The organism is Amycolatopsis keratiniphila (genome assembly GCF_000400635.2).
Lineage (GTDB): Bacteria > Actinomycetota > Actinomycetes > Mycobacteriales > Pseudonocardiaceae > Amycolatopsis > Amycolatopsis keratiniphila.
The window spans coordinates 8,548,979-8,660,702 of record NC_021252.1 but is presented as its reverse complement, the minus strand read 5'-3'; the positions used below and the strand labels follow the sequence as shown (position 1 = coordinate 8,660,702).

The window sequence follows — 111,724 nt, the reverse complement described above, 5'->3', positions numbered from 1 at the left end:
CGTAGTGCCCGTCGATGTTCTTGCCGACTTCGGCCAGGTCGGCCGGGACGGCGCCCGCGTACGAGCCCTTCAGCTTGAGCTCGGGCGCGTAGGACGGCTGGAGTTCGGCGGCCGACGCCGACGCCCCGCCGCCCTGTGAGTAGCCCGCGGTCGCGACCGGGCCGTTGTCCGGCAGGTTCGCTTCGGGCAGGCGCTGCGCCGCGCGGATCGAGTCGAGGACGGCGTTGCCCTCGGCGACGCGGTTGACGTACGTGTGGACGCCGGGAGTGCCGAGGCCTTCATAGTCGGTGACGACGACGCCGTAGCCGCGAAGCAGCAGCCCGGCGATGAAGGGCCCTTCGTACTCCATGCCCGCCGCGAGCGCTTTCGACGGCGCGCACTGGTCGCCGACGCCCTGCGTCCCGGCCGCGTAGCCGATGACCGGCCGCTCGCCCGCGCCGGTCCACGCCTTCTTCGGGGTGAGGACGGTGCCGGTCACGGCGTTGGCCCGGCCGTGGGTGTCGGTGCTGCGATACATGATCCGCTGGACGTCCGCGTCGGCCTTGATGAGTTTGACGGGATCGACGTAGAAGGTGGACGGCTCGTGCCGGATGATGTCGCCGGGAGCACCCGCGGGCAGTGGCGACGGGGGATCGTAGAAGGACGGGGCGGCTCCGGCCTGCGGTGCCCCGAAGGTCAGCAGGGCCGCGATGGTGGCCGCTGAGACGGCGGCGGACACACCGCGCCGGGATCCTGGACGCATGCTTGCTCCTCGTTGAGCACAAACATTTTCGACAGACGTGTCGAAAAAGAGAGTCAGTGAGGTGGCGCACAATGTCAAGTCCGGCGCCGCGAGGGAGACCCCGCAAACTCCCGATCGGCGAGCAACGGGCGCGGGTGCTGGGTTCGGCGGCAGGCGTCTTCGCGGTGCACGGCGCGCAGGCCGCGACGATCGAGCAGATCGCCCGGCGCGCGGGGGTGTCCCGCCAGGCCGTCTACGAGCAGTTCGGCGATCGCACGACGTTGTTCGCCCAGGTCGTCGCGGACATCGAGGAACGCGCCTTCGAGGCGATCGGCGCGCCCGCCCTCGACCTCTCGCAGCCCGAGCTCCGGTCCTGGGCCCGCGCCAACTACGCCAACATGTTCGCCTTCGTCGCGGCGAATCCCGACGCGTTCCCCGTGTTGCGCGAAGCGGAGCGCATGGGCGACCCGGCCCTCACCCGGCTTCGGGAACGGCTGGCGGCCGTCTACACAGAGGCGAGCCGGCAGCGCTGGGCACGCCACGGCGTCGACTCCGGCCGCGCGGACAAGGCGCTGGTCACGCTGTTCTTCGCGATGACCGAGGCGCTCGTCCAGGCGAGCTGGGACGGTGAGCCGCCCGACGCGGACGCGCTCATCGACCTGCTCACCGAATTCACCGTCGGCGGCGTCGTCCGCCTCCGGACCGCGGCCGCCGACGTGATGGAAAGACTGCGTTAGGCCGCGACGGCCTCCAGGGTTACTTCGGCGACCGAAGCGAGATCCGGTGACGAGACGACGCGGTTGCGGCCGTTGCGTTTCGCCGCGTAGACCGACGCGTCCGCCGAGGCCATGACCTCGTCGATCGTGCGGCCGTCGAGCGGGTACGTCGCGACGCCGACCGACGCCGTCCGCTGCTCGATGACCACGGCGTTGCCCTCGTTGTCCTGGGTCTTGATGACCATTTCGCTGATCCGCTGCCGGATCCGCTCGGCGACCGCGACGGACTCCTGCTTCGAAGACGAGGTCAGGAGCACGACGAACTCCTCACCGCCGAAGCGGCCGGCGAGGTCCTGCGTCCGGGTTTCGGCCTTGACCAGCGCCGCGACGCCCTTGAGCACGTCGTCGCCCGCCAGGTGGCCGTACGTGTCGTTGATGCTCTTGAAGTGGTCGAGGTCGATCATCAGCGCGCCGAACTGGCCGTTCTCGCGCTCGGCGCGGGAGACCTCGCGGACGGCGCCCTGCTGCCAGGTGGTGGCGTTGAGGAGCTGGGTCTTCTGGTCGGTGGTGGCGAGTTCTTCCAGCTGCTTGATCAGCACCGAACGCTGCAGCAGGTACAGCGGCAGGAAGACGAGCAGCACCAGCACCGGCTGATGCGGCAGGACGGCGAGCACGAGCGCGCCGATGCAGACCGTGGAGGCTTCGAGGATGTTGTCGTCCCAAGAGCCGAGGAGCGTCTGGACGGTCGCCTTCTTGGGCGCCGCGAAGTACAGGCCGGTGCCGGTGAAGACGGCGTTCGTCAGGAAGAAGGCGATGCTCGCGGCGCAGATCGAGGTCACCGACGCCATGTCGGCGCCGACGATCTGCACGGTCGCCCAGGCGGCGAACGCGGTCAGCGTCATCGATGTGGCGTTCGCCACAGTCCGGTGGGGGTTGACCGTGCGAAGGCCCGCCCAGCTGCGGTATCCGAGGTGAAGATAGATCACGGTTACGAGAAGCGCGGTCAACTGCGGCGGAAGCAGGATCGCGCCCGGCAGCACCCAGACCGAGGTCATGTTGATATGCGGGGTGACGCTCATGCTGCGCCGCTGGCGCTCGATCCGGCGGGTCGCCTCGGTGTGCGCGATGGCGAGCCCGGCGAGTAGGAAACACAGCAGGACCTGCGAAGACGTGATGGCGATGGATGTGGCGAAGACCCCCGTCAGTGCCAGCATCGTCGCGACGGACAGCCCGGTGTAGGCGATCCAGTGTTTAGGCCTCTTCCACAGCTCCCACGTCGCTACCGTGAGAGCCGAACGATGTCCAGCGCGTTCCTCCGATGTGATCATCTTTCCCCCTGACTCTTGCGTCATTCTCCGAAACCCCCTACTTACGGACAGCTTCTACCGACTTGCGGGCTGTCGACAAGCTCCCTAGGTGTGTACTTTTCTCTGAGAGGTCGAGGGAAAGGTGCCAGCGATGGCCGGTAGGGATCAGTGAACTGGGGCGCGCGCCAGACGTCCGCGCGATCGGGCCGGCGCGTGGAACACCTCAATGTTCTGCGCGTGCGGCGTCTTTTTCCTGCCACCGATCCGGGTCACGGCTGAGGTTCCGGAACCAGCTCAGCGCGAGCGGGACGGTCAGCACCAATCCCGCAAGCCCGAAGACGCCCACGGTCGACTGAGGTCCCACCTGGTCCGCCAGGATGCCGCCGATCAGCGGACTCACGCCCATCGTCGTGGTCAACCCGGTGTTCGACAGTCCCATGACCTGTGCCCGGCTCTCGTCCGGCACGGCCAGCGTCAGCGACGCGGTCGCCTGCATCAGCGCCACCGTGCCGAAGCCGCCGCAGAACACGAACAACACGATCGACGACAGCGGTCCCGGCTGCAGGAAGCACAGCAGCAGCGGGAGCGCGGTCAGCGCCGAAAGCGGCCCGATCAGTTTCGGTCTGACGTGCGCCGGCACCCAGCGTGAATAGATGAACGCCCCGATCACGCTGCCGATCGGATCGGCGGCCAGCAGCAGGCCGATGATCTCGGGGCCACCGCCCGACGAGGCGACGTAGGGCGCCGCGATGCCCTCGTACACCGGCAGCAGGCCCATCAGCCAGGTGAACAGCAGCAACGCGCGCAGCCCGGAGCTGGCGAAGACGATCTTGCCGCCCGAGCCGATCGACGCGAAGAACGACTTGCGCTTCTCTCCGGACGCCGCGGCGGGACGCGACTTCAGCCCGAACCGGACGAACAGCGCCGAGATCACGAAGGTGACCGCGTCCAGCGCGAGGGCGAGATGGGGTTCGAGCGCGGTCAGCAGGAGACCGCCGCCGGCGAATCCCGCCAGCTGTGCCGATTGGACGGTCATGCTGCGGATCGCCATGCCGACGACGAACCGGTCGCCTTCGAGGATCTGTGGCAGCAGGGCCAGCTGGGCCGCCTTGAACGGCGGGTTCAGCAGCGAGACGCCGCCGACGAGCACGCACAGGACCCAGAACGGCAGAACCGGCACCGCGACCAGCGCGATCAGCAAGGCCCGAAGCAGGTCGACGACCACCATCACGGTCCGCCGGGGGAACCGGTCCGCGAAGCCGGTGAGGAAGATGCCGCCGAGCAGCGACGGGGCGTAGGTCAGCGCGTAGGTGAGGCCGGTCAGGGTCGCGGAGCGGGTTTCGGTGAAGACGAGGACGGAGAGGGCGACCCTGGCGAGTTGATCACCGAAGATCGAAAACAGCTCGGCGAACCAGAGCGAACGGAACTCGGCTACACCGAACACCTCTCGGTAAGTGACCCGTCCGGCCGAAGCCATGTTGCCCCCAATAGGGTCCTTATTACGCGAGAAACTCGTGACCGAGAGTAACGCGGTCACGAGCTAGTCACGAAGCGTCATTCGTTCACGTAAGTGTCTCCTGACTGTTGGTGATTGGCTAGGTTCTTTCGCCGGGTTTCTGGAGTTGGAGATCTTTTTCGTGGATGACCGGCCGCCCGAGAAGATGTCCCGGTGACCGGCAAGGCGGTTCAGACCAGCACTTTTGGGTCGTTCCGGGCTTTTCGCCGGGAAAAGGCGGCCAGAACGGCGTCACCCGGGGCGGGGATGCCGCATCGCGACGGCGGTCCGCGCGCGGCCCCGCGCCGCCTGGGGCCGAACGGGTTTCGACTCCGCTCCGCGACGGCCGAAGCGATTTGGGGCGGCCGCCGTAGTGCGCCGAATGGATGACCGGACCGCCATCCGGTGGAGTGAACGGCTCAGCCGTCGACGGCGAGCACCTCGCGCGCCGAAGCCGCGTCGCGTTTGGCGACCTCTTCGCGCACGATCGGGATGACGTGACGGCCGAAGTCGATCGTGTCGCCGAGCATGTCGTAGCCGCGGGCGGAAAGGATGTCGACGCCGAGGTCGTAGTAGTCGAGCAGGGCCTGCGCGACGGTTTCGGGCGTGCCGACCAGGGCGTTGGAGTTGCCCGCGCCGCCGGTCGCGGCCGCCGTCGGGGTCCACAGCGCCCGGTCGAACCGTTCGCCCTCGGCGGCGACCGCGAGGAGCCGCTGCGAGCCGGTGTTCTCCGGATTCGTGAGCGAATGCCGCCGGGTCAGCTGCTTGCCTCCGCTCGTCCGGGACTTGATCGCGTCGACCGTGCGATGAGCCTTCTCCCAGGCGAGTTCCTCGGTCGGCGCGATGATCGGGCGGAACGCGACCTGGATGCGCGGGACGTCGGACCGCCCAGCGGCCTTCGCGGCGGCCTTGACGGACTCGATCTGCTCGGCCGTTTGCGCGAGGGGCTCGCCCCAGAGGCAGAAGATGTCCGCTTCGGCCCCGCCCGCCGCGTACGCCGCCGGAGACGAGCCACCGAACGAGACGCCAGGCCGTGGCTGCTGGACAGGCCGGACGTCGAGGACGAAGTCGGCGAAGCGGTAGTGCTCGCCTTCGTGGTCGAAGGGCTCTTCGGACGTCCAAGCCCGCTTCACGATCTGGATGTACTCGCGCGTGCGTGAGTAGCGCTCGTCCTTCGTGAGGTAGTCGCCTTCGCGCTGCTGCTCGTGATCGCTGCCGCCGGTGATGAAGTGGACCGTGAGCCTCCCGTCCGAGAGCTGGTCCAGCGTGGCGAACGTCTTCGCCGCGAAGGTCGGGTACGACACGTTCGGCCGGTGCGCCAGCAGGATCTGGAGCTTGTCGAGCTTCGACGCGACGTATGCCGCCGCCTGCGCCGGGTCCGGACCGCTGGAGCCGTACGCGAACAGCACCCGGTCCCAGCCGAATTCCTCGTGTGCCCGCGCGAGGCGCAGTGTGTAGTCCTTGTCGAAGACGCCGCCCGACCGCGGATGTGTCTCCGAACCGTCGTTGGTGCCTCCGATACCCAGGAATTCGACCGGCATCGTCCGTCCCTCTCGTCCGTGTCCCCCTGTTTCGACGAGTACGCGCCGGTTCCTCGCCGTGGCAACGGGTTCCGCTCCTTGAGAACCCGCACACGGCCAGGAATCCCGGCGTAGCTTCGGCTTCGTGAGTACCGCAGACCTTCCCTACGTGCTCGCGGTGGTCGGCGCCGGTCCACGTGGGGTGGGCGTGCTCGAACGGCTCGGCGCCAACGCCGCCGAGCTCCTCGGCGGGCGGCGGCTGGTGGTGCATCTCGTCGATCCCTTTCCCGCCGGGGCGGGCCGGGTCTGGCGTTATGAACAGTCACCGTTGCTGCGGATGAACTCCATGCCCGAAGACGTCACCGTGTTCACCGACGACACCGTCGAGATCGACGGGCCGATTCGCCCCGGGCCTTCGCTCATCGAGTGGGCGCGGCTGGTTCGCGAGGGCGCGCTCGACGCGGAAGTCGACGAAAGCCTGCGTGCCGAACTCGAGGCGCTGCAAAGCGATCACTTCCCGACGCGACGGTTGCAGAGCGCGTATCTCGCCTGGTTCCACCGCGAGGTACGCGCCGGGCTCCCGGCCGGGATCGAGGTCGTCGAGCACCGGACCCGCGCGGTGCGGCTGGAAGACGGCGACCCGCAGTCGCTCTGGCTGGAGGACCGGGCGGAACCCCTCGCCGTGGACGCGGTGCTGTTCACCGTCGGGCACCTCGACGCCGAACCGGACGAACGCGAAACCGGGCTCGCCGATTTCGCCGCCCGGCACGACCTCGCGTACTACCCGGCCGGCTACACCGCCGACGTCGACTACTCGGCGATCGGACCGGGGGAAACCGTGCTGGTACGCGGATTCGGCCTCGCGTTCGTCGATCTGATGCTGCTGCTGACCGAAGGCCGCGGCGGCCGGTTCGAAGAGCAGGCGTGCGGCGGGCTGAAGTACCACCCCAGCGGTGCCGAACCGGTGTTGCACGTCGGTTCGCGTCGCGGCGTGCCGTACCACTCGAAGATCGGCTACCGGCTGCGCGGGAAACCCTTGCGGTTACCCAAGTTCTTCGACGCCTACGCGATCGGCAAGCTCTGCGAGGTGCCCGGCCCGATCGACTTCCGCCGTGACGTATGGCCGCTGATCTCGAAGGAGATCGCGTGGGCCTACTACAGCGAACTGTTCACCGCGCACCCCGAGCGGGTGCGGATGGATTTCGCCGTCTTCGCCGACGCTTTCGCGGACACCGCGCCCGGCGAGCTCGACGCGCTGGTGGCGCGGGCGGTTCCGGCGCCGGACGATCGGCTGGATCTCGGCAAGCTCGACAGGCCGATGGCCGGTGCCGAATTCGGCACCGCCGAGGAGTACGGCAAGGAGCTGCGTGAGTACGTCGAAGCGGACTTGAGCCGCCGGGCGGACGTTGAGTACAGCGCGGATCTGGGTGCCTTCATGGCGCTGCTTTCCGTGATGGGGCAGCTTCCGGCGCTGGTGCAGACCGGACGGCTCGACGCGGTGTCGCGACTGTCCGATTTGGACGGTTGGTTCCTCGGGTTCTTCTCCTACTTCGCCAGCGGGCCGCCGCCGCGACGGCTCGAAGAACTGCTCGCGCTCCAGGAAGCGGGACTGGTGCATTTCTTGGGCGCCGAAATGCGCGTGTCGGCCGATGAGGAACGGCGGACCTTCGTCGCCTCGGGTGCGAGCTTCCCCGGTGAGACCGAGGCGCGGACCCTTGTCGAGGCACGGCTTCCGGAGCCGAGCGTCACGAGAGCGTCCGATGTCCTTTTGCGACAGTTGAGGGACAACGGCGCGCTCGGCGAGGAAGCCGTCCTCGACCCGGTCACCGGCGAGAGGCTGCTCGCCGGCCGTATCCACACCCGCGTCTCCGACGGCCGGATACTCGACGGCGAGGGCCGCCCGCATCCGCGCCGGTTCGCGCTCGGGCCGCATACGTCGGCGCGGTCGGCCGGGGCGTTCACCCGGCCGCGGACCAACGCGCTCCCGTTCCGGCAGAACGACGTCGTGGCGCGAGAGATCCTGAAACTGGTCACCTAACGCGCGGCGAACTCCTCCAGCCGCCGGACGACCTCCGACGGCGCGGGCATGGCGGCGATCTCGTGCCGGGCCCTCGCCGCCACCTCGCGCACGCGGGCGTCGTCGAGGAGGGTCTTGGCCCGCTCCTCGACGGCGTCCGCGGTCACCTCGTCCCCGGTCAGCGCCCGCCCGGCGTTGGCGGTCTCCAGCGCTTCCGCGTTGACGAACTGGTCCGCGCCCTGCGGCAGCACCAGCTGCGGCAGACCGGCCGAAAGCGCGCCGAGCACGGTCCCGGTGCCGCCGTGGTGCACCACCAGATCCGCACGCGGAAGGACTTCGGACTGCGGCACGAAGCCGGTGACGTGGACGTTCGACGGCAGATCGCCGAACTCGCCGGGGTCACCCGGGCCGCGCGCGACCAGGACGTCCACCGGCAGCCGCGCGAGGCCGTCGATCGCGGCGCGCAGCACGCCGGTGGCACCGAAGGCGACGGTGCCGAGCGTCAGGTACACGAGCGGCCGGTCGCGTCCGTCGAGCCACGACGGCACCGTGCCCGGTTCGTTCCACGGCACCGGCCGGAGCCGGAAGACCGTCGGCAGCGAGCTCGCCACCGGGTCGCGGACGACATCCGGCCACACGTCGATCCCGGCGTCGCCCAGCATGAGGTCGGCAGGCGGGTTGCCGTCCCACAGCGGCGCGAACCGGTGCGCGGCGGCGGCCATCAGCTCGGCGGGCATCGACCGCCCGATCACGTGGGACACCACCGGGATCCCGGCCCGGCGGGCGGCGGCCGCCGCGCCGGCGTCGCTCATCTCGTAGACGACCAGATCCGGCCGGAGCGTGGGGAGCAGCGGGGTCAGGTCGGCGATCGTCGCCTGCGGCAGGATGTCGGCGAAGGCGGTGAAGATGGCCTCGAGCGCGTCCCCTTCGGCCTGGTCGACGGCGTCCTGGATCGAGATCCCGACCTCGTGCGCGTCGAAACCGAGCCCGCGGACCTTGTCCAGGAAGGCCGCTCCGGTCCCGAAGACCACTTCGTGTCCGGCGTCGCGGGCGGCGATCGCCAAGGGCATCAACGGGTACAGGTGGCCGTAGGCGGGGCGGCACGTGAAGAGGATGCGCACCTCCTCGAAGGTACTAGCTTTCCCAGACGCGCGAGGGCAGTTCTTTACGCACGATCGGGATGACGTCGGCGGCGAAGAGCTCCAGGACGTCCCGCGCCTCCCCGGCCTCCAGCCCGTCGACCGACACCGCCTGCACCTCGTGCCCGAACGACGCGTGGTAGTCGCCGATCTTGTCGATCACCTGCTCAGGGCTTCCGACAAGGGCGGAACCTCCGGTGATCTTGTCCTCCAACGTGGTGAACTCCGACTTGTTGTGCTGATACGCGGGTGTCTTCATCAGCGCTTCGAAGTACGGCCGGTACCCGTCCAGCGCCTCCTGCGACGTCTTGGCGACATAGAGCCCGCCCGAGCCGGAACCGACGAGCGCGTCCGCCGGATCGTGGCCGTACTCCACCCAGCGCCGCCGGTAGTGGTCGATCAGGTCCGCGTACTTCTTCTTGGGGTGGAAACCGTTCGCGGTGAACAGCGGATCGCCGAACTTCGCCGCCAGCTCGGTCGATTCGGTACTCGACGCGCTCCCGTGCCAGATCCGCGGCCGGGCGTGGAACGGGCGTGGTTGCGTCGTGACGTCGGTCAGCGGCGTGCGGAACTCGCCCTCCCACGTCACGCACTCCTCCAGGAACAGGCGGCGCAGCAGGGCGAACTTCTCCGCCTGGTACTCCCATTGCCGGTCTTCTTCGAGGCCGAACAGCGGGAAGTGCCGCGGATCGTTGCCCTTCCCGATCATGAGTTCCAGCCGGCCGCCGGAAAGCTGGTCGAGCGTCGCGTAGTCCTCGGCGACTCGGACCGGGTCGAGCACGCTGATCACGGTCAAGGTGGTCAGCAGCCGGACACGTTTCGTGCGTTCCGCGACCGCCGCGAGGATCACCGGCGGCGCCGAGGAAAGGAACGGCTCGCCGTGCCGCTCGCCGACGCCGTACGCGTCGAAGCCCAGCTCCTCGGCGAAGATCGCCTCGTCGACGACCCGGCGCAGGCGTTCGTGCTGGGTCGCGGTCGCGCCGGTCACCGGGTCGGGATGGTTGGCGACCAGGGAGAAGAGCCCGAACTTCATCGTGTCTCCAAGGGTTTCCGGCCGGGGATGGCGGCGAGCAGCTCCCGGGTGTAGTCCGCGCTCGGCCGTTCGAGGACGTCCTGAGCGGGGCCGAGTTCGACGAGCTCGCCGCCGCGCAGCACGCCGACGGTGTCCGCGATCTGCCGGACCACGGCGAGGTCGTGCGAGATGAACAGGTACGTCAGGCCGAGCTCGTCCTGCAGGCCGGCGAGCAACCGCAGGATCTGCGCCTGCACCGAGACGTCCAGCGCGGACACGGGTTCGTCGGCGACGATCAGCTCCGGGCGCAGGGCGAGCGCCCGCGCGATGGCCGCGCGTTGCCGCTGGCCGCCGGACAGTTCGGCGGGTTTGCGCTTCAGCACCGAAGACGGCAGGGCGACCTGGTCGACCAGCTCGGCCGCCCGCGCCCGGCGTTCCGCCTTCGTTCCGACGCCGAACGCGCGCAGCGGCTCGGAGATGACGTCCTCGATGGTGAACTTGGGATTCAGCGACGCGTACGGGTTCTGGTACACCAGCTGGAACCGGCGCCGCAGCCGCCGTAGCTCCTCGCCGCGCAGCGCGGTGATGTCCTCGCCGTCGAACTCGACGACGCCGTCGGTCGGCGTCTCCAGCCGCAGGATCATCCGCGCGGTGGTCGACTTGCCCGAACCGGATTCGCCGACCAGCGCGAGTGTCCGGCCGCGGGCGATGTCGAACGAAACACCGTCGACGGCACGGACGGTCCCGAAGGTCTTGCCGAGGCCACGGACCGACACCAGGACGTCGGACGATGGCGGTTTCGGCTCCCGCAACGGGGTATCGGACAGACTCGGCGCGGCGGCGAGCAGATCCCGCGTGTACATCTCCGAGGGCGCGGCGAGGATCTCTCCGGTCGAGCCTTCCTCGACGACGCTTCCCTGGGACAGTACGACGATCCGCGACGCGCGATCCGAGGCGACACCGAGGTCGTGGGTGATCAGCAGGACGGCGGTGCCCGCTTCGGCGGCGAGTTCTTCGAGGTGGTCGAGGATCTGCCGCTGCACGGTGACGTCGAGCGCGCTGGTCGGCTCGTCGGCGATGATCAATTTCGGCCGTCCGGCGAGTGCTGCCGCGATCAGCGCGCGCTGCCGGAGCCCGCCGGACAGCTCGTGCGGATACTGCCGCGCCCGCGTCTCCGGATCGGCGATCCCGGCCTTGCGCAGCAGCTTCACCGCCTCCGTACCGGCGGTGCGTTTGTCGGCGAGACCGTGGATCAGCAGCACTTCCGCGACCTGATCACCGATCCGGTGCACGGGATTGAGCGACACCGTCGGATCCTGCGGGACCAGCGCGATCTCGCGGCCCCGCACCGAACGCCAAGCACGGTCGGAGAGTTTCGTGAGGTCACTGCCGTCGAAGGTGATCTCGCCGCGGTCGATCCGCCCGCCGCGCGGCAGCAGCCCGATCGCCGCGTGCGCCGTCGTGCTCTTGCCGGAGCCGGACTCGCCCACCACCGCGACGATCTGTCCCTTGTGGACGGAAAGCGAGACGCCGTCCACGACAGGTACGGATTTGTAGGAAACCGCGAGATCGCGGATGGTCAGCAGTTCGCTCACCGCACGTCTCCTTCGATCGCTCTGGACAGCCGGTTCGCGGACAGCACCACGGCCGCGACGGTGAGCCCGGGGAAGGTGGTCATCCACCAGGCGGTGGCGAGGAAGCCGCGGCCGCCCGCCACCAGCGAGCCCCATTCGGGGGTCGGCGGGGTGGCGCCGTAGCCGAGGAAGCTCAGCGCGGACACCTCCAGCACCGCCGTGCCGAAGGTGAGCGTCGCCAGCGCGAGCACCGGGCCGAGCGCGTTGGGCAGCACGTGCCGTCCGAGCACGCCGGTCCAGCGCACCCCGCTCGCGCGGGCGGCCTCGACGAACACGCCACTGCGGACACGCAGCACTTCGGCCCGCATCAGCCGGGCGAACTGCGCGAGGTTCGCGACGCCGACCGCGATCGCGACATTGGTCGTCCCGAAGCCGAGTGCGGTGACCAGCGCCAGTGACAGGAGGATCGACGGGATCGCCAGCAGGACGTCGACGCAGCGCATGATCGCCGAATCGAGGGCGCCGCCGCGGAACCCGGCGAGCAGGCCGAGCGCGGAACCGGCGACGAGCGCGACGACGACGGCGATCACGGTCGCCTGCAACGAAAGCGCGGAGCCGTGGACCACCCGCGCGAAGATGTCACGCCCGGTCTCGTCGGTGCCGAAGAGATGGCCGAGCGACGGGCCCTGCATCTTCTCGGCGGGCACGCCGGCGAGCGGGTCCTGTCCGGTGAACAGGCCGGGGGCGACCGCCGACAGCAGGGCGAAGGCCAGGACGGCGATCGCGAGGATCAGGCCAGGCTTCCGCCCGGTGCGCACGAGAACGTCAGGCATCGGCCGTCTCCCGGTGTCGGATCCGCGGGTCGAGCAGGGGATAGACGAGATCGACGAGCAGGTTGATCACCACGAACACCAGCGCCGCGAGCACGATGACCGCCTGCACCACCGGGATGTCCTGCGCGGTGACCGCCGACGACGTCACGCGGCCGAGGCCGTCGCGGGAGAACACCGTCTCGGTGATCACCGAACCCGCGATCAGGTTCCCGGCGACCACGCCGGCGATGGTGAGCGTGGGCACCGCCGCGTTGCGCAGCAAATGTCCGAAGTGGACTCTTGATCGGCTCGCACCTTTCGCCAGCGCGATCTCGGCATAGGGCTCGGCGAGCTGCGTGCGGAGGCTCTTCGCCAGCACCTGACCGATGATCGCGCCGGTGGGGATGGCGAGTGTGATCGCGGGCAGGATCAGCGACTCGAAGCCGTTCGAACCGAGCGCGGGCAGCAACCTGAGCTGGAAGGAGAAGAACTGGATCAGCAGCAGCCCGACCCAGAACGGCGGCAGCGAGATCCCCAGCGGCGGCAACGCGAGCAGGAGGTTGCCCAGCCAGCGGTGTCGCGTGAGGGTGCCGGCGAACGCGATCCCGCCGCCGAACAGGATCGCGAGTACCAAGGCGAAGCCGGTCACGGCGAGCGTCGGCGGCAGGGCGGAGACGACCATGTTCGTGGCGTCGTCCCCGGTGGCGATCGAGCGGCCGAAGTCGCCTTGCAAAGCCGCGAGCAGCCGCTTTCCGTACTGCAGCGGCAACGGGTCGTCGAGTCCATACTCGGCCTTCGCGGCGGCGAGTTGTTCCGGCGTCACCGAAAGACCGGCCTCACCCCCGCCGAGCTTCGCGCTGACCGCGTCACCCGGCAGGAGGTAGAGGATCACGAACGACACGGTGAAGGCGGCCCACAGCACGAAAACCGCCTGCAGGATCCGCCGCAGCAGATACCGCGTCACGAGCCGGACACCCAGGCGTCGAACAGCTGAAGCCGCGACGACGCCTCGAAGCCGATGCCGTGCGCGTTCGGTCCGTGCGCCAGCACCTGGGTCAGCTCGAACACCGGCGCCGAGTAACCGTGCTCGATGATCGCGCGCTGTGCCTCCTCGGCCGCGGGCTTCCGTTTCGCCGGGTCCACAGTGGACGACTGCGCGTCGAGCGGCGCGTCGACCGGATTGCCCGCGGACAGCTTGCTGCGGTTGTTCGCCTTGGTGGAGAACAGGTTGCGCAGGATGTCCGGATCGGCGCGGGTGGTGTTGTACCAGAGGTACTCGTAGTTCCCGCTCTGCGTGATCTGCACGCTCTCGGCCGTCGTGCGCTGTTCGATCTGAAGGTCGAAGCCGATCTTGCGCAACTGCTGCTGCACGAGTTCGAGCACGCTCTTGTTCTGGTTGAACACCAGGGAGAAGACGACCTTCGCGGTCAGCCGCTGCCCGTTCTTGGTGCGGATCCCGTCCGGTCCGGGGAGCCAGCCCGCGCTCTCCAGCAGCGCCGTGGCGCCGGCCGGATCGTAGGCGAGCAGCGGGGAGAGGTCGGTGTGGAACGGTGTCGCCGAGCCGAGAATGCTGGTGGCCGGCTTGTAGTTCGGGGTCAGCACGGTGTTCGTGACCTCGGGCCGGTTGATGCCCTTGACCACCGCCTGGCGGACCTTCTCGTCGGTGAGCACACCCTTGGTGACGTTGGCATGCAGGTTGAACACGACGCCGGGGTTCGGGCGGGTGGGCTCGGTGAAGCCGTTGCCGGTGAACTGCGGTTCGTCGACCGGCTGGACGTCGGTGATGGCGTCGAGCTGCCCGGAAGCGAGACTTCCGGTGCGCACCCCGGGTTCCGGCACGATCTTGTAGGCGATCTTGTCGAGATACGCCTCGCCCTGGTGCTTGAACAGCGACGAGCCCCAGTTGTAACCCTTGCGTTTCGCCAGGACGATATCCTGGTTCTGTTTCAGGCTCTCGAAAACGAACGGGCCGGAGCCGATCAGCCCGTCGCCCTGGCAGCGCTGGTCGGCGGTCTTCTTGTACGCGGCGGGCGCGAGGACGCCGAGCGACATCGTCGAGCTGGCCTGCAAGAACTGGGCGCTGGGCACGGAGAACTCGATCTTCACCGTCTTCGGATCGACGACCGTCGTTCCCTTGTAGACGGCCAGATAGCCCGAGCCGAGCTGCGATTTCGGGCCGAGCGCCTTGATCGCGTCGAAGCTCGTCTTGACCGCCGCGGCGTCGACCGGGCTGCCGTCGGAGAAGGTCGCACCGTCGCGCAGATGGAAGGTGAACGCGGTCGAATCCGCGTTGCTCTCCCATTTTTCGGCCAGCCACGGTTTGATCTCGCCGGTCGCCGGGTCTTGATCGGTCAGCGAATCGACCAGCTGGCGGCCGACGTTGAGCGAAGCGTTGGTGCCGACCTGTTGCGGGTCGATGCAGTCCGGGCTCGACGAGATCCCGAGTCGCAGTGTGCCACCGGGTTTGGGCGGCCCGGCGTCGGCGCCCGTCGCGCCACCCGCGGAAGAACAAGCGGTGACGACGAGGGCGGTGAGCGCGAGTAAGGAAGTGGCGGCGGTACGGGACACCGGGTGGCCTCCAGCGGGGAACGGGGGGCGCTTTCTCTTGCGCCTACCCGAATCACGCTAATCACGGCCTTGAGGCCCGCCCATATGCTGAGCCCGGCTCCCAGTCCGCGAAACGTCCCACCTTTCCGCTTGACAGCGCGGATCGCGCGTGAAGGCCCCCTTCCCTCGGCTCAGCCGAGGGAAGGGGGCCTTCACGGGAAAACCGGTCTAGCAGCGGTTGAGCATGTCCGTCAGCGCGGTCTTCTCCGCCGACTTGACGCTCAGCTTGTACTTGTACTTCACCGTGGTCCACATCTTCGCGTAGGTGCACCAGTAGCCGACGGTCGGCGGCTTCCACGCGTCCGGCGACTTGTCGCCCTTCTCCTGGTTGACGTTGTCGGTGACGGCGATCAGCTGCGGCGAGCTGAGGTCGTTCGCGAACGCCTGCCGCTGCGCGGTGGTCCACGAAGACGCACCGGTGCGCCAGGCGGCGGCAAGCGGGACGACGTGGTCGATGTCCACATCGGACGCCGCGCTCCAGGTGGCGCCGTCGTACGGGCTGAACCAGCTGCCGGAGACGGCGGCGCAGCTGCTGTCCTGCTGAACGTTCGTACCGTCCCGCTTCAGCACGACCTCACGGGTGTTGCAGCTGTTGCCCTGGTCGGACCAGTGCGGGAACTTGTCGCGGCTGTACCCGGTCGACGAACCGTCCGGCTTGACGGTCAGCGAGGCGAGCTGGCTCTTGGCGGTGTCCGCCGACGGGATGCCCGGGGGTGTCGCTTCGGCGACACCCACCACGCCCGCGGAGACGATCGCCGAGACGGCGAGAACGGTGAAGGAGCGACGAACAGCAAGCGCAGTTGGCATATTGCTGCCTCCGTGTCAGGTTTGGGGACCTGGTCACCATGCGGCACGGATATGACCCACGCAACACCATCGGATGACACTCTGCTGGCTATTCGTGAACGGAGGGTGTCACGAGCAGGTAGGACAGGGTGTCCGTCACCGAAAAATCTTCGGAAAGTCCAGCTGAAGGTTCTGAGCCGAACGGCCTAATCCAGCCCGCGGACCAGCCGGAGATCCTCCGTGTGCCGGTACCAGGTCCATCGGCTCATGGCCCGCGGATGGGCGACGCCGTCGCTGCTCGGCCGCGTCGGGATGCAGCCGAGCTGGAACGCCCGCGCGTACTGCGTCGAAGGCCGCTTGAACAGCGTCCCCTTGGTGACCCGGACCATCAGCCCGGGGCCGCTCGTGTCCGGCTCGACCTCGATCGAGCGCGCGGGCCCGCGCAGGACGGTGTGCTCGTCGCAGTAGGCCACCCCGCGGATCATCCCGATCACCCCGCGGCCGACCAGCACCCCGCCGGTGTCGTCGCGGATCAGCGGCACCGGGTCGACCTCGCCGCGCAACGCGAGCGAGAGGGCGCGCAGCGGCTGCGTCGGGAGGCTCCAGATGCGGGCGACGTCGGAGTCCGGCGAGGAAGGCACGAAGCCGAGCGACACGCCCGAGAGCTGTTCTTTTCGTAACAGCCGCAGCGCGACCGCCGCGAGGTCGGCATCGGTGCCCGCGACCACGAGATGATCGTGTTCCCCCAGCAAGGGGTCGATATCCGCCTTGCCGGGGCGGCTCGGGACGTGCACCATTTCGACGTCGTCGATCTCCGGGAGTGTGGGCTCGCCCGCCGGACAGACCACCACTATTCCGCGCACCCGAAGGCCCTCCGTTACGCTCATGCACCGGCATTTACCAGCGCCAAACCACAAGTCGCCGAACACCTGGAGTGTCACATGCCGGCCATCGTGCTGATCGGGGCCCAATGGGGGGACGAGGGCAAGGGCAAGGCCACCGACCTGCTCGGCGACCGCGTCCAGTGGATCGTGCGTTACCAAGGCGGTAACAACGCGGGCCACACCGTAGTCCTTCCCGACGGGCAGAACTTCGCCCTCCACCTCATCCCGTCCGGGATCCTCACGCCGGGCGTCACCAACGTCATCGGCAACGGCGTCGTCATCGACCCGGGCGTGCTGCTCGACGAACTCGCCGGGCTGGAAGAACGCGACGTCGACACCAGCAAGCTGCTGATCTCCGCCGACGCGCACTTGATCATGCCGTACCACGTGGCGATCGATAAGGTCACCGAGCGTTACCTCGGCAGCCGCAAGATCGGCACCACCGGCCGCGGCATCGGCCCCTGCTACCAGGACAAGATCGCCCGCGTCGGCGTCCGCGTGCAGGACCTGCTCGACGAGAAGATCTTCCGGCAGAAGGTCGAGTCGGCACTGGAGTTCAAGAACCAGGTGCTGGTCAAGGTCTACAACCGCAAGGCGCTGGACGCGAACCAGGTCGCCGACGAGGTGCTGGCCGCCGGCGAGAAGTTCGCGCACCGCATCGCCGACACGCGCCTTCAGCTCAACCAGGCCCTCGAACGCGGCGAGACCGTGCTGCTCGAAGGCTCGCAGGGCACGCTGCTCGACGTCGACCACGGGACCTACCCGTTCGTGACGTCGTCGAACCCGACCTCCGGCGGCGCGAGCGCGGGTTCGGGCATCGGCCCCGGCAAGATCGACACCGTGCTGGGCATCCTCAAGGCCTACACCACCCGCGTCGGCTCCGGCCCGTTCCCGACCGAGCTGGACGACGAGTCCGGCGAGTACCTGCGCAAGCAGGGTGGCGAGTTCGGCGTCACCACCGGCCGCTCGCGGCGCACCGGCTGGTTCGACGCGGTCATCGCGCGCTACGCGGTGCGGGTCAACGGCATCACCGACTACTTCCTCACCAAGCTGGACGTGCTGTCCGGGCTGGAGAAGGTGCCGGTGTGCGTCGGCTACGAGGTCGACGGATTCCGCACGTACGACATGCCGATGACGCAGACCGACGTCCACCACGCGCTGCCGATCTACGAAGAGCTGCCGGGCTGGTTCGAGGACATCTCGGGCTGCCGCACCTTCGAAGAGCTGCCGGCGAACGCGCGGGCCTACGTCGAGCGGCTCGAAGAGCTCTCGGGCGCGCGGATCTCGGCGATCGGCGTCGGTCCGGGCCGGGAGCAGACGATCGTGCGGCACGAGTTCGTCTGACCCCCTTCGCGTGCTAGGAAAGGTCCTTTCATTGCAAAATTTGCAATGAAAGGACCTTTCCTAGCGTCTCAAGCGAGCGAAGTCTTCACCGGCGTCGGGTTCCGGAACAGGTCCAGCACCGGGCAGTGCTCGTCCACCTGCCGCTTCAGATCCTCGTAGACCTCCGCCCCGGCGGGCCCGCTCAGCTCGACCGAAACGCGCACATCCCCGAAGCCCGGCCGTGTCCCCGAGAACCCGAAGAACCCGTGAAGGTCGATGTCGCCGTCCACGGTCACCTGCACGCCTTCGAGCGGTACACCGAGCTTCGCCGCCCAGAACTGGTATGTGATCACCTGGCACGAGCCCAGCGCGGCGAGCGCGTACTCGACCGGGTTCGCCGCGGTGTCGGTGCCGCCGAGCGCGGCGGGCTCGTCGACGGCGAACGAGTGGTCGCGCACCCGCACGTCCACCCGGGTCGCGGTGCCGGGGGTCAGCGCGTTGGCGACGCTGAACGAGACGGCGGCGTTGCGCGGGTCGGCGTCGACGGCGGTCTTGGTTCCTTCGATGACATCGGTCAGCGACATCGGGTCTCTCCAGGATCGAGGTGTCGGACGCCGCCCAGGGTGGGCCAACACCGGGATCCGCGCGCATGATCCCAACTGGTGAACGGCGAAATACTCTTTCGACAGCGCCGTTGGCGTTGAACATGACCATCGGAGTGGCACTCCCGTCCGGGGACACCGCGGACGCCGTCAACATCGTCGACGAACTCATCACGCAGACCCGGCAGGCCGCCGACGCGGGCCTGACGTCGGTCTGGTTCTCGCAGCAGATGGAGCACGACGCGATCACCGTCGCCGCCCTCGCGGGCCGCGCCGTCCCGGGAATCACCGTCGGGACGAGTGTCGTCCCTATCTACCCACGGCATCCCCTGCTGATCACCGGTCTCGCGCAGACGGCGCAGGCCGCCACCGAGGGCCGCTTCGTGCTCGGCCTGGGGACCGGTGCGAAGAACTGGCTCGAACCGGCGTACGGCATCGAGTACCCGTCGCCGATCAAACACCTTCGCGAGTACCTCACGATCCTCCGTCAGGTGCTCAGTGGCGGCGAAGTCGACTTCCATGGCGAGACGGTCCGGGCGCATGCCAAGGGGTTCGCGGCCTCGCTTTCCGTCGCGGGGTCTTCGGGCATCCCGGTGATCGTCGCCGCGATGGGACGGCAGGCGCTGCGCGTCACCGGCGAGCTCGCCGACGGCACGATCCCGTTCCTCGCCGGGCCCAAGGCGCTTTCCGGGCTGATCGTCCCCGAGATCACCAAGGCCGCCGCCGGTCGTCCGGCGCCGCGGATCATCGCGATGGCCCCGGTCGTCGTGACCGACGATCCCGACGCCGTGCGGGCCACCGTCGACCGGCAGTACGCGTTCTTCCGCGACATCCCGTCCTACCGCGCGATCTTCGACGCCCAGGGCGTGGATTCCGCCGGTGAGCTGGTGATCGCGGGGGACGAGGAGACCGTCGCCGCCGAGATCCAGCGGTACTTCGACGCCGGGGCGACCGAGGTCGTCGCGACACAGAGCGGCATCCGGAACAGCGAAGAGCGGCTTCGCACCTGGCAGGTTCTCGGGGAGCTCGTGAAGCGCTGACGCCCGTGTCATGAAAGGGCCGTTCAGGACATTCATCGTCCTGAACGGCCCTTTCATGACATTCAGGGGCCCAGTGGCCTTGCTCACAGCGTTCGGATTGTGCATACTCGTGCGCATAGCGAACACAGCTGGAGGTCTCCATGTCCCCTGCCGCGGCCCGTTCGTGGGTGGTCCCACTCGCCTGGACGGCGGTACTGCTCGACGGATTCGACCTGGTCGTCCTGGGCACGGTGCTGCCCGCGCTGCTCCGTGACCACGTCTGGGGCCTGACACCGGGCACGGCGTCGGTGATCTCGACGTTCGGCCTGATCGGCATGACGATCGGTGCGCTGGCGATCGGCACGATCACCGACCTCATCGGCCGCCGCAAGACGCTGATCATCGCGGTCACCGCCTTCTCGGCGTTCACCGCGCTGTGCGCGATCTCGCCGTCGGCGTTCGTCTTCGGTCTGCTGCGCTTCCTTGCCGGCCTGGGCCTCGGCGGCTGTCTGCCGACGGCGATCGCGCTGGTCACCGAGTACGCCCGCAAGGGAAAAGGCGGCAGCGCGACCACCACGGTGATGACCGGCTATCACGTGGGCGCGGTGCTCACCGCCCTGCTCGGCATCTGGCTGATCCAGCCGCTCGGCTGGCGCGCGATGTTCATCGCGGGCGCGCTCCCCGCGCTCGTGCTGGTGCCGTTGATGATCAAGTACCTGCCGGAGTCCGAGACCTTCGAGCGGGCACGGGAGACGCAGGAGAAGTCGGCGACGGAGGTGGTCGGCGGGCTGTTCCGCGGCGGGCTCCTGCGCGCCACCATCGCGTTCTGGGTGACGTCGTTCATGGGCCTGCTGCTGGTCTACGGGCTCAACACCTGGCTGCCGGAGATCATGCGGCAGGCCGGGTACCCGCTGGGCGCGGCGCTCGGGCTGCTGCTCACGCTGAACCTCGGCGGTGTCGTCGGCCTGCTCGTCGCGGGCCGGGTGGCGGACAAGGTCGGCGTCCGGCCGGCGGTGATCTTCTGGTTCCTCGGGGCGGCCGTGTTCCTCGCCCTGCTGAGCGTGAAGCTGCCCGCCGTCGGCTTGTACGTGGCCGTGTTCCTCACCGGCGGTTTCGTGTTCAGCGCGCAGGTTCTCGTGTACGCGTACATCGGCAAGACGTACCCGGACGTCATGCGCGCCACCGGCATCGGCTGGGCGGCGGGAGTCGGCCGTGTCGGCGCGATCTGCGGTCCGATCCTCGGCGGCGCGCTGCTGAGCGCCGGGATCGCGTACCCGTGGGGTTTCTACGCCTTCGCCGGAGTGGGGGCGTTGGGAGCGGCCGCGGTGACCGGAGTCCGCGCGGGCCGCTCCCGGGAGAACGTCGCCGCTAGCCCAGCTCCTTGAGTTCCTTTTCCACGGCGGCGAGTTCCTCCTCGGAACCCTGCACCTTCGGACCCGTGAACCACTTGCGTGCCGAGGCGAACCACCACACCGCCGCACCACCGAGTACGACGAGGAAGGCGATGGGCGTGTAGTTGAAACTGTCGATGGTGACCGGTGATCCCTGCGGGAGCATGAACAGCACGAAGATGAAGCACACCCACACGGTCGCGATGGTCCCGACGAGCTTGCCCCAGCGGCCGAGGTTCCACGGTCCTGGTTCGAAGTCGTCGCCCTTGCGCACCCGCAGGAACACCGGGATCACGTAGGCCACGTAGAGACCGACGACGGCGATCGAGGTCACCGCCGCGTAGGCGGTCGCGCTCCACAAGTACGGCAGGGCGAGCAGGAGCGCGCCACCCGCGGCCAGCCACACCGCGTTGGTTGGTGTCTGGGTGCGCTTGTTGATGCGGTGCCAGAACTTCGAACCCGGGATCGCGCCGTCGCGGGCGAAGGCGTAGATCATCCGCGAGTTCGCGGTCACCGACGCCATCCCGCAGAACAACTGAGCGCCGATGCAGATCAGCAGGAGGAACTTGCCGGTCGTCGCGCCGGTCGCGTCGATGAAGATCTGCGCGGGCGGCACCCCGGTCTCGGAGCCCACGGCGCCGTCGTAGTCCTGGATGGCGAAGGTGAGGCCGATCAGCAGGATCCACCCGGCGACCAAGGAGACGAGGATCGAGTTGATGATGCCGCGCGGCCCGGCCTTCGCCGCGTTTTTGGTCTCCTCGGTCATATGCGCCGAGGCGTCGTAGCCGGTCAGTGTGTACTGCGCGACGAGAAGTCCCAGTAAGAAGACGTAGACCGGTGAAGCCCAGCCGGTCTTGTTCACGAACTCGCCGAAGACGAAGGACGCGTCCTGATGCTTGGCGGGCACGACGATCAGCACCCCGACGATGACCAGCACGCCCACCAGATGCCACCACACGCTGATGCTGTTCAGCAGCGCCACGATCTTGACGCCGAAGGTGTTCAGCAGGCCGTGGATCACCAGGATGATCGCCAGCAGCAGGATCGTGTTGCCCGGCGTCGCCTCGAAGCCGAACTGCAGGTCGAGGAAGGCGTTGAGGAACAACGCCGCACCGAAGTCGATCCCCGCCGTGACGGCGATCTGCCCGATGAGGTTGAACCAACCGGTGAACCACGACCAGGCCGCGCCGTTACGCGGGGCGAGCTTCGCGGCCCAGTAGTAGAGGCCGCCCGCGGTCGGGTAGCTGGAGCAGACCTCGGCCATGCCCAGCCCGACCAGGATGACGAACAGGCCGACCAGCGGCCAGCCCCAGATCATCGCGGCGGGTCCGCCGGTCTTCATGCCGAACCCGTAGAGGGTCAGGCAGCCGGAGAGGATCGAGATGATCGTGAAGGAGACGGCGAAGTTGGAGAAGGTCGACATCGTGCGCCGGAGTTCCTGCGCGTAGCCGAGTTGGTGGAGCCGGGCACTGTCTTCGTCGGCGGGTTCTGCGGCCTGCTTGTCAGAGACATCCATCGGGCACCCACTTAAAAGGTATGCGGACAGACCATTGAGATCCGCCGAAATTAGGCCCGCCGACCTGCGCATGTCAAGGTCCCGTCAAGAAACCCGTCCCCAGATGTCAGGAAAGGGTCATTCAGGACGAAGAACGTCCTGAACGACCCTTTCCTGACACTCACCGTCGGCAGCGCGCGAGCAAAGAGGCCTTGATGCCGCCGATCGGTCCAGGTGGTCGTGAGTGGCGATTCGGGTTAGAACCCGAATCGCCACTCACGACCGCGAGGACTCAGCGCCCCTGGAACGCCTTCACAGCCTCCAGCGCCGTGTCCGGGTGGTCGGCGAAGTACCCGTCGACACCCGCCTTCAGGAACGCCTCCTGCTCGGCGAACGCGTTGCCGTACTCGGCGGGGTTCGCCGACGAACGCAGGTTCTGCGGCAGGAAGTTGTTCTCGTTGCGGAACGTGTACGGCCCGACCTTCAGCCCGGCCTGGTGCGCGTCGGCGACGAGCTTGGTCGGCTGCCCCAGCGCACCGTTCACCACGGGGATGACCTGCGCCTTCTCCGGGCCCAGGTAGTCCGCGTACTTCGAGATCTCCTTCAGGCCCGCCGGTGTCACGAGGTCGGCGTACGTCCGCGGGTCGCCCTTCGCGATGAAGTCGGCCGGAGCGCCGGACGCCGACGTCAGCTGCAGCAGCGGCACCCGCACCTGACGCGAGAGCTCGATCAGGTTCGACACCTCGAACGACTGGATGATCACCGGCGCCTTCGGGTGGTTGAGCCCGTTGCGCTTGATCAGCTCGACCAGTTTCGGCTCGGTCGGGTTCTTGATCGACGCGAAGTAGGTCGAGTGCTTGATCTCCGGGTACGTCCCCAGCTCGCGGCGCAGTTCGCGGCCGAGGCGGCGCGTCAGATCGAGCACCTCCTGGTAGGTGGCGATCTGGTAGCGGCCGTCGTAGATCTTGTTGTTCGGCCGCAGCTGCGGGATCCGCTCGGTCGCGCGCAGGGTCTTCAGCTCGGCGAGCGTGAAGTCCTCGGTGAACCAGCCGGTGAACGACGTGCCGTCGATGACCTTCGTCGTCTTCCGGTTCGCGAATTCGGGGTGCTTCGCGACGTCGGTGGTCCCGCCGATCTCGTTCTCGTGCCGGGCGACGAGCTGGCCGTCCTTGGTCGGCACCAGGTCGACGTCGACCCAGTCGACGCCCTGACGGTAGGCGAGCTCATACGAGGCGAGCGTGTGCTCCGGGCGGTAGCCGGGGGCGCCGCGGTGTCCGACGATCACCGGCCCATCGTGGCCCTTGGCCGACGCCGACACATCCCGGGCACCCGGCTCGGCGGCGCCGGCCAACCCGGTGACGCTGAGTACGGCGAGTCCGGACAGGGCGAGCACGCCCAGGCGCTTTCGCATGGTGGATGACCTCTTTCGCTTGAACTCGGGGTACCGCGCAACCCTTGACGCAGGAGGCGTCCGGCCGGCGAAGACGGACCGGCGGAGGCCTGACCGCCGGGTGAACGCCGGATGGAACCACCCGCTCGAGGACGGCGACGTCTCTGTAGCTCACCGGCCCGGTTACCCTGTGCGTCGTGCGCGTACTGGTAATCGGGTCCGGCGCCCGTGAGCATGCACTCGTCCTCGCGGTCGCGGAAGACCCTTCCGTCACCGCACTGGCCTGTGCCCCGGGCAACGCCGGCACCTCTTCGGTGGCCGAGCAGCTCGGCGTCGACGCGGCCGACCCCGAATCGGTCTCCGCCCTCGCGAAGCAGTGGCAGGCGGATCTGGTGGTGGTCGGCCCCGAGGTCCCGCTGGTGGCGGGCGTCGCCGACGCGGTCCGGAAGGCGGGCATCGCCTGCTTCGGTCCCTCCGCCTCCGCGGCCAGGATCGAGGGCTCGAAGGCCTTCGCGAAGGACGTCATGGCGGCCGCGAAGGTGCCGACGGCGCACTGCGAGGTCGTCGACAACCCGGCCCGCCTCGATGCCGCGCTCGGCCGGTTCGGCCCCACCTGGGTGGTCAAGGACGACGGTCTCGCCGCGGGCAAGGGCGTCGTGGTCACCAAGGACATCGACGTCGCGCGCAAGCACGCCCTGATGCTGCTCGACGGCGGGCACCCGGTGCTCCTGGAGTCGTTCCTCGACGGCCCGGAGGCCTCTCTCTTCTGCTTCGTCGACGGCCGCACGGTCGTCCCGCTGCTGCCCGCGCAGGACTTCAAGCGCGTCGGCGACGGCGACGCCGGCCCGAACACCGGCGGCATGGGAGCGTACGCGCCGTTGCCGTGGGCGCCGAAGGACCTGGTCGACGACGTCGTCGCCCGCATCGTCCAGCCCGTGGTCGACGAACTCGACAAGCGTGGCGCCACCTTCTCCGGCCTGCTCTACGCCGGTCTCGCGCTGACTTCCGAAGGCCCGCAGGTCATCGAGTTCAACTGCCGGTTCGGCGACCCGGAGACCCAGGTCGTCCTGGCGCTGCTGCGCAGCCCGCTCGGCAAGGTCCTGCACGCGACGGCGACCGGCAAGCTCGCCGAGCTGCCGCCGCTGGAGTGGGATTCCGGCGCGGCGGTCACCGTCGTGCTGGCCGCGGACGGCTACCCCGGCAAGCCGAGGACCGGCGACGTCATCACCGGCGGCGAGCTCGAAGGCGTGCTCCACGCGGGCACCCGCCGCCGCGACGACGGTGCCGTGGTCTCCTCCGGCGGCCGTGTGCTCTCGGTCGTCGGCACCGGCAAGAACCTGAAGGCGGCCCGCAAGGACGCCTACGCGACGGTCGAGAAGGTCCACCTGGCCGGCTCCCACCACCGCACCGACATCGCCCTCCTCGCCGCCAAGGGAGAGATCGCCACCCCGGTCTCGTGAATTCCGGACGGAACCTTCCCGGTACCTGGTGCGTCTAACCCGGTATTTCCGGCAAAGCTTAGGCAGCCGATACATCCGCGTTGGTAGCCTCAGGCAGGACGAACGGTCACCGTGCGCAGTGTCCAAGGGGTGGGGAATGGCAGCATCGGGCAAGGTCCAGGACCTCACGTCGGCGGTCCCGACGCCACCGTCGGTGGCCGACATCAGAGTCGATCCGTCGAAGCTGCTCGAAGTGGCGAAGATCGTCGAAGAGCAGGTCGACGCGTTGCAGGACAAGCTCATGACGCGGCTCGACCAGCTGCGGATCGACACTCCGGCCAACGACACGGTGAGCGTGCACGCGACCGACGTGTGGAACTCGCTCGTGGCCGACGGCGACCAGTCGTATGCCGCGCAGGTCCGGGCGTACGTGGCCGGTTTGCGCGGCCTGGTCAACCAGCTCCGCACGGCGGCCAAGGAGTACAAGACCAGTGATGCGGACAAGGCCGCCGCGTTCGGGGACCGTGGTGTTCACCGGGCGTAGCTCCCGTGTGCTGGTGTCCGGCGGCGTGCTCACCCTCGCATTGGCCGGATGTACCACGGACACGGGCGGGCAGGCCTACCCCGACAAACCCGCGCTGGCTTCGGCCACGCAGGGTGCCAAGGCGTCCGCGCTGCCGGCCAGGCCCGCCGAGCTGAACCTCCAGGGTGCCGATCCGTGTGCCCTGCTCGCCGATCCGCAGCTCGACCGGCTCAAGATCAACAGCAAACCGCGCGCGGCCGCGGAACCGATCGACGGGCCGACCTGTGTCTTCGACGCGGACGCGGAGCAGCCCTTCCACAGCTATTACGTCCGCACGATCGCCGCGGACGTCGAAGAATGGTTCACCGGCAAGCGCCGGAAGAACAGCATGACGACGGAACCGACGCAGGTCGGCGGGTTCCCCGCCATCAGGAACCACCGTGACGCAGGCACGCCGGGTGATTGCGAAACGCTCGTCGGCGTCGCCAAGGGGCAGACGCTGGCGGTGCGGACCGTCGTCGTCACCGCCGGCGGGCTGACCATGCCGCAGCTGTGCGAGAAGTCCGCACTGGCGGCCGATTTGGCTTTGCAGACCTTGAAAGCACGCAACTAGGGAGGGCGGCGTGAACGTTTCCGACCTCGCGGGCAGGCTCCGCGATCTTCGGTTCGACGGCTACACCGACACCGGGATCGCGACCGAGATCGAGCAGTTCCGCAGCGGCGACGGCACCGGCAGCATCGGCATCGCCGTCGACGCGCTGAAGGCCGTCGCGGGCGCGCTCGCCGACACCGACAAGACGCTGCGCGACGAGCTGGGCAAGCTCGGCGTGGAATGGCAGAGCGAAGCGGGCGGTGCCGCCGGTCAGGTGTTCACCGAGCAGGCGGGCTTCTCCCAGGACGCGAACACGAAGGTCTCGCATTCCGCGGAGATGATCTTCGCCCAGGGTGAGGCCTTCAACCGGACCCTGCACAAGCTCCCGGATCCGGAAGTGGTCCGGAAGGGCGCCGGCGGCCTGACCGTCGGCGATGTCCTGCTGAGCCTCATCGGGTTCGAAACCGACCACGCCAAGACCGTCAGCGCCGCGAACAACGCGCGGGCGCAGGCGCAGGAGGCGTTGAACGACTACGCCAAGACGAGCGGCGAGAACCTGCTGTCGACCGACACCCTGGCCGACCCGCAGGCGATGAACCTGACCCAGACCACGACCACCGCCGGAGCGGGCGGCGGGTCCGGCCCGCTCGACCTCGCGGGCACGGCCACGGACCTGACCCCGGACGGCAGCGTGCGCCCGGCGTCGGCGGCCGTCGAGTCGAAGTACGTGCCGCCGGTCGCGCAGCCGGTCAGCCACCCGAAGGCGCCGTCCTACGACGCCCCGACCCCGGCCTACGGCGTCGCCATGGGCGGCGGAACGGCTCGGAAGACCGCTTCGGCGGCGCCCGCCCCGGGCGCGACCGTTCCCGCGGGCTCGACCACGCCGTCCGGCACGTCGAAGCCCGCCCCGGCGCCGGGCACCGGCTGGGTGACGCCGAACCGGCCGTCCCCGCAGCCCGAACAGGGCAGGCCGTCGTACCCGGGCACCGGCTCGCCCGTCTCTCCGCCGTTCGTCCCGCCGGGCGCGCCGACCACCCCGAACGTCCCGCCGCCGGGTCAGTCCACCGGCAGCGCGCCGCCGAACAGCACCACGTCGGCGCAGCCGCTCGGCAAGTCGTTCGGCCCCGGTCCCGGAATCGACGGCGCCCTCGGCAAGGGCCCCGGCTCCAGCTCCGGTCCCGGTGTCTTCGGCAACGTCGGCGGTGGCACCGGCGGCGGTGACCAGGCGCTCGGCAAGGGCCGCTCGGTCGGCTCCGGACCGCAGACGCCGATGGCCCCCGGCAACGAATCCGGCCGTGGCTTCCCCGCCGTCCCGAAGATCACCGGCCCGGCCGCGGGCGACCTGGGCGCCGGTGCCGCCGCACTCGGCGCCGGTGTCGCCGGTGGCGCGCTGAGCGGCGACAAGGAACGCGACCGCCGTCCCCGCCAGGAAGGCGGCGTGAAGCCGACCCGTCAGCTGCCGATCGGCGAGCTTCCCGAAGAGGAGGCCATGCGGCGCTCGGAGAAGATCGGCGCGAAGCAGCCGAAGCCCGAGTCGAAGTTCATGGAGCGCGCCGCCACCCAGGACGTCGAAGAGGATGCCGAGCACATCAGGCGCTACGGCGTCGACGACAAGGACCTGTTCACCGACGAGCGGCTGGTGTCGCCCGACGTGATCGGTGACCACGGCAACCGGGAAGCGCGCTGAACCTGTGCCGAACGACAACGGCAGCCTGGTGCTGTCCGCACTCGAGTTCGAAATGCTCTGGGAAGCCGAAAGGCTGCCCCGCCGCCATGTCGCACTCGACGTGCCGAGCCCCGGAACGACCCACACGGAGCGGGCGGCACTGATCGAAGAGGCCTGGGAATCCCTGCGCGCGCGAGGGCTCGCGCGGGGACACCAGGCGTCGGGCGAACTGGTCGACATGCTGAACCTGTTCGCGCATCCCCGGCTCGCGATCGACGTCTGGGTGTGGACCGACCGCGAGATCAAGGGCCAGGCGGTCAGCGTCGGCAACCAGGCGTTGCTCGGCGTGATCGACTCCGGCCAGGTGTGGCTGATCCCCGCCCGTGAGAGCTCGCTGGCCGAAGCCGCCGTCTCGGTCGCGGGCGACCTCGGCCCCGGCGTCGGCCAGTCGATCAGCATCCCCCACGACGTCCTGGTCCAGGCCGACGCCGCGGCCCGCGGCGACGCGAAAGCGCTGGTCACCGCGTTGGAAGACTTGGACGTCCCCCTCTGGCAGGCGCAGGAGGTGGCGGGCATGCTGCTCGGCCAGGAGGCGCGCGGCCAGTTCGGCGCCGAACGCGCGGGCCGCGACGGCCGTCCCCGCCGCGCGGACAGCGTGGTCGCCTTCTACGACACGGACGCGGGCCGCTATCTGTTCCAGGTCGCGCGGAACCGCGACGGGCGGGATTGGGCGACCATCACCCCGGCGGACAATCAGTTGCTCGCGACGCGTATCCGGGAAGTCGCCGATTTCTGATTCGCCCGATTATCGGCGGGGTGGAAGTTGGCGTGGATACGCACACGGCCCACTGCCGAGGTCTTAAAGTATGCGCGGGAACCGTCGTGATCGGCCACGCGTCAGATCGGGCGGACACAAGTTTTTCCGTGAAGGGGATGACGAACCGTGCCTGTGTACGACCCGGATTCCATGGGGATCGCCGCCGGTCAGGTGGAGAAGCTCAAGGACGAGTTCGAGAAGACCAAAAAAGGCGTCACCGGGATGGATGACGAGAAGGAAAGCCCCTTCGGCGGAGTGGACGAGCACGGCGACGCGCAGGGCGCGGTCGGCAAGTTCAAGCAGGGAGTGCACAACGAATTCGATTCGGCCGGCCAGCTGATGGAGGCCACGGCCTTCGTGCTGCGAAAGGCGGCGGGGTTGATCAAGGAGACCGAAGCGGTCCACGTGGACAACCTGAAGGTGCACGGGGACCTGTGACGACTCGCCAGGCCTGGGGGCCGAAGACCAAGGGGGCTTGAGCAGTGGCTTTGAACGGTGTCGGCGCCGGCACGCCCGACGGCTGGGACGGACTGGTCCAGAAGGCCGAGCAGATCAGCAAAGTCAATCTCGCCGCCATTCAGAACGCGTCGAGGCAGTTCAAGACGGCCGCCGACAACGCGGGTGATCACAGCGCGGCGTTGAAAACGTCGACCGAAGCGCTGAACGGCGGCGTCTGGGCCGGGCCCGCCGCGGAAGCGTTCTTCGAGTACGTCAAGTCGATCACCACGGCCGGGAAGAACGTCGAAGAGCAGTTGGGCAAGGTCGTCGACGACCTCGATCGCGTCCACACCGATCTCGGCAACATCAAGGCCCAGGTGAAGGGCGTCTACGAAGACGCCGAAGCGGCGGTCAACACCAGGAACGCGCAGGCGGAGAAGGACAAGAACGCGGCGATCACGGCCGCCGCGCAGGCCGAGAAGGATCACAAACCGGCGCCGAGTCCTTCAGCCGACGAGATCATCCAGAAGGCCAAGACCGACATCAACGGCATCGCCAAGGACGCGGACGGCCGGGTCAAGGGCCTGCTCGACCAGGCCAACCAGATGATCCAGAAGTCCCAAGAGCTGATGAAGAAGGACATCCAGGGCGGTTACTCCACCGTCCCGATGCCCGGTAAGGACGGCTCCGTCCCCAAGCGCACCGGTGGTCTCCACGCCGGTGGCGGTGGCGGCGGCGGAGGAGGCGGAGGTGGGGGCGGCGGCCTCGGCCCGAGCGGCGGTCCTCCGTCGACGACGCCGCCGGGCAACGTCCAGCAGTGGATCCAGGAGGCCATCAAGATCCTGCAGGCCAACGGGATCCCGGTGACCGAGGCGGACATCCAGAAGATCTGGACGATCATCGAGAAGGAGTCCGGCGGTAACCCCAACGCCATCAACAACTGGGACTCCAACGCGGCGAAGGGCACGCCGTCCAAGGGTTTGATGCAGTGCATCGACCCGACCTTCAACGCGCACAAGCTTCCCGGGCACGACGACATCTACAACCCGGTGGACAACATCATCGCGGGCGTGCGGTACACGTTCTCGCGGTACGGCGGTTTCGAAGGCCACCCAGGCCTGAAGTCCATGGCCGGCGGCGGCGGATACCAGGGCTACTAACGAGATCGACCGGCTCGCATGCCAGCGTCTTGAGCCCGCCAGAAGTACGTGAAGGCCCCCTTCATTGCGTCTAGCGCAGTGAAGGAGGCCTTCACGGATCGGAATGGGGTTCAAGTCGCCGCTACGCGGTTCTCTTCGCGAAGGCGAGTTAGCTGAGGGCAAGGCAAACGGTCCCGAGCCGGGGTCGTGAGTGAAAAAGAGTGTTAGAACGACCAATATCACTCACGACCGCCATCCAAAAAGCTCATATCGGACATATGGGCGGTCAAATGTCCTTTGTGGACGATCGACCGGCGGCGCGCGCGTGCCCTCGCCCGACCGGCCGACCTCGGCCCAGCGGACACGCCTTAGCCTCACCCCATGCTCATCCCCGGTCCCGCCGCACGTTCCGACGTCCCGCCGTTCCATGTCATGGACGTCCTTTCGGCCGCACAGGCCCGGCAGCGCAGTCACGGCGACCTGGTCCCGCTGCTCGCCGGTCAGCCGTCCGCGCCGGCGCCGCAACCCGTGCTCGAAGCCGCGCAGCGGGCGCTGAAGGACCACAACCTCGGCTACACCGAGCAGCTCGGCATCCCGGAGCTGCGCGAGGCCGTCGCGGAGCACTAACAACCGCACGTACCCGGTCGACGTGAGCCCGCAGGACGTCATCATGACGACCGGTTCTTCCGGTGGTTTCCTGCTTTCGTTCCTCAGTGCCTTCGGGGCGGGCGACCGCGTCGCGATGGCGCGGCCCGGCTATCCGGCCTACCGCAACCTGCTGAAGGTGCTCGGTTGCGAGGTCGTCGAGTTCGCCACCGGGGCGGACACGAACTTCCAGCCGACCGTCGCGTTGCTCGACGAATTGGGGCCGATCAAGGGACTCATCGTGGCCAGCCCGAGCAATCCGACCGGCACCGTCCTGCCGCCGGGTGAACTGGCGGCGATCAGCGGCTGGTGCGCGTCACGCGGTGTGCAGCTGATCAGCGACGAGATCTACCACGGGATCTCTTACGGCGCCGGGCTCGATTGCGCCTGGCAGTACGGCAAAGAAGCGCTCGTCCTCGGCTCGTTTTCCAAATACTTCGCCATGACCGGCTGGCGGCTCGGCTGGATGCTCGCGCCACAGCGGCTGCATCGCGCGATCGACGTCCTGACCGGCAACTTCACCATCTGCCCGCCCGCGGTCTCCCAGCACGCCGCGGTCGCCGCGTTCACCCCGGAGGCGTATGCGGAGGCCAACGGCCACGTCGAGCGCTACCGGGCCAACCGCGACGTGCTCTTCGCCGGCCTCAAGGGCATCGGTATCGACAAGCTGGCGCCGGCCGAAGGCGCCTTCTACGCCTACGCCGACGTGTCCGCGTACACGAACGACAGTCTCAGCTGGTGCCAGCGGCTCCTCGCCGACACGGGTGTCGCGATCGCCCCCGGGATCGACTTCGACCCGGTCGACGGTGGCCGGTTCGTGCGCTTCTCCTTCGCGGGTTCTCGCGAGGACATCGAGGAAGGGGTCCGCAGGCTGGGCGACTGGCTCGGTCAGGGGGAACCCGGAAATCACCCTGAACGTTAGGCGGAATGAAGGCGCTCGCGAGCTCTGCCTGACAACCTGGACTCACCGGGCCCGCTCGGGCACGGTGAGGCAATCGGAGGATGCCATGTTCTGGAAGATCGTCGGCGGGCTGATCCTGGCTTGGGTGGCCTTCATGGTGCTCGGATCCGTGCTCGGTTTCCTCGTGAAGGCCGTCTTTTGGATCGCCGTCATCGGCGGCGCGGTCTTCCTCGGCACGGCCGCGTACGGCGCCATCAAGGGCAAGGGCACCCCGAAGCAGCTCCGCCGTTAAGGCTTACGCGCCACCCCGCCGAGCGACGTGAAGTTCACGGGCGAAAGCGGGGTGAAGCGCGGGCCGTCCGGCCACCACAGGTGCGGGTACGTCAGCCCTGGCTCCATGAGATCGAGTCCTTCGAAGAACGACTCGATCTCGTCACGCGTGCGGTACAGCGTGTCCAGCCCCGTGCCGTTGAAGCGCTTCTCGAGCGCCGTCGCGACGTCGGCGGCTTCGGAGCCGTCGGCGGGGTTGTGCTGGTGCAGCAGCGCGACGAACGAGCCCGGGGCCAGCGCGTCGACGTAGGCGCGGACGATCTTCCGCGCCTCGTCGAGGTCCTGGAGGTGATGGACGATCGCGCACAGGACCAGCCCGACGGGCCGCTCGAAGTCCAGCCGGTGAGTGCGGGCGAGTTGCTCGATGACCTCGGCCGGCTCGGTCAGGTCCGCGGCGACCATATGCGCGAAGTCGTTCGCCGCGAGCAGCGCGCGGCCGTGTGCCTGCACCACCGGGTCCCGGTCGACGTAGACGACCTGCGCCTCGGGGTTGTACCGCTGCGCGACCTGGTGCGTGTTGTCCATGCTCGGGAAGCCGGAGCCGAGGTCGAGGAACTGGTCGATGCCTTCCCGGTCGGTCAGGTAGCGCACGGTCCGCACCAGCCAGTGCCGGACCTCCTTGGCCATCGTCCGCGCGTCCGGCGAGATCTCCAGGATCTGGCGCAGCGCCACCCTGTCGGCCTCGTAGTTGTCCTGGCCGCCCATGAGCGCGTCGAAGACCCTCGCGATGCTCGGCCGGTCGAAATCGACGGGCACGAACGGGCGCTGGTCCGCTGACATGGGCACCTACCGGGTCAACTCGGTTTGGACGCGTTCAGCGTAGGTCATCGGCTTCACCGCGCGTAAGCGGATGAGCGGTGAGGGTGAATTATTCCTCCGAAGAGCCGAAGCTGGATTTCGCTGTTGTCACGCCGACCCACCGTTCGGCCTTCATCCCCACCGCCCGTGCACCGTCCACATTGGACTGTCGATCGTCGAAGAACAGGCAGTCGCCCGGCTCGGCGCCGAGTTCGGCGAGCAGGATCCGATAGATCTTCGCGTCGGGCTTCATGCAGCCGAGGTCACCGGAGAAGAGCTTCACCCGGAACAGCTTCGCCCACTCCTGTTCGCGCACCCAGCTGCCGAAGGTGGACGACGCGTTCGAGAGCAGCGCGAGCGCCGCACCTGCTTCGTGCAGCCCTTCCAGCAGTTCGAGGACGTCCGGTTCGAGGTGCGTCCAGCCCTCGACGTCGATGCGAGTCAGTTCGTCGGCGAAGGCCTTGTCGACAGGGACGTTCAGCGCGCGGCCGACGTTCTGCCAGTACTCGAGGTCCGAGCCGCCGGAGTCGTACTGGACCCGCTCGGCCCAGTAGTGCGGCTCGAAGTCGGCGACGTCGAGGTCGAAGGCCTTGGCCAGGGTCGGCAGCGCGTCGGTGTGCTCGCTGATGACGTCGCCGTAGTCGAAGACGATCCAGTTCATGTTTCAGCCCCCGGTCTTGATGCGTTGAAGGGTTTCTTCGATGTCCGCCGCGGAAAGGTCCCGGTGCGCCACGAACCGGATCCGGCCCGAGCTGGGCAGCGTCAGGATCCCGAGCCCGGCCAGCCACGCCAGTCGTCCTTCGAGGTCCGGTGCGGTGACCTGCACGATGTTGGTCTCGGGAACGTTGACCTCCCAGCCGTGCTCGGCGAACCCGGCCGCGAGCCGGGTCGCGTTCTCGTGTGTTTCGGCGAGGTCGCCGATGCGGTCCAGCGCGACCATGCAGGCCGCGGCCAGCACACCGGCCTGGCGGACGCCGCCGCCGAGCATCTGGCGCATCCGCCGCGCCTTCTCGACGAACTCCTCGCTGCCGGCCACCACCGAGCCGACGGGCGCGCCGAGCCCCTTGGAGAAGCAGGCGGACACGGTGTCGACGCCGACCGTGAGCGCCGCGGGCGGGACCTCCAGCGCGACCGACGCGTGCCAGATGCGGGCGCCGTCGAGGTGCACGGTCAGCCCGGCCTCCTTCGCGACCGCGACCAGCTGGGCGTGCTCGTCGGGCGGGGTGACCGCGCCGCCCGCCGTGTTGTGCGTGTTCTCCAGGCACAACAGCGGGGTGCGCAGCGCGTAGTACGGCCCGCGCGGGACGCCGATCGCGGCCGAAAGCGTCTCCGGCGTCGGCCGCCCGGGCCCGGCGTCGTGCTCCAGCGGCTCCGGCATGCCGCCCGCGAGCCACGCGGCGGAACCGAGCTCGTCGGTGATGACGTGCGAGCCCCGCGGCGCGAGGAACCGGTCGCCACGCTGGAGATGGATGCTCAGCGCGATCAGGTTCGCCATGGTCCCGGACGGGGTCCAGAGCGCGGCCGGCATGCCGAGGAGTTTCGCGGCGCGCTGTTCGAGCGCGGAGACGGTCGGGTCACCGTCGAGGACGTTGTCGCCGACCTCGGCCTTCGCCATGGCCTGGCGCATGACGTCGTCGGGACGGGTGACGGTGTCGGAGCGGAAATCGAGCAGCGGGAGAGAGCGCGAGGTCACGGTACGATCACATCACATCGACGGGCCTGCGGTGAATCTCCTCCCCGGCTGGTCCGCCGCGCCCGCTCATGCAACCGTGGACGCCCCCGGTTCCGTCCTACCCACCGACGAGGCAAGAGCGGAGACAAAAACCGCGTGAACCAGCGCGACGAACAAGAATTCGCGGAGTACTTCGCCGCGAAGCGGGACTCCGTGCGCAGGACCGCGTACATGCTCTGCGGTGACTGGCATCGTGCGGACGATCTCGCGCAGACGGCGTTCGTCGCGCTGCACCGGAGGTGGAAGAAGATCAGAGAACGGGCGGCGACCGACGCCTACGTGCGGAAGACGCTGGTCAGGGCGGCCATCGACGAGTCGAGGCGGCCGTGGCGGCGGGAGTGGCAGACCGAAGAGCTGCCCGAACCGCCGCAGGACGGCTTCGACCTCGGCGAACAGGTCGTCACCAGGGAAGACCTGCTGGCCGCGTTGCGCGAAGTGCCCCCGAAGCAGCGGGCCGTGCTGGTGCTCAGGTTCTTCGAGGGGCTGGACGTCGGTGCGGCGGCGAAGGCGCTGGGCTGCAGCGAAGGGAACGTGAAGAGCCAGACCGCGCGCGGGCTGGCGAACCTCAGGCAGGTCATGGAGAAGGAGGAGGTGGCACGGGATGGACGAGAATGAGCTGAAGGCGTTGTTCCGTGACGCCCCCGGCGACGCGCCGTCGCCGACCTTCGACACCGCCGACGTGGTCCGCGCCTCGAAACGCGCCACTGCCCGACGCCGAAACGGTATCGCGGTGGCCTGTAGTGCGGTGGTTTTGGTGCTGGCCGGAGTGGGCATGTTCGGCGTGCTCGGCGGAACCGACTTCGAACTGGGGACCGCGGCCAAATCCGATCAAGAAGCGGCGTCCGCGGGGCAACCCGGGGCGGCGTCCGCACGTCCTCAGAACGGGGAGTCCTCGAACTTCTCGAACCCGCCGCCTCAGCAGGGGGGCGGCGGAGTAGAGAAGACCGGCCCATTGGTGGCCGAAGGCACCTACGGGTGCGACCAGGTGGACCGGGAGCTCGCCACCGCCCTCGCTGGCGAGCTCCCGGTCCCCGTGGATGTCGCCAAATCGACGCCCGGCGACATCTGTACGACGGGAGCCAGGTCGGCGGGGTTCCAGGTGCCGGGCGGCACGGTCTCCGCGGCGGTCTACCCGGCGGGCTCGTCCGTCCCGGTGATGCCCACCGGAGCGGCCGAGGCGCGGCGGACCACCGCCAAGGGGTCGCTCGTGATCGTGGTGAGCCTCGGCGACGGCTCCGGCAGGCCCGCCCTTCCCGAGTCCGACGTCGACAGGCTGGTCGGCGTGCTCGCCGCCCGGTATTAACCGAGCTGGCAAAATAGCCCGTCATGACCGCCGCAGCGACCACGCCGAAGGGTGAGCGACGCCGTGCCGAGCTGATCGAGGCCGCGTCGTCGCTCCTGGCCGAGGGCGGTTTCGACGCCGTGCGGCATCGTGCGGTCGCCGAACGGGCGGGTCTGCCGCTCGCTTCGACGACGTACTACTTCGACTCGCTCGAAGAACTCGTCACCGCCGCGGTGGAGCATCACGCGAAGGTGGAACTGGAGGACGGGCGGCAGCGTCTCGACGAGCTGGCGACCCGCAACCGCGGCGTCGAGGCCACCGTCGACCTGGTGCTGGACATGCTCCTCGGCCCGCTTCGCCCCGATCGCGAGGCCGACGCCGAAGCGGTCCTCCTGCGCTACGAGCGTCTCGTCGGGACAGGGCGCCGTCCGTACCTTCGTCCCCTCATGCGGACGCTGTCCGCGCAGCTGTACGAGCTGCTCCACGAGATCTTCGCGCGCTCCGGCAATCCTGTGGACGCCACCGAGCTGGAGCGGCTCGTCGCCCTGGTCGACGGTGCCGTGGTCAACGCGCTCATCGAGGTCGACCCGGAGCCACGGGCCGCCGCCGCGCGCATGCTCCAGGCGGCCCTCGCCTAGCGCCGGTTAGTCTGGCCGCGTGACGGACAAGCCCCGCATCCCCAACGTGCTCGCCGGCCGCTACGCCTCGCCTGAGCTGGTCGAACTCTGGTCCCCGGAACGCAAGGTCGTGCTGGAGCGCGAGCTCTGGCTCGCCGTGCTCCGCGCGCAGGCCGACCTCGGCGTCGAGGTGCCGGACGGTGTCGTCGCCGACTACGAACGCGTCCTGGAGCAGGTCGACCTCGATTCGATCGCCGCGCGCGAGCGGGTCACCCGGCACGACGTGAAGGCCCGCATCGAGGAGTTCAACGCGCTCGCCGGGCACGAGCACGTCCACAAGGGCATGACGTCGCGGGATCTCACCGAGAACGTCGAGCAGCTGCAGGTGCTCCGTTCCCTGGAGCTGATGCGCAGCCGCGTCGGCGCGGTGCTCGCCCGGCTCGCCGCGATCGCGGTCGAGCACGCCGACACGGTGATGGCAGGCCGTTCGCACAACGTCGCCGCGCAGGCGACGACCCTGGGCAAGCGGTTCGCCACCGCCGCCGACGAACTGCTGGTCGCCTTCGACCGGCTCGAAAACCTCATCGGCCGCTACCCGCTGCGCGGGATCAAGGGACCGGTCGGCACCGCGCAGGACATGCTCGACCTGCTCGGCGACGAGTCCACTTTGGACGAACTGGAGTCGCGGGTCGCGGCCCACCTCGGCTTCGAGAACGTGTTCACCAGCGTCGGCCAGGTGTACCCGCGTTCGCTCGACTTCGACGTGCTGTCCACCGTCGTCCAGCTCGCGGCCGCCCCGTCGAGCCTGGCGAAGACGATCCGCCTGATGGCCGGCCACGAGCTGGTCACCGAGGGCTTCAAGCCCGGCCAGGTCGGCTCGTCGGCCATGCCGCACAAGATGAACACCCGTTCGTGCGAGCGGGTCAACGGGCTCGCCGTGGTGCTGCGCGGCTACCTGTCGATGATCGGCGAACTCGCCGGCGACCAGTGGAACGAAGGCGACGTGTCCGACTCCGTCGTCCGCCGGGTCGCGCTGCCCGACGCGTTCTTCGCGCTCGACGGCCTGCTGGAGACCTTCCTCACGGTCCTGGCCGAGTTCGGCGCCTTCCCGGCGGTCATCGGACGTGAGCTCGATCGCTATCTGCCGTTCCTCGCGACCACCAAGGTGCTCATGGCCTCGGTCCGCGCGGGCGTCGGGCGTGAAACCGCTCACGAGGCGATCAAGGAGAACGCCGTCGGCGTCGCGCTCGCGATGCGGGAGCAGGGGCTGGCCGAGAACGACCTTCTCGACCGGCTCGCCGCCGACGAGCGCATCCCGCTCGACCGCGGTGAGCTGGACAAACTCCTCGCCGACCGAATCTCGTTCACCGGTGTCGCGCCCCGTCAGGTGGCCGCGATCGCGTCGCGCGTCGAGGCCATCCTGGAGCGTTTCCCGGAGGCGGCGAACTACTCGCCGGCACCGATTCTCTGACCTGTGAGCAGCCCCACCACGGGGCGTTCACAGAGTGAGACGAAGTTACTCGATCGGGCGAAATGCCTAATCTCGATCGCTGAACCCGGAGCGCCAGGCCGCCCATGAGGCGGCCTGGCGTGTTTGTATCGCGCCTTGCGCGCCGACACCCACGGAAGAAGCGATGAGATCCACGCTGTCGAAATTCGTCGCCGTCGTCACGGCCGGAGCGGCCACCCTCGCCCTCGCCGCCTGCGGCTCCGGTGACGCGAGCACGACCGGCCAGAAGCTGCGGGTCGGCACCCTGACCGACGCGCCGCCGTCCATCTACCTGGAGAACGGCACCTTCACCGGCTACGACAACGAACTGCTGCGCGACATCGCGAAGCGCGAGGGCTTCGAAGTCGAGTTCGTCGGCACCGAGTTCGCCGGTCTGCTCGCCGCCGTCGCCACCAACAAGTTCGACATCGGCAGCTCCACGATCTCCACCACCGAGGCCCGCAAGAAGACCGTCGCGTTCAGCAACGGCTACAGCACCGGGTTCACCTCGATCATCACCAAGAAGGGCGCGGGCCTCAAGGACGTCGGCGCCTTCAACGGCAAGCGGCTCGGCGTCGTGCAGGCGTCGGTGCAGGACGACTTCGCGAGCGGCAAGGTGCCCGGCGCCAACGTCGTCCGCTTCCCCGACTACAACGCCGGTTTCGCGCAGCTGAAGGGCGGCAGCCTCGACGGCTGGGTCGTGCCGAAGGACATCGGGCAGAAGTACATCGACCAGAACCCGGACCTGCAGCTGGAGTTCGGCTACACCGTCGAGACCAAGGACACGCCGTCCGCGTTCGCCGTCCGCAAGGACAACAAGGAACTGCTGAAGAAGATCAACGACGGCCTCGCGAAGGCCGTGGCGGACGGCACCGTCGCCCGCCTGCACGCCCGGTTCTTCAAGACCGAGCCGCTGCCCAAGGAACTCGAACAGGGCGGCCCCGGCCTGCCTGTGCAGAACTCGGGGGTCTGAAAACCATGAAGAAAACGCTGCTCGCCACGCTGGCCGCGGGCCTCGTCGCCGTGCTCACCGCCTGCGGTGGCGGCGAGTCCGCCACCGAGAAGACGTTGCGCGTCGGGACGCTGAGCGACGCGCCGCCGAACATCTACGTCGAGAACGGCAACTACACCGGCTTCGACAACGAACTGCTGAAGGCCATCGCCGCCAAGCAGAACCTGAAGCTCGAGTTCGCGTCGACCGACTTCTCGTCGCTGCTGGGCCAGGTCGCGAACAACCAGTTCGACATCGGCAGCTCGGCCATCGCGCAGACCGACGAGCGCAAGAAGAACGTCGACTTCTCCAGTCCGTACAACTTCGAGGTCATGAGCATCCAGACCAAGGACGGCTCGCCGATCACCGAGGAGAAGGGCCTGTCCGGCAAGCGGGTCGCGGTCATCCAGGCGACCGTCGGCGACAAGTGGCTCACCTCGACGGTGCCCGACGCGCAGGCCGTGCGCTTCCCGGGGTACGCCCCGGCGCTGGCCGCGCTGAAGAGCGGCGCCGTCGACGCCTACATCCTCGACCAGGCGATCGCCGAGACGAACGTCAAGGAGAGCACCGACGCGAAGCTCAAGGTCGTCAAGTCCTTCACCACCGACGTGCCCCACGGCTTCGCGGTGAAGAAGGGCAACAGCGAGCTGCTCACCAAGATCAACGAGGGCCTCAAGCAGGTCATCGCCGACGGCACCTGGGTCAAGCTGCACGAGAAGTTCCTGCCCACGGCCCCGGTCCCGGCCCAGTTCAAGGCGTGAGGATCACGATGAAGAAGTCACTCGCCGCCGTCGTCAGCGCCGCCCTCCTGGCGGTGCTGGCGGCGTGCGGCGGCGGTGAGGACGCCGGCGGGAAAACCCTTCGCGTCGGCACTCTCAGCGACTCGAAACCCAACGCCTATCAGGAAAACGGCGTGTTCACCGGGTTCGACAACGAGCTGCTGAAGGCCATCGCCGCGCACCAGAACCTGAAACTCGAATTCGTCTCCACGGAGTTCTCGGCGCTGCTCGGCCAGGTCGCCACCGGCAAGTTCGACATCGGCAGCTCGGGGATCTCGCAGACCGACGAACGCCGCAAGACCGTCGACTTCTCGGCGCCGTACAACTACCAGTCGCTCGGCATCGAGACCCGCGAGGGCGTCGCGATCACCGACGAGAACTCCTTGGCGGGCAAGCGGATCGGCGTCGTCCAGGGCACGGTGTCGGACAGCTGGCTGGCGGCCAACGCGCCCACCGCGCAGGCGGTGCGGTTCCCGCAGGACGCCGCCGCCCTCGCCGCGCTGAAGTCGGGCGCGATCGACGGCGCTATCTTCGACCAGGCGACCGCCGAGGACTACGCGGCGAAGAACCCGGACGCGAAACTCAGGGTTGTCAAGGCGATCACCACGACGATCCCGCACGGTTTCGCGGTCAGGAAGGGCAACACCGAGTTGGCGGGCAAGATCAACGCCGGGCTCAAGGCGGTCATCGCCGACGGGACCTGGGAAAGGGTGCACCAGCGGTTCGAGCCGAACGCGCCGGTGCCCGCCGAGTTCAAGGCCGGGCAGAAGTAAGTGGACGATTTCCTCAACACCTTCCTGAACTGGGAGTACATCTGGGAGGTCTTCCCCGACCTCCTCGGGACCGGCCTGCTGAACACGCTGATCCTGTCGGTGTTCTCGGCACTGATCGGCACCGTGCTCGGCATGCTGCTGGCCACGATGGGCCTGTCCAGCAAGGCGTGGCTGCGCTGGCCCGCCCGGGTGTACACCGACATCTTCCGCGGCCTGCCCGCGATCCTGACCATCCTGGTGATCGGGCAGGGCGGCGGGATCCTCATCCCGTCGCTGTCGCGGAATCCTTACCCGCTGGGCATTCTGGCGCTGAGCCTGATCGCGGCCGCCTACATCGGCGAGATCTTCCGCGCCGGTATCCAGAGTGTCGAAAAAGGACAGATGGAGGCCAGCCGCGCGCTGGGCATGAGCTACACCAAGGCGATGACGCTCGTCGTCATCCCGCAGGGCGTGCGGCGCGTGCTGCCCGCGCTGGTGAACCAGTTCATCGCGCTGGTCAAGGACTCCAGCCTGGTGTACTTCCTCGGCTTCCTCGCCGAGCAGCGCGACCTGTTCCGCATCGGGCAGGATCTCGCGGCGAACACCGGGAACCTGTCGCCGCTGGTCGCGGCGGGTGCGGTGTATCTGGTGATCACCGTGCCGCTGACCCATCTGGTCAACTACATCGACAAGAAGCTGCGCACCGGCAAGAAGATCCGGGTCGACGACGAGGGCGGCGAGCCGGAACTCCTGAACACCGGAAAGGTGCCGATGCCATGACCGCCGCCGTACGCTCATCGAGCGTCGAACTCCGCGACATCCACGTCTCCTTCGGCACCCTCGAAGTGCTGAAGGGCGTGAACCTCAAGGTCGAGAAGGGGCGCACGACCTGCATCATCGGGCCGTCGGGTTCCGGCAAGTCGACGCTGCTGCGCTGCGTGAACCGCCTCCAGGAGCCGGACTCGGGCGACCTGCTGCTGGGTGGCGAGAGCGTCATCTCGTCCGACCCGGACGCGCTGCGGCAGCGCGTCGGGATGGTGTTCCAGCACTTCAACCTGTTCGGGCACCGCAGCGTGCTGGACAACATCACCCTGCCGCTGCGCAGTGTGCGCAAACTCGGCAAGGAGGAGGCGGCGGAGATCGCGCACGCCCGCCTCGCCGAGGTCGGCCTCGCCGACAAGGCGCCGTACCGGCCGAGCGCGCTCTCGGGCGGGCAGCAGCAGCGGGTCGCGATCGCGCGGGCGCTCGCCATGGAGCCCGAGGTCATGCTGTTCGACGAGGCGACCAGCGCGCTGGACCCGGAGCTGGTCAAGGGCGTCCTCACCCTGATGGCGGGGCTGGCCGAGCGCGGGCTGACGCTGCTCGTGGTCACCCACGAGATGGGTTTCGCGCGCAGTGTCGCCGACGAGGTCGCGTTCATGGACGCCGGGAAGATCGTCGAACAGGGCGCTCCGGAGGCGATCTTCGACGCTCCGCGGAGCGAGCGGCTGCAGCGGTTCCTTTCGCAAGTGTTGTAGCGCGCTTCCCAAGTACATGAAGGCCCCCTTCCTTGCGCTAGACGCAGTGAAGGGGGCCTTCACGCGCATCTGCTGTGACTGCTGGGGCTTGTGGTGTCGCAGAGCCGCGGGTGGCGATCGTGTAGTCCGTGAAGGCCTCCTTGCCTACCTTCAGGGTAGGGAAGGGGGCCTTCACGGACCTGCGGCCAACGGCCACCCACATTCAGTAGGCACCTATGGCAGCCTTGGCCCTAACCGTCCTTAACACTCACGACGCCTTAGTCGTTAACCTGCGGTCATGGCGAGAGTGGCGAAACTGGTCTATTACCCGGTCAAAGGCTGCGCGGGAACGTCGGTCGAAACGGCCGACGTCACCCCCGCGGGGCTGAGGTTCGACCGGTCCTGGATGGTCGTCTCCCCGGAAGGCGAGTTCCGCAGCCAGCGCAAGCATCCGGTGATGGCGTCGATCCGGGCCGAGGTGCTCGACGACGGCGCCCGCCTGCGTCTCGCCGCTCCCGGCGTCGAAGACCTTCTGGTCGAGACGGTCGCGGACGGGCCGAGGCAGCCCGCCGCGACGTTCACCTGGCAGGGCAAGGGCGTCCACCAGGGCGACGAGGCCGCCGAGTGGTTCTCCGACGTCCTCGGCCTGCCGTCGGTGTTCGTCGGCCTCGCGCCGGAGCACGAACGCGTCACCAACGGCGAGATCCCCGGCACCGCGGCCTTCGCCGACGCACACGCGATCCTGCTCACCTCCGAGTCCTCTTTGGACGGTCTGAACGAGCGCATCGCGTCGCGCGGCGCCGAAGCCGTGCCGATGGACCGCTTCCGGCCCAACATCGTCGTCGCGGGCTGGCCCGAGCCGCATCGTGAGGACGACGTCCGCTCGCTCACCGCCGGTGGCGTCGAACTGGGCTACGCCAAGGTCTGCATCCGCTGCACGGTGCCGATGGTCGACCAGGAGACCGGGAAGAAGGCCGGTCCCGAGCCGATCCGGTCGCTCGCCGACTACCGCCGCGAGCCCGAGGGCGGCGTCTCGTTCGGGATCAAGATGGCGGTGACCGGGCCGGGTCAGGTGTCCGTCGGCGACGAGGTGATCGTGCACTCCTGGGCGGGTCCCAGCCCGAGCACCTCCGACGCCGAGCCGCCGTTCACGGCGACCGCGAGCCGTCCCGCGGAATCGGTGTAGAGCACGTTCCGGCCCGGCGGCACCGTGCCGAAGGTGTCGCCGACCAGCGCCTTCACCAGGACGTGTTCACTGCTGACCGAGACCGTGCCCGCCAGCCCGGCCAGTTCGAGGTCGGCGGGGCTCGCGGCCAGCTGGACGTTGCCGAAGTGGTCGACCGTGAGCACTTCGGCCACCAGCTTGCCGGGGAACACCGCGACGAACGGGTCCGGCAGCCGCACGAGGTCGTCGACGCGCGGCCCGAACTCCTCGGGCGCGACGCCGAGCGCGAGATGCGCCGCCGCGGGGGCGAAGACGTCGCGCCCGTGGAACGTCGACGACGTCACCGGAAGGCGGTATTCCGGCGCCGCGAGTTCGTACGCGGCTATCACCCCGCTGAGTGTTTCGGCGGCGGGAATGAGGAGCCCGTTGTCCGGGCCGACGAGCATTCCGCGTTCGGTGACCACCACGACGCCGCGCCGCGCGGTGCCGACGCCGGGGTCCACGACGGCGAGATGGACGGACTCCGGCAGATACGGCGCGGTCTGGGCGAGCACCTCGGCGCCGGTCCTGACCTGCTGCGGAGGGATCTCGTGGCTCACGTCGATCACCCGTACGGACGGCGCGATCCGCGCGATCACGCCGTGGCACGCGGCCACGAAACCGTCGCTCAGCCCGTAGTCGGTCGTGAACGAAACGCAGTGGATCGGCATGATCAGCCATCATCCTTGATCGCTAGGGTGCAGCCGTGACGACGCTCGAATACCCGAAGATCGCCGCCGGCAAGGTCCGTGAGCTCTACGCCGTCGATGACGAGCATCTGCTGCTCGTCACGTCCGACCGGATCTCCGCCTACGACGTCGTCTTCGACACGCCCATCCCGGACAAGGGGCGGGTGCTCACCGCGATGAGCGTGTTCTGGTTCTCCCTGCTCTCCGATGTCCTCCCCAACCATCTGGTCTCCTACGAAGACGAACGCATCCCCGCCGAGGTCCGCGGCCGCGCGCTGCTGGTGCGGCGGCTGGCGATGCTGCCGCTCGAAGCCGTCGCCCGCGGATACCTCACCGGTACCGGTCTCGCCGATTATCGCGCGCGCGGCACGGTTTGCGGCGTCGAACTTCCGCCCGGTCTGACCGAATCGTCCCGCCTTCCCGAGCCGATCTTCACGCCCGCGACCAAGGCCGACCGCGGCTCACACGACGAGAACATCGCCTTCTCCGACGTCGTCGGGCAGCTCGGCCGCGAGCGGGCCGAGGAGGTCCGCGAAGCGACGCTGGCGGTGTACCGCCGCGGCGCGGAGTTCGCCGCCGAACGCGGCATCCTCCTCGCGGACACGAAGCTCGAATTCGGTATCGACCGGGAGGGGAACCTCGTGCTCGCCGACGAGGTCCTGACCCCGGATTCCTCGCGCTACTGGCCCGCGGGCGGTTACGCGCCGGACAGCCCACAGCCGTCGTTCGACAAGCAGCCCCTGCGGGACTGGCTCACCAGCCCCGCGTCGGGCTGGCACCGCCGGGACAGACCGGGGTCACCACCCTTGCCGGAGGACATCGTCGCCGCCACACGGGCGAGGTACATCGAATCGTACGAACGCATCACCGGCCGGTCGTTGCAGGATTGGCCCGCCTGACCTGCGGCGTTCACTCCGTCGTCAGTCCGGCGCAAGGCGGCGCTGGCTCACTGGTGGGGTGGATGCACGTTTGCTGGTTTCCCTGTCCGGCGTGACCACCCGGACGTTGCACCGCTGTGCCGATCTCGCGGCCGAACTCGACCGGCGCAGGGTCCCGTTGTCCGTGCTCTACGCCGCTCGCACCGGCGAGGGCCCCGTGACCGAGTGGGTCCGGACGCGCCGCACCAGCGGCGACTCCGTCCTCCTGCACGGGTACGACCACCAGATTCCACCCACGCACCGCGCCGTCTACCTGGGCAAACGTGCCGAATTTGCGGCACTGCCCGCACACGAGGCGCGGCTGCGCCTGATCGCGGCGAAGGCGGCGCTCGACACGAACGGCATGACCGTCGACGGTTTCGCGCCGCCGCGCTGGGTCGCGTCGGAAGGCACCTTGCAGGCCCTGCGCGAACACGGGTTCACGCTGTGCGCGGACCTGGTCTCGGTGCGGGACCTGGTGTCCGGTGAAGTCCAGCGCGCCAGGGTGCAGGAGTTCGGCGGACCGTCGCACCGCACGGAGACCGTCCGGTGTTTCGCGCTGGTGCTGGCCGCCGCCAGGGCCGCGCGCCGCGGCGGGCTGGTGCGGCTCGGCATCGACGCCGCGGACCTCGCCCGGCCGGGACTGCGGCAGGCGTTCCTCGACGCCGTCGACGTCTCGCTGGAGAACCGCGCGTTCGGAACCACGTACGGCTCGCTCTCGCGAACGCGGGTTAAATTGTCGGGATGACCGACGAGGCCGGCGCACCGGCGACGCTGATGCGGCTCTGGCGCCGGTCGGAGCGCCCCACCCGCGGCAGGCCGTCCGTGCTCGACATCGACGGTGTCGTGGCGGCCGCGGTGGACCTCGCCGATCGCGAAGGCGTCGCGAACGTGACGCTGGCGAACGTGGCGAAAGAGCTGGGCGTCACGAAGATGTCGTTGTACCGCCACATCGGCTCGAAGGCGGAACTGCTGGAGCTGATGGCCGACTTCGCCGTCGGCGATCCGCCGAGCCTGGAGCCCACCGGCGATTGGCGGGCCGAGCTCACCACGTTGGCCGAGGCCAACCGTGACGTGCTGATGCGCCACCCGTGGCTGGTCGAACTGCCGCTTTCCAGCCCGCCCGCCGGACCGCACGCGGTCGCCTGGATGGACGCGTTCCTGCGGACGCTGCGCGACACCGGTCTCGACTGGGGGACCAAGGGCGGGATCCTGGTGCTGATCGGCGGCTATGTCCGCCTCGCGTGCGCGCAAGCCCTCCAGCTCGCCGAGGGCCGGAAGGACAGCGGGCTGACCCAGGCGCAGGCGGAGCGGGCCTACGGCCAGGGCCTCGCCGAGCTGATCGACCCCGAGCGCTTTCCCGACGCCGTGGGCTTCCTGACCTCGGGCCTCGGCGACTCCGGACAGAACTCCGACTTCGACTTCGGTCTCGGCGTCGTCCTCGACGGCATCGCCGCTCTGATCGACGCGAGCTGACAAACGCCTCCTCCGTCATTAGTATCCGTCGGACATTAATTAGTGTACGTTGGATACTAAAGGGGGAACCATGACATCGACACCGATCGGTGAGCGCGTGCTCGCCCCGGATCTGGCCAGGGGTTTCGCGCTCCTGCTGGTCGCGCTGGCGCATACCGCGAGCATCTTCCTCGGCAACACGCCCGGCGTCGATCAGACGCCGGAAGGCCTGGAGCGGCCGTACTTCGTGGTGCTGTTCGTGCTCGTCCACGCGTGCGCGCTGCCGCTGTTCGGCATGATGCTCGGCTACGGGATGGTGCAGTTCGCCGATCGTCAGGAGGCGCTGGGGCAGCCGTGGCCGCGGACGCGCGGCATCTTGCTCCGCCGTCACGCGTGGCTGCTGGTTTTCGGCGCCGTCGACGGGGTGCTGTTCTTCTCCGGCGACGTGCTCGGCGCGTACGGCGTGATCGGCATGGTGTTCACCCTGCTGCTCCTGAAGCGCGGTAAGGGTTTCTATCGGATTCCGGTGCTATACCTTGGTTTCGGCGTCTGCTACCTCGCCGTGCTGATGTACCTGGTGCTCACCGGGAGCTCCGGGAGCGCGCCCGTCCCGTCCGTCGAGGGCACGTCTTCACTGGCGCCGACCTTGGGCGACGCCGTGCGCGAACGGCTCGTCGAATGGCCGATGAGCACGGCGGTCCTGCTGTCGTCGATCCTTTTCGTCTGGGTGGGTGCGTGGGCCGCGAAGAAGCGCGTCCTGGAGGAACCGAATCGGAAACTGCTCCTTTTCAGCCTGTTCGGCGGCTTCGGTGTCGCGATCGCGGGTGCGCTGCCGATGGGACTCTTCGCCGGTGACTACGCCGGCTTCGACGAAGAGACCGCCGGGCTCGTCAAGCTGATGTACGAGGGAGCGGGCCTGTTCGGCGCCATCGGCTACATCAGCCTGTTCGGGCTCATCGGCATGGCGGTCGGCGGGAAACGCCGAGGCGTCGTGGTCACCGCGATCTCGGCGCTCGGGCAGCGCACGCTGAGCGCCTTCCTGTTCCAGTCGGTGGCGTGGCTGATCCTGGCGCCGCCGTTCATGCTGGGGCTGAGCGGCAGCACGTTCGTCGCGGCCGCGTGCGGGCTCGGCGTGTGGCTGCTGACGGTCGTCGTCGCATACGTGATGCACTGCCGGGCATATCGGGGACCGGCGGAGATCCTGGTGCGGAAGCTGGCGTACCGGAGCGGGGGTCGATGGTTCTGGTGAACCTGTATTCGCTCACCCACTCGGCTTGCCCCCGCCTGCTGTCGCGGCGGAGCCGATGTCGGCGAGTGGGGAGGATTGGGGACGTTCAGTGTCCGGAATCTTCCCCGCTCGGCATGACCTTGATCAACGGAGGATTCGGGACATCCAACGTCCCGATTCCTACATCGTCGGCACCTGGCACGCCGAGTTCCAGCGCCATCGACCCCGAGACCTTCGACGGCCGGTCCGATCACGCCACGTTTGCCCTGCCTTCAGTGGAAACAGGTGTCGCGAAAGCCACTTTCGCAACCTTCAACGTTGCGAAAGTGGCTTTCGCAACGCCATCGGGGGCGGCACGGCGTACCGGACCTAAAGCTTCACCGGCTCCCCGACATCGAGCACCTTCACCTCGGTGCCTTCCGGCGCGAGATTCGAGAACAGGCCGTAGTGCATCTGCGGCCGCGCGAGGACGGCCTCGTGGATCGGGACGGCGAGGCGCGGCGACACCGCACGCAGGTAGTCGACCGCTTCGCCGGCCTTGAGCCACGGGGCGCCGGTGGGCAGGCCGAGGACGTCGATCTTCTGTTCCGGCACGAAGAACGAGTCGCCCGGGTGATAGAAGGCGCCGTGATCGACCACGTAGCCGACGTTCGGGATCACCGGGATCTCCTCGTGGATCACCGCGTGCTCACCACCGACTACATTGATGGCGCTGGGCCCGATTTCGTAGGCGTCGCCGGGGTTCGCGATCTGGAACTCGGTGCCGATCTTCCCCACCGCTTCGGCGGAACCCGGATCGACGATCAGCCGCACGCCGGGGTTCGCCTCCAGCAGCGCGGGCAGCCTGTCCATGTCGAGGTGGTCGAAGTGCTGGTGCGTGATCAGGATCGCGTCCAGCTCGCGCTCGCCCTCGAAGCCCGCCGAGAAGGTGCCGGGGTCGATCAGGATCCGCGCGCCCTCGGTCTCCAGAAGCGTGCAAGCGTGTCCAAAGTGGACAATACGCATCGGTGTTCTCCTTCGCGGTAGGTCGATTCCAGCCTAGGCCCGCAGGAGGGCGTCGCCAAGTTCGGTGCGCCGGTAACGGACTTCGCGGCCGCGCCGCCGGGTGTCGAGCAGGCCGGCGGCGTGCATCGCGGTGAGGTGCTGCGAGACCGTCGGCGCCGAGAAGCCCAGCCGTCGGGCCAGTTCGGTGGTGCTCGCGGGTTCGTTGAGCATCGTGAGCAGCGCGGCCTTCGTCCGGCCGAGTACTCCCGCGAGCGCGCCCGGCGGACGTTCGGGGTCCGACCAGAGTTCGGCCACACCACGGGCCGGATAGAGCAGCGAAGGCTGCCACGGCTCCATCGTGATCACCCCGACCGAAGGCCACGCGAAGACGCCGGGGATCAGCAGGAGCCCGCGCCGGTCGAGGTGGACTCGGCCGCGTTCCTTCATCTCGATCACCAGGACGTCGTCGACCAGCCGCACCCTCGGGTGGATGTCCTCCAGCACCAGCGCGATCCCGCCGGCGGCCAGGCGCCGCGAGCGTTCCTCGATGTCGGCGACGAGGAACCGCCGCATCCGGGGCCAATGCGGTTCGACCAGTTCGGTCCAGGCGATCTCCATCTGGTCCGCCAGCAGATCCCTCGCCACGGCCGGGTCTTCGGGGAGCCCGCTCAGCTCGGCGTCTACTTTGGACAGTTCGTGGGCGACCTGGTCCGGCGGGGTGCGGCGGATTTCGGCGAGTTGAGCGGTCGCGGTGGTCTCCGGTCCGCTCGGCGGCGGACTGAGGAAGTCGGTGATGTAATGCCGCGCGCTCATCACCTTGGCGAAGCCGTCGATGGGCAGGTCCGGCAGTTTCGCGGCCGCCTCGCGCAGCCACGGCAGATGACTCGGATGCCCGCGCCGTCCGAGCAGGGTCTGCATCGCGCCCATGGTCTCGTCGAGCGGGGAGATGCCGAAGCGGACGCGGTTGGCGCTCTCGGCGGTCAGGACCAGCTCGATCATCGGATTAGGCTATTTCCTAATCAATGGTCCGCGCCAGCCTGGGTTCGGCAGGGTCTCCTGGTATGACGTTGCTGCGTAATTCCGGGTATTGGCGCTGGTCGGCGGGGGTTCAGCTGAACCGGCTGCCCGCCACGATGGCGCCGCTGGCCTTCACCGTGCTGACCACCGCGACGACCGGTTCGTACCGGCTCGGCGGGGTCATGATGGCCGTTTTCGTCGCCGCCGAGATGGTCGGCGCCGTGCCGACCGGACGGCTGCTCGACCGCGTCGGCCCCGCCCGCGGTCTCGTCGTGCTGCTTCCCTTGGTCGCCGCCGGGCTGTTCCTGCTGGCCGCGGTCGCTTCCGCCGGAGCCCCGGACTGGGTGATGCTCGCGCTGGCGATCCCGCCGGGCCTGGTCGCGGGCGGGCTGAACGGCGGTTTCCGGACCCTGCTCGCCGGGACGGTGACCGAAGAGGAGCTGCCGAGGGCCGTTTCGGTGGACGCGATGATCCTCGAAGGCGTCATCGTCGGTGGACCGCTGCTGGTGGCGCTCCTGGCGACGTCCGGGCCTGCCGTACCGGTCCTCGCGATGGCCGTCGTCGCTCTGCTCGCGGCACTGCTCGTGCCGCGGCGGACCGTCCGGCGAGATCCACAAAGGACAGTCGAGCGGCAGTCGATCCCGGTCGCCGCCTGTGTGCCCTGGCTGGCGGGGTTGTTCACCGTCGGGCTCCTGCTGTCGACCATCGAAGTCGGGCTGCTGCCGCTCGTCCAGCGCCTCGGCGCCCCGGATTCGGCGACGGCGATCGTCATCGTCGTGCTGTGCGCCGCCAGCGTCACCGGGAGCGCGCTCTACGCGGCGCGGGGGAAGGTCGGCGATCCGCGGCTGTTCCTGGCCGGCTTCGTGCTCGGCGGGATCGTCGTTTCGGCGGGCTTCGGCTGGGCCGGGCTGCTCGGCGGGGTCGCGCTGATCGGGCTCTGCACCGGTCCGCTGATGGCCGTCTCGTCGGTCAACCTGCAGAAGCTGCTGCCGGAACGCCGCCGGTCCGAGGGGTTCTCACTGGCCTTCACCGTGCAGGCGTCCGGCTTCGGGCTGGGCTCGTTGGCGATCGGTGTCCTGCCGGTCTGGCTGTGCCCCCTTCTCGGTGTCCTTGCGGCGCTCGTCTCCTGTGCGATGCTGGTGGCACGCCCCAGGCGAGCTATTGGCACGCCGTCAGTAACGTCGTAGCCTGGGCTTTGAGCCGAGACACGGGAGAAGTCGATGACCGCAGTCCAGCCGAAGCCGACCGCGCACAGCGTGGGGGAGACCTTCGATTCCCTCAGCCCGGCGACCGACGAGGTCGTGGGCACCTACCCGGTGCACAGCAAGGAAGACGTCCGCGCCGCCATCGCCCGCGCGAAGGACGCCGCCGAATGGTGGGCCGGGCTCGGCTACGACGGCCGCGCCGAACGTCTGCGCCGCTGGAAGGGCGTCATCACCCGCAGGCTGCCGCAGCTGTGCCAGGTCGTGCGCGACGAGACCGGGAAGCCGATCGCCGACGCGCAGCTGGAGAGCGTCCTCGCCATCGAGCACATCGCGTGGGCGGGCAAGCACGCGCGCAAGATCCTCGGCAAGCAGCGCCGCGCGGCCGGGCTGATGATGTCGAACCAGGCGGCGACGGTGGAATACCAGCCGCTCGGCGTCGTGGGCGTGATCGGCCCGTGGAACTATCCCGTGTTCACCCCGCTCGGCTCCATCGCCTACGCGCTCGCCGCCGGCAACACCGTCGTCTTCAAGCCGAGCGAGTACACGCCCGGCGTCGGGAAATGGCTGGTCGACGCGTTCAACGAGGTCGTCCCGGAATGGCCGGTGCTGCAGCTGATCACCGGCTTCGGCGAGACGGGCGCTTCGCTCGTCACGGGCGGTGTCGACAAGATCGCCTTCACCGGTTCGACCGGGACGGGCAAGAAGATCATGGCCGCCGCCGCCGAGACGCTGACCCCGGTGATCATCGAGGCCGGCGGAAAGGACGCCGTGCTCGTCGACGCGGACGCCGACCTGGAGGCCGCCGCGGACGCGACCGTCTGGGGCGCGTTCTCCAACTCGGGCCAGACCTGCATCGGCGTCGAGCGCGTGTACGTCCACGAGCGCGTGCACGACGAGTTCGTCGCGAAGGTCGTCGAGAAGTCGAAGGACGTGCGGGCCGGTTCAGACGCGGCCGCGCAGTACGGCCCGGTGACGATGCCTTCGCAGCTCTCGGTGATCAAGCGCCACATCGCGGACGCCATCGAGCGCGGCGGCAAGGCACTGGTCGGCGGCGTCGACGCGGTCGGCGACCGCTACGTGCAGCCGACGGTGCTCGTCGACGTGCCCGAGGATTCCGCGGCGGTGCAGGAGGAGACGTTCGGCCCGACCGTCACCATCGCCAAGGTCCGTGACATGGACGAGGCCGTCGCGAAGGCCAACGACACGAAGTACGGCCTCGGCTCGACGGTGTTCTCGAAGTCGCGCGGCATCGAACTGGCCGGACGGCTGCGCACCGGCATGACGGCGATCAACGCGCCGCTTTCCTTCGCCGGTATCGCTTCGCTGCCCTTCGGCGGCGTCGGCGATTCGGGCTTCGGCCGGATCCACGGCCCGGAAGGCCTGCGCGAGTTCGCCCGCCCGAAGGCCGTGGCGCGGCAGCGGTTCACCGCGCCGATCGTGCTGACCTCGTTCTCCCGCAAGGAAAAGACCGACGCGCTGGTCGCGAAGCTGATCACGGTGCTGCACGGAAAGCGCTGACGCTTCTCCCTCGGATGTCATGAAAGGGTCGTTCCTGACGAAAAACGTCAGGAACGACCCTTTCATGACATCGAGCGCTACTTGCCCCGGATGAGGTCCGCGGCCTTCTCCGCCACCATGATCGTCGGCGCGTTCGTGTTCCCGCGCGGCACCACGGGCATCACCGAAGCGTCCACCACCCGCAGCCCCTCCACCCCGCGCACCTTCAGCGACGGATCGACGACGGCGTTCTCGCCCGTCCCCATCGAGCAGGTCCCCACCGGGTGGTACAGCGTCTGCGTCTTCTCGCGCACGTAGTCGGCCAGTTCATCGTCGGTCAGGTCGTGCCGCTCCGGCAGGAACGGTTTGTCCAGATACCGCGCCAGCGGGCCGGACTTCCCGATCTCCACCAGCGCGCGCATCCCGGCGAGCATCTTCTCCATGTCCACGGACTCGGCGTAGTAAGCCGGATCGATTTCGGGCTTCCACAAGGGATTCCCCGACTTCAACCGCAGACGGCCCCGGCTCGCGACGTCCACGAGGGTCGCCGCCGACGTGAAGCCCGGCACCGTCGGTTCGCGCATCCCGTTGTCGTAGAACAACGTCGGCGCGACGTGGATCTGCATGTCCGGCGGCGAAACCCCGTCCGCCGCGGGGAAGAACGCGCCCGCTTCGCCGATGTTCGAGGCGAGCGGGCCGCGTTTGGTGAGCTGGTAGCGCACCAGGCCGCCGGGCGTCGCCGCGTCCACCAGGTCGGTGGTGCCGCGCGTCGACCAGATGATCCCGCAGGCCGGGTGGTCGTGCAGGTTGTCGCCGACGCCGGGTAGCGCGGCCACGACGTCGATCCCGTGCTCACGCAGATGTTCCGCCGGGCCGACCCCGGAGAGCATCAACAGCTGAGGCGAGTTCACCGCACCGCCGCTCAGCAGGACTTCGGTCGACGCGCGCACGGTCGTTTCGGCACCTCGGTCCAAATAGGACACACCGACCGCGCGGGTGCCTTCGAAGACGACGCGGGTGGCTTGCGCGTTGGTCCGCACGGTGAGGTTCGGGCGCGACAACGCCGGCCGCAGGTACGCGTCGGCCGTCGACCAGCGGCGGCCCTTCTTGCAGGTCACCTGGTAGAGGCCGGCGCCCTCCTGCGACTCGCCGTTGAAGTCGTCGGTGCGCTTGAGTCCCCAGGCGACCGCGGAATCCACCCAGGCGAGCGACAACTCGTGGGTGAAACGGCGGTCCTCGACGTTCAGCGGGCCATCGGTGCCGTGCAGTGGCCCACCGAGCCGCTGGTTCCCTTCCGCCCGTTTGAAGTACGGAAGGACGTCGTCGAAACCCCAGCCCTCGGCGCCGTGCCCGTCACGCCAGCCGTCGTAGTCCGCGCGGTTGCCGCGGATGTAGATCATCGCGTTGATCGACGAGCAACCGCCGAGCGTCTTCCCGCGCGGCCAGTACAGCGACTGGCCGGTGTGCTTCTGCTCGACCGTCTCGTAGTTCCAGTCCCACTTCGTCTTGAACAGACCGGGGAACGCGGCGGGGATGTGGATCTCGTCGGCGTCGTCCTCGCCGCCCGCTTCGAGCAGGAGCACCCGCGCCGACGGATCCTCGCTCAGCCGGTTCGCCAGTACGCATCCCGCGCTGCCCGCGCCGACGATCACGTAGTCGAAGGAGTCCTGATCGGCCACGGTGCCTCCTGCTGCTCGCCCGGTGTTGACGCCCCGCCAATGGGCTCATCTTGGCCCAGCGCCGCGCTCCGAGCATCCCCCAGACGAAGGATCGGTGCGAGCTCAGTCGGAGTCGGGTGAAAAAGAGGTCACGCAGGGGCCGCCCTCGGCGTCGTCCTCGGTCTCGATGCGGCCGGGGTTCCGGACGCCGTCGACCTCGCCCGACAGGTGCAGGATCGTCTGCTTCGCGGTGGTCAGCACGTCGGCGTTGTCGACGGTGTACCTCGCCTCACCGTGGATGATCTGCTGCACGCCGTCGCGCGTCGTGTCCGCCACCTTCTCGCACAGCACGGACAACGCCGCCGGGATGTCGCGCGCGTTGATCGCGTCGACGAACTTGTTCCCCGCCTCTTCCCCGGTCTTGACGTCCGGACGGGGCGACGGCTTCGTCTCGAGGCTCGGCAGCGGCTCGGGCTCGCCGCCGACCTTGGCGTCGCGCACGCACCAGCCGCCCTCACCGGGGATCATCGCGATCCCGACGGTCTGGCCGCCGGTGGTCAACGCGGCCGAGTACTCCTGCGGCGCACGCTGGTGCGCGGGCGTGCTCAGCTGTGCGCCTTCGGAGACGGCCGCCATCTGCTCGAAGGTGTACGACCGCTTCGAGCGGATCGGGCACCAGAGCTGACTGACGCGACCCTCGCCCACGCCGTTCACGAACGACTGGCCCAGCTGCTCGGGCGTCGCACGCGAGGTGGTGTCGGGCTTGGTCTTGAAGAACCCCGGCGTCACGAAGCCGGTGAACGCGACACCGCCCGCGATCAGGACGAACACCAGCGCCAGCGTGATCCAGAGCCCGGTCTTCGACTTCTTCGGCGGTGCGTACTGCCCGTAGGTCATGCGGCAACCGTAGTGAAGTAGGCTCGGGCGGTACCCACGACCTGCGTGAATAAGGAGCAGCCTGCCGTGGCCCGAGTCGTCGTCGACGTCATGCCCAAGCCCGAAATCCTCGACCCGCAGGGCCAAGCCGCGCTCGGCGCGGCCGGTCGTCTCGGCTTCACCGGGATCACCGGGATCCGTCAGGGCAAGCACTTCGAGATCGAGGTCGACGACTCCGTCGACGACGCGACGCTCGAAAAGATCGCCGAAGGTTTCCTCGCGAACCCCGTCATCGAGCAGTGGACCATCAAGCGGGTGGACGCGTGAGCGCCCGCATCGGGGTCATCACCTTCCCCGGCACGCTCGACGACGGCGACGCGGCCCGCGCGGTCCGCTACGCCGACGCCGAGGCCGTGCCGCTGTGGCACGCCGACGAGGACCTGAAGGGTGTCGACGCGGTCGTCGTCCCCGGTGGCTTCTCCTACGGCGACTACCTGCGCGCCGGCGTCATCGCCCGGTTCGCGCCGGTGATGTCGTCGGTGATCGAGGCCGCCCACAAGGGCATGCCGGTGCTGGGCATCTGCAACGGCTTCCAGATCCTGTGCGAGGCCGGGCTGCTGCCGGGCGCGATGATCCGCAACGCGGGCCTGCACTTCATCTGCCGCGACCAGTGGCTGCGCGTCGAGAACACCGAGACCGCGTGGACCACCCGGTACGACAAGGGTGCCGAGATCCTCATCCCGATGAAGAACATCGACGGCTGCTTCGTCGCCGAGCAGAACACGCTCGACGAGCTGGAGGGTGAGGGCCGCGTGGTGTTCCGCTACGTCGGCGGCAACCCGAACGGTTCGCGCAACGACATCGCCGGGATCCGCAGCGAGAACGGCCGCGTCGTCGGGCTCATGCCGCACCCGGAGCACGCCATCGACGCCCTCACCGGGCCCTCCGACGACGGCCTCGGCATGTTCTACAGCGCCGTGGACGCTCTCGTCTCCGCTTGAGTCAAATGTCATGAAAGGGTCGTTCAGGACGAAAAATGTCCTGAACGACCCTTTCATGACACTTCAGGAGGCGGCGGCGACCAGGGCGGCGTAGGGCCCACCGGCCGCCAGCAGTTCCGTGTGCGAGCCCAGCTCGGTCACCCGTCCGCCCTCGATGACCGCGACCCGGTCCGCCGCGGCCGCGGTGTGCAGCCGGTGCGCGATCGCGATCACCGTGCGCCCTTCGAGCACCGCGCTCAGCGACCGCTCCAGCTCCCGCGCCGAGCCTGTGTCCAGCAGCGACGTCGCCTCGTCCAGCACCAGCGTGTGCGGGTCGGCCAGTACGACCCGCGCCAGCGCCAGCTGCTGCGCCATCGCCGCCGGGACCGCGACCGCCCCGGCCCCGACCTTCGTGTCCAGCCCGTCCGGCAGGCTCGCGACCCACTCCGAAGCCCCGACCGAAGCCAGCGCGGCCAGCAGCCGTTCGTCGGTCCAGTCCCCGGCCGGGAGCGTGAGGTTGTCCCGCAGCGTCCCCGCGAACACGTGCTGCTCCTGCGTCAGCAACAGAACCTCGCCGCGCAGGACGTCGTCCGGCAGCGTCGACACCTCGGCGCCGCCGATCCGCACCGAGCCCGACGTCGGCGCCGACATCCCGGCCAGCAGCCGTCCCAGCGTCGACTTGCCCGCCCCGGACGGCCCGACGATCGCCAGCCGCTCACCGGCGGGCACTCGCAGGTCGATCCCGTGGAGCACTTCGCGGTCCGCGTTGTAGCCGAAGCGCACGTCGCGGACCTCGATGTCCTGGCCGCGCGGCGCCTCCGAAGCCTCATCCGAAGCCGGAGCGGGCCGGACACCCAGCAGCCGCCGCAGCGAGACCCCGGCCACCTGGATGTCCGCGAGCCAGAACAGCGCCTCGTTCAGCGGACCCGTCATGACCTGCGAATACAGCAGCATCGCGGTGATCGTGCCGAGCCCTTCCCAGCCGTTCGAGTAGGCGAGCAGGCCGAGCCCGAGCATCACCGGCACCGGCAGCACGTAGCTGATCTCCAGCGACGGGATCCACCGCATCTGCAGCGCCCGGATCTTGCGTTCGCCCAGCATCGACGCGTCGAGACCGTCGTGCCCGGTCCGGATCCGGCGGCCGGTCAGACTCAGTGCCTCCGCCGTCCGCGCGCCCTCCGCGGTCTCGTGCGTGGTGGACTGAAGCTCGGACCACTTGTCCAGCATCCGCCGCATCACGTCCGGGATCCGCCGCTGGTACCAGATGTTCACCGGTACCAGCAGCGGCAGCGCGACCAGCAGGCCCAGCGCCAGGAACGGGGACGTGATCACCATCGCCACCACGGTGAACACCACCGTGACCGCGGCGATCAGGATCTCCGGCGCGCCGAAGCGCACCGCGTGGTCGATACGGCTGACGTCGGTGGTCGCCCGGCTGAGCAGGTCGCCGGTGCCCGCGGCCTCGACCGTCCCGAGCGGCAGGTTCAGCGCGTTCCCGACGAACTCCTCGCGGTTGTTCGCGAGGATCCGCTCGCCGAACACCCTCGCGCGAAGCCGCGCCAGGCCCTTGAACCACGCCTGCGCGCCCAGCACGACCACGAACGCGATCGCCAGCCAGGTAATCGTGGCGGTCGTCGTGCCTTCGACGACCTCGTCCACCAGCGCGCCCAGCAGTCGCGGCCCGGCCAGCCCGATCGCGGTCGCGACGCAGAACAGGCCGAGCATCACGGAGAACTCGCGCTTGTTGGCGCGCGCGGTCTCCTTGATCCATCGTCGAACGTCCTTCTTGTCTGCCAGCGGCAGCTTTTTCATGCCGGTACTTTCGAATCGATGACCTCGTCGGCCACATGTGTCCACAAAGGACTTTGACTGAACACGACGGTGGTCTTGCCGCGCCGCAGCTTGGCGACGCGTTCGGCTATGCGGGCTTCGGTATGCGCGTCGACGGCCGAGGTCGGCTCGTCGAGCAGCAGGACGTCGGCGTCGGTCGCCAGCGCGCGGGCCAGGTTCAGCCGCTGCCGCTGACCGCCGGAAACCTCACGTCCGCGTTCGCCGATCACCTCGTCGACGCCGTTGGGCAGCGCGTCCACGATGTCCTCGGCGTCCGCCGCGTACAGCGCTTCGGTGATCTCGACGTCGCCGGGTTCGGTGGGGCTGACCTGCTCGCGCAGCACACCGGAGAACCAGATGTCCTGGTTGTGCGCGAACACGACCCGCCGCCGCAGCTCGTCGAGCGCGACCCGGTCCACCGGAACGCCGCCGACGAGGGCAGGTTCACTCGGATCGGTGAACCGCGCCATCCGCGACGCCACCGCTTCGGCGTCGGCCCCGACGTCGATGACGGTCAGCTTCCCGGCCTCGACCTTGATCCCGGACGTCTCGTCGTACAGGTCCAGCGGGCCTTCCGGCAGCGGCACCGGATGCTCCGGCTCGGCGAGCGTGCGTTCGGTGGACAGCAGCTTGCACACCTTCCGCGCCGAAACCAGCGCGGCGCTCAGCACACCCGCGAACTCGGTCGCCGTCGTCACCGGGATCACCAGGAACACCGAGATCCCGTAGAACGTGATCAGCTCGCCGACGCGGATGGTGCCGTTCATCGTCGCCTGCGCGCCCAGCCAGGTGATGGCCACCGTGACCAGTCCCGGCAGCGCGATCTCCGCGGCCGCGAGCCACGCTTCGCTGCGTCCGACCTGGACACCGGCCGCGCGGACCTTCTGGCTGGAGCGGCGGAAGCGGTCGAGGAACTGCTTCTCACCGCCGACCCCGCGAAGGATCCGCAGGCCGGAGACGATGTCCGCGGCCAGCGCGTTGACCTCGGTCTTCTCCTCGCGCTGCTTCGTCTGGCGCTTCTCCAGCGGCTTCAGCAGCGGCCCGATGCCCACCACCGCCAGCGGGACACCGATCAGCGCGACCACACCGAGCAGCGGCGACGTCGTCAGCAGCGCCGTCGCGCACACGATGAAGGCGATCAGCGAACCGAACGCCCGCCCGAGCACCTCGAAGGAGTCACCGATCGGGTTGATGTCGCTGGTGGTGATCGCGACCACGTCACCCGTGGTGGTCGTGTCGCGCAAATTCGCGCCCAGCTTCGCCGCGTGTTCGGTGGCGAGGCGCTGCGTCACCCCGGCGCCGTGGATCCAGCAGCCGTAGGACGCGAAATGCTGCACCGTGCCCGCGAGCGTCTGCGCGATCCCGAGCCCGGCGGCCGCGAGGCCCCACAGCCAGACGGAATCGCCGTCGCCGCGGCCGATCGCGTCGATGCCCCGGCCGATCGCGACCGGCAGGAGGGCGATCGGCAACGACCACAGCGCACCGCTGATCGCCGAGACGGCGAGCAGTCCCGGACGCGCGAGCATCATCCTGACCAGGTACCGCCAGGCCGTCGGCTTGGCGGGCAGTCGCAGTCGCGGAAGCGGATATGTGGCGGAAAGCACGATTGCCGACGTTAAGCCGATCACCGTCGCGGGCGCGACCGATTTATGTGTGGGCGACCGAGAGGTGAACAACCCTCTCCCTTATTCTGGCGGCCGTGGCGAACCCTGATGCGGACACCGTGACCAGCACCGTTGACACCACTCAACACGCCGAGGCGACCCCCGAGCAGACCCAGCCGTACGTCGAGCTCGGCCTCGCCGACGACGAGTACGCCCGGATCCGGGAGATCCTCGGCCGCCGTCCGACCGACGCCGAACTGGCGATGTATTCGGTGATGTGGAGCGAGCACTGCTCGTACAAGTCGTCGAAGAAGCACCTGCGCTACTTCGGCGAGACCGCCACTCCCGAAATGAAGGAGAAGATGCTCGCCGGTATCGGCGAGAACGCGGGCGTCGTCGACATCGGCGAGGGCTGGGCGGTCACCTTCAAGGTCGAGAGCCACAACCACCCGTCCTACGTGGAGCCGTACCAGGGCGCCGCGACCGGCGTCGGCGGCATCGTGCGCGACATCATGGCGATGGGCGCGCGCCCGCTCGCGGTGGCGGACGCGCTGCGCTTCGGCCCGGCGGACGCCCCCGACACCCGCCGCGTGCTGCCCGGCGTGGTCGCCGGCGTCGGCGGCTACGGCAACTGCCTCGGCCTGCCGAACATCGGCGGCGAGCTGGTGTTCGACCAGAGCTACTCCGGGAACCCGCTGGTCAACGCCCTGTGCGTCGGTGCGATGCGCGTCGAGGACCTGCACCTGGCCTTCGCCTCGGGCAAGGGCAACAAGATCATCCTGTTCGGTGCGCGCACCGGCCTCGACGGCATCGGCGGCGTGTCCGTCCTCGCCAGCGACACCTTCTCGGGTGACGAAAGCTCGGGCGGCCGCAAGAAGCTGCCCAGCGTCCAGGTCGGCGACCCCTTCACCGAGAAGGTGCTCATCGAGTGCTGTCTCGAACTGTTCGCGCAGAAACTCGTCGTCGGCATCCAGGACCTCGGCGGCGCCGGGCTCTCCTGCGCGACGTCGGAGCTCGCGGCCGCCGGTGACGGCGGTATGCACATCTACCTCGACCGGGTTCCGTTGCGGGCCACCGGAATGACCCCGGCGGAGGTGCTCTCCAGCGAGTCGCAGGAGCGTATGTGCGCGGTCGTCTCGCCGGAGAACGTCGAGGCGTTCATGAAGGTCTGCGAGAAGTGGGACGTCATCGCCACCGACATCGGCGAGGTCACCGACGGCGAGCACCTGGTCATCACCTGGAACGACGAGATCGTCGTCGACGTCCCGGCACACACCGTGGCGCACCAGGGCCCGGTGTACGACCGGCCGATCCAGCGTCCGTCCACGCAGGACGCTCTGCAGGCCGACACCTCGGCGAAGCTGCCGCGTCCGTCCACTTCGGACGAACTGCGCGCCGACATCCTCAAGCTCATCTCGTCGCCGAACCAGGCGTCGAAGGAATGGGTGACCTCCCAGTACGACCGCTACGTGCGCGGCAACACCGTTTCCGCGCAGCCGTCGGACTCCGGTGTCATTCGCATCGACGAGTCGACCGGCCGCGGTGTCGCCGTCTCGACCGACTGCAACAGCAAGTTCGTCTACCTCGACCCGTACGAGGGCGCGAAGCTCGCGCTGGCCGAGGCGTACCGCAACGTCGCCACCAGCGGCGCGAAGCCGGTCGCGGTCTCGGACTGCCTGAACTTCGGCGCGCCGACCGACCCGGGCGTGATGTGGCAGTTCGAGCAGGCCGTGCACGGTCTGGCCGACGGCTGTGTCGAACTCGGCATCCCGGTCACCGGCGGCAACGTCAGCTTCTTCAACCAGACCGGTGACGTGGCCATCCTGCCGACCCCGGTGGTCGGCGTGCTCGGCGTGATCGACGACGTCACCCGCCGCATCCCCACCGGGATCGGCGCCGAGGCCGGGGAAACCCTGCTGCTGCTGGGCGAAACCCACGACGAGCTGGACGGCTCCGCCTGGGCGCGCGAACTGCACGGCCACCTCGGCGGCCGCCCGCCGCGCGTGGACCTGGCGCGCGAGAAGCTGCTCGCCGACATCCTCATCGCCGGTTCGCGCGACGGCATGATTTCGGCCGCGCACGACATCTCGGACGGCGGCCTGATCCAGACGCTCGTCGAGACCGTCCTCATCGGACAGTGCGGTGCCCGCGTCTTCCTCGACTCGGAGCAGGATCCGTTCGTGCAGCTGTTCTCCGAGTCCGCGGGCCGGGTGCTGGTCGCCGTGCCGCGTACCGAGGAACTGCGGTTCACCGAGATGCTTACCGCGCGCGGCCTGCCGTGGCGCAAGACCGGCGTGGTGGACCCGGAGTCGGGCTCGCTCGAACTCCAGGGCATCACGGAGTTCACGTTGGACGAGCTTCGGGAGCCGTGGGAGCGCACGCTCCCGGCCCTCTTCGACTGACGCCTCGTGAGTGGCAAGGACGGTTCTAACCGTCCTTGCCACTCACGAGCCGGGAAGCGTCGATCCGGAAGGGAACTTCGCGCCCTCAAACGACGGCGACTCCGCGAAGGTGGCCACGCTGAAGTCGACGGGTTTCCCCACGACGAGATAATCCAGCGACACCTTGCGTTCGAAGCTCGCCCTCGTGAGGTCGAGCGTCCCGTGGATGGTCACGTCCTTGAGCGAGAACTTCCCGGAAATCTGGGCGTCGGTGAGATCCAGGTAGCTCGCCACCTCGCAGCGATCCGCGCCCAACCAGCCGACCCGCCTGCCGAGCAGGCCAAGTTTGTCGAGCCGCGCGTCGCTGAGGTTGAGCGAAAGCGTCGGCCCGGTGGTGCCGGCATGGGGAAGGATGTCGCGGATCAGCCGCTCGGCCGCGCGCCGGACCAGCCGTTCGCGTTCCGCGGCCGCCTCGGTTTCGTTGTCCCAGTCGGTCTTGCTCGGGAACTTCGGATGGTCGAATGGCCGCCGCAGGTAGGCGCACAGCACGTCGAGCACCGTCTGCCGGTACTCCGGCCGGGTCCTGGCCAGCCCCGCGAGCGAATGCATCGCGCCGACCCGGACCTGATCGGCCTCGTTGCCCAGCAGTTCGATCGATTTGGCGAACCGCTCGTCGGAGATCCGGCTGCGCTCGATTTCGTGCCGGTCCTCTTCGGTCCGCCGTCGCCGGTCGTTGAGCCACAGGCCGTAGAGCGCGGCGATCGCCCCGCCCGCCAGCGCGCCGGTCTTGAGCGCGTCGCCGCGGCTGGTCGCGCGATCCGTGAGCAGCCAGGCGGTGACTCCGACGAGCACCACGACCGAGGACAGCAACGTCCACAACAACGGGGACTTGAGCAGGCGTCTCATGAGTCCTTCATCGTGAGCCGGGCGCGGCCGTCCGGAAGGGTTTCGACGGACCAGTCCGCCGGGAGTTCGTGATCCCTCGCCGGGTCCACCGACGTGTTGTAGAGCGACACGGAACCCGGTGCCTTGCGGAACTTCAGGTCCCCGAACCCTTCGAACCGCGCACGGCGAAGATCCAGTGCCCCCTCGAATTCGGCGTCGGCGAAGATGGCGTTCTTCGCGAAGACACTGTCCTTAAAGGACGTTTCGCCCGCGAACACCGTGTAGGAGAACTCCGCGTCTTCGCTGAACTGCACCCCGCTGAACCAGGCCCGCTGCTCGAACTTGGCTTCGTTGCAACGGAAGTAGCCGATCCGCTTGCCCGTTTCCGTCCCGGCGCCGGTCAAGTAAACCGGCCCGAGGAATACGCAGCCGGACAGGTTGGTGCTGCTGTACAGGCCGGCATAACGGAGCAGCAGCTTGCCGACCTTCCGCTCGGACAGGTCGAAGTACTCCAGTACCGCACCGGTCAGGTCGAGGTCGTAACCGGGCGCGTCCGCGTCATCCGCGGCCGGCAGCAGTTCCCCGATGAGGCGCTGGGCGGTCTGCCGAACCTGGAGTTCCTGTTCCTGCTCAGGTTCGCCGCGTTCGGGAAGCTTGTTCCCCGGACGTTTCGCCTCTCCTTCATAACGCGGGTGGTCGAACGGCCGCCGCAGGTACGAGCACAGGATGTCCAGCACGGTCTGCCGGTAGAGCTCGCGACCGCGGGCCAGCCCCGCCAGCGCGTGCAGGGCCCCCACCCGCACCTGGTCGGCGTCGTGCCCGAGGAGCTCGACGGCCTTCGCGAACCGTTCGTCCGAGATCCGGTCCCGGTCCTGGTCGGCCCGCCGCAGCTCCAGCTCCTGCCGTTGCCGCTCGACCTCCTGCCGCCGTTCCTCCACCCGGCGCCGCCGGTCGTTGAGCCACAACGCGTACAGCGCGACGATGGCGGCGCCGGCGACACCGCCGGTCTTCAGCGCCTCGCTGCGGCTGGTCGCCGGATCAGTCAGCAACCAGCCGCCGACCGCGAGCAACAGGACGAACGAGAGGACGAACGTCCACAGCAACGGGGAGCGGAGGAACCGCTTCATCGGGCCTTGGAGACCAGAAGCGAGGAGACGCACCAGGCGCCGGACTGGCTCTGCGCGAACATCGTGCCCTTGGCGTCCTCACCTTCGACCGTGCCGGTGATCTCGGCCATGACGAGGTTGGTGGTTCCCTGCGTCCGCTTGACCTCCGCCGTGGAGCCCGGCGGAAGGAAGACGTCGAGCACGGAGCCCATGCTCGACCGCCGGTTTTCACAGGCCAGGGCGATCGCCCCTTGCCGGTCGCCCGACGAGATCTTGGCGAGGAAGTCCTGGATGACCTTGACGCCCTGAGGGTCGCCGGAACTGCTGCCGCCGCTTTCGGTGCTCCGCGGGGTCCTGGTCGTGCTCGACTTCGGGCTGCTGCTCTCCGGCGCGGAGGTCGGCGCGGGCTCGGACGACGGGGGCGGCGCGGCCGCGGGCTCGTCCTTGCTCAGCAGGAAGCCCGGCGCGACGAACCCGGTGACACCGAACGCCACCAGCACGACCACGCCGATCACGATCCCGATGATCAGTCCGGTCTTGCTCTTCGGCGGCGGCGCGGGCGGGCCACCGAAGCCCTGCTGGTAACCCTGCTGATTCGGGTCCCAGCCCTGCTGCGGCTGCTGGTACTGCTGGGTCTGGTCCCAGCCCTGCTGGGGCTGCTGCTGGTACTGCTGCGTCTGGTCCCAGCCCTGCTGCTGGCCGTACTGCTGCGGCTGACCGTACTGCTGGTTCGGGTCCCAGCCACCCTGCTGCGGCTGCTGTCCCTGGGGGTCCTGGCCATAGGGCTGGCCTGGCTGGGGTGGGTACGTCATCGGTCTCGCCTTCCGTGCTGGGGCCTGAGGCTGGAGATCAGACGACCGGCGGTCAGCGCTGGTTCCGGATCCGCCCGTGCCAGGGATTTTCAAGGGGAAGGTACCCCGCGCGCCAAAACGGCTCCCGGCCGAGGCCGGGAGCCGTTTCTTCACGGAATGCGCAGCTCAGCCGTTGGCCAGTGCCTGCAAGCGGTCGTAAGCGCCGTTGAAGGTGTTCTGGTCGAGCGGGCTGGAGGTGTACTGCCACACGGTGTAGTAGCTCCAGCCGTAGGGCAGCGTGCCCACGGTGGACGCGTAGCGCGCGATCCACAGCGGGACCGTGCCACCGAAGTTCTGCGACGTGCCGACGCAGGTGCTCCACCAGCTCGTGGAGGTGTAGATGACGGGCCAGCGGCCGGTGCGCGCCTTGTAGCGGTCGTGGAACGCCCGGATCCACGAACCCATGGCGGACTGGCTCAGGCCGTAGCAGGTCGCGCCGTACGGGTTGTACTCCATGTCCAGCGCGCCCGGCAGTGTCTTGCCGTCACCGGACCAGCCGCCGCCGTTGTTGACGAAGAAGTCGGCCTGCGCCGCGCCGCTCGAGACGTTCGGCAGGGCGAAGTGGTACGCGCCGCGGATGAAGCCCTTGTTGTAGGAACCGTTGTACTGCTGGGCGAAGTACGGGTTCTTGTAGCTCGTGCCTTCGGTGGCCTTGGTCCACACGAAGCGCTTGCCCTGGTTCCACCAGTAGTTCCAGTCGACGTTGCCCTGGTAGCTGGCCACGTCCATCCCCGCGACCGTCGCGAGCACGCCGACCTCGGGCTGCGGCTGGGCGGCCTTGGCCTTCGAGTCGGGGGTGGAGTTGTCGCCTTCCACGCGCCGGATCTGCGATCCGATCGTGTGGTCGTTCTGCTGGAGATCCTGTTCGATCGACATGATTTCAGGGGACGGGGCGGCCGACGCCTGGACCGTGCTGCTGAGCAGGAGCAGCGCGGAGCCGACGGCGATGGCGATTCTTCGGGAAGTGCGCATTACGACAATCCCTTCACGGATAACCCTCGCTGAGGATGGCGACCTTGCAGGTGGTAGCCGTCCGGGCACGATTGTTGACGACTAGTGCCGGGTTTGTCACTAACTTCCGTGAAATTGGTACTACACGTGGGTGATTTTCATTTCCAAGTAGGGCAAGTTATGTGATCTTGTAACGCCCACTCGGGTGGGTGTTCAGCCGAGCGACAGCGCACGCACGCGATCGATCGTGCCGTTGAACCAGTTCTGGTCGCCGGGGAGACTGCCCTTGTTCGAGAACTGCCAGATGGTGTGGGTCTTCCAGCTCGCGGGCAGCTCGCCGATCTCCGTGTTGTACCGCGCGATCCACAGCGGGTTCTGCCAGAACACGTTGCTGTTGCCGGTGCAGCGCTTCCACCAGCTCGTCGACGTGTAGATCGCCGGATGCCGCCCGGTCCGCCACAGATACGTCTCGGCGAACGACGCCATCCACGCGACCATCTGCGCCGGCGTCTTGCCGTAACAGGTTTCGCCGTACGGGTTGTACTCGACGTCGAGCGCGCCCGGCAGTGTCTTGCCGTCGCCTGACCAGCCGCCGCCGTGGTCGACGAAGTAGTGCGCCTGCGCCGCGCCGTCCGAGATGTCGGGGCGCGCGAAGTGATAGGCGCCGCGGATCAGACCGACGCCGTAGGAACCGTTGTACTGCTGGGGAAACCGGGGATTGACGAAGCCGGTGCCCTCGGTCGCCTTCACGTAGACGAACTTCGCGCCGGTCCTGGCGGCACCGGGCCAGTCGACGTCGCCTTGATGACCGCTGACGTCGTGGCCGAGCGTCTGCGCTTCGCCGCCGTACAGCGGCCCCACCGACACGTTGACGCCTTCGTGCAACGCGATCTGGGAACCGGCGTAGTGTTCCTCGGCCCCGTCGTACCTGGGCCCGCTTTCCCGTGCGACGGCGGGGGTCTGCGCGAGCAGCAAAACCCCCGCCGCGAGGACGGCCCCCCAGCCTTTCGAACACACTCTGCGACTCATCACGTCGCCACGATCCCCCGGACAAAGAGAATCAGCGACTCGAACATCACCCGAAAGTGTTGCTTTCGGGCCGAAAAAATTGGGCCGAGTGGGTTAATCCGGCCCTAACGGCGCTCGTCTGAAAGGGCTTTGTCGAGGTGCTCCGAGGGGACGATCGCGGTGAGCCGGTCGTGCGGGTTGATCGTCACGGGGTGCCCGGCGAGCAGCGGGACCATGTCCCGGCCCAGCACCGCGCGGGCGTGCGGCCATTCGCGCGGGACCAGCGATTTGGCCGTGTACGCGGGCACGAGCACCTTGCCGTCGGTGTTGTGGAACCCGATCACCGTGCGCTGCACCGGGGAAAGGGCGTAGACGAACAGCGTCGAGTCGAGGATGACGCGCGGCAGGTCGGCGGCCGGGCGGTGGTTCGTGCGCACCAGCTGGAGGAGCTGTTCGAGCTCGTTGCGCGGCTCTGGGAAGCCGAGCGCCTTGGGCGAGGGACGGTAGCGGTCGTTGGGGTGGAAGTCCTCGACGATCTCGCCGCCGCCGTTCACCGGGTACGCGCCGACGACCGCCCAGGACGGCACCGGGCCGTCGGGATCGAAGGCCTCGTCGATGACGTACAGCCAGCTGTTCGGGTTTGCCTTGGCGTTGGCGCGCATCTCTTCGGTGATCTTCGGTTTCTTCTTGCCCGCCGGGCTCGACGCCAACCGATCCGCCTCGTCCCGCTGCGCCATCGCCATCCCCACGTTCCGGGTGCCTGAAGGTTTGTTCGCGCTCACTCTACTGTTCTCCCATGGCCTCTTCGCGTACGGTCGACCCCGCTGAGTTACGAGCCGCGATCGCGGCGATTTCCCCCTGGTTGAGCGGATCCGGTCCGGATCCGGCCCGTCCCGAGCTGGCCGCGGCGGTGCGGCTGAGCCTGCGGACGCTGGCCGGGGACGCCCCGGGGAAGAGTGTCGAAGTGCGGGTGCCGCCGTTCGCGGCTGTGCAGTGTGTCGAAGGATTGAGCCATACCCGCGGGACTCCGCCGAACGTCGTCGAAACGGATCCGCGTACCTGGCTGGAACTGGCGACCGGGCTGCTCGGGTGGGCCGAAGCCGTCGAATCGGGGCGGGTCACCGCCTCCGGGAGCAGGGCCGATCTGGCCCGCTGGCTGCCCTTGGTCCGCCTCTAACCTCGCTGCCGGATGTCATGAAAGGGTCTTTCAGGACGAGATATGTCCTGAAAGACCCTTTCATGACATGCCCGAGGGCTAAGCCTTACGGCCGATGCCGCCCGAGATCGTCCGCTGGGCAGCGTTCAGCTCCTTGATCCGCGGGCCGTCCGGCCACCAGTCGACGCACAGCTTGACGCCGGGCTCGACCATCTCGAGGTCGTGGAACAGCTCCTCGATCTCGGCCTTCGTGCGGAAGGTGCCCGAGCCCATCGGGCTGTGGATGAAGAAGTCCTCCATCTTGCGGGCGGTCTCGGACAGCTCGTCCTCCGGGTCGGAGAAGTGCGAAATCGCCACGTAGGAGCCCGACGGCAGCGCGTCGATGTACTTCTTCATGATCTTGGCGGGCTGGTCGTGCGGCCCGTTGTAGTGGTGCAGGGTCCCGAGCTGCAGCAACGCGATCGGCCGCGTGAAGTCGATGTGCCGGCGGATGTCCGGGTTCTCCATGATCCGCTCGGGCTCGAAGATGTCGTCCGAGACGAAGTGCGTGTTCTCGTTCTCCTCGAGCAGCGCCCGCCCGTGGGCGAGCACGACCGGGTCGTTGTCGACGTAGACGACCTTGATCTCCGGGTTGATCCGCTGCACGACCTGGTGCGTGTTCTCGGCGGTCGGCAGGCCGGATCCGAGGTCGAGGAACTGCGTGATGCCCGTCTGGCTGGCGAGGAACCGGCAGGCGCGGATCAGGAAGCCGCGGTTCTCGGTCGCCAGGTCCTGCGCCTCGGGGGCGGCCTGCTGGACCTTGCGCAGCACCTCCCGGTCGATCTCGTAGTTGTCCTTGCCGAGCAGGAAGGCGTCGTACACCCGGGCGATGCTGGCCCGGGTCGGGTCGACACCCACAGGCACTCGTTCCGTCCGGGGCGGGGCGTCGGGCATCTTGAACCTCACAAAACTGTGTCGGAAGTCTCGGGCTCTACGTAGAGTAGAACCACGTACGCGACCGGTAAACCGAGCCATCCCTGTCGTGTCGAGGCCCAAACGTGTACTTTCAGTAATCGGCTTGTTCTCCTGTGAGTGTCGTCGTGCGAAAGGTCCCCGGTCGATGAACGCGGTCACCCCGCCTGGCGGTGAGCAGTCCCTGGGTCCCACCGCGCGACGGATGATCCTCGGCTCTCAGCTCCGCCGGATGCGTGAGGACGCGGGCATCACGCGCCAGGAGGCCGGCTACAGCATCCGCGGCTCGGAGTCGAAGATCAGCCGTCTCGAGCTCGGCCGCGTCGGCTTCAAGGAACGCGACGTCGCCGACCTGCTGACCATGTACGGGATGACCGACCCCGGCGAGCGGCAGCAGTTCCTCGACATGGTCAAGGAGTCGAACGAGCCGGGTTGGTGGCGCCGCTACGGCGACCTGATGCCGAGCTGGTTCAACGACCTGGTCGGGCTCGAAGAGGCCGCGGCCCGGATCCAGGTGTGGGAGCCGCTGTACGTCACGGGCCTGTTGCAGACCGAGGCCTACGCGCGGGCGATCATGAGCCACGGTCGCAAGGACATGGTCAACGAACAGGTCGATCGCCGGGTCGCGCTGCGGATGCGGCGGCAGAAGATGCTGTCGCGGCCGGACGCGCCGCGCTTGTGGCTGGTGCTCGACGAGTCGGTGCTCTACCGGCCGATCGGCGACCGCGAGGTGCTGAAGGCCCAGATCGACCACCTGCTGGAGATGATCCAGCAGCCGAACATCTCGGTGCAGGTTCTCCCGTTCGACCGGAGCGGCTACTCCGCGGACAGCGCGTTCTCGCTGCTCAGGTTCGCGGAAGAGGAATTGCCGAACATCGCGTACACCGAGTACCTGACCGGCGCGCACTACATCGACAAGCGCGACGAGATCGAGCGGTACAGCCGGGCGCTGGACATGCTCGCGGTCGACGCCGAGACGCCGGATCGCAGCCGCCAGATGCTGTTGAAGCGCCGCGCCGAAATCTGAGCCGATCACCGTTGTGGGGCTGGCCGCCGTTCCTGGAGCGGCCGGGGTTTTCTTGCCTGCGCCCAAAATTCCGGCAACAAGTCGTAGTTGTTCACCCGTTGGAGACGGCGTGAGTCACCCTTTGGTGGGATGGCTGAGGACCTAAGTCATCACTGCACGCGAATTCTGCAAAAACTTCTGCACGTGCATTTACCGCTGCAGTCACACGTGCTAACTTTGGGATCACAGGCAAATGCACATGCAGATGCATCGCCCGAAGTCTTCTGTCGGGGAAGGTGGGGACCATGGCTGAACAGTTCGACAACGGCATCCCGGCCGATCGTCTTACCGGCGCCCAGTGGCGCAAAGCCAGCTACAGCAACGCGATCGGCAACTGCGTCGAGGTGGCGCCGCTCGCTTCCGGAGAGATCGCGATGCGCAACTCGCGCTTCCCGACCGGTCCGGCCCTGATCTACACCCAGGCCGAGATGGCCGCATTCCTCGCGGGTGCCAAGGACGGCGAATTCGATGACGTTCTCGGGTGACACCATCACCGCGGAAATCACCGACATCGAAAGCGGCCTGCAGGAACTGATCCACCGCGGGTACCAATTCGTGCACCCGTGCGACGCGAACGGCGAGGTCATGGCCGTGGTCGGCGTGCGAGTCCACGACAACGTGGTCGACGTGGTCCGGCTCAACGCCGAGGACGACGTCGTCGCGACCCGCATGCCCGGCACCGAGGAGGACATCCTCGAGCCCGAGGTCTGGTTGTGGCGGTACACCGGCGACGCGGCGACGGTGCTGACGGCACTGCTCGCGCTCCCGGACGAGCGCACACCCGGCTCGCTCTACGTTCCGGAGACCGCGGCCAAGGGCTGCTGGGTCCCCGGCCGCGGTGGCACGTCCAAGTGGCTCGCCGCGGGTTAGGCAGCTCCTAAGCACAGTCGACCGCCTCTGTCGAGGGGGAGCGGTCGGCTGGTCGGGGGTCGTGAGTGACGGGTCTTGACACCCGCTCGTCACTCACGGTCATCAGCCGAAGCGTGTCCAGCGCCACCTCGTGCGGCGCGTTGATCTCCTGCTCACCGTTTACACTGGTGGCGGCCTGCCCTCTTTCTCCCTGGGAGCACCTCGGTGGTTTCCGACCCGTCCCTCGCCGGACAGCCCGTGACCGACCAGCCCGATCCGGAACCCCGCGAGGAATGCGGTGTCTTCGGTGTCTGGGCGCCCGGAGAAGAGGTCGCGAAGCTGACCTACTACGGGCTCTACGCACTTCAGCACCGCGGCCAGGAAGCGGCCGGCATCTCGGTCTCCGACGGTTCGCAGATCGTCGTCTTCAAGGATCTCGGCCTGGTCAGCCAGGTGTTCGACGAGCAGGTCCTGCAGTCGCTGCAGGGACATATCGCCGTCGGGCACTGCCGCTACTCGACCACCGGCGCCACCATCTGGGAGAACGCGCAGCCGATCTTCCGCACCACCGCGACCGGCAGCGGATTGTCCTTCGCGCACAACGGAAACCTCGTCAACACCGCGGAGTTGCGGGATCGCACGGTCGAGGCCGGGCTCAAGCCGCACGCGGGGCTGACCGGTTCGTCCAGCGACTCCGACCTGGTGTGCGGGCTGCTCGCGGCCAACGCCGCCGACAAGGGCATCGAAGCCGCCGCGCTGGAACTGCTGCCCACCCTCAAGGGCGCGTTCTGCCTGGTCTTCGCCGACGAGTCCACCCTGTACGCCGCGCGCGACCCGCACGGCGTGCACCCGCTGGTGCTCGGCAGGCTCGAACGAGGCTGGGTCGTCGCCAGCGAGACGGCCGCGCTGGACATCTGCGGCGCGTCGTTCGTCCGCGAGGTCGAGCCCGGCGAGCTCATCGCGATCGACGCCGAGGGCCTGCGCTCCTCGCGGTTCGCGAACCCCGAGCCCAAGGGCTGTGTCTTCGAGTACGTGTACCTCGCGCGCCCCGACACCTCGATCGCCGGCCGCAGCGTGCACGCCACTCGCGTCGAGATCGGCCGCAAACTGGCCGCCGAACACCCGGCCGACGCCGACCTGGTCATGCCGGTGCCCGAATCCGGCACCCCGGCCGCCATCGGCTACGCACAGGGCTCCGGCATCCCCTACGGCACCGGCCTGGTGAAGAACGCCTACGTCGGCCGCACCTTCATCCAGCCGTCGCAGACCATCCGCCAGCTGGGCATCCGGCTGAAGCTGAACCCGCTGCGCGACGTCATCCGCGGCAAACGGCTCGTGGTGGTCGACGACTCCATCGTCCGCGGCAACACCCAGCGCGCGCTGGTCCGCATGCTGCGGGAGGCGGGCGCGCTCGAGGTGCACGTCCGGATCGCCTCGCCGCCCGTGCGCTGGCCGTGTTTCTACGGCATCGACTTCGCCTCCCGCGCCGAATTGGTGGCCAACGGCGTCGACCTCGACGGCATCCGCCGCTCCATCGGCGCCGACACCCTGGGCTACATCTCCCTGGACGGGCTGGTAGCGGCGTCGGAGCAGCCGAAGTCGCGGTTGTGCACCGCGTGCTTCTCCGGCGAGTACCCGATCGCGCTGCCCGAAGACGCGCTGATCGGGAAGCACCTGCTGGAGAGCCTGGACTCGGTGAATGGCGCGGCGAAGCCCGTCAGCCCTGCCGGGTACGGTGCTGAGGACGCCATCCGGCGTCCCTAGACCTCTCTTCCAGAGTTGGAGTCCGCTTCCGTGAGCGAGTCCACGAGCGCCACGTACGCCGCCGCCGGCGTCAGCATCGACGCCGGTGACAAAGCCGTCGAGCTGCTCAAACCGCACGCCGAGAGGGCCACGAGGCCCGAGGTGATGGGCGGCGTCGGCGGTTTCGCCGGGCTGTTCTCCCTGAAGCTGGACAAGTGGAAAGAGCCGGTGCTGGCCTCGTCGACCGACGGGGTCGGCACCAAGATCGCCGTCGCCCAGGCGCTCGACAAGCACGACACGGTCGGCATCGACCTGGTCGCGATGGTCGTCGACGATCTGGTCGTCACCGGCGCCGAGCCACTGTTCATGCAGGACTACATCGCCGTCGGCAAGGTCGTGCCGGAGAAGATCGCGGCGCTGGTCGGCGGGATCGCCGAGGGCTGTGTCCAGGCGGGCTGCGCGCTGCTCGGCGGCGAGACCGCGGAACACCCCGGCCTGATGGGCGAGCACGACTACGATCTCTCGGGCACCGGCATCGGTGTCGTCGAGGCGTCGAACGTGCTCGGCCCGGAGCGGGTCCGCCCCGGCGACGTCGTCCTCGCGCTCGGCTCGTCCGGCCTGCACTCCAACGGCTACTCGCTGGCCCGGCACGTGCTGCTGGACATCGCGCGGATGCCGCTCGACGGGCACGTCGAGGAGTTCGGCCGCTCGCTGGGCGAGGAGATGCTGGAGCCGACCAGGATCTACGCGAAGGACTGCCTCGCCCTGGCGGCCGAGGCCGACGTCCGCACGTTCGCGCACGTCACCGGCGGCGGCTTGGAGCAGAACCTCGCCCGCGTCATGCCGCGCGGCCTGGTCGCGCGGCTCGAACGCGGCACCTGGACCCCGGCGCCGGTGTTCGCGCTGATCGGCCACCGCGGCAAGGTCGAGCGCGCCGAACTGGAGAAGACGTTCAACATGGGCGTCGGCATGGTCGCGATCGTCGGCCCCGACGACGTCGACCGCGCGCTCGCGATGCTGACGGCGCGGCACGTGCCGGCGTGGATCCTCGGCGACGTGCAGCCCGCGGAAGACCCGGACGGCCCGCGCGCCGTGCTCTCCGGTGACCACCCTCGCTTCTGATTTAACGGCTTGGGCCCGGGTGACACACTGGGTCCGTGGCTGATGACGTGGTGATCGGTACCCGGTTCGTGATCCCGGGTGCCGAATTGAGCGAACGGTTCTCCCGGTCTTCGGGCCCGGGTGGGCAGGGCGTGAACACCACGGACTCGCGGGTCGAACTGTCCTTCGACGTGGCCGGTTCGGCGTCCGTCCCGGAACATCTCCGGGCCCGGATGCTGGACCGGCTTTCGTCGCGCCTGGTCGACGGGGTCGTCACGATCGCCGCGTCCGAGCATCGCTCCCAGCTGATGAACCGGGAAGCCGCGCGGGCACGGCTGGTGATGCTCCTGACGGACGCGTCGGCGCCCCCGGCCGCCAAGCGGCGTCCCACCAAACCCTCACGAGGTTCGAAGGAACGCCGCCTGGCGTCGAAGAAGCGCCGCGGCGAGGTCAAGAAGTCACGCCGAGGCGGCTACTCAGACGACTGACAGGTGCACGCACTCCGCGGCGGTCTTGAACCCGACCCGGCCGTAGACGCGTTCCGCCTGCCCGGCGCCCGGCGTCAGAAACACCGACCGGCCGCCGCGCGCGTGTGCCTCACGCGTCAGGTACTCCGTCATCGCCGCGGCGATCCCGCGGCTCCGGTACTCATCGAGCACCCCGATCCCGGCGATCTCCGTCGCGCCGTCGAGGATCGCGGTCGCGACCCCGCCGCCGACGACCTCGCCGTTCTCGCCGACCGCCATCACCGAGATGGTTTCGCCACTCAGCTGATCCGGCGACGGGTCGAGGTGTTCATCGGGATCGGTCTCCCCGAACGCCAGGTTCTGCGCCCGGATCATCCGCCGGAGTTCGCCCTCGGTCTTCGGGGTGACCAGGCTGATCCCGGCCGGTTTCGGCTGTTCGACGACCTGCCCCGGAACGCAGATCATCAGCGGAACCCGCCGCTCCAGCGTGTACCCGCACCGGATGAGCACGGCTTCGGCCTCCGGGACGGCTTCGGTGAGGAACTCCAGACGCGGCGCGAGCCCGCGCTTGCGGAACGCCTCGGTGAGCGCGGCGACGTCGTCCTCGGTGGGGACGGCGCCGTCGTCGGGGATCGCGTAGTTGAGGAAGGGGCTGCTGGATTCGAGGTAGTACGTGGCCAGGAACGGCCCGATCCGCTCGGTTTCGCGGAATTTCGCCGCGGTGAGGCGGATGTAGGACTGCAGAGCACGAATCGTCTCGGAAAGCACTGGTGGAAAGCCTTTCGGGCAGAAGAAAGAGACGCACGGGAGGATCCGCGTGCGTGGTGGGGCTGGCGGGTGCGCCGGCTAGCTCGTGCCGACGCCACCGAAGGCGTCAGGCATGAGGCATCCCTCTTTCTTGATGCGTAGGGCTTTCGCGATCACTTTCGCACGACGGTCAACCGATTTACCTCCGCTGCGGATGCGCGATGCCCGAGTACCGCTCGTCCCAGACCGACCTCGGGACCCGGAGCCGGACCGGGGCCTCGCACACCCGCCGGACCTGCGCCGGGATCGCCACCGGCGGCCGGACGTCCAGGCGGTGCCACAGCCGTTTGCTCACCGCGGCGCCCGCGACGGCGCCCAGGGTGTTCAGCAGGATGTCGTCCGCCGAGGTCACCCGGCCCGCCTGGATCAGATACTGCGTTCCCTCCACCAGCACCGAGACGGCCAGCGCGCCCAGCGCGATCCGGCCGAGGGAGCGCAGGCGGCGGAACCGCATCGGGAGCAGGGCGCCGAGCGGGCTCAGCATGAGGACGTTGCCCAGCGCCTGCCAGAGATTGGCGCTGTCGTTCAGGGCGAGGCGCAGGTCGGTGCCGGGTTCGAGGTTCAGCCTGCTGCCCTGCACGCCGGCCACCGGCATCGTGACCAGGCACAACACCAGGAAACAGGCCAGCACGAGCGTCATGTCGACGGCGGCCGTCGCCGACGCGGAGAAGAGGTCGGCCTGTCTTCGCCGGCGTCGATGCGCCGCGAGCAACGGCCACCCGAGCAGTGCGTACGGAACCGCGGTGATCGTCAACGGGATCATCACACCGAAAGCGCGGAGCAGCTCACCCATGGCCTTCCTTTCCGGAGCGCCCAAGATCACCTTCGCATCACAAGATCGACTCGGCATGGCGGAGTCACCGCACTAAGAGGTGATCTTTTCCGGTGGCGGAAAAGGTTTTCCCATGCTCGGCACCGTCCACAAAGGAACCTGTGGACAAACCTGTGGACGGCCGCGAACCAACCGGAAGAAGGTGTTATCCCGCAAGGAAAAGCCTTGTGGGTGACCTGTGTACTACTTGCCGTGTCCGGCGAGTTCCCGCGCGTGTTCGAGCAGCTTTTGGAGGTGCAGCCCGCGACGCACGTCACACGGGTGCGAGGTCGTGCCGCTCGCCGCCATCGCGGCGAAATCGTCCAGGAGCGCGGTGTACGACTCGCCCGCCGAGCCCGGCTTCCGGCCGAGCGTGCGGTACCCGTGCTCGCCGTAGACGGCGACCTCGACGACCGTCGGCTGGATCGGCAGCCGAAGCGACAGGGTCGCCGTACTGGTCGCGCCACCCTCGTGGGCTAACAGCAATTGCCACAGATCGTCATCGGTCCGGTTCGCCGCGAGCACTTCGGTGATCTCGCCGAGCGCGGCGTCCAGCAGATCGAGGGCGTGCGGGCCGATGTCGGCGAGCGCGCCGGAGTCGTGCCGCCACGCCGAGGACTGGTACTGGCCGCCAAGCAACGCGCCCGAAAGCCATCGGGCCCCGCCGCCCCGCCAGCCGCCCGCTTCCTTGATGCCGTCGAGCCACTCGCGGGTCATCGGCGAGAAACGCAAGATCAGGACCACGAGAGCCGCGACGCCCGCGGCCTCCACCGCGTCCGCGAGCCGCCGCGCGCCGTCGAGATCCGCGGCGATCGGCTTCTCCAGGATCAGATGCTTGCCCGCTTCGGCCGCCCGGACCGCCAGCTCCGCCTGAACGGCGGGCGGCACGGCGAACGCGACCGCGTCCACCTGGTCGAGCAGCTCGTCGAAGCTGTCGACGGCCTGGGCGCCATGCGCCTCGGCCAGCTCCTTCGCGGCTTCGGGACGCCTGGCCCAGGCCGCGCGCAACGTCATCCCGGGGTGATCGGCGAGACCTGGCGCGTGCACCGTCTTCGCCCACGGACCGGCACCGACCAGACCCGCGCGCAGCTGTCCCTGTCCCACGCCCCCGAGTCTAGGTGTGCCGTCACGCAAGCTGAACGCACCATCGAGTTGCGTTTATTGCGAATGTTGCGAATAATTCGTTCGAGAGCCGATACTGGGACCACGTTGAACACAGGAGCAGTGATGACTGCGCTGAACATTGACCAGATCGTCCCAGGACGCCACGACATCGACGTGGCGCTCGAGGCACTCCCGCACGTCGAGGCCTACCTGGCTCGGCGGCATGAAAGGGACACCGTGCGCGTCGTCGTCGACGAACATGAGGAGTCCGTGGTCGTCCCTCGCGGGGTGGTCGACCTGATGGCTCGGGTGCTCGCCTTGGTGGCGGCGGGTGAGAGCGTGGCCATCGTCCCGTCCCATGCCGAGCTGACCACACAGCAGGCGGCCGACCTGCTCAACGTCTCCCGGCCGTTCCTCATCGGGCTGCTCGAAGCGGGGCGGATCGAGTACCGCACGGTCGGTAAGCACCGGCGGGTGAAAGCCAGTTCGCTCCACGACTACTTGCGTGAAGACGACCATCGGCGCCGCGAGGCCGCGGACGAGCTTTCCGCCTTGAATCAGGAGATGGGGCTGACCTAGCAAGTGGCCTTCGTGGTCCTGTTCGACGCCAACGTGCTGTACCCCAACGTTCTACGCGATCTCCTGCTCCGGATCGCGCAGAGCGGTTTCGTCCAGGCCAAATGGACGGACGAGATCCTCGATGAGGTTTTCCGGAACCTCCGCAAGAACCGGCCCGATCTCGACCCCGGCAAGCTGGACAGGACGCGGCACCTGATGAACGCCTCGGTCCGGGATTGTCTCGTCACCGGCTACGAACCGCTCATCGCCACGCTCGACCTGCCCGACCCGGACGACCGCCATGTCCTCGCGGCGGCCATCAAGGCGCAGGCGCGTGTCATCGTGACCGAGAACCTGCGGGATTTTCCCGGGCGGGCCCTCGGTCCCTGGAACGTCGAGGCGCAGACCTCGGACGACTTCGTCCTCGATCGGATCGAGCTCTGCGAACGAGTGGTCGTGGAGGCGGTGCGGCGAATCGTGAACTCACGCCGCGCTCCGCCTACCAGCGTTTCCGAGGTTCTCGACGCTTTGGAGCGCTGCGGCCTCCGTAAATCGGTCGCGGCGCTCCGTTCGGGTCAGGAGTAGCTGTAGAAGCCGCGGCCGGTCTTCTTGCCGAGCAGGCCGGCGTCGACCATGCGCAGCAGCAGCGGCGGCGAGGAGTACAGCGGCTCCTTGAACTCGGCGTACATCGAGTCCGCGATCGCCTTGATGGTGTCCAGGCCGATCAGGTCCGACAGCCGCAGCGGGCCCATCGGGTGCGCGGTGCCGAGCTCCATGCCGCGGTCGATGTCCTCCGCGGACGCGAAGCCCGACTCGATCATCCGGATCGCGGAAAGCAGGTACGGCACGAGCAGCGAGTTCACGATGAACCCGGCGCGGTCCTGCGACCGGATCACGGTCTTGCTCAACGCCGTCGTCGCGTGCTCCTCGGCACGGCGGGCGGTGTCGTCGCTGGTCAGCAGCGAGGGCACCAGCTCGACGAGCGGCAGCACCGGGACCGGGTTGAAGAAGTGGATGCCGATCACCTGCTGCGGGCGGCCGGTGGCCATGCCGAGCTTCATGATCGGGATCGAGGAGGTGTTGGACGCGAACACGGCGTCCTCACGCTCGACGATCTTGTCCAGCGACCGGAACACCTCGACCTTGGCCTGCTCCTGCTCCAAGATCGCCTCGATGACGAGGTCGCGGTCGGCGAACTCGCCGATCTCGGTGGTGAAGCGGAGTCGTCCGAGCGCGGCGTCGGCGTCTTCCTGCGAGAGCTTCCCGTTCTTGACGCCGCGCTGCAGCGACTTCTCGATCCGCGCCCGCCCGGAGTCCAGCGCCGGCTGGTTCACCTCGGTGACGATCACGTCCAGCCCGGCCCGTGCGTGCACCTCGGCGATGCCCGAGCCCATGAGCCCGGCCCCGACGACACCTACTCGCGCTACGTCAGACATGGCACCTCCTCATATTTTGGGCAGCACGCGACACGCGAGGGTGGTCACCGGGGCAAGCCCGGATCCACCCTCGCGTGTCACGCGTTGCTCAGCGGCGGTATTCGTCGTACCCGTCGTACGGGTCTTCGTCGTACCGCTTGTCGTCCTCGTGCCTGTCTTCCGAGGAACTACTGGACAGCTCGCGCTGCAAAGCATCGAAGTCGGTTTCGTGCGAGCTGTACTTGAGCTCGCGCGCCACCTTCGTCTGCTTGGCCTTAGCCCGGCCGCGCCCCATGGCTCGACCCCCTCGCACAGGGGCGGGGCGGCCGGGGGAATCGGCGGCCCCGCATCGTCTCGACAATTCTTTCCTGCTGACACCGTACCGTGTCCGGGGGGTTGGATGCGACGTGGCACGGTGTGCCGGTGGCGACAGTGTTCCCCGAACGCCGGTTACCGGCCGGTCGGTGGCGATAGTCGCAGGTCGGCGTGCCACGATGCTCGTGTGCCCCGTCCGTTCGCGGCTTATCTCCGCGTCTATGAGCCCCTGCTCGCGCTGGGGGATCCTCCGGACGAACGCCTGCTCGAGGCCGTCGAGGCGGCCCGGCTCGATCGTTCGGCCGCGGGCGAACGTGAGCAGGCATTGTGGCTCAAGTCACAGCATGTCGGCCGGTTGCTGCCCGCCGAACTCGCGGACGGCAGGGCCGCCCCCAGTCTCGTCACCGACGTTCTCGTCCTCGACCCTGAAGACGTGCCGGAGGGTGAGCACGGCGACGCCGGTCCGGGTCCGCTGATCTGCCCGATGGAGATCCGCGCCCGCTCGGCCGCGGCGCTGGTGACCTTCCTCGGCGACGCGCATCCGGCGCTGAAGAACGCGGTGCTCGAGGCGGGCGGCGCGTCGATGGACATGATCCGCTCCCGGGCGAAGTCCGCGATCGGCGACTTGTCCGCCTCGGCCTCGCACACGCTCTCGACGACGTGGACCGTTCCGCTCCCGTGGTTCGTCCTGTTCGACCCCGGGATGCGCCGGGTCAAACTCGGCAAGGGACGCGACGACCCGGAGCGCGAGGTGTCGTGGCGGGTCTCCATCGCCGACGCGCGGTATCGCGCCCGCGAGGTCGGGGACCTGCTCGAAGCGACCTTCGGCGACTCCGGACCCGGCCGGGTGCTGCTCGAGACGCGACGCTGGCTCGACAGCTTCCACCCCGGTTCCGCGGTCGAACTCGACTACGGCGGCCTCGTGCAGCTCTTCGCCGACTCGATCCTGCAGTCCGATACGACCGCCGAAGAGGTGCACGACATCCTCGACGCGCTCCGCACCGGCAACGTCGACGAGCTGGCGGAACTGTTCGCCGACCTGCGGGACTTCTGGGGCGACCTGGCCGCGCGGGAACGCGCGAACTAGCCGAAGAGGCCGGCGGTGACCTTCAGCTCGCCGACCGGTTTCCCGCCGCCGAGAACCGCGTCGCGCGCGAGGCCGGCGGCTTCGTCGCCAGGGTCGATGCCGAGGTGGCGCAGGGTCGCGAGCAGCAGCGGGAGCCGGGCGCGGGCCGCGCCGTCGTCGATCTTCAGCGCCAGCGCCGTGCCGTCGGGGAGCGCGAACGCGTGCACTCCCTCGGCGCCGCCCTTCGAGAGCAGACCGTCGATGGTCCGCATCAGCACGGTGTCTTCGCGGCCGGTGCCCGCGACCTGCCACGGATGCGCGCGGACGGCGTCCGCGACCCGGCGTTCCGGTCCGCCCATGGCGGTGACCAGCCTGCCGAAGGAGCGGGCGAGGCCGGTGAGGGAGAACGCGAACAGCGGGGCGCCGCAGCCGTCGACGCCGACCGTCTCGATCGTCTCGCTGGTGAGGTCGGCGACGGTGGCTTGGACGATCTTCTGCAGCGGGTGGATCTCTGCCGTGTAGTCGCCGGTCGGCCAGCCGAGCTGGGCGCAGGTCGTGAGCATCGCGGCGTGCTTGCCGGAGCAGTTCATCGCGGCCCGGCGTTTCCCCGTCGACGCGACGGCCAGCATGCTCGGCTCGTGCAGTGGGAAGGCGGGCGGGCAGGCCAGCGCGTCCTCGGTGAGCCCGGCACGGGAAAGCATCGCCAGGGCGCCCTCGACATGGCCGGGTTCGCCGTTGTGCGAGCCGCAACCCAGCGCGAGTTCCTCGTCGCCGATCGTGAGACCGGCGCGGAGCATCCCGACGGCCTGCAGGGGTTTGTTGGACGAGCGCGGGTAGACCGGCCGCTCGATGTCGCCGGCGGAGAAGCGCACCGAGCCGTCCGGGGCGGTGATCACGAGCGCGCCGCGGTGGACGCTCTCCACGAAACCGGATCGGACGACCTCGACCAGGACCGGATTCGTCACTCGGATCCGCCGCGTTCGGTGTCGAGCAGATCGTCGACCGATGCCGTGCCTTGGCGGTAGCGGGTCGCGATCTCGGCGTTGATCGTGTCCATCACTCCCTGCACCTCGCGGCGGTACGAAGAGACGGAGACCTCTTCGTCGGCGTACCGGTTGAGGGCGTTGACCAGCTTCTCGTCCGAGAGCGTGCTGACGTCGGAAAGGTCCGTGTCGCCGATGAGGGCCTCGGCGAACCGCCGGTGCTCGCCCGCGCGCGACGGCTCCAGCCGCTGATGCCTGCCCGAACCCGTTGCCGGGCCGATGGCGTTGTCCGCCAGGATCGCGGCCAGGCGCTCGACGACGCTGCTCTCGCCGCCGGAACTCCGGCGCTCCTGCTCGGCCCGCACGATGTCGATGCGCGCGTGGAGCAGGCGCCGCAGGTACGACAGGTCGGTCTCCTCCTGCGCGGCCTCGTCACGGCGCTCGCGCAGCACGGAGAGGGTCAGCTCGCCGAGGTCGCTGAGATACCCAGGGCCGAGCACGCGGTCGATACGACGGCGACCACCGGGCCGGACTTCGATCACGCGCGTAGCTTATCGCGCTCCAGCGGAAATGTTCCGCAGGGAGCGATACCACAAGGATCTCCGCCCCTTCCGAGACCCTCCGCCGGGCGGCTGCTCTTTCGGTCCCTTCCAGAGCCCGCCCCCCACCCGTCCCGGGGGCGGCCCCTGGTCCAGTCTACCGGCGATGGGCGGGGAAAAGTGCTGGTCGGCGGGGTTGTCCACAGGTGGACGGAGTTGTGGACAACTTGTGGATGAGTCCGTGAAGGCCTCCTTCCCTACTCTCAGGGTAGGGAAGGAGGCCTTCACGGACAGCCAGAAAAACCCGTTCAGCCCCGCAGCCGCTGAGCCGCTTCCCGTCCGGGAGCCGGAGCCTCACCAGGCACCGAGTCCGGGTCGATGGTCGCCTGCACGACGCGATCCTCGGCGCCCACCAGCAGCTCCGCGCCCGGCTGAGTCGAGCGTTTGACCAGCGCCAGCGCGATCGGGCCCAGTTCGTGGTGCTGCACCACGCTGCCGACGCGCCCCACCGTCCGCTCGCCGAGCACCACCGGATCGCCGGTCTCCGGCGTGATCTCCGGCGAACCGTCCAGGTGCAGCAGCGCCATGTACCGCGGCGGCCGCCCGACATTGTGGACTTTCGCGACGGTCTCCTGCCCGCGATAGCAGCCCTTCGCCACGTGCGCGGCGGAGTCGACCCAGTTCACCTCGTGCGGGATCGTGCGTTCGTCGGTGTCGACGCCCAGCCGCGGCCGCAGTGATTCGACCCGCAGCGCGTCGAAGGTCCAGCTGCCCGCCGGTCGCGCGCCGGCGTCGGTCAGGCGCCGCCACCAGTCGGCCAGTTCGGCGCGGGGCACGGCGAGGTCGACGCTGTGCCGCCCCGGCCACGGCATCCGCCGCGCGAAACCGCCGGGGATCGCCACGACCGAGTACGGGTCCGAGCCCACGGAGACGCCCACGGAGTCCAGTACGCGGTCCGCGTCCGGGCCGAGGACGGTCAGCAGCGCCAGCTCGTCCGACACATCGCGGATGTCCACTTTGGACCAGAACTTCATCGCTTCGAGGTAGTCGCGCAGTGTCTGCTTGCCGCCGGACGGCAGCGCGCTGGTGGCGACCGCGCCCCGGTCACTGTCCAGCCACACCGTGCCGTCCGCGTGCGCGACGACCATGTGCGTGTCGACGCGGCCTTGGCTGTCCAGCACGAGCGCCTCGGTGCCGGTGCCCTCGGCGAGCCCGGTGACGTGCTGCGAGATCACCAAATGCAACCAGGACAACCGTTCTTCCCCGGTCACGGCCAGGATCTCGCGGTGCGAACGGTCGATCACGACCGCGCCGCGCGCCGCGGTCCGTTGCTCGGCGAAGGGGTCACCCCAGTGCCACGGGACACCTTCCTCCGGATGCCCGTCGGGTGCCGCGATCGGTCCGGGAAGCTCGAGCAAGGGGGAGCGGTAGGGCATGAAACCCATGCTAGTGAGTACCGTGTCCCCATGCGCGTGCTTGCCTTCCTCGACGGGACCCTGGCCGACCCCGAAGCCGCCCACCTGCGGGTGGACGATCTGGGACTGCTTCGCGGCGACGGCGTGTTCGAGACGATCCTCGTCGTCGACGGACGGCCCCGCGAGCTGCGCCCGCACCTCGAGCGGCTGGCCCGTTCCGCGGCCATGCTCGACCTGCCGGAGCCGGACCTCGCCGCCTGGGAGCGCGCCGCGCAGGTCGTCATCGACAACTGGTCCGGCCCGTCCGAGATCGCGCTGAAACTGGTGTACACCAGGGGAATCGACGGCGACCCGGAGGCGAAGCCGTTCGGGTTCGCCCTCGGCGTGGAGATCGACGAGAAGGTCCAGCGGGCCCGCGTCGAAGGCGTCGCGGCGATCACCCTCGAGCGCGGTATCGAGCCCGACCTCGCCGAGCGCGCGCCGTGGCTGCTGCTGGGCGCGAAGTCGATTTCGTACGGCGTCAACATGGCGGCGTTGCGGGAGGCGGGCCGCCGCGGCGCGAGCGATGTGATTTTCACCGCCGCCGACGGCACGGTCTTCGAAGGACCGACTTCGACGGTCGTCCTCGCGAGGGACAAGACGCTTTACACGCCGCCGGCGACCATCGGCATCCTGCCGGGGACGACGCAGGCGGCGCTGTTCCGCGGCGCCGAGCGCGCGGGCTGGTCGGTCAAGGTCGAGCCGCTCAACGTCTCGGACCTCACCGAGGGCGAAGGGCTCTTCCTCGCCTCGTCGGTCCGCAAGCTGACCAGGGTGCACACGCTCGACGGCGTCGCGCTCACCGACTCCAGCGCGATCCACGCCGAGCTGGCCGCCGCGTACGAGAGCGAGTACGCGATCAGCTGAGCGTCGCGCGCAGCTTGGCGATGGTCCGGAGGACCTCGTCCCGGTGCTTCGCCGCGGTAATCCACGCGGGCAGCCGCGCGACCAAGGTCAGGCCGGGATCGTCCCCGAGCCCCCGTTCCCGCAGCTTCGCCGCGATGAACCGTTCGAGCAGGTCGAGGTGACGTTCGTGGAACGCCCACAGGGTGTGCCCGCCGCAGCAGTCGGCGCGCAGCCACAGAGGTTCGCGGAAGAACGGGTCGACCGGACCGTTCCACACGCTGTAGTTGGGGGCGGAACGAACGCGCACCAGGGCACAGCCGGCGCAGGTCAGTCGTTCGGGGGTGACCGTGGCACGACGAGAGCAGCGCGGGCAGACGACGAGGATCGGCTCGTCCGCCAGATTGCCGATCCGGGTCTGGGGATCACGGAATCGCAAGTCCATCAGCCGAGCGGGCTGATGATCAGCAGGTGCGGCAGGATCTCTTCCTCGCGGTAAGCCGCGATCTTGTGGTGCCCGTCGAGGATCACCGCCGCGTCGGTGGTTTCCAGCACGACCGCGACCGGCCGGTGCCCGCTCTTGATCGCGGTCCGGTAGTAGCCGACCCGGGACACGTCGGCGGGCGGCCAGTCGGCGCTCGGGGTCAGGTAGCGGTCCTCGGCCAGCCGTTCGGGTCCGGTGACCTGGTATTCGCCGTCGGCGAAGAGGGCGAGAAGCGGGCGGAGCGTGTCGCCGAGCGGACGCCGTATCTGGCCGGTGGCCAGGGCGATCCGCAGCGACTGCGGGAGTTCCGGTTGGGTTGGGACCCGGTTCGAAGCACTCTTTCCCGCTGAGAACCAGTTTGCGCTGTTCGTGTCGATGACACCCGTGCCACCGTCGACCTTTACCTGTTCCACACCCTCGTGGACGAGTGAAAGCGGAGAAGGGTTCCGGGTCTGGCCTGCGCGAGGGCCGGGAGTGACGCCTGTCTCACCACGGCCGCCACCGGATAACCACCGGTAGTCGGATGATCCGCCAAGAACACCACCGGCAACCCGTTCGGCGGAACCTGTACGGCGCCGGTCAGCAGGCCTTCGCTCGGCAGCTCCCGCTCCGCGTATTCGTCCGCGCGAGTCAGCGCGGGTCCGTCGAGCCGGAGCCCGACGCGGTTCGATTCCGCCGTCACCGTCCAGGTCTTCGCGAGCCCCGCCGCCGGATCCTCGAACCAGTGCGCCCGCGGGCCCGGGTCCACGCGCACGATCAGTTCAGCGGGTGCGGTCGTGGGCAGCACGACGTCGGCACCGCCCGATACGCGCGGTGTGCCGAGCGGCAGGACGTCGCCCTTCTTCAGCGGCGCGGGGCCGATTTCCGAAAGGACGTCCCGCGACCGGCTGCCGAGTTCCGCGTCGACCGTGATGCCGCCGGAAACCGCCAGGTAGCACCGTAATCCGGTGGCAGGCGCGCCGATCGCCACCACCTGCCCCGCCGCCAGCCACGCCGGAGCGTGCGAGCCGACGGGCCGCCCGTCCACCTCGACGGCGACGGAAGGGCCGGTCACCGCGACCGTGCAGGACGTCGTCGCGCGCAGCCGCAGACCGCCGAACAGGCTCTCCACGCCGGCCGCGTCTTCGGCGTTGCCGACCAGCCGGTTGGCCAGTTTCAGCGCCGGGACGTCGAGCGCGCCCGACGGAGGCACCCCGAGATGCGCGTAGCCGGGCCTGCCGAGGTCTTGGATCAGCGCGAGCGGACCGGTCTCGACCACTTCGAGGGCTCTCATCCGGCACTCCGGAAGCGCACGCGGTCGCCGGGCGACAGCAATGCCGGCCGGTCGGCGCGGGGACAGAACAGAACGGTCCGGGTGTGGCCGATCAGCCGCCAGCCGCCGGGCGAGACGCGCGGGTACACGCCGGTGAACTCGCCCGCGATACCGACCGAACCCGCCGGCACGCGAGTACGCGGAGTGGACAGCCGCGGTTGCCGGAGCGGCTCGGGAAGCCCGGTCAGGTAACCGAATCCGGGCGCGAACCCGGTGAAGGCCACGGTGTAGACGGCGCCGGTGTGCAGCCGGACGACGTCCTCTGTGGACACTCCGGCGTCCCGCGCGACGAGTTCGAGATCCTCGCCGTCGTAGGTCACGTCGAGGGTGATCTCGCGGGATTCGCCTTCCGGGGGATGGTCGAGGTCGGCGTCCGCCAGCAGCTCACGGACGGCCGCGAGCGCGTCCGAGCCGGGGGTTTCCACCACGAGCAGGCTGCGGGCGCCGGGAACGAGTTCGGTGACGCCGTCCGGGCGCGCGGACGAGACCGCCGCGTGCGCCGCCATCGACTCGGCCAGGGAAGCGCAGTCGAGCAGGGCGGCGTGCTCGCCGTAGGCACGCCACCGCATCGGAAGAAGGTCAGCCCACCACGCGACGCAGCAGCGCCGACGTGTGCGGCTGCAGTTCCTGGCCCATCATGGCGCGCTCCTCGACGTAGCCGAGTTCGCCGTTGACGATGCCGTAGAGCCGCTGCGAGGCCGTGACGTCCTTGGCCGTCGAAGTGCGGACGACCGCGTCGGTGCCCAGCTCCCAGGCCGGGACCGAGGCCTTGCCGCGCGGCTTGCCGTAGAAGAGCTCCACGATGCCGGTGTTGTGCGTCAGCAGCAGCTCGATCGTGTCGTCGGCCTGCGGGCGCCAGAACCCGGATTCGCGCGCGGCGGGACGGATGACCTTGCCATCCTCGTCGAGCAGCCAGGCACGCGCCTCGTGGGTGAGGAACGGGCGGCCGTCGTGCGCGATGGTCAGCTGCATGCCGAACCGGTACGGGCCCTCGATGGTCGGGTAGTCGACCTCGCCCTCGCCGCGCCACACGCCGACGAGCGGCAGCAGCGCCAGGCAGGCGTCGTTGAGGTTCGGACCCTCACGCAGGTTCGCCGTGTCGCCCGGGATGGGCATGTCAGGGAAGGTGCCGTACGGAGGCAGGTTCCGGTCGCGCGTGGTCTCCGCGCGCTTTTCCGCGGCCTGGATGGCCTCGTCGCCACTAGCCGTCATGGGTCAGCGCTGGTCCGCGTAAAGCCGGTAGACGACGTACACGGCGAACCAGGTGATCGCGACGCCGGCGAGCACCAGCAGGGTCGTAAACAGGATCTCCACGCCACGCACTTTAGTCGCTACCTGCCCGGACAGGCCTGCCGAGGTCGCGTGGCAGTGCCCACAGGCGCTGAAGGACGCTTTCACCGCATCTGACGCGACGAAGGGGCCCTTCACCGCATGAGATGCGGTGAAGGGCCCCTTCAGCCCGTCTCAGGCGACCGAGATCGCCAGCTGGTGCACGCCGGGTCCCTGCGCGGTGACGGAGGCCTCGCCGTTGCCGGAGCGGTGCAGCGCGCGCACCGTCCAGTCACCGGGGGCCGCGTAGAAGCGGAAGTCGCCGTCGGCCGACGAAACCACCTCGCCGGTGAAGTCGCCGCCGCCGTCCAGCAACCGCACGAAGGCGCCGCCGACGGGGCCCTCCGAGCCGGTCACCTTGCCGGCCAGCACGACCTGGCCGCGGGTGTCGTAATCGGCGGGCGTGGCCTCCTGGGCCGGGGCGCCGCAGCTGTCGTCTGCCATCACTTAGCTCCCAACTCGACCGGCACGCCGACGAGCGAGCCGTATTCCGTCCACGAACCGTCGTAGTTCTTCACCTGGTCGTAGCCGAGGAGCTCGTGCAGCGCGAACCACGCGATGGACGAACGCTCACCGATCCGGCAGTACGCGATGGTGGCCTTCGACTCGTCGAGGCCCTCGTCGGAGTACAGCTCCTTGATCTCTTCCTCGGTCTTGAAGGTGCCGTCCTCGTTGGCGACCTTCGCCCACGGGACGTTCAGCGCGCCGGGGATGTGGCCCGGGACCTGCGACTGCTCCTGCGGCAGGTGCGCCGGGGCGAGCAGCTTGCCGGAGAACTCGTCGGGCGAACGCACGTCGACGTAGTTGCTCTTGCCGATCTCGGCGACGACCTCGTCGCGGAACGCGCGGATCGACAGGTCCTGCTCCTTGGCCTGGTACGTGGTGGCCTCGCGCTTGACCTCGTCCGCGTTCAGCTCGCGGCCGTCGAGCTCCCACTTCTTGCGGCCGCCGTCGAGCAGCTGCACCTTCTCGTGGCCGTAGAGCTTGAAGTACCAGTACGCGTACGCGGCGAACCAGTTGTTGTTGCCGCCGTAGAGGATCACGCGGTCGTCGTTCGAGATGCCCTTCTCGGACAGCAGCTTCTCGAAGCCCTCCTTGTTGACGAAGTCGCGGCGGACCCCGTCCTGCAGGTCCTTGCGCCAGTCGAACTTCACCGCCCCGCGGATGTGTCCGTTGTCGTACGCGGTCGTGTCCTCGTCGACCTCGATGAACACGACACCCGGGGTGTCCAGGTTCTCCTCGGCCCACTGGGTGGTGACCAGGACGTCTTCACGGCTCATGGAGCTGACTCTCTTTCTGGGTTAGGACGCGCGAGGGCTGGGGCTGAAACGCTTGATGAGCAGGTACATCTCGCAACCGAGACAGAAGTTGAACGCCGCGTTGAGGAACGCCGCGAACAGCGCGAACGCCGTGGCGACGAAGCCGAGCGCGGTCAGGCCGGTGGCGAAACCGACGGTGCCGACGACCGCGAACACGAACCCGACGGCCTGCGCGAACCGCAGCGGGGCGGCGTCTTCGCGTTCGGTCGTGGGGCCCAGCCGCGGCGCGACCAGGTAGCGATAGATCAGGGAGTACGGCGCCGGCTTCAGCCCGATGAAGGCACCGATCGCGAACACCACCGCCTGCGCCGCGAGCAGTGGCCACCACTGGGTGATGAGCACGACCGCGAGCACGATCGTCGTCAGGATGGCGGCGAAACGCGGACCACGGGGGTCGACGGCCGGTCCTGCGGACATGGTTCCTCCTGCGAACGAGAGGGAAGGAGTTGCGTGCCGGACGGGCACGCGCAGGCGAGGTTCAGCGAACGCCGGGACACAGGCTGCTGCGAACGCGGCACAGATCCACTGCGCGGCGCTGGGTCAGCAAGGTTCGGGGCAGCCTGTTCACGGGCACGAGGGTACGCAGAGCTCCCTCAGGTTGGGAACCGTGTTCACACCTTGGGACGCTTCCCGGAATCCGGGACGAGATGGGGCTCCAGGGCTTCGAGAAGCTCCTGACCTCGGGGAACGCCGCCGACGCGGAAGACCTCCCGGCCGTCCGGCGTCAAGGCCAGCGTCGTCGGGGTCCGCAATATCGAAAGCGCCTGGGCGACTTCGGGGGTTTCGGTGACGTCCAGATCGACGTGCGTGAGGCCGTCGGTCTTGTCCGCGAGCGCCGAGAGGAGCGCGCGGGTGTGGCGGCACGGCGCGCAGAACGTCGTGGAGATCTGGACCAGGGTGACGCCTTCGGGCGCGAGGGCGCCCGAGACACGACCGGGCAGGGTGGGAGCACCGGGCTTGGCCGCGCGGATCCGGCCGTTGCGCGCCCGCATCAGCGCGCCCGCGACCCCGCCGAGCACCAAGACGCCCAGCAGCACCCACACTCCGGTCATCCGCAAGTCACCCCTGAGGCTTCGCTCCGCTGAAGGCGACGTTCTTGCCTTCGCCCTTGATGGTCACCGAGCCGCTGTTCACGCGCACCGAGGTCGGCGTCACCGAGAACGGCATCGTGCCGGTGTCGATGGTCGCGTTGAAGTTCGGCAGCAGCGCGTCCTGCACGGCTTGGGGAACGACGGTGGTCTCCTTGTCATTCCCGAACTGGAGCCGCTTCGGCTCGAGACGGATCTTCTGCCCGTCGAGTTCGATCATCGCGAAGCAGAAGATCTCCACCTTCTGCCCGGCGATCTGGACGTTGCCCGAAACCCGGATCCCGGCGCTGGCGGTGTCCACCGGCTCGCCGTTCTCGTTGGTCGCCGTCGGCTTCGTCTCGCCCTGGCCGCTGTCGCCGTTGCGGACGTAGTCCTCGGTGACCGGTTCGATCCGGAGGTTCTCGATCTTGTCCAGCGGCGCCTGCCGCGCGATGTCCGCGGCCTTGATCGTCACCTCGCCCTTGAGCGTGCCGATGACGATCGACTTCGTGTTGCCGGACGTCAGGTCCGAGAGCGGTGCCGTGACGTCGCTCATGTCGGCGTTGAAGTCCACGTCCCTCAGGCGCGGCGGAACGGCCACGCCCTGGGCGTTGATGGTGATGTGACTGTAGTCACCGGAGAGGGCCTGGGTCAGGAACGGGAAACCGTGCACCGTGACCGCCGGATCGTTGGCCAGGTTCAGCTGTTCGCGGGCCTTCTGGGAGATCGTGTGCTCCGCGAACGCCGCGGCCCCGAAATCGGCGCCGACCAGCAGCACCACCAGTACCGCGAGGGCGATGAGCCAGCCCCGGCCACGGCGCTTTCCTCGCTTGGCGGACCGCCCGGGAGAGGGTCGGTCGTCCTGCGCCACGGGCCTGCTCACCATTACGTCGAATCTCCTTCGTCAACCTCTTTGGCCAGGTGTGATCGATCCAGCACGGGGTAGGTCCCCGGCCGTTCACCCGCTATTCTCACTAAGCACCGGCGGTCGCCACGTTCGAGGCGGCCACGATCTGAAGGCGGTGCGGCGATGAGCCTGGACCTTCTGGTACTGACCGCGGAAGCAGATGCCACCACGGTGTTGCCCGCCCTGGATCTGCTGCCCCACACCGTACGCGTCCGTGCTCCGGAAGTGACCGCGCTGCTCGACGCCGGCCACCGGGACGTCATCGTCCTCGACGCCCGCACCGATCTCGCCTCCGCGAAGAGCCTCTGCCGTCTGCTCAAGGGCGCGGGTGAGGACGAGACCTCCACGCCGGTCATCGCCGTCGTCGGCGAAGGCGGGCTGGTCGCGGTCAGCGCGGAATGGCGCACCGACGACATCCTCCTCCCGACGGCCGGCCCCGCCGAGGTCGACGCCCGGCTGCGGCTGGTCACCACTCGCGACGGCAGCGCCGCGCAGGTCGACGCCGAACTCCGCGTCGGCGACCTCGTCATCGACGAAGCGACCTACACCGCGAAGCTGCGCAAGCGCACTCTCGAACTCACCTACAAGGAGTTCGAGCTCCTCAAGTACCTCGCGCAGCACGCCGGCCGGGTCTTCACCCGCGCGCAGCTGCTGCAGGAGGTCTGGGGTTACGACTTCTTCGGCGGCACGCGCACGGTCGACGTCCACGTCCGGCGTCTGCGCGCGAAGCTGGGGCCGGAGCACGAGCAGATGATCGGGACCGTGCGCAACGTCGGCTACAAGTTCGAGCGGCCCTCCAAGGGAAACACCGCAAACACCGCCGCGGCCAAACCGGCCGTCGCCCCGGACTCGAGCGTCTACGAGCCGAGCGAGTTTTCTTCGCACTGAGTCCCCCTTCCTGTCTGACAAGACGTCCAGGCGGAGAGCGGGTTCCCGGGTAGGGTCGATTTCATGCTCGATCTGGCTTGGACCGGTGAACCGGACACGGAAGAGATCCACGACTTCCTCCTCGCCGTGCGCGAGGCCGACGGCCGCCCGGAGGACTCAGGGTTCGATGGTGGGCGGCACCTCCTCGGTCACGTCGACGGGGTGCTGGTCGCGTACGCGCACCTGGACACCGAAGGCGACTCACACGGCAATCAGGTCGCCGAACTGTTCGTCCATCCCGCGCACCGCCGCTCCGGCCACGGCAGGGCGCTCACCAGGGCACTCGTCGAAGAGACCGCCGGAAAGCCGCTGCGCGTCTGGGCGCACGGCGACCACCCCGCCGCCGTCCACCTCGCCGGGACCGAAGGGTTCGAGCGCGCTCGCGAACTGCTGATCCTCCACGCCGACGTCGAAACCGCGGACTGGCCGGAGCCTGTGACGCGCGAAGGGGTCACGCTGCGCACGTTCGTCCCCGGCCAGGACGAGGAAGCGATGGTGCGGGTCAACGCCCGCGCCTTCGACTGGCACCCCGAACAGGGCGCGCTGACCGCCGACGAGGTCCGGTCGACCGAGAAGGACGCCTGGTTCGACCCCGAGGGCTTCTTCCTCGCGGAGGAGAACGGCGAGGTCATCGGCTTCCACTGGACGAAGGTCCACGAGGCGGTCCCCGGCCGGTTCGGCGGCGAGCCCGCCGGCGAGGTCTACGTCGTCGGCATCGACCCGGACGCGCAGGGCGGCGGCCTCGGCAAGGCCCTCACGCTCGCCGGGCTGCGGTATCTCCGTGATCGCGGGCTGGGGCAAGTGATCCTGTACGTCGAAGGGGACAACGCGCCCGCACTCGCCGTGTATTCGAAGCTCGGCTTCACCCGATACGAGGTAGACGTGCAATACGCACGGTAACCACGTTCACACGGGCGGCACTTGACCGGTCACGGAGAGCAGACGCGCAGGTCACGGGCGGGACACGGGCCACTTTCGGAGTAGTCGCGCTGCTCACATCGGCCGCCTTGTTCACTTGCCGTTCACCCTTAGACGGCCGCCTGTCCACTGTCGGTGCTTAATGTCCGGGTCCGGAAGGAACGCTCCCGTTCCACCGATCCGGCGAAAGTCTCCCAGTGGAGGAAATGCAGTGAAGATCATGCGGCCCGCGGGCGCGATCGGCATCGTGGCCACCGCCGCCCTCGTGCTCGGCGCCTGTGGATCCGACCCGGCGGCGACCAAGCCCGGCAGCACGGGTGCCGCCGCCGCTCCGAGTGGCGCGGCCAACGTCGAATGCGGCGGCAAGAGCCCGCTTTCGGCCGAGGGCTCGTCCGCGCAGAAGAACGCGATCGACATCTTCGTGCAGGCTTACGCCGCCAAGTGCTCCGGCCAGAAGGTGAACTACAACCCCAGCGGTTCGGGCGCCGGCATCAAGCAGTTCAACGCGAACCAGGTCGACTTCGCCGGTTCGGACTCGCCGCTCAAGGACGAAGAGGCCGAGAAGGCCAAGGCCCGGTGCGCCTCCGACGCGTGGAACCTCCCGCTCGTCGTCGGCCCGGTCGCCGTCGCCTACAAGCTTTCCGGGGTCGACAAGCTGACCCTGACCCCCGAGGTCACCGCCAAGATCTTCAACGGTGGCATCACCAAGTGGAACGACCCGGCCATCAAGGCGGTCAAGGGCAACGAGAGCCTCAACCTGCCGGACAAGGCCATCCAGGTCATCTCGCGCACCGACGAGTCGGGCACCACCGACAACTTCCAGAAGTACCTGAAGGTCGCGTCCAAGGGCGCCTGGACCCAGGGTGACGGCAAGAAGTTCAACGGTGGTGTCGGCAACGGCGCGGAGAAGTCCAACGGTGTCGCCAACGCCGTGAAGTCCGCCGACGGTGCCATCACCTACGTCGAGTCCGCGTTCGCGAAGGACGGCATCAGCACCGCCCTCATCGACAGCGGCTCCGGCGGTGTCGAGCTCACCGCGGCGAACGTCGCGAAGTCCCTCGACGCGGCGAAGTTCAAGAAGGAGGGCTCGAACGACCTGGCCCTCGACCTGGACTCGATCTACTCCGGCAACGTTCCCGGCGCGTACCCGCTGCTGCTCGCCACCTACGAGATCGTCTGCTCCAAGTACGCGGACGCCGAGGTCGGCAAGGCCGTCAAGGCGTTCCTGAACGTCGCCGCCACCGACGGTCAGAAGCCGCTCTCGGAGAAGGGCTACGTGCCGATCCCGCAGAGCCTGCAGGACAAGGTCCTGACCGCCGTCAAGGCCATCGCCTGACCTGTCGACGACCTCTAGGTTGATCAGTAAACAGGCTGGACAGAAGTAGTCGATGAGCGATTCGTCTTCGCCCAGAACGCCCACCGGCGACCCCGGTGGGCGTTCTGGCGTCCGCGAGACCTTCACGGAGGACCCGATTTCGGAGCAATCTGCCGCGTCACCGCCCGAGCAGTCCTCGGTGCGCCTCGCGAGCCCCAATTCCAGGACGGTGCGACCCGGTGACCGCATCTTCCAGATCCTGACCACCGGAGCCGGCGTCTTCGTCGTCTCGCTGATCGGCCTGATCGGGTTGTTCCTGCTGGTGCAGGCCATTCCGGCGCTGCAGGCCGACAACGTGAACTTCTTGACCAGCCAGGTCTGGCAGACCACCCCGGACGACATGCGCTTCGGGATCATGGGCCTGCTGCTGGTCACGGTGTACTCGTCCCTGCTGGCGCTGATCATCGCGATGCCGATCTCGCTCGGGATCGCCCTGTTCCTCACGCAGTACGCGCCGAAGCGGCTGGCGCGGCCCTTCGCCTACGTGATCGACCTGCTCGCCGCGGTCCCCTCGATCATCTACGGCCTGTGGGGCCTGATGGTCTTCGCGCCGGCGATCGAGCCCTTCTCGCAGTGGGTCAACGACACCTTCTCGTGGATCCCGCTCTTCGCGGCGGGCAACGTCTCGCCCGACCTGCGGGGCACCATCTTCACCGCGGGCATCGTGCTGGCCGTGATGATCCTGCCGATCATCACCTCGCTGTCGCGCGAGGTGTTCGAGCGGACCCCGACCCCGCATATCGAGGGCGCGCTGGCGCTGGGCGCCACCCGCTGGGAGGTCATCCGCACCACGGTGCTCCCGTTCGGCAAGGCGGGCTACATCGGCGCTTCGATGCTCGGCCTCGGCCGCGCGCTCGGCGAGACGATCGCGCTCGCGATCATCCTGACCGGCGCCGTCGGCCGCGAGTTCACCTGGAGCCTCTTCGACGGCGGCGCCACGTTCGCCTCGAAGATCGCGGCGGACTACGCGGAACTCAACAACGAGATCTCGGCGGGCGCGTACATCGCGGCGGGTCTCGTGCTGTTCCTGCTGACGCTCGTCGTCAACTTCATCGCGCGATCCGTCATCGCCAAGAAGGGGGACTGAGCATGTCCACCACGCTCGAGAAGACCCCCGCCACCACGCCCGCCTTCCAGCAGGTCAGCATGGCCAGGAAGGTCAAGAACGGCTTCGCCACCACACTGATCTGGCTGTCGTTCCTGATCGCCGTCGTGCCGCTGGTGTGGCTGCTGGCCACGGTGATCATCAACGGGGTCAAGCGGATCCCGTACAGCAACTGGTGGACCGAGGACTTCGGGTCGGTGCTGTCGGACGAGGTCGGCGGCGGCGTGGCCCACGCCGTGATCGGCTCGGTGCTGCAGGGCCTGGTCTGCGCGATCATCGCGGTCCCGATCGGCATGCTGGTCGCGATCTACCTGGTCGAATACGGCCGCGGCAAGCTCGCGAAGGTCACCACCTTCATGGTGGACATCCTCTCCGGTGTCCCCTCGATCGTCGCGGCGCTGTTCATCTACGCACTGTGGATCACCACGTTCGGCCTGCCGCGCAGCGGTTTCGCCGTGTCGCTGGCCCTGGTCCTGCTGATGATCCCGGTGGTCGTGCGCTCCTCGGAGGAGATGCTGCGGATCGTCCCGGACGACCTGCGCGAAGCCTCGTACGCGCTGGGCGTGCCGAAGTGGAAGACGATCATGAAGATCGTCCTGCCGACCGCGCTGTCCGGCATCATCGGCGGCATCATGATGGCGCTCGCCCGGGTCATGGGCGAGACCGCGCCGCTGCTGGTCCTCGTGGGGTACTCCGCCTACGTGAACTGGGACATCTTCGGTGGCGAACAGGCCGCACTGCCGCTTCTGATGAACAACGAACGGGTCAGCAACCCGTTCGACGAAGGTACCGTCGCGTTCGACAGGATCTGGGGAGCGGCGCTCACCCTGGTACTGATCATCGCGATCGTGAACCTCCTCGCCATGCTCTTTGCCCGTCTTGTCGCCCCGAAGAAGAAGTGAGCTGTTTGAGATGGCCAAACGAATCGACGTCAAAGACGTGGACATCTACTACGGCAAATTCCACGCCGTGGACGGCGTCACCCTCTCGGTGCCGCCGCGGAACGTCACCGCGTTCATCGGCCCGTCGGGCTGCGGCAAGTCGACGGTGCTGCGCACGCTGAACCGGATGCACGAGGTCATCCCCGGCGCCCGCGTCGAGGGTGAGGTGCTGCTCGACGGCGAGGACATCTACGGCGCCGGGGTCGACCCGGTGCAGGTCCGCCGCACGATCGGCATGGTGTTCCAGCGCCCCAACCCGTTCCCGACGATGTCCATCCGCGACAACGTCGTGGCGGGCCTGCGCCTCGGCGGCACCAAGGGCAAGAAGGAGCTCGACGACGTCGCCGAGCGCGCCCTGCGCGGCGCGAACCTGTGGAACGAGGTCAAGGACCGGCTGAACAAGCCGGGCGGCGGCCTCTCCGGTGGTCAGCAGCAGCGGCTCTGCATCGCGCGGGCGATCGCCGTGCGGCCCGACGTGCTGCTGATGGACGAGCCGTGCTCCGCGCTCGACCCGATCTCGACGCTCGCCATCGAGGACCTGATCGGTGAGCTCAAGAAGGAGTACACGATCGTCATCGTGACGCACAACATGCAGCAGGCGGCGCGGGTCTCGGACCAGACCGCGTTCTTCAACCTGGCGGGCGTCGGCCAGCCGGGGCGCCTGGTGGAGCTGAACGACACGGAGAAGATCTTCTCGAACCCGGACGAGAAGGCGACCGAGGACTACATCTCGGGCCGCTTCGGCTAGTCGCGCGCTGACGGCCGGCGCGGCGAGGTGAGCGTCGGTCCAGGTGGTCGTGAGTGGCGATTCGGGTTAGAACCCGAATCGCCACTCACGACCCACGTGACCGATGTCGGGCCGGCGTCGGCAATGACGAAGGGGCCCTTCACCGCACAGGATGCGGTGAAGGGCCCCTTCGCGGGGAAACTCCCCTTACAGCTCGTCGGGTCCGTAACCGGGCATCTTGCCGGTCACCACGAAGATCATCCGGCGCGCGACCGAGACGGCGTGGTCGGCGAAGCGCTCGTAGAAGCGGCCCAGCAGGGTGACGTCCACGGCCGCGGCGACGCCGTGGTCCCAGTTCCGGTCCATGATGACCGTGAACAGGTGCTTGTGGATCTCGTCGACCTCGTCGTCGTCCGACTCGATCGTGCGGGCGGCCTCGACGTCCTTGGACTTGATGACCTGCTCGACCTGCCGGGCCAGGCTGACGCCGACCTCGCCCATCTTGGCGAAGTCCGCCTTCACCTCTTCGGGCAGCACGGGGTCCGGGTGACGGCGGCGCGCGGCCTTGGCCACGTGCAGCGCCAGATCGCCCATCCGCTCCAGGCTTTCCGCCGCGTGGATCGCGGCGAGCACGGTCCGGAGGTCGGTCGCGACGGGTGCCTGCAGGGCCAGCAGCGCGTACGCCTGCTCCTCGCATTCGGCGCGCGCGTCGTCGACCTTCGCGTCGTCGCTGATGACCTGCTCGGCGAGCCCGAGATCGACCTCGAGCAACGCCCGGGTCGCCCGCTCCATCGCGTCGGCGACCTGGAGGGACATGCTCGCTAGGTTCTCGGCGAGCTGTTCGAGTTCGACATGGTAAGCCTCACGCATGGCCCAACCCTACGGGGAACAGGGGCCAAAAGCCGCATCCCAGAGTGAACCTGACGTGAACCCGGACTAACGAATGATCCTCAGCCTGAGCTGCTGCTCTTCTTGGCGCCGCCCGGCTTGGCGGAGCTGGTCGGGGGCGACGCGGTATCGCTCGCGGGAGGGGCCGGGGCCTTCTCTTCCAGCGGGGTGTTGTTGATCAACGCGTCGAAGACGGCCTTCGCCTTGCTCTGCAACAGCACCTCGTTGCCGCGCTTGTTCGCCTCTTCGGTGGTGGGCACGGTGAGGAACTTGACCTTGTCCGAGCCCATCCCGCGCATCGACTTCGCCAGCGTCATCATCTGCTTGATGCCGAGGTTCTCGCCGAAGGTGGCCTTGGCGAACGCGTCGATGAAGCCGCTCAGCTTGCCGGTGTCGAGGATGACTTCCTTCGACATCACCGTCTTCAGCAGCGCGCCGAGGAAGGCCTGCTGCCGTTTGATCCGGCCGTAGTCCGACGTCGGGTCGCCCTTGACGTGCCGCGCCCGGACGTAGTTCAGCGCCTGGTCGCCGGAGATCCGCACCTCGCCCGCCTGCGGGATGATCATGCCGAGCGTGGTGTCGTCGATCGGCTTCTCGTTGTACACGGTGACGCCCTGCACGGCGTCGACCATGGATTTGAAGCCGTTGAAGTCGATCCCGACGAAGTGGTTCATCTTCATGCCGGTGATCTGCTGGATGACCTTCGTGACGCACTGCGGGCCGCCGACCGCGTACGCGGTGTTCAGCTTCGCGATCTTCTGCGCCGGCGAGGTCTCGTCCGAATACGACGACGTCGCCGGGTCCCAGCGTTTGCATTCGGGGCGGCTGATCTCGAGGTCGCGCGGGAAGGACACCATGACGACGCGCTGCCGGTCGGCGGGGACGTGCGCGATCATGACCGTGTCCGAGCGGGCGCCCGGGGTGCCGTCGGCGTCGCCGACACCGTCTTCGGCGGCCGCGCCGTCACGGGTGTCGGAGCCGACCATCAGGAAGTTCTCGTCGCCGGTCTGGCCCGCGGCGTCCTGGATGTCGGCCGAGTCTTCGTCGAGCGAAGCGACGTTGTTGAACTTCGCGTCGAACCAGGTCTGAGCGCCCCACGCCGAACCGATCGAGAGGAACACGAGCGCGGCGACCACGGCGGCGGTGATCCGGCCCGCCTTGGCCGTCTGCCTGGTCTTGCGTTCCTTCTTCTCCTGCAGCCGGGTTTGCGGCGCGGATTCCTCGGCGGCCTCGGCAGGCGTGGCGTCGTTGGTCGTGACCACTCGTTGCAGCGCCGTGCGGGTCTGCTCCAGCAGGGCGGCGGGGCGCAAGGCGAGCCGCTCGCGGCGCTCGCGTTTCTTGGCCTCTTCGGCCTCGAGTTCGTCGTGCGCGGCGGAGAACCGGGCGAGCGTGTGGTCGATCTTGCGCTTGATGATCGTCGCGTCGTCGATCGCCTCGAGCTCGTCGGTCATGGTGAGCCGGTCCATCTCGGACCGAGGCGGGACACCCGGCGACTGCGGGGCGGGCGCCTGCTGCACCGGCCGTTGCGCCGGACGGCGGGGACGACGCGGGGGCGGCGGTACCGCGGGCTGCTGCTGCGCGCCGGGGTTCACCACCGGCGGGCGGCGCTGCGTGGGCGCCTCGGGGCTCGGCGCGGCCTGCGGAGCGCGGCGCGGCTGGCGCGCGCGAGGCGGGCGCGGGGCTTCGTCGGGCTGCGGGCTCCGCGGCGGCATCGGGGCACGCGGCGCGGCGGGTTCGGCCGCGCGAGGAGCAGGTGCCGGGCTCTCGGCGGGGGCGGAGGGACGAGGACGTCGAGGCGCGGGAGGCTCCGTCCGGGCGGCTCGCGCACCGGGTCTCGGAGGTTCCGGCGAGGGCTCGCTCTGCCGGAGCCGTCGCGGCGCGGGCGGCTCGGCGGACGGGTCGAAGATCGGGCGCTCACCGGTATGACGTGCGACGACGTCGGAAACGCTGATCCCGCCGTGGGTGTCCATCGAGCGGCGTCGAGCCCGGCGGCCGCGCTCACCGGCGTTCCTGTCGGTGTTGCTGTGGCGACCGGTCCCCGGGGTGTGGTGCTCGTCGGGCACTCGGTCTCCTTTCAGGCCTGGCGTCGAAGCTCTTTCGTTATCGTACGGACACCTCAGGTTCGTGGCGACAACCATCCCGGAATTTTCTTCACCCAAGGTACCGAGAAGCGCCGAACGGTCCATGCGATCGGGTGAGCGGTCGTGGTTAAAGCTGCGTTAAAAGGTTCGAAACCACTACGCAGAGTGCGAACGGTGACTGTGTGAGTGGCCGCCGGGCGGGCTAAGCGCCGGCGGACTCCGCGGCGTTCATCGGATGCGGAATCGTGCGTGAAGATTCCTTATCCCGATACGCCACTTTGTTTCGCCCCGCCCGTTTCGCCATATACAACAAAGCGTCGGCACTGCGCAACTGTCGTTCCGGTTCGGCCGCGAGATCCGGCTCCATCCGGCTTTCGTGCGCGAGCCCCACGCTGATCGTCACCGAGAGACCGGGGCGGATGCGGCGCCACGGATGGCGGGCCACCCGGATGCGGGCGGTGTCGGCGATGCGCACGGCGCGGGCGGCGTCGACGTCCGGGATGACGAGCGCGAACTCCTCGCCGCCGTAGCGGGCGCAGAACGCCTCCGGCGGAAGTCCCTGTTGCAGCAGGTCGGCCACCTCGCGGAGCACCCGATCGCCCACCAGATGCCCGAACGTGTCGTTGACGTCCTTGAACAGGTCGAGGTCGACCAGCGCGATCGCGACGCCGGGCGGGCCGCGATGGTCGACGGCCGGGCCGTGCAGCCACTGGTCGAGGTAGCGGCGGTTGTAGCTCGACGTCAGCGTGTCCCGCAGGCTGCCCGCCCTGGCGAGGTCGAAGGCGGATTTGAGGTGGTGGTACGCGCGTCGCCAGTCGCCCTGCGTGGCCAATACCCCGGCGATCGACTCGTGGAGACTGAGCAGATCGGTGGTCCGCGCGCCCGGTGGGAGCGCGGCCTCGTCGTCGGCTGCCACGCTCACCTCCGCCACGAATTGGTTTTCGTCGTATAGGAGGGATCTCTTGAGGTATGAGTACGGGCCAAAGTGAATATCCCTCAAGAGGACGACGGTTCAGCGCCATTGTCACGCACCGAAGTGTCCTTTCATAAGGACGAAAACGGCTCGGCGTCCTTGAGCTGCGAAAACTGATCCTTCGCCCAGTAACTCACGTCAGTCACATCGTCATTCAGCAACAGTGCGTAATCATTCCAGCTCAGCCACCGCCAGTCGCCGACCTCGTCGGGATGCGGTTCCGGATCGTCGTCGACCCAGGCGACGAAGACCGGGCAGAACTCGTTCTCGACCACGCCTTCGAACGGCGGCGTGGAGTAACGGTAGGCGGGGAGGACGCACCTGAGGCCGTTCAGCCGGGGCAGCCCGAGCTCGAAGGCGGCGCGGCGCCGGACGGCCTCCTCGATCGGTTCACCCGGTGCGGGGTGCCCGCAGACACTGTTGGTCCACACGCGGGGCCACACCTTCTTGGTGGCGGCGCGGCTGGTGATCAGCAAGGCCTGGTCGCTGCTGCGCAGCAGGTAGCAGGAGAACGCCAGGTGCAGCCGGGTGTGCTCGTGGTGCGCCGCCAGTTTGGGCGCGGTTTCGCCGGTCGGCTCGCCGTCCTCGGTGACGTAGACGATGCGTTCGGTGTCCACTTCGGTCATGTTGTTCATCGGCCCCACTGAACCAGCAGGCTCGCTGTAACCGGTACCGCGACCAGAGTTACCCCTGTTAGTGGGATGAAAGGTGCTCGACGAGCAAAGATGTGACGGCCTCGGGAGCTTCCTCCACGACCCAGTGAGAGACGTCCTCGATCATCTCGAAGCGGTACGGCCCGGTGACCCGGTTCGCGGTGTCGAGCGCGGCCGTCGAACCGAAGGCGGCGTCCTCGGTGCTCCAGATGTAGAGCGTCGGAACCTCGATCGGCCCGATCTTTCCGCCGGGACGGCCGGCGCGGTACCAGTTGAGCGCGGCGGTCAGCGCGCCCGGCTCGGACAGGCGCTGGACGTACTCGTCGATCTTGCTCGGCGGCACTTTCCAGTCGAACATGCGGCGCAGCGCGTCGGCGTTGTTCTCGAGCATGCGCCGTTCGGTGACGCGGGTCTGCCGCCATTCGGTCATGTAGGCCGACCGGAGGTGCTGGTCCTCGTCGGTCTTCATGGCCTCCGCCAGCGCCGCCGGATGCGGCGTCGAAATCACGGCGAGACTGCGGAGCCTGCCGGGATGAGCGTCGGCCGTCCACCACGCGACGGCGCCGCCCCAATCGTGTCCGACGAGGTCGAATTCGTTCCACCCCAAGCGATCCGCGATCGCGATGACGTCACCGACGAGGTCGTCGATCCCGTATTCGGAGGCCTGTTCCGGCCGGACGCCCGGGGAGTAGCCGCGCTGATCCGGGGCGACCGCGCGATAGCCGAGCACGCCGAGCGTCGCGACCTGGTGCTCCCATTCCACCGCGGCCTCGGGAAACCCGTGCAGCAGCAGGACGGGGCGGCCGTCCTCGGGGCCCGCCGCGATGGCGTCGAAGGAACCGGCCGCGGTGGGGATGCTCAGCTGCTCGATCACGACGCCGACTTTACGGGTTGCGGGTTTCCGGCAGGCGGCAAGGGATTGACGACGAGTGTTCCTTGATCGTCTAATAAGCGCGCTGCCGATCTTCGGCCGCACTGGGGAAACTGGGGTATCACATGTCGAACAGTTGGAGGCGCCGGCTCGCCGTCGGCGCCGCTTCCGTCGCGCTCGCGGGCGGAATCGCTGTCACCGCGGCGAATGTCGCGGTCGCGCAGGAAGCACCGGTTTCGGTGCTCGGGGTCTGTGACGGCAACCCGGGTTGTCAACTCGGGCCCTACCCGACCTACGAAGCGTGTCTCATCGAGCAGAGCAACATGGCCCGGTATTACACGATCACCATGCGGTGCTTCGAGGTCGACCACGACCAGTGGAAGTTCGCCTACAAGACCAGGGGAACCTGAGTCGTGAACGAAACGCTCCCGCCGCCCGGCGGGAGCGTTTTTCGTTTCAGCCGCCCGAGTGCATGTCCTCGGCTTCGGGGACGCAGTCGTCGTCCGGGTCGTCGAGCCAGCCGTGCGGCAGCGTGACCTTGCCCGGCGAACCCTGCCGCCCGCGCGGACCGGTGGCCGCGGTGGGGAACGGCGCGTCGTGGTCGAGCTTGGCGATCAGGTCGTCGAGCTGGTCCATGCTGGACAGCATCGCGAAGCCGCGTCGAAGCTCGGAACCGACCGGGAAACCCATGAAGTACCAAGCCATGTGCTTGCGGATGTCACGCATGGCCTTGTCGTGGCCGTCGTGCTCGACGAGCAGTTCCGTGTGGCGGCGCAGCACCTTCGCGACCTCGCCGAGATTCGGCGGCGTCGGCTGTGGACGACCGGCGAAGGCGGCCTCCAGCTCGCCGAACAGCCACGGCCTGCCCAGGCAACCGCGGCCGACGACGACGCCGTCGCAACCGGTCTCGTCGACCATGCGCAGCGCGTCCTCGGCGGAGAAGATGTCGCCGTTGCCGAGCACCGGGATACTGGTGACGGCCTCCTTGAGCGCCGCGATCTTCGTCCAGTCGGCCTGGCCGGAGTAGCGCTGCGCGGCGGTGCGCGCGTGCAGGCTGACCGCCGCCGCGCCCTCGGCCTCGGCGATGCGCCCGGCGTCGAGGTAGGTCAGGTGGTCGTCGTCGATGCCCACCCGGAACTTGACCGTGAACGGCACCCCCGCCTCGGCCGCCGCCTTCGCCGACTCGCGCACGATGTCGGCGAACAGCTTGCGCTTGAACGGCAACGCCGCGCCGCCGCCCTTGCGCGTCACCTTCGCCACCGGGCAGCCGAAGTTGCTGTCGATGTGGTCGGCGAGCCCCTCGCCGGTGATGATGCGGACGGCCTCGGCCATGGTCTTCGGGTCGACCCCGTAAAGCTGCATGGACCTGGGCTTTTCGTTCTCGCCGAAGGTCATCATGTGCATGGTGCCGGGATGGCGTTCGACCACCGCGCGGGCGGTGATCATCTCGCAGACGTAGATGCCGGCGCCGTACTCCTGGCACAGCTGCCGGAACGCGACGTTGGTGATGCCCGCCATGGGAGCGAGCACGACCGGGGGATCGACCTCGTAGGGGCCGATCTTCAGGCTGGGCTTGCTCAGGGTGGCGGTCACGTCCTCCATTGTCGCCTGTGGTGTCTGTCACTCGCAGGTGGGCCGGGTTCCGCCGCCGATCGCCTCGCCGGGAGGGGCGATCACGGTCCACTCCAGGTTGCCGTCGGCGTAGGTCCCGTCGATGTAGGTCAAGCGGCTGGCGACGACCACGCCCGTGTGTTTCGGTGATCTCAGCTCGATCCGCAGGCGGTGGAGCGGGCCGTGTCGCTCTCGACGGTCACGTCTTCGTCCCTCCATACGGTCAGCTCGGGAAAATTGAGGTCGTCGAAGTGCATCGATCGAACGCCTTCGAAGTAGAGCTCGACAGGCTCGTTCCCCGGCCTGAACCCGGATCGGAGAACAACTCCGAGTGCCCTGCGCCGTATCGCCACAGTTGGAAGGTGCGCGACGTGCTGAGGAGCGTTTCGCCGGGGTTCATCCGGCCAGTATGGAGAAACTTCCGGTACCTCGGGGTCGATATTCGGCTCCCTGCGTGGACCGTGTGGATTTTGGGACGTCAGATGTCCCGAAATCCACACAGTGGTCGAGGCTTCGCAAGCCCATGCGTAAGGCCAGGGTCCCGGCATTCCCCGGGTGCACCTGGCCTTGCGACTCGTGTGGCGCCCGCGGCGCCACACTTCGTGTTCAACCTAGTCCGTGAGTGATCCGTGCGCCGGGTAGATATCTCAAGTTCCGGTGTCGGAAGGCCGATGAGGCTCTCCGGGCGGGCTGTCGACGCGAGTGGGTGCTCGTATCGGCAGATCCACGGGCTCGCCTTCGGCAGATCAGCGACACGATCTTCGGCAGATCAGCGACGACAGGATCGGCAGATCCACGGAGAATGGTACCGTTGAGCTGTGCACAGAGCTGATGGTTACCTCCCGCGCAGAGCCGCTCACATGGTTGCGGAGGCTCTCGGCGACACGCGTGTCGTCATCCTCAATGGAGCCCGTCAGACCGGCAAGAGCACTCTTGCCGAGCTGTGCTTGCGGGATCATCAGCCGGATGGCGTGCGACGCTACCTGGACGATCCGCGGACCAGGGCTTCGGCCGACGCCGATCCAGTCGCATTTCTGGACGCGCCGGGGGCCATGCTCATCGATGAGGTCCAGCGAGTCCCGGAATTGTGGCTGACCATCAAGCACATTGTGGACCGGGATCCCCGTCCGGGGCGATTTCTGCTGACCGGCTCGGCCAGGCTTCTCGGATTGAGCCAGCTTCCGGATTCCCTGCCGGGTCGATCGGAAACTATCGAGCTGTTCCCCTTGTCGCAGGGGGAAATCACCGGTGGTCCCGACGGTTTCGTCGACGCCGTGTTCGCACACGGGAGCCGATTGCGAGCGGCAGCTTCGACATTGCGTCGCCGTGATTACTTGGCTCTCGCCACACGCGGTGGGTATCCCGAAGCCGTACGTCGCGAAACTCCACGGCGACGTGCTCAGTTCTTTAGGTCCTACCTCGACGACATCATGAGCCGGGATGTGCATCAGGTGGCGGACATCCAACGCATCTCCGATATGCGGCGCCTTATCGGGACGCTCGCGGCACAGTCCGGCGGGTTGCTCAACTACAGTCGGCTTTCCTCTGATCTCGCTCTTCCCGCGTCGACGGTCCGCGACTACGTCGGACTCCTCGAACTGATCTACCTGATCCGATTGATTCCGGCATGGTCGGCGAACGCGACGACGCGGGCGGTCGCCACGCCGAAGCTGGTCTTCAACGACGCCGGCCTCGCCGGGCACTTGGTCTCTGGCGTCACTAACGACGCCACGACAGGCGGACTCGTCGAAACGTTTGTCATCGGCGAACTCGCGCGCCAGATCACGTGGAGCCAGACGATGCCCCGTCTGCATCACTATCGGGACCGCGACGGCTACGAGGTCGACGCTGTTCTGGAGGACAATGCCGGTCGTGTGGTCGCCGTCGAGGTGAAGGCCGCTGAAACCGTCCGGACCGATGATTTTCGTTCGATCCGGGTCCTTCAACGACGCCTGGGCGACCGCTTTCGTGCCGGTTTTGTCCTCTACTGTGGCGACCAGCAGCTTCCCTTCGGGGAGAACCTCGCGTGCCTGCCGATCAGCGCGCTGTGGACCACTCAGCCAGGTGAAGAACGGTAGCTTCGCCTTCATGAGCGTCCGGACCAGACTCGACGACCTCTACGCGCGACGGCTCCGCGCTCGCCTCCGGCGAGGTCCACTGCCCCGCCACATCGGCGTGATCATCGACGGCAACCGCCGCTGGGCCCGTGCGATGGGCTTCGAGGACGTCCGCGAGGGGCATCGGCACGGGGCACAGCACATCGCCAGGTTGATGTCGTGGTGCGAAGGCCTCGGCATCGGGCACGTGACGGTGTACCTCGCGTCGGTCGACAACCTGACGAAGCGCGCGTCGCCCGAGATGGCCTTCTTGATGCAGGTGATCGAGGACGTCGTCCGCGAGCGGCTCACGGCGCCTGGCGCGAAGTGGCGCGTCGCGCCTGTGGGGCGTCTCGACATGCTGCCTTACTCCACGGCCGAAGTGCTGAAGCAGGCCGAAGAGGACACTCGCGGTGCGACGGGGCCTGAGCTGACCCTCGCGATCGGGTACGGAAGCCGCGAGGAGATCGTCGACGCCGTCCGCGATCTCGTGCTCGAAGGGGCGGCGGATGGCAAGTCCCTGGTGGAGATCGCGGAGTCCGTCTCCGTGGACGCTCTCGCCGCGCATCTGTACACGGTCGGCAGTCCCGATCCGGACCTGATCATCCGGACCAGCGGCGAGGTCCGGCTGTCCGGATTCCTGCTTTGGCAGGCCAAGGATTCCCGGCTGTACTTCTGTGACGTCAACTGGCCGGGCTTCCGGTACATCGACCTCTTGCGAGCGCTCCGGATGTGGGCCCGATCGCGATGATCTTGCAGGTCGCGACCACATCGTCATCACGATTGAGTAGTGCTACGGATCCCTCGGCGGGCGTCAGGCCGCATGCTGATCGCCATGACCACCGATGGGGATGTGCTCCTCAGGCTCGCCGGGGAGATCGACGACCTTGGGGCCCGCCTCGCGCGGGTCGGCACGGAGCTGCGGACCGTCCAGTCCGCGGCGGAGCCGAAGCACGAAGAGGCGCCTGAGCAGGCGGAAGAGCCCGCCGAGCAGCAGGAAGAGCAGCAGGCCACGGCCCCGCAGACCGAGCAGGCCGAGCAGCCGCGGGCCGAGCAACCGCAGCAGCCCCAGGTGCCGCACCAGGCCCAGCCGCAGCAGCCGTACCAGCACTACTACCCGCACCCGCACTACCAGGGCCAGCACCACCAGCAGGCCCAGTACGCGCAGTGGCAGCAGCAATGGCAGCAGTACCGCCAGCAGCAGCCGCAGCAGCCCTACCGCCCGTACCAGCCCGCCCCGAAGGTGTCGCTCACCGAGAAGCTGGGCAAGGAGGGCGCCGGCAGCAGGCTGCTGGCCTGGATCGGCGGCGCGGTCACGTTGCTCGGCATCGTGCTGTTCCTCGTGCTCGCGATCCAGCGTGGCTGGTTCGGCCCGATGCCGCGGGTGATCGGCGGCGCCGTGCTCGGCGCGGCGCTGGTCGGGATCGGGCTCCGCCTGCACCGCACGCCGGCGGGCCGCACGGGTGCGTTCGCGCTCGCCGCGACCGGTATCGGCGCGCTGTACCTCGACGCCATCGCCGCGACGACGATGTACGAGTACCTCCCGGCCTACGCCGGTCTCGCGATCGGGCTCCTGATCGCGGTCGGCGGGTTGCTGCTGGCCGTGCGGTGGAAGTCGTCGCTGCTCGCGACGGCCGTCGTGCTCGGCTGCGTGATCTGCGCGCCCATCATCACCCAGGGGTTCACCCCGCAGCTGGTCGCGTTCCTGCTCGTGGTCCAGGTCGCTTCGACGCCGGTGCAGTTGCGCCAGTCGTGGCCGTCGGTCGCGGTCGCTTCCGGGATCCCGCCGCTGGTCGCGTCGGTGTTCAGCACCGCGTTCGCCGGCCCCGGCGGCAGCACGGCCAACACCGCCGCCGCGCTGGCCGTGAGCGGCGTCGGACTCTCGCTGGCCCTGATCGTCACCGCCAAGCGGAGCGGGGACGCCGCCGCGCTCACCCTGCTCGCCCTCGCGCCCGCGCCGTCATTGCTCGCCGCGCTGCTCCTGCCGAAGACCCCGGCCGTGCTCGTCACCGCGTCGGTCGCGCTGGTGCTGCTCGCGGTGTGGGCGGCCGGGCAGTGGCTCGACGGCTGGACGGGTGAGCTCGCGGGCGCCGCCGGGCTCCTCGCGGCCCTGCAGACGACGATGACGCTCTTCGACGGCAGTGCCCGTTCGGGGATCCTCATCGGCGAAGCGGTCCTGCTGGCCCTGGTCGCGCTGTGGACGAAGAAGCACGTCGCGCTCTTCGGCGGCCTCGGGTTCGCCGTCATCGGCGGCATGATCGCGCTGGTCCTCGACGTCCCGCCGACGCTGTTCTTCCTGGTCCGCAACCGGCCGGACGCCGACCTCGCCGCCGCCTTCCTGGTGGCCCTGGCGATCTTGGCCGCCTCGATCACGCTTCCGTGGGTCTCGCACCGCCTGGGGCTGTTCAAGGCCGCGGCCGAGAACGTGGTGCCGTGGCTCTTCGCCGGGGTCTGCGGGCTCTACGGCGCGGGTGCGCTGGTGCTGTGCGGCGCGCTGCTGGTGGTCCCGGGCCGGTCGGGTTTCCTGCTCGGCCACGTGGTGATCACGGTGTCGTGGACGGTCGCCGCGCTGGTGCTGCTCATCCGCGGCATCTCGGCGGTCAACCTGCGGGTGATCGGGTTCGTGCTGGTCGGCGCGGCCGTGCTGAAGCTGGTCCTGTTCGACCTCTCCGCACTCGACGGCCTGGCCAGGGTCGCCGCCTTCCTCATCGCCGGCCTGGTGCTGCTCGGCGCGGGGACGCGGTACGCGAAACTCGTCGCGTCTCGCTGAGCGGACGCGGAAGAAAAGCCGCGGGGTCGTGGTTGGTCGGTTCATGACCTACCAACCCGATCCGCGGCTCGCCGAGCGGGCGAAGGAGAACGTCGCCTGGCTGACCACGATCAGCCCGAAGGGACGCCCTTCGCCCCGCCCGGTGTGGTTCGTGCTCGACGGTGAGGATTTCATCGTCTTCAGTCAGCCGGACACGGCGAAGACCCGCCACATCGAAGCCAACCCCGAGGTCAGCCTCCACTTCAACAGCGACGAGCACGGGGGCTCGATCCTGGTGATCGGCGGCAAGGCCGAGATCCTGCCGGACGGTCTCGCGTCGGAACAGCCGGGCTTCCTCGCCAAGTACGAGAAGCATTACCCGGCGATCGACTACGACGTCCCGAAGTTCGACCGCGAGTACAGCGTCCGGATCAGGATCCGGCCGGAACGCACCTGGGGCTTCTAGAAACCGACCGTCACACAGGCCAGCCGGGCCCCCGCGGTCCCGGCGTGGCCCGGGTCGGTGTGCGTATGCGTTTCGTGGATCACGATCGAGTTCGCGCGCCGGTCGGTGAACGTCCAGTCCACTTTGGACACGGCCACGCCGCGGCCGGTGGCGTCGGAGGTGAGGTCGAGCCAGATCTCGTTGCGGGGGTTGGCATAGGCCGGGTCCACCGACGGCTTCACCGGGTCTTCGACGTTCTGGTAGTGCGGGCCGGCGAGGTCACCGGTGGCACCGCACGGCTTCGTGTGCGCGTGGGCGCCGTATTCGCGGTTGGGCAGCAGGCCGGTCACGAGGATCGCGGTCGAGGTGCCGAAGGCCTTGGATGTCAACCCGAAGACGTGCGCGCGGGCGCCGGGCGGCACCAGGTCGGGCTTGTAGATGGTCAAGCCGCTCTTGGCGGTGATCACGTGGACCCGCGAGCCGGGGACGGCGGTGGCCGGCCCGGCGCCGGCGGTCAGGGCCAGAGCGGCCGCGGACAGGACGAGGGAAAGTGCGGGGACGGGGCGCATGCCCCTTGCCTAGTCCGCACGAATCGGACACGCCAGAGCGGTCACTCGGTCGGGCGATCATTCTCAAACTATGGGCAGGACACGTGAGTAGCAACCCTCCGGATCGCACCTGGCTGGTCGCGGTCGCCGCCGCTCTTTGGGGCACAGACGGGCTTCTGCGGCTTCCGCTGGCCGAGGCGCTCCCGGCGGCCACGGTCGTCTTCTGGGAGCACCTGCTGGTGGTGCTCGTGCTGAGCCCCTTCATTCCCGGCGCCTTCCGCGCGCTGCGCCGGACCGGCCCGCGGGAATGGCTGGCCGTACTCGCCATCGGCGGCGGGTCCTCCGCGCTCGCGACGGCGATGTTCACCGCGGCGTTCAAGCTGGGTGACCCGGTGACGCCGCTGGTGCTGCAGAAGCTCCAGCCGGTGTTCGCCGTGCTGGCGGCATACTTCGTCCTCCGTGAGCGGGTCCGCCCCGGGTACGCCTTCTTCGCGATCCCGGCGTTGCTGGGCGCTTGGCTGCTGGCGTTCAAGGATCCGCTGAACATCCAGCTCGCCGCGGCGAAGGCGGCGCTCCTGGCGGTCGGCGCGGCCGCGTTGTGGGCGGCCGGCACGGTGCTCGGACGGCTGCTTTCCACCGAACTGGCGCCGAAGGAGGTCACCACGCTGCGCTTCACCGTCGGGCTCCCGGTCGCGGCGGGCATCGTGGCGTACCAGGGCGGCCAGTTCGCGGTCGGCTGGGACAACGCGCTCGGCCTCGGCCTGCTCGCCCTGGTCCCCGGCCTGCTGGCGCTGAGCCTGTACTACCTGGGCCTGCGGTCGACGCCCGCCGCCAGGGCGACGCTGGCCGAGCTCGCGTTCCCCGTCACCGCGGCCGTGATCGGCGTATTGTGCTTGAACGCCGAATTGTCGGGTACTCAGTGGCTGGGCCTCGCCGTGGTGGTCGTGTCAGTGACGTCGCTCGGCTGGCACGAAAAGGTCAGGCGTCAACCGATGGTCTTGGAGCCACTGCATGGTCGAGCACACCGGCGAGACGAAGAACGAACGCCTGACCCGCAACGTCAGTGAGCTCCTGCAGGAGCTGCGGGTCGCGCAGGCCGGTGTCCAGATCCTCTTCGGTTTCCTGCTCACGGTGGTGTTCACCGACGAGTTCCACGAGGCGAGCGGGTTCGAGAAAGCCGTCCACCTGACGGCCGTCCTGCTCACGGTCTGCTCGACGGTGCTCCTCACGGCGCCCGCCGCGTGGCATCGGCTGCTGTTCCGCACGGGGAACCGTGAGCGCATCCTCACCGTCGGCAACCGTTCGGTCCTGGTCGGCCTCGGCTGTCTGGCGGCCGCCATCACCACGACCGTCGCGCTCATCGCCAAGGTCGTCTACGGCCCGATCGCGATGACGATCCTCGGCGTGGTGTCGGCGGTGCTGTTCGTCGTCATGTGGTTCGTCGTGCCGAAGAAGATCGACCGCAACGGCGACTGATCACCGCCCGGTGCGCACCGGCGTGCTTTCGGGCAGGCCGAAAGCGGCGGCCGACACGGACTTCGGGTCGTCCGGGCTCGCGCCGTGGAGCACCCGCCGGGCACCGGTCCACGAGAACATCGCCTTGACCGAAGGCGAATAGCCCGCGCCGTCCTCCGCGACCTTCCGATCGAGCACGCGGAACCCGCCGGGAATGCGTTCGACGCGGTAAACCATCGGCTGACGACGGAATCCGGCGCGCGTGACGAGGCCGTCGCCGTCCCGCTCCACCTCGTCGCAGCTCGCGACCAGGCCGATCTTGACCTGTTGGCGCTCCGGCCGGGTCTCGATCACCTTCTGCGTGCACACCCAGCGGCTTCCCGTCGCTCCGGAACCGGCGAGCGCACGCAGATGCTCGTCGATCGGCGGCAGCGCCTCACGGGCGACGGCGTCGTCCACCGTCGGCATCTCGTCCACGATCCACCAGCCTGCCGCGGCCACCACCACACCGACCCCGGCGAGCACGGGCCAGCGTTTGACGTTCCCCATGGGACGAAGCTACCGAGCGGGGCAAGTGTTCACCCGCGGTTCGGGACGCGTTGCCTCCGCGACCGTAGGTTGCGGCCGTGAACGACTCATCCAGACGGACCTTCCTGCGCGGCGCGGGCCTGCTCGGCGCCGGTGCGGCGGTCTCCGCGTTGCCTGCGCTCGGCGCCCCGGCCGCCTCGGCGGCCTTCGGTCGTGGCCCCGACACCGAAGACGGCCGCTTCACCCTCGCGGTCCTGCCCGACACGCAGTACCTCTTCGACGCCGACCGCGGCGACCCCGCGCCGTTGGACGCCACGCTGCGGTACGTCACCGGCGGCGACGAGAACATCGTCTTCCTGGCGCATCTCGGCGATCTCACCGAGAACGGGCAGCCGGGCGAGTTCGACCAGATCAGCCGGTCTTTCCAGCACCTGGACCGGCGGCGGTTCCCGTACAGCACGCTGGCGGGCAACCACGACATCAAGTCCTCGACCGACGACCAGCGCGGCCGCACGCCGTACCTCGACGCTTTCGGGCCGCAGCGGCAGCGCGGTTCGCGGACCTTCCGCGGCGCGAGCCCGGACGGCTACAACAGCCACCACGTGTTCCGTGCGGGTGGCCGTGA

General features: G+C 68.6%; 116 protein-coding genes and 1 pseudogene (2 of these 117 cut by a window edge). 58 read left to right on the top strand and 59 right to left on the bottom strand.

Annotated elements, in window-relative coordinates; genetic code table 11:
- A protein-coding gene (locus AORI_RS80265) for a lipase family protein (RefSeq protein ID WP_043848462.1) crosses the window boundary here: on the bottom strand, positions 1-742 show its 5' portion. Its footprint begins 485 nt before the window's first position; the window shows 742 of its 1,227 coding nt (coding positions 1-742); its start codon is at positions 740-742; its stop codon lies beyond the left edge, outside the window.
- A gap of 134 nt (positions 743-876) precedes the next feature.
- On the opposite strand from AORI_RS80265, the gene AORI_RS80260 reads away from it, so the two are divergent.
- A complete protein-coding gene (locus tag AORI_RS80260) occupies positions 877-1,458 on the top strand; it encodes a TetR/AcrR family transcriptional regulator (RefSeq protein ID WP_016338092.1) in 582 nt (193 codons plus the stop codon).
- Here the strand turns inward: AORI_RS80260 and AORI_RS80255 are convergent.
- The 3 genes from AORI_RS80255 to AORI_RS80245 all read right to left on the bottom strand — a co-directional run bounded on the left by AORI_RS80255 (position 1,455) and on the right by AORI_RS80245 (position 5,780).
- Complete coding sequence (locus AORI_RS80255; RefSeq protein WP_016338091.1) at positions 1,455-2,765, bottom strand: GGDEF domain-containing protein; 1,311 nt, start codon at positions 2,763-2,765, stop codon at positions 1,455-1,457. The two genes, AORI_RS80260 and AORI_RS80255, sit on opposite strands and share 4 nt — an antisense overlap.
- Before the next feature lie 202 nt (positions 2,766-2,967).
- Complete coding sequence (locus AORI_RS80250) at positions 2,968-4,221, bottom strand: MFS transporter (protein ID WP_016338090.1); 1,254 nt, start codon at positions 4,219-4,221, stop codon at positions 2,968-2,970.
- A 437-nt stretch (positions 4,222-4,658) separates the two neighbouring features.
- Positions 4,659-5,780 carry an LLM class flavin-dependent oxidoreductase gene (locus AORI_RS80245; RefSeq protein ID WP_016338089.1) on the bottom strand — a complete coding sequence of 374 codons (1,122 nt, stop codon included), beginning with the start codon at positions 5,778-5,780 and terminating at the stop codon, positions 4,659-4,661.
- Between the two features lie 124 nt (positions 5,781-5,904).
- Between AORI_RS80245 and AORI_RS80240 the strand changes: the two genes are divergently transcribed.
- On the top strand, positions 5,905-7,797 hold the full coding sequence (locus AORI_RS80240) for an FAD/NAD(P)-binding protein (protein ID WP_043848460.1): 1,893 nt from the start codon (positions 5,905-5,907) through the stop codon (positions 7,795-7,797).
- Here the strand turns inward: AORI_RS80240 and AORI_RS80235 are convergent.
- From AORI_RS80235 to AORI_RS80200, 8 genes are all read right to left on the bottom strand, one after another.
- Positions 7,794-8,897 (bottom strand): glycosyltransferase, encoded by a 1,104-nt coding sequence (locus AORI_RS80235; RefSeq protein ID WP_016338087.1) that lies wholly within the window; start codon positions 8,895-8,897, stop codon positions 7,794-7,796. The genes AORI_RS80240 and AORI_RS80235 overlap by 4 nt on opposite strands.
- A gap of 13 nt (positions 8,898-8,910) precedes the next feature.
- Positions 8,911-9,948 carry an LLM class flavin-dependent oxidoreductase gene (locus tag AORI_RS80230; RefSeq protein ID WP_016338086.1) on the bottom strand — a complete coding sequence of 346 codons (1,038 nt, stop codon included), beginning with the start codon at positions 9,946-9,948 and terminating at the stop codon, positions 8,911-8,913.
- Complete coding sequence (locus tag AORI_RS80225; protein ID WP_016338085.1) at positions 9,945-11,522, bottom strand: dipeptide ABC transporter ATP-binding protein; 1,578 nt, start codon at positions 11,520-11,522, stop codon at positions 9,945-9,947. Before AORI_RS80225 ends, AORI_RS80230 begins: the two co-directional genes overlap by 4 nt.
- Positions 11,519-12,334, bottom strand: a complete 816-nt coding sequence (locus AORI_RS80220; protein WP_016338084.1) for an ABC transporter permease — start codon at positions 12,332-12,334, stop codon at positions 11,519-11,521. The genes AORI_RS80225 and AORI_RS80220 overlap by 4 nt, the downstream gene beginning before the upstream one ends.
- Entirely contained in the window at positions 12,327-13,277 is a 951-nt protein-coding gene (locus tag AORI_RS80215) for an ABC transporter permease (protein ID WP_016338083.1), read from the bottom strand. The genes AORI_RS80220 and AORI_RS80215 overlap by 8 nt, the downstream gene beginning before the upstream one ends.
- A complete protein-coding gene (locus tag AORI_RS80210) occupies positions 13,274-14,881 on the bottom strand; it encodes an ABC transporter substrate-binding protein (RefSeq protein ID WP_016338082.1) in 1,608 nt (535 codons plus the stop codon). The genes AORI_RS80215 and AORI_RS80210 overlap by 4 nt, the downstream gene beginning before the upstream one ends.
- A gap of 207 nt (positions 14,882-15,088) precedes the next feature.
- Positions 15,089-15,727 (bottom strand): GmrSD restriction endonuclease domain-containing protein, encoded by a 639-nt coding sequence (locus tag AORI_RS80205; RefSeq protein ID WP_016338081.1) that lies wholly within the window; start codon positions 15,725-15,727, stop codon positions 15,089-15,091.
- Between the two features lie 185 nt (positions 15,728-15,912).
- On the bottom strand, positions 15,913-16,593 hold the full coding sequence (locus AORI_RS80200) for a hypothetical protein (protein ID WP_369797380.1): 681 nt from the start codon (positions 16,591-16,593) through the stop codon (positions 15,913-15,915).
- A 54-nt stretch (positions 16,594-16,647) separates the two neighbouring features.
- Here AORI_RS80200 and AORI_RS80195 point away from each other — a divergent pair, with 54 nt between their 5' ends.
- A complete protein-coding gene (locus tag AORI_RS80195) occupies positions 16,648-17,934 on the top strand; it encodes an adenylosuccinate synthase (RefSeq protein ID WP_016338079.1) in 1,287 nt (428 codons plus the stop codon).
- A 68-nt stretch (positions 17,935-18,002) separates the two neighbouring features.
- On the opposite strand, the gene AORI_RS80190 is transcribed toward AORI_RS80195, so the two are convergent.
- Entirely contained in the window at positions 18,003-18,497 is a 495-nt protein-coding gene (locus AORI_RS80190; RefSeq protein ID WP_016338078.1) for an OsmC family protein, read from the bottom strand.
- Between the two features lie 122 nt (positions 18,498-18,619).
- Here AORI_RS80190 and AORI_RS80185 point away from each other — a divergent pair, with 122 nt between their 5' ends.
- On the top strand, positions 18,620-19,555 hold the full coding sequence (locus tag AORI_RS80185; protein WP_016338077.1) for an LLM class F420-dependent oxidoreductase: 936 nt from the start codon (positions 18,620-18,622) through the stop codon (positions 19,553-19,555).
- Between the two features lie 140 nt (positions 19,556-19,695).
- Positions 19,696-20,919, top strand: a complete 1,224-nt coding sequence (locus tag AORI_RS80180; RefSeq protein WP_016338076.1) for an MFS transporter — start codon at positions 19,696-19,698, stop codon at positions 20,917-20,919.
- Here the strand turns inward: AORI_RS80180 and AORI_RS80175 are convergent.
- The gene (locus tag AORI_RS80175) at positions 20,903-22,441 is read right to left on the bottom strand and encodes an amino acid permease (RefSeq protein WP_016338075.1); all 1,539 of its coding nucleotides are present in this window, start codon (positions 22,439-22,441) and stop codon (positions 20,903-20,905) included. The two genes, AORI_RS80180 and AORI_RS80175, sit on opposite strands and share 17 nt — an antisense overlap.
- A gap of 271 nt (positions 22,442-22,712) precedes the next feature.
- Positions 22,713-23,831 (bottom strand): glycerophosphodiester phosphodiesterase, encoded by a 1,119-nt coding sequence (locus tag AORI_RS80170; protein ID WP_016338074.1) that lies wholly within the window; start codon positions 23,829-23,831, stop codon positions 22,713-22,715.
- A gap of 176 nt (positions 23,832-24,007) precedes the next feature.
- Here AORI_RS80170 and purD point away from each other — a divergent pair, with 176 nt between their 5' ends.
- The 9 genes and pseudogenes from purD (at position 24,008) to AORI_RS80125 (ending at position 32,262) form a co-directional block, all read left to right on the top strand.
- A complete protein-coding gene (gene purD, locus AORI_RS80165; RefSeq protein ID WP_016338073.1) occupies positions 24,008-25,270 on the top strand; it encodes a phosphoribosylamine--glycine ligase in 1,263 nt (420 codons plus the stop codon).
- Positions 25,271-25,406: 136 nt separating this feature from the next.
- On the top strand, positions 25,407-25,793 hold the full coding sequence (locus AORI_RS80160) for a PE domain-containing protein (protein WP_016338072.1): 387 nt from the start codon (positions 25,407-25,409) through the stop codon (positions 25,791-25,793).
- Entirely contained in the window at positions 25,744-26,385 is a 642-nt protein-coding gene (locus AORI_RS80155) for a DUF3558 domain-containing protein (protein WP_338024035.1), read from the top strand. The genes AORI_RS80160 and AORI_RS80155 overlap by 50 nt, the downstream gene beginning before the upstream one ends.
- A 10-nt stretch (positions 26,386-26,395) precedes the next feature.
- On the top strand, positions 26,396-28,051 hold the full coding sequence (locus AORI_RS80150; protein ID WP_016338070.1) for a PPE domain-containing protein: 1,656 nt from the start codon (positions 26,396-26,398) through the stop codon (positions 28,049-28,051).
- A gap of 4 nt (positions 28,052-28,055) precedes the next feature.
- Positions 28,056-28,826: an ESX secretion-associated protein EspG gene (locus tag AORI_RS80145; protein WP_016338069.1), complete on the top strand. Its 771-nt coding sequence runs from the start codon at positions 28,056-28,058 to the stop codon at positions 28,824-28,826.
- A 147-nt stretch (positions 28,827-28,973) separates the two neighbouring features.
- Positions 28,974-29,285 (top strand): hypothetical protein, encoded by a 312-nt coding sequence (locus AORI_RS80140; protein WP_038521469.1) that lies wholly within the window; start codon positions 28,974-28,976, stop codon positions 29,283-29,285.
- A gap of 44 nt (positions 29,286-29,329) precedes the next feature.
- Entirely contained in the window at positions 29,330-30,445 is a 1,116-nt protein-coding gene (locus AORI_RS80135; RefSeq protein WP_043848459.1) for a transglycosylase SLT domain-containing protein, read from the top strand.
- A 360-nt stretch (positions 30,446-30,805) separates the two neighbouring features.
- Positions 30,806-31,991, top strand: a pseudogene (locus AORI_RS82320) (pyridoxal phosphate-dependent aminotransferase).
- Positions 31,992-32,076: 85 nt separating this feature from the next.
- The gene (locus tag AORI_RS80125; protein WP_007032516.1) at positions 32,077-32,262 is read left to right on the top strand and encodes a hypothetical protein; all 186 of its coding nucleotides are present in this window, start codon (positions 32,077-32,079) and stop codon (positions 32,260-32,262) included.
- Here the strand turns inward: AORI_RS80125 and AORI_RS80120 are convergent.
- The 3 genes from AORI_RS80120 to AORI_RS80110 form a co-directional block, all read right to left on the bottom strand.
- The gene (locus AORI_RS80120) at positions 32,259-33,080 is read right to left on the bottom strand and encodes an SAM-dependent methyltransferase (protein WP_016338066.1); all 822 of its coding nucleotides are present in this window, start codon (positions 33,078-33,080) and stop codon (positions 32,259-32,261) included. The two genes, AORI_RS80125 and AORI_RS80120, sit on opposite strands and share 4 nt — an antisense overlap.
- Before the next feature lie 88 nt (positions 33,081-33,168).
- Positions 33,169-33,759, bottom strand: coding sequence for an HAD family hydrolase (locus AORI_RS80115; RefSeq protein ID WP_016338065.1), 591 nt, complete (start codon positions 33,757-33,759; stop codon positions 33,169-33,171).
- Positions 33,760-33,762: 3 nt separating this feature from the next.
- Positions 33,763-34,791 (bottom strand): threonine aldolase family protein, encoded by a 1,029-nt coding sequence (locus AORI_RS80110; protein ID WP_016338064.1) that lies wholly within the window; start codon positions 34,789-34,791, stop codon positions 33,763-33,765.
- 135 nt (positions 34,792-34,926) lie between these two features.
- On the opposite strand from AORI_RS80110, the gene AORI_RS80105 reads away from it, so the two are divergent.
- The 10 genes from AORI_RS80105 to AORI_RS80060 all read left to right on the top strand — a co-directional run bounded on the left by AORI_RS80105 (position 34,927) and on the right by AORI_RS80060 (position 43,422).
- Positions 34,927-35,445 carry a SigE family RNA polymerase sigma factor gene (locus AORI_RS80105; protein ID WP_005152531.1) on the top strand — a complete coding sequence of 173 codons (519 nt, stop codon included), beginning with the start codon at positions 34,927-34,929 and terminating at the stop codon, positions 35,443-35,445.
- Positions 35,432-36,133 (top strand): hypothetical protein, encoded by a 702-nt coding sequence (locus AORI_RS80100; RefSeq protein ID WP_016338063.1) that lies wholly within the window; start codon positions 35,432-35,434, stop codon positions 36,131-36,133. The genes AORI_RS80105 and AORI_RS80100 overlap by 14 nt, the downstream gene beginning before the upstream one ends.
- 23 nt (positions 36,134-36,156) lie before the next feature.
- Entirely contained in the window at positions 36,157-36,750 is a 594-nt protein-coding gene (locus AORI_RS80095; RefSeq protein ID WP_016338062.1) for a TetR/AcrR family transcriptional regulator, read from the top strand.
- A gap of 19 nt (positions 36,751-36,769) precedes the next feature.
- Positions 36,770-38,200 (top strand): adenylosuccinate lyase, encoded by a 1,431-nt coding sequence (gene purB / locus AORI_RS80090; protein WP_016338061.1) that lies wholly within the window; start codon positions 36,770-36,772, stop codon positions 38,198-38,200.
- A 163-nt stretch (positions 38,201-38,363) separates the two neighbouring features.
- On the top strand, positions 38,364-39,191 hold the full coding sequence (locus AORI_RS80085; protein ID WP_016338060.1) for a substrate-binding periplasmic protein: 828 nt from the start codon (positions 38,364-38,366) through the stop codon (positions 39,189-39,191).
- A 5-nt stretch (positions 39,192-39,196) separates the two neighbouring features.
- Positions 39,197-39,970: an ABC transporter substrate-binding protein gene (locus tag AORI_RS80080; protein WP_016338059.1), complete on the top strand. Its 774-nt coding sequence runs from the start codon at positions 39,197-39,199 to the stop codon at positions 39,968-39,970.
- An 8-nt stretch (positions 39,971-39,978) separates the two neighbouring features.
- Positions 39,979-40,761: an ABC transporter substrate-binding protein gene (locus AORI_RS80075; protein WP_016338058.1), complete on the top strand. Its 783-nt coding sequence runs from the start codon at positions 39,979-39,981 to the stop codon at positions 40,759-40,761.
- Positions 40,762-41,520, top strand: a complete 759-nt coding sequence (locus AORI_RS80070; RefSeq protein WP_016338057.1) for an amino acid ABC transporter permease — start codon at positions 40,762-40,764, stop codon at positions 41,518-41,520.
- Positions 41,517-42,257: an amino acid ABC transporter ATP-binding protein gene (locus AORI_RS80065; protein WP_016338056.1), complete on the top strand. Its 741-nt coding sequence runs from the start codon at positions 41,517-41,519 to the stop codon at positions 42,255-42,257. The genes AORI_RS80070 and AORI_RS80065 overlap by 4 nt, the downstream gene beginning before the upstream one ends.
- Positions 42,258-42,534: 277 nt before the next feature.
- A complete protein-coding gene (locus tag AORI_RS80060; RefSeq protein WP_043848458.1) occupies positions 42,535-43,422 on the top strand; it encodes an MOSC domain-containing protein in 888 nt (295 codons plus the stop codon).
- Here AORI_RS80060 and AORI_RS83165 read toward each other — a convergent pair.
- Positions 43,305-44,111 carry an SAM hydrolase/SAM-dependent halogenase family protein gene (locus AORI_RS83165; protein ID WP_123798691.1) on the bottom strand — a complete coding sequence of 269 codons (807 nt, stop codon included), beginning with the start codon at positions 44,109-44,111 and terminating at the stop codon, positions 43,305-43,307. The two genes, AORI_RS80060 and AORI_RS83165, sit on opposite strands and share 118 nt — an antisense overlap.
- 35 nt (positions 44,112-44,146) lie before the next feature.
- Between AORI_RS83165 and AORI_RS80055 the strand changes: the two genes are divergently transcribed.
- From AORI_RS80055 to AORI_RS80040, 4 genes are all read left to right on the top strand, one after another.
- On the top strand, positions 44,147-45,028 hold the full coding sequence (locus AORI_RS80055; RefSeq protein WP_016338053.1) for a phosphoribosylaminoimidazolesuccinocarboxamide synthase: 882 nt from the start codon (positions 44,147-44,149) through the stop codon (positions 45,026-45,028).
- A gap of 58 nt (positions 45,029-45,086) precedes the next feature.
- The gene (locus AORI_RS80050; RefSeq protein ID WP_200870948.1) at positions 45,087-45,794 is read left to right on the top strand and encodes a DUF2334 domain-containing protein; all 708 of its coding nucleotides are present in this window, start codon (positions 45,087-45,089) and stop codon (positions 45,792-45,794) included.
- Positions 45,791-46,522: a TetR/AcrR family transcriptional regulator gene (locus AORI_RS80045; RefSeq protein WP_016338051.1), complete on the top strand. Its 732-nt coding sequence runs from the start codon at positions 45,791-45,793 to the stop codon at positions 46,520-46,522. Before AORI_RS80050 ends, AORI_RS80045 begins: the two co-directional genes overlap by 4 nt.
- Before the next feature lie 70 nt (positions 46,523-46,592).
- The gene (locus AORI_RS80040) at positions 46,593-47,750 is read left to right on the top strand and encodes a DUF418 domain-containing protein (protein ID WP_016338050.1); all 1,158 of its coding nucleotides are present in this window, start codon (positions 46,593-46,595) and stop codon (positions 47,748-47,750) included.
- A gap of 348 nt (positions 47,751-48,098) precedes the next feature.
- On the opposite strand, the gene AORI_RS80035 is transcribed toward AORI_RS80040, so the two are convergent.
- The gene (locus AORI_RS80035; protein WP_016338049.1) at positions 48,099-48,734 is read right to left on the bottom strand and encodes an MBL fold metallo-hydrolase; all 636 of its coding nucleotides are present in this window, start codon (positions 48,732-48,734) and stop codon (positions 48,099-48,101) included.
- Positions 48,735-48,767: 33 nt separating this feature from the next.
- Entirely contained in the window at positions 48,768-49,712 is a 945-nt protein-coding gene (locus tag AORI_RS80030; RefSeq protein ID WP_016338048.1) for a DUF5937 family protein, read from the bottom strand.
- Between the two features lie 62 nt (positions 49,713-49,774).
- On the opposite strand from AORI_RS80030, the gene AORI_RS80025 reads away from it, so the two are divergent.
- Positions 49,775-50,917 (top strand): MFS transporter, encoded by a 1,143-nt coding sequence (locus tag AORI_RS80025; RefSeq protein WP_016338047.1) that lies wholly within the window; start codon positions 49,775-49,777, stop codon positions 50,915-50,917.
- A gap of 33 nt (positions 50,918-50,950) precedes the next feature.
- A complete protein-coding gene (locus AORI_RS80020; protein ID WP_016338046.1) occupies positions 50,951-52,453 on the top strand; it encodes an aldehyde dehydrogenase family protein in 1,503 nt (500 codons plus the stop codon).
- A gap of 77 nt (positions 52,454-52,530) precedes the next feature.
- Here the strand turns inward: AORI_RS80020 and AORI_RS80015 are convergent, their stop codons facing one another.
- The gene (locus AORI_RS80015; protein WP_016338045.1) at positions 52,531-54,111 is read right to left on the bottom strand and encodes a GMC family oxidoreductase; all 1,581 of its coding nucleotides are present in this window, start codon (positions 54,109-54,111) and stop codon (positions 52,531-52,533) included.
- Between the two features lie 102 nt (positions 54,112-54,213).
- Positions 54,214-54,987: a hypothetical protein gene (locus tag AORI_RS80010; protein WP_016338044.1), complete on the bottom strand. Its 774-nt coding sequence runs from the start codon at positions 54,985-54,987 to the stop codon at positions 54,214-54,216.
- A gap of 66 nt (positions 54,988-55,053) precedes the next feature.
- Between AORI_RS80010 and purS the strand changes: the two genes are divergently transcribed.
- Positions 55,054-55,293: a phosphoribosylformylglycinamidine synthase subunit PurS gene (purS, locus tag AORI_RS80005; RefSeq protein WP_005152565.1), complete on the top strand. Its 240-nt coding sequence runs from the start codon at positions 55,054-55,056 to the stop codon at positions 55,291-55,293.
- Positions 55,290-55,967, top strand: a complete 678-nt coding sequence (purQ, locus tag AORI_RS80000) for a phosphoribosylformylglycinamidine synthase subunit PurQ (protein WP_016338043.1) — start codon at positions 55,290-55,292, stop codon at positions 55,965-55,967. The genes purS and purQ overlap by 4 nt, the downstream gene beginning before the upstream one ends.
- Positions 55,968-56,030: 63 nt before the next feature.
- On the opposite strand, the gene AORI_RS79995 is transcribed toward purQ, so the two are convergent.
- Both AORI_RS79995 and AORI_RS79990 read right to left on the bottom strand, forming a co-directional pair.
- Positions 56,031-57,758 carry an ABC transporter ATP-binding protein gene (locus AORI_RS79995; RefSeq protein WP_016338042.1) on the bottom strand — a complete coding sequence of 576 codons (1,728 nt, stop codon included), beginning with the start codon at positions 57,756-57,758 and terminating at the stop codon, positions 56,031-56,033.
- Entirely contained in the window at positions 57,755-59,380 is a 1,626-nt protein-coding gene (locus AORI_RS79990) for an ABC transporter ATP-binding protein (RefSeq protein ID WP_016338041.1), read from the bottom strand. Before AORI_RS79990 ends, AORI_RS79995 begins: the two co-directional genes overlap by 4 nt.
- A 119-nt stretch (positions 59,381-59,499) precedes the next feature.
- Here AORI_RS79990 and purL point away from each other — a divergent pair, with 119 nt between their 5' ends.
- Positions 59,500-61,782: a phosphoribosylformylglycinamidine synthase subunit PurL gene (gene purL, locus AORI_RS79985; protein ID WP_016338040.1), complete on the top strand. Its 2,283-nt coding sequence runs from the start codon at positions 59,500-59,502 to the stop codon at positions 61,780-61,782.
- 42 nt (positions 61,783-61,824) lie between these two features.
- Here purL and AORI_RS79980 read toward each other — a convergent pair whose 3' ends face one another.
- The 6 genes from AORI_RS79980 to AORI_RS79955 form a co-directional block, all read right to left on the bottom strand.
- Complete coding sequence (locus tag AORI_RS79980) at positions 61,825-62,667, bottom strand: hypothetical protein (RefSeq protein WP_016338039.1); 843 nt, start codon at positions 62,665-62,667, stop codon at positions 61,825-61,827.
- Positions 62,664-63,773 (bottom strand): pentapeptide repeat-containing protein, encoded by a 1,110-nt coding sequence (locus AORI_RS79975; protein ID WP_016338038.1) that lies wholly within the window; start codon positions 63,771-63,773, stop codon positions 62,664-62,666. Before AORI_RS79975 ends, AORI_RS79980 begins: the two co-directional genes overlap by 4 nt.
- Positions 63,770-64,564: a hypothetical protein gene (locus AORI_RS79970; protein WP_016338037.1), complete on the bottom strand. Its 795-nt coding sequence runs from the start codon at positions 64,562-64,564 to the stop codon at positions 63,770-63,772. Before AORI_RS79970 ends, AORI_RS79975 begins: the two co-directional genes overlap by 4 nt.
- 165 nt (positions 64,565-64,729) lie before the next feature.
- Positions 64,730-65,575, bottom strand: a complete 846-nt coding sequence (locus AORI_RS79965; protein ID WP_016338036.1) for a lysozyme — start codon at positions 65,573-65,575, stop codon at positions 64,730-64,732.
- Positions 65,576-65,767: 192 nt separating this feature from the next.
- Positions 65,768-66,583 carry a lysozyme gene (locus AORI_RS79960; protein WP_043848456.1) on the bottom strand — a complete coding sequence of 272 codons (816 nt, stop codon included), beginning with the start codon at positions 66,581-66,583 and terminating at the stop codon, positions 65,768-65,770.
- A gap of 104 nt (positions 66,584-66,687) precedes the next feature.
- The gene (locus tag AORI_RS79955) at positions 66,688-67,305 is read right to left on the bottom strand and encodes a type VII secretion system-associated protein (protein ID WP_037334719.1); all 618 of its coding nucleotides are present in this window, start codon (positions 67,303-67,305) and stop codon (positions 66,688-66,690) included.
- A 53-nt stretch (positions 67,306-67,358) separates the two neighbouring features.
- Here AORI_RS79955 and AORI_RS79950 point away from each other — a divergent pair, with 53 nt between their 5' ends.
- Positions 67,359-67,739 (top strand): sterol carrier family protein, encoded by a 381-nt coding sequence (locus AORI_RS79950; protein ID WP_043848455.1) that lies wholly within the window; start codon positions 67,359-67,361, stop codon positions 67,737-67,739.
- Positions 67,740-67,817: 78 nt separating this feature from the next.
- Here AORI_RS79950 and AORI_RS79945 read toward each other — a convergent pair whose 3' ends face one another.
- The gene (locus AORI_RS79945; RefSeq protein ID WP_016338032.1) at positions 67,818-68,615 is read right to left on the bottom strand and encodes an SAM-dependent methyltransferase; all 798 of its coding nucleotides are present in this window, start codon (positions 68,613-68,615) and stop codon (positions 67,818-67,820) included.
- A gap of 202 nt (positions 68,616-68,817) precedes the next feature.
- On the opposite strand from AORI_RS79945, the gene AORI_RS79940 reads away from it, so the two are divergent.
- The 6 genes from AORI_RS79940 (at position 68,818) to arfB (ending at position 73,916) form a co-directional block, all read left to right on the top strand.
- Entirely contained in the window at positions 68,818-69,696 is an 879-nt protein-coding gene (locus AORI_RS79940; RefSeq protein WP_016338031.1) for a helix-turn-helix domain-containing protein, read from the top strand.
- A 284-nt stretch (positions 69,697-69,980) separates the two neighbouring features.
- Complete coding sequence (locus AORI_RS79935) at positions 69,981-70,220, top strand: DUF397 domain-containing protein (protein WP_005152616.1); 240 nt, start codon at positions 69,981-69,983, stop codon at positions 70,218-70,220.
- Positions 70,204-70,605: a hypothetical protein gene (locus tag AORI_RS79930; RefSeq protein ID WP_016338030.1), complete on the top strand. Its 402-nt coding sequence runs from the start codon at positions 70,204-70,206 to the stop codon at positions 70,603-70,605. Before AORI_RS79935 ends, AORI_RS79930 begins: the two co-directional genes overlap by 17 nt.
- A gap of 204 nt (positions 70,606-70,809) precedes the next feature.
- Positions 70,810-72,348: an amidophosphoribosyltransferase gene (gene purF, locus AORI_RS79925; protein ID WP_007032554.1), complete on the top strand. Its 1,539-nt coding sequence runs from the start codon at positions 70,810-70,812 to the stop codon at positions 72,346-72,348.
- Positions 72,349-72,378: 30 nt separating this feature from the next.
- Positions 72,379-73,449 (top strand): phosphoribosylformylglycinamidine cyclo-ligase, encoded by a 1,071-nt coding sequence (purM, locus tag AORI_RS79920; protein ID WP_007032555.1) that lies wholly within the window; start codon positions 72,379-72,381, stop codon positions 73,447-73,449.
- A gap of 35 nt (positions 73,450-73,484) precedes the next feature.
- Positions 73,485-73,916, top strand: coding sequence for an alternative ribosome rescue aminoacyl-tRNA hydrolase ArfB (gene arfB, locus AORI_RS79915; protein WP_016338029.1), 432 nt, complete (start codon positions 73,485-73,487; stop codon positions 73,914-73,916).
- Here arfB and AORI_RS79910 read toward each other — a convergent pair.
- The 3 genes from AORI_RS79910 to AORI_RS79900 all read right to left on the bottom strand — a co-directional run bounded on the left by AORI_RS79910 (position 73,905) and on the right by AORI_RS79900 (position 76,617).
- Positions 73,905-74,663 (bottom strand): GNAT family N-acetyltransferase, encoded by a 759-nt coding sequence (locus AORI_RS79910; RefSeq protein ID WP_016338028.1) that lies wholly within the window; start codon positions 74,661-74,663, stop codon positions 73,905-73,907. The genes arfB and AORI_RS79910 overlap by 12 nt on opposite strands.
- Positions 74,664-74,841: 178 nt before the next feature.
- Positions 74,842-75,495, bottom strand: coding sequence for a VanZ family protein (locus AORI_RS79905; RefSeq protein WP_016338027.1), 654 nt, complete (start codon positions 75,493-75,495; stop codon positions 74,842-74,844).
- Positions 75,496-75,717: 222 nt separating this feature from the next.
- Entirely contained in the window at positions 75,718-76,617 is a 900-nt protein-coding gene (locus tag AORI_RS79900; RefSeq protein WP_016338026.1) for a Gfo/Idh/MocA family protein, read from the bottom strand.
- A gap of 123 nt (positions 76,618-76,740) precedes the next feature.
- Here AORI_RS79900 and AORI_RS79895 point away from each other — a divergent pair, with 123 nt between their 5' ends.
- On the top strand, positions 76,741-77,196 hold the full coding sequence (locus AORI_RS79895) for a helix-turn-helix domain-containing protein (RefSeq protein WP_016338025.1): 456 nt from the start codon (positions 76,741-76,743) through the stop codon (positions 77,194-77,196).
- A 12-nt stretch (positions 77,197-77,208) separates the two neighbouring features.
- A complete protein-coding gene (locus AORI_RS79890; protein ID WP_228688269.1) occupies positions 77,209-77,760 on the top strand; it encodes a PIN domain-containing protein in 552 nt (183 codons plus the stop codon).
- On the opposite strand, the gene AORI_RS79885 is transcribed toward AORI_RS79890, so the two are convergent.
- Positions 77,751-78,611, bottom strand: coding sequence for a 3-hydroxybutyryl-CoA dehydrogenase (locus tag AORI_RS79885; protein ID WP_016338023.1), 861 nt, complete (start codon positions 78,609-78,611; stop codon positions 77,751-77,753). The two genes, AORI_RS79890 and AORI_RS79885, sit on opposite strands and share 10 nt — an antisense overlap.
- Positions 78,612-78,699: 88 nt before the next feature.
- Entirely contained in the window at positions 78,700-78,885 is a 186-nt protein-coding gene (locus tag AORI_RS79880; protein WP_016338022.1) for a DUF3073 domain-containing protein, read from the bottom strand.
- A gap of 207 nt (positions 78,886-79,092) precedes the next feature.
- Between AORI_RS79880 and AORI_RS79875 the strand changes: the two genes are divergently transcribed.
- Complete coding sequence (locus AORI_RS79875; RefSeq protein ID WP_016338021.1) at positions 79,093-79,992, top strand: DUF8083 family protein; 900 nt, start codon at positions 79,093-79,095, stop codon at positions 79,990-79,992.
- Here AORI_RS79875 and AORI_RS79870 read toward each other — a convergent pair.
- The 3 genes from AORI_RS79870 to ygfZ all read right to left on the bottom strand — a co-directional run bounded on the left by AORI_RS79870 (position 79,989) and on the right by ygfZ (position 82,929).
- The gene (locus AORI_RS79870) at positions 79,989-80,936 is read right to left on the bottom strand and encodes an asparaginase (protein ID WP_016338020.1); all 948 of its coding nucleotides are present in this window, start codon (positions 80,934-80,936) and stop codon (positions 79,989-79,991) included. The genes AORI_RS79875 and AORI_RS79870 overlap by 4 nt on opposite strands.
- Positions 80,933-81,496, bottom strand: coding sequence for an RsiG family protein (locus AORI_RS79865; RefSeq protein ID WP_016338019.1), 564 nt, complete (start codon positions 81,494-81,496; stop codon positions 80,933-80,935). Before AORI_RS79865 ends, AORI_RS79870 begins: the two co-directional genes overlap by 4 nt.
- Positions 81,497-81,801: 305 nt before the next feature.
- On the bottom strand, positions 81,802-82,929 hold the full coding sequence (gene ygfZ / locus AORI_RS79860; protein ID WP_043849249.1) for a CAF17-like 4Fe-4S cluster assembly/insertion protein YgfZ: 1,128 nt from the start codon (positions 82,927-82,929) through the stop codon (positions 81,802-81,804).
- A gap of 30 nt (positions 82,930-82,959) precedes the next feature.
- On the opposite strand from ygfZ, the gene AORI_RS79855 reads away from it, so the two are divergent.
- On the top strand, positions 82,960-83,814 hold the full coding sequence (locus tag AORI_RS79855; protein WP_016338017.1) for an aminodeoxychorismate lyase: 855 nt from the start codon (positions 82,960-82,962) through the stop codon (positions 83,812-83,814).
- Here AORI_RS79855 and AORI_RS79850 read toward each other — a convergent pair.
- The 10 genes from AORI_RS79850 to AORI_RS79805 form a co-directional block, all read right to left on the bottom strand.
- A complete protein-coding gene (locus tag AORI_RS79850; protein WP_016338016.1) occupies positions 83,807-84,235 on the bottom strand; it encodes a hypothetical protein in 429 nt (142 codons plus the stop codon). The two genes, AORI_RS79855 and AORI_RS79850, sit on opposite strands and share 8 nt — an antisense overlap.
- Positions 84,235-84,687 carry a hypothetical protein gene (locus AORI_RS79845; RefSeq protein WP_016338015.1) on the bottom strand — a complete coding sequence of 151 codons (453 nt, stop codon included), beginning with the start codon at positions 84,685-84,687 and terminating at the stop codon, positions 84,235-84,237. The genes AORI_RS79850 and AORI_RS79845 overlap by 1 nt, the downstream gene beginning before the upstream one ends.
- The gene (locus tag AORI_RS79840) at positions 84,675-85,547 is read right to left on the bottom strand and encodes a 5-oxoprolinase subunit C family protein (protein ID WP_043848454.1); all 873 of its coding nucleotides are present in this window, start codon (positions 85,545-85,547) and stop codon (positions 84,675-84,677) included. Before AORI_RS79840 ends, AORI_RS79845 begins: the two co-directional genes overlap by 13 nt.
- Positions 85,544-86,155 carry a 5-oxoprolinase subunit PxpB gene (gene pxpB / locus AORI_RS79835; protein WP_016338013.1) on the bottom strand — a complete coding sequence of 204 codons (612 nt, stop codon included), beginning with the start codon at positions 86,153-86,155 and terminating at the stop codon, positions 85,544-85,546. Before pxpB ends, AORI_RS79840 begins: the two co-directional genes overlap by 4 nt.
- Positions 86,156-86,165: 10 nt before the next feature.
- On the bottom strand, positions 86,166-86,798 hold the full coding sequence (locus AORI_RS79830) for a heme-binding beta-barrel domain-containing protein (protein WP_016338012.1): 633 nt from the start codon (positions 86,796-86,798) through the stop codon (positions 86,166-86,168).
- Between the two features lie 252 nt (positions 86,799-87,050).
- The gene (locus tag AORI_RS79825; RefSeq protein WP_034312617.1) at positions 87,051-87,359 is read right to left on the bottom strand and encodes a DUF1416 domain-containing protein; all 309 of its coding nucleotides are present in this window, start codon (positions 87,357-87,359) and stop codon (positions 87,051-87,053) included.
- Positions 87,359-88,195: a sulfurtransferase gene (locus AORI_RS79820; protein WP_016338009.1), complete on the bottom strand. Its 837-nt coding sequence runs from the start codon at positions 88,193-88,195 to the stop codon at positions 87,359-87,361. Before AORI_RS79820 ends, AORI_RS79825 begins: the two co-directional genes overlap by 1 nt.
- A 21-nt stretch (positions 88,196-88,216) precedes the next feature.
- Positions 88,217-88,651, bottom strand: a complete 435-nt coding sequence (locus AORI_RS79815; RefSeq protein ID WP_016338008.1) for a DUF4395 domain-containing protein — start codon at positions 88,649-88,651, stop codon at positions 88,217-88,219.
- A 194-nt stretch (positions 88,652-88,845) separates the two neighbouring features.
- Entirely contained in the window at positions 88,846-89,286 is a 441-nt protein-coding gene (locus tag AORI_RS79810) for a TlpA family protein disulfide reductase (protein ID WP_043848453.1), read from the bottom strand.
- Positions 89,287-89,293: 7 nt separating this feature from the next.
- Entirely contained in the window at positions 89,294-90,187 is an 894-nt protein-coding gene (locus AORI_RS79805; protein WP_016338006.1) for an LmeA family phospholipid-binding protein, read from the bottom strand.
- 144 nt (positions 90,188-90,331) lie between these two features.
- On the opposite strand from AORI_RS79805, the gene AORI_RS79800 reads away from it, so the two are divergent.
- From AORI_RS79800 to pstB, 6 genes are all read left to right on the top strand, one after another.
- On the top strand, positions 90,332-91,096 hold the full coding sequence (locus AORI_RS79800; protein WP_016338005.1) for a response regulator transcription factor: 765 nt from the start codon (positions 90,332-90,334) through the stop codon (positions 91,094-91,096).
- Positions 91,097-91,159: 63 nt separating this feature from the next.
- On the top strand, positions 91,160-92,035 hold the full coding sequence (gene mshD / locus AORI_RS79795) for a mycothiol synthase (RefSeq protein WP_016338004.1): 876 nt from the start codon (positions 91,160-91,162) through the stop codon (positions 92,033-92,035).
- Positions 92,036-92,264: 229 nt separating this feature from the next.
- Positions 92,265-93,389: a phosphate ABC transporter substrate-binding protein PstS gene (gene pstS, locus AORI_RS79790; RefSeq protein ID WP_016338003.1), complete on the top strand. Its 1,125-nt coding sequence runs from the start codon at positions 92,265-92,267 to the stop codon at positions 93,387-93,389.
- Between the two features lie 208 nt (positions 93,390-93,597).
- A complete protein-coding gene (pstC, locus tag AORI_RS79785) occupies positions 93,598-94,515 on the top strand; it encodes a phosphate ABC transporter permease subunit PstC (RefSeq protein ID WP_016338002.1) in 918 nt (305 codons plus the stop codon).
- Positions 94,516-94,517: 2 nt separating this feature from the next.
- Positions 94,518-95,435, top strand: a complete 918-nt coding sequence (gene pstA / locus AORI_RS79780) for a phosphate ABC transporter permease PstA (protein WP_016338001.1) — start codon at positions 94,518-94,520, stop codon at positions 95,433-95,435.
- A 10-nt stretch (positions 95,436-95,445) separates the two neighbouring features.
- A complete protein-coding gene (gene pstB / locus AORI_RS79775; RefSeq protein WP_016338000.1) occupies positions 95,446-96,222 on the top strand; it encodes a phosphate ABC transporter ATP-binding protein PstB in 777 nt (258 codons plus the stop codon).
- 186 nt (positions 96,223-96,408) lie between these two features.
- Here the strand turns inward: pstB and phoU are convergent, their stop codons facing one another.
- The 5 genes from phoU to AORI_RS79750 form a co-directional block, all read right to left on the bottom strand.
- Positions 96,409-97,071: a phosphate signaling complex protein PhoU gene (gene phoU, locus AORI_RS79770; protein ID WP_016337999.1), complete on the bottom strand. Its 663-nt coding sequence runs from the start codon at positions 97,069-97,071 to the stop codon at positions 96,409-96,411.
- An 80-nt stretch (positions 97,072-97,151) separates the two neighbouring features.
- Positions 97,152-98,555, bottom strand: coding sequence for an LCP family protein (locus AORI_RS79765; RefSeq protein ID WP_016337998.1), 1,404 nt, complete (start codon positions 98,553-98,555; stop codon positions 97,152-97,154).
- 817 nt (positions 98,556-99,372) lie between these two features.
- A complete protein-coding gene (locus AORI_RS79760) occupies positions 99,373-100,101 on the bottom strand; it encodes a GGDEF domain-containing protein (RefSeq protein WP_016337996.1) in 729 nt (242 codons plus the stop codon).
- Between the two features lie 113 nt (positions 100,102-100,214).
- Positions 100,215-100,778 carry an isopentenyl-diphosphate Delta-isomerase gene (idi, locus tag AORI_RS79755; RefSeq protein WP_043848452.1) on the bottom strand — a complete coding sequence of 188 codons (564 nt, stop codon included), beginning with the start codon at positions 100,776-100,778 and terminating at the stop codon, positions 100,215-100,217.
- A 58-nt stretch (positions 100,779-100,836) separates the two neighbouring features.
- Positions 100,837-101,670, bottom strand: a complete 834-nt coding sequence (locus AORI_RS79750) for an alpha/beta fold hydrolase (RefSeq protein WP_016337994.1) — start codon at positions 101,668-101,670, stop codon at positions 100,837-100,839.
- Positions 101,671-101,792: 122 nt separating this feature from the next.
- On the opposite strand from AORI_RS79750, the gene AORI_RS79745 reads away from it, so the two are divergent.
- Positions 101,793-102,077 (top strand): hypothetical protein, encoded by a 285-nt coding sequence (locus AORI_RS79745; protein WP_016337993.1) that lies wholly within the window; start codon positions 101,793-101,795, stop codon positions 102,075-102,077.
- A gap of 46 nt (positions 102,078-102,123) precedes the next feature.
- Here the strand turns inward: AORI_RS79745 and dusB are convergent, their stop codons facing one another.
- A complete protein-coding gene (gene dusB, locus AORI_RS79740) occupies positions 102,124-103,269 on the bottom strand; it encodes a tRNA dihydrouridine synthase DusB (RefSeq protein ID WP_016337992.1) in 1,146 nt (381 codons plus the stop codon).
- A gap of 18 nt (positions 103,270-103,287) precedes the next feature.
- The gene (locus tag AORI_RS84660; RefSeq protein WP_267283970.1) at positions 103,288-103,410 is read right to left on the bottom strand and encodes a hypothetical protein; all 123 of its coding nucleotides are present in this window, start codon (positions 103,408-103,410) and stop codon (positions 103,288-103,290) included.
- A gap of 728 nt (positions 103,411-104,138) precedes the next feature.
- Here AORI_RS84660 and AORI_RS79735 point away from each other — a divergent pair.
- The 4 genes from AORI_RS79735 to AORI_RS79720 all read left to right on the top strand — a co-directional run bounded on the left by AORI_RS79735 (position 104,139) and on the right by AORI_RS79720 (position 108,589).
- The gene (locus tag AORI_RS79735; RefSeq protein WP_016337991.1) at positions 104,139-105,356 is read left to right on the top strand and encodes an ATP-binding protein; all 1,218 of its coding nucleotides are present in this window, start codon (positions 104,139-104,141) and stop codon (positions 105,354-105,356) included.
- A 10-nt stretch (positions 105,357-105,366) separates the two neighbouring features.
- Complete coding sequence (gene uppS / locus AORI_RS79730) at positions 105,367-106,125, top strand: polyprenyl diphosphate synthase (RefSeq protein WP_043849247.1); 759 nt, start codon at positions 105,367-105,369, stop codon at positions 106,123-106,125.
- 72 nt (positions 106,126-106,197) lie between these two features.
- Positions 106,198-108,144, top strand: coding sequence for a DUF2339 domain-containing protein (locus tag AORI_RS79725; protein ID WP_016337989.1), 1,947 nt, complete (start codon positions 106,198-106,200; stop codon positions 108,142-108,144).
- A gap of 43 nt (positions 108,145-108,187) precedes the next feature.
- Positions 108,188-108,589, top strand: coding sequence for a TIGR03667 family PPOX class F420-dependent oxidoreductase (locus AORI_RS79720; protein ID WP_016337988.1), 402 nt, complete (start codon positions 108,188-108,190; stop codon positions 108,587-108,589).
- On the opposite strand, the gene AORI_RS79715 is transcribed toward AORI_RS79720, so the two are convergent.
- Positions 108,586-109,137, bottom strand: coding sequence for a superoxide dismutase family protein (locus AORI_RS79715; RefSeq protein ID WP_016337987.1), 552 nt, complete (start codon positions 109,135-109,137; stop codon positions 108,586-108,588). The genes AORI_RS79720 and AORI_RS79715 overlap by 4 nt on opposite strands.
- Before the next feature lie 83 nt (positions 109,138-109,220).
- Between AORI_RS79715 and AORI_RS79710 the strand changes: the two genes are divergently transcribed.
- Positions 109,221-110,183: a DMT family transporter gene (locus tag AORI_RS79710; RefSeq protein WP_016337986.1), complete on the top strand. Its 963-nt coding sequence runs from the start codon at positions 109,221-109,223 to the stop codon at positions 110,181-110,183.
- Positions 110,128-110,592, top strand: a complete 465-nt coding sequence (locus AORI_RS79705; RefSeq protein WP_016337985.1) for a DUF6328 family protein — start codon at positions 110,128-110,130, stop codon at positions 110,590-110,592. The genes AORI_RS79710 and AORI_RS79705 overlap by 56 nt, the downstream gene beginning before the upstream one ends.
- Here the strand turns inward: AORI_RS79705 and AORI_RS79700 are convergent, their stop codons facing one another.
- Positions 110,593-111,120 (bottom strand): hypothetical protein, encoded by a 528-nt coding sequence (locus AORI_RS79700; RefSeq protein WP_016337984.1) that lies wholly within the window; start codon positions 111,118-111,120, stop codon positions 110,593-110,595.
- Between the two features lie 77 nt (positions 111,121-111,197).
- Here AORI_RS79700 and AORI_RS79695 point away from each other — a divergent pair, with 77 nt between their 5' ends.
- Positions 111,198-111,724, top strand: partial view of a LamG-like jellyroll fold domain-containing protein gene (locus AORI_RS79695; RefSeq protein ID WP_016337983.1) — the 5' portion only. It continues 1,285 nt past the right edge of the window; 527 of the gene's 1,812 nt are visible here — the first part of the coding sequence; it begins with the start codon at positions 111,198-111,200; its stop codon lies beyond the right edge, outside the window.

What these genes read in the sequence shown, in the direction of transcription:
- AORI_RS80020 (WP_016338046.1), top strand. Translation starts at nt 50,951, where the DNA reads ATGACCGCAGTCCAGCCGAAGCCGACCGCGCACAGCGTGGGGGAGACC.
- AORI_RS79725 (WP_016337989.1), top strand. Translation starts at nt 106,198, where the DNA reads ATGCTGATCGCCATGACCACCGATGGGGATGTGCTCCTCAGGCTCGCC.
- AORI_RS79960 (WP_043848456.1), bottom strand. Translation starts at nt 66,583, where the DNA reads ATGAGTCGCAGAGTGTGTTCGAAAGGCTGGGGGGCCGTCCTCGCGGCG.
- AORI_RS79700 (WP_016337984.1), bottom strand. Translation starts at nt 111,120, where the DNA reads ATGGGGAACGTCAAACGCTGGCCCGTGCTCGCCGGGGTCGGTGTGGTG.
- AORI_RS79815 (WP_016338008.1), bottom strand. Translation starts at nt 88,651, where the DNA reads ATGTCCGCAGGACCGGCCGTCGACCCCCGTGGTCCGCGTTTCGCCGCC.
- AORI_RS80075 (WP_016338058.1), top strand. Translation starts at nt 39,979, where the DNA reads ATGAAGAAGTCACTCGCCGCCGTCGTCAGCGCCGCCCTCCTGGCGGTG.
- AORI_RS79935 (WP_005152616.1), top strand. Translation starts at nt 69,981, where the DNA reads ATGGCTGAACAGTTCGACAACGGCATCCCGGCCGATCGTCTTACCGGC.
- AORI_RS80060 (WP_043848458.1), top strand. Translation starts at nt 42,535, where the DNA reads ATGGCGAGAGTGGCGAAACTGGTCTATTACCCGGTCAAAGGCTGCGCG.
- AORI_RS79930 (WP_016338030.1), top strand. Translation starts at nt 70,204, where the DNA reads ATGACGTTCTCGGGTGACACCATCACCGCGGAAATCACCGACATCGAA.
- AORI_RS79955 (WP_037334719.1), bottom strand. Translation starts at nt 67,305, where the DNA reads ATGGCGATGGCGCAGCGGGACGAGGCGGATCGGTTGGCGTCGAGCCCG.
- AORI_RS80125 (WP_007032516.1), top strand. Translation starts at nt 32,077, where the DNA reads ATGTTCTGGAAGATCGTCGGCGGGCTGATCCTGGCTTGGGTGGCCTTC.
- ygfZ (WP_043849249.1), bottom strand. Translation starts at nt 82,929, where the DNA reads ATGCCCTACCGCTCCCCCTTGCTCGAGCTTCCCGGACCGATCGCGGCA.
- AORI_RS79820 (WP_016338009.1), bottom strand. Translation starts at nt 88,195, where the DNA reads ATGAGCCGTGAAGACGTCCTGGTCACCACCCAGTGGGCCGAGGAGAAC.
- AORI_RS80155 (WP_338024035.1), top strand. Translation starts at nt 25,744, where the DNA reads ATGCGGACAAGGCCGCCGCGTTCGGGGACCGTGGTGTTCACCGGGCGT.
- AORI_RS80065 (WP_016338056.1), top strand. Translation starts at nt 41,517, where the DNA reads ATGACCGCCGCCGTACGCTCATCGAGCGTCGAACTCCGCGACATCCAC.
- AORI_RS80040 (WP_016338050.1), top strand. Translation starts at nt 46,593, where the DNA reads ATGACATCGACACCGATCGGTGAGCGCGTGCTCGCCCCGGATCTGGCC.
- AORI_RS80195 (WP_016338079.1), top strand. Translation starts at nt 16,648, where the DNA reads ATGCCGGCCATCGTGCTGATCGGGGCCCAATGGGGGGACGAGGGCAAG.
- AORI_RS80190 (WP_016338078.1), bottom strand. Translation starts at nt 18,497, where the DNA reads ATGTCGCTGACCGATGTCATCGAAGGAACCAAGACCGCCGTCGACGCC.
- AORI_RS79995 (WP_016338042.1), bottom strand. Translation starts at nt 57,758, where the DNA reads ATGAAAAAGCTGCCGCTGGCAGACAAGAAGGACGTTCGACGATGGATC.
- AORI_RS79855 (WP_016338017.1), top strand. Translation starts at nt 82,960, where the DNA reads ATGCGCGTGCTTGCCTTCCTCGACGGGACCCTGGCCGACCCCGAAGCC.
- AORI_RS79745 (WP_016337993.1), top strand. Translation starts at nt 101,793, where the DNA reads ATGTCGAACAGTTGGAGGCGCCGGCTCGCCGTCGGCGCCGCTTCCGTC.
- AORI_RS80160 (WP_016338072.1), top strand. Translation starts at nt 25,407, where the DNA reads ATGGCAGCATCGGGCAAGGTCCAGGACCTCACGTCGGCGGTCCCGACG.
- AORI_RS79830 (WP_016338012.1), bottom strand. Translation starts at nt 86,798, where the DNA reads ATGACGGCTAGTGGCGACGAGGCCATCCAGGCCGCGGAAAAGCGCGCG.
- AORI_RS79765 (WP_016337998.1), bottom strand. Translation starts at nt 98,555, where the DNA reads ATGGACCGGCTCACCATGACCGACGAGCTCGAGGCGATCGACGACGCG.
- AORI_RS79970 (WP_016338037.1), bottom strand. Translation starts at nt 64,564, where the DNA reads ATGACGTACCCACCCCAGCCAGGCCAGCCCTATGGCCAGGACCCCCAG.
- AORI_RS80205 (WP_016338081.1), bottom strand. Translation starts at nt 15,727, where the DNA reads ATGCCAACTGCGCTTGCTGTTCGTCGCTCCTTCACCGTTCTCGCCGTC.
- phoU (WP_016337999.1), bottom strand. Translation starts at nt 97,071, where the DNA reads ATGCGTGAGGCTTACCATGTCGAACTCGAACAGCTCGCCGAGAACCTA.
- dusB (WP_016337992.1), bottom strand. Translation starts at nt 103,269, where the DNA reads ATGGAGGACGTGACCGCCACCCTGAGCAAGCCCAGCCTGAAGATCGGC.
- AORI_RS80045 (WP_016338051.1), top strand. Translation starts at nt 45,791, where the DNA reads ATGACCGACGAGGCCGGCGCACCGGCGACGCTGATGCGGCTCTGGCGC.
- AORI_RS80250 (WP_016338090.1), bottom strand. Translation starts at nt 4,221, where the DNA reads ATGGCTTCGGCCGGACGGGTCACTTACCGAGAGGTGTTCGGTGTAGCC.
- AORI_RS79810 (WP_043848453.1), bottom strand. Translation starts at nt 89,286, where the DNA reads ATGACCGGAGTGTGGGTGCTGCTGGGCGTCTTGGTGCTCGGCGGGGTC.
- idi (WP_043848452.1), bottom strand. Translation starts at nt 100,778, where the DNA reads ATGAACAACATGACCGAAGTGGACACCGAACGCATCGTCTACGTCACC.
- AORI_RS79950 (WP_043848455.1), top strand. Translation starts at nt 67,359, where the DNA reads ATGGCCTCTTCGCGTACGGTCGACCCCGCTGAGTTACGAGCCGCGATC.
- AORI_RS80025 (WP_016338047.1), top strand. Translation starts at nt 49,775, where the DNA reads ATGACGTTGCTGCGTAATTCCGGGTATTGGCGCTGGTCGGCGGGGGTT.
- AORI_RS79940 (WP_016338031.1), top strand. Translation starts at nt 68,818, where the DNA reads ATGAACGCGGTCACCCCGCCTGGCGGTGAGCAGTCCCTGGGTCCCACC.
- AORI_RS79825 (WP_034312617.1), bottom strand. Translation starts at nt 87,359, where the DNA reads ATGGCAGACGACAGCTGCGGCGCCCCGGCCCAGGAGGCCACGCCCGCC.
- pstA (WP_016338001.1), top strand. Translation starts at nt 94,518, where the DNA reads ATGTCCACCACGCTCGAGAAGACCCCCGCCACCACGCCCGCCTTCCAG.
- AORI_RS83165 (WP_123798691.1), bottom strand. Translation starts at nt 44,111, where the DNA reads ATGCCGATCCACTGCGTTTCGTTCACGACCGACTACGGGCTGAGCGAC.
- AORI_RS80245 (WP_016338089.1), bottom strand. Translation starts at nt 5,780, where the DNA reads ATGCCGGTCGAATTCCTGGGTATCGGAGGCACCAACGACGGTTCGGAG.
- AORI_RS80080 (WP_016338059.1), top strand. Translation starts at nt 39,197, where the DNA reads ATGAAGAAAACGCTGCTCGCCACGCTGGCCGCGGGCCTCGTCGCCGTG.
- AORI_RS80175 (WP_016338075.1), bottom strand. Translation starts at nt 22,441, where the DNA reads ATGGATGTCTCTGACAAGCAGGCCGCAGAACCCGCCGACGAAGACAGT.
- AORI_RS80185 (WP_016338077.1), top strand. Translation starts at nt 18,620, where the DNA reads ATGACCATCGGAGTGGCACTCCCGTCCGGGGACACCGCGGACGCCGTC.
- AORI_RS80220 (WP_016338084.1), bottom strand. Translation starts at nt 12,334, where the DNA reads ATGCCTGACGTTCTCGTGCGCACCGGGCGGAAGCCTGGCCTGATCCTC.
- AORI_RS79800 (WP_016338005.1), top strand. Translation starts at nt 90,332, where the DNA reads ATGAGCCTGGACCTTCTGGTACTGACCGCGGAAGCAGATGCCACCACG.
- pxpB (WP_016338013.1), bottom strand. Translation starts at nt 86,155, where the DNA reads ATGCGGTGGCGTGCCTACGGCGAGCACGCCGCCCTGCTCGACTGCGCT.
- AORI_RS79980 (WP_016338039.1), bottom strand. Translation starts at nt 62,667, where the DNA reads ATGAGACGCCTGCTCAAGTCCCCGTTGTTGTGGACGTTGCTGTCCTCG.
- AORI_RS80010 (WP_016338044.1), bottom strand. Translation starts at nt 54,987, where the DNA reads ATGACCTACGGGCAGTACGCACCGCCGAAGAAGTCGAAGACCGGGCTC.
- AORI_RS79895 (WP_016338025.1), top strand. Translation starts at nt 76,741, where the DNA reads ATGACTGCGCTGAACATTGACCAGATCGTCCCAGGACGCCACGACATC.
- AORI_RS79975 (WP_016338038.1), bottom strand. Translation starts at nt 63,773, where the DNA reads ATGAAGCGGTTCCTCCGCTCCCCGTTGCTGTGGACGTTCGTCCTCTCG.
- AORI_RS79885 (WP_016338023.1), bottom strand. Translation starts at nt 78,611, where the DNA reads ATGTCTGACGTAGCGCGAGTAGGTGTCGTCGGGGCCGGGCTCATGGGC.
- AORI_RS79705 (WP_016337985.1), top strand. Translation starts at nt 110,128, where the DNA reads ATGGTCGAGCACACCGGCGAGACGAAGAACGAACGCCTGACCCGCAAC.
- AORI_RS80180 (WP_016338076.1), top strand. Translation starts at nt 19,696, where the DNA reads ATGTCCCCTGCCGCGGCCCGTTCGTGGGTGGTCCCACTCGCCTGGACG.
- AORI_RS79805 (WP_016338006.1), bottom strand. Translation starts at nt 90,187, where the DNA reads ATGGTGAGCAGGCCCGTGGCGCAGGACGACCGACCCTCTCCCGGGCGG.
- AORI_RS80030 (WP_016338048.1), bottom strand. Translation starts at nt 49,712, where the DNA reads ATGATCGAGCTGGTCCTGACCGCCGAGAGCGCCAACCGCGTCCGCTTC.
- AORI_RS80095 (WP_016338062.1), top strand. Translation starts at nt 36,157, where the DNA reads ATGACCGCCGCAGCGACCACGCCGAAGGGTGAGCGACGCCGTGCCGAG.
- AORI_RS80255 (WP_016338091.1), bottom strand. Translation starts at nt 2,765, where the DNA reads ATGATCACATCGGAGGAACGCGCTGGACATCGTTCGGCTCTCACGGTA.
- AORI_RS79965 (WP_016338036.1), bottom strand. Translation starts at nt 65,575, where the DNA reads ATGCGCACTTCCCGAAGAATCGCCATCGCCGTCGGCTCCGCGCTGCTC.
- AORI_RS80035 (WP_016338049.1), bottom strand. Translation starts at nt 48,734, where the DNA reads ATGCGTATTGTCCACTTTGGACACGCTTGCACGCTTCTGGAGACCGAG.
- AORI_RS79840 (WP_043848454.1), bottom strand. Translation starts at nt 85,547, where the DNA reads ATGAGAGCCCTCGAAGTGGTCGAGACCGGTCCGCTCGCGCTGATCCAA.
- pstB (WP_016338000.1), top strand. Translation starts at nt 95,446, where the DNA reads ATGGCCAAACGAATCGACGTCAAAGACGTGGACATCTACTACGGCAAA.
- uppS (WP_043849247.1), top strand. Translation starts at nt 105,367, where the DNA reads ATGAGCGTCCGGACCAGACTCGACGACCTCTACGCGCGACGGCTCCGC.
- mshD (WP_016338004.1), top strand. Translation starts at nt 91,160, where the DNA reads ATGCTCGATCTGGCTTGGACCGGTGAACCGGACACGGAAGAGATCCAC.
- AORI_RS80170 (WP_016338074.1), bottom strand. Translation starts at nt 23,831, where the DNA reads ATGCGAAAGCGCCTGGGCGTGCTCGCCCTGTCCGGACTCGCCGTACTC.
- AORI_RS79850 (WP_016338016.1), bottom strand. Translation starts at nt 84,235, where the DNA reads ATGGACTTGCGATTCCGTGATCCCCAGACCCGGATCGGCAATCTGGCG.
- AORI_RS79880 (WP_016338022.1), bottom strand. Translation starts at nt 78,885, where the DNA reads ATGGGGCGCGGCCGGGCTAAGGCCAAGCAGACGAAGGTGGCGCGCGAG.
- AORI_RS80085 (WP_016338060.1), top strand. Translation starts at nt 38,364, where the DNA reads ATGAGATCCACGCTGTCGAAATTCGTCGCCGTCGTCACGGCCGGAGCG.
- AORI_RS79735 (WP_016337991.1), top strand. Translation starts at nt 104,139, where the DNA reads ATGGTTGCGGAGGCTCTCGGCGACACGCGTGTCGTCATCCTCAATGGA.
- AORI_RS80120 (WP_016338066.1), bottom strand. Translation starts at nt 33,080, where the DNA reads ATGTCAGCGGACCAGCGCCCGTTCGTGCCCGTCGATTTCGACCGGCCG.
- AORI_RS80115 (WP_016338065.1), bottom strand. Translation starts at nt 33,759, where the DNA reads ATGAACTGGATCGTCTTCGACTACGGCGACGTCATCAGCGAGCACACC.
- AORI_RS80230 (WP_016338086.1), bottom strand. Translation starts at nt 9,948, where the DNA reads ATGAAGTTCGGGCTCTTCTCCCTGGTCGCCAACCATCCCGACCCGGTG.
- AORI_RS79905 (WP_016338027.1), bottom strand. Translation starts at nt 75,495, where the DNA reads ATGGGTGAGCTGCTCCGCGCTTTCGGTGTGATGATCCCGTTGACGATC.
- AORI_RS79720 (WP_016337988.1), top strand. Translation starts at nt 108,188, where the DNA reads ATGACCTACCAACCCGATCCGCGGCTCGCCGAGCGGGCGAAGGAGAAC.
- AORI_RS80100 (WP_016338063.1), top strand. Translation starts at nt 35,432, where the DNA reads ATGGACGAGAATGAGCTGAAGGCGTTGTTCCGTGACGCCCCCGGCGAC.
- AORI_RS79715 (WP_016337987.1), bottom strand. Translation starts at nt 109,137, where the DNA reads ATGCGCCCCGTCCCCGCACTTTCCCTCGTCCTGTCCGCGGCCGCTCTG.
- AORI_RS80200 (WP_369797380.1), bottom strand. Translation starts at nt 16,593, where the DNA reads ATGAGCGTAACGGAGGGCCTTCGGGTGCGCGGAATAGTGGTGGTCTGT.